68 protein-coding genes, 1 pseudogene and 1 riboswitch are annotated in these 81,880 nt (G+C 71.3%); of the genes and pseudogenes, 29 read left to right on the top strand and 40 right to left on the bottom strand.

Translation table 11 applies throughout. The features are described 5' to 3' along the window. Window positions 1-158 precede the first annotated feature (158 nt). From ACWCP0_RS05030 to ACWCP0_RS05015, 4 genes are all read right to left on the bottom strand, one after another. On the bottom strand, window positions 159-791 hold the full coding sequence (locus ACWCP0_RS05030) for a DUF2567 domain-containing protein (RefSeq protein ID WP_451077474.1): 633 nt from the start codon (window positions 789-791) through the stop codon (window positions 159-161). Window positions 792-837: 46 nt separating this feature from the next. Next, a complete protein-coding gene (locus ACWCP0_RS05025; RefSeq protein ID WP_451077473.1) occupies window positions 838-1,677 on the bottom strand; it encodes an ABC transporter permease in 840 nt (279 codons plus the stop codon). A 205-nt stretch (window positions 1,678-1,882) separates the two neighbouring features. Then, entirely contained in the window at window positions 1,883-2,857 is a 975-nt protein-coding gene (locus ACWCP0_RS05020; protein WP_451077741.1) for an ABC transporter ATP-binding protein, read from the bottom strand. Window positions 2,858-2,894: 37 nt separating this feature from the next. Next, entirely contained in the window at window positions 2,895-4,160 is a 1,266-nt protein-coding gene (locus tag ACWCP0_RS05015; RefSeq protein WP_451077472.1) for an NYN domain-containing protein, read from the bottom strand. Window positions 4,161-4,382: 222 nt separating this feature from the next. Between ACWCP0_RS05015 and ACWCP0_RS05010 the strand changes: the two genes are divergently transcribed. Further along, the gene (locus ACWCP0_RS05010; RefSeq protein WP_451077471.1) at window positions 4,383-4,556 is read left to right on the top strand and encodes a hypothetical protein; all 174 of its coding nucleotides are present in this window, start codon (window positions 4,383-4,385) and stop codon (window positions 4,554-4,556) included. A 108-nt stretch (window positions 4,557-4,664) separates the two neighbouring features. Here ACWCP0_RS05010 and dnaE read toward each other — a convergent pair whose 3' ends face one another. Next, a complete protein-coding gene (gene dnaE, locus ACWCP0_RS05005; RefSeq protein ID WP_451077470.1) occupies window positions 4,665-8,207 on the bottom strand; it encodes a DNA polymerase III subunit alpha in 3,543 nt (1,180 codons plus the stop codon). Window positions 8,208-8,377: 170 nt separating this feature from the next. Between dnaE and ACWCP0_RS05000 the strand changes: the two genes are divergently transcribed. The 5 genes from ACWCP0_RS05000 to ACWCP0_RS04980 all read left to right on the top strand — a co-directional run bounded on the left by ACWCP0_RS05000 (window position 8,378) and on the right by ACWCP0_RS04980 (window position 14,920). Beyond that, window positions 8,378-9,706 (top strand): DUF2252 domain-containing protein, encoded by a 1,329-nt coding sequence (locus tag ACWCP0_RS05000; RefSeq protein ID WP_451077469.1) that lies wholly within the window; start codon window positions 8,378-8,380, stop codon window positions 9,704-9,706. A gap of 201 nt (window positions 9,707-9,907) precedes the next feature. Continuing rightward, window positions 9,908-10,591 (top strand): hypothetical protein, encoded by a 684-nt coding sequence (locus ACWCP0_RS04995; protein WP_451077468.1) that lies wholly within the window; start codon window positions 9,908-9,910, stop codon window positions 10,589-10,591. A 50-nt stretch (window positions 10,592-10,641) separates the two neighbouring features. Next, a complete protein-coding gene (locus tag ACWCP0_RS04990) occupies window positions 10,642-11,454 on the top strand; it encodes a thioredoxin domain-containing protein (RefSeq protein WP_451077467.1) in 813 nt (270 codons plus the stop codon). Window positions 11,455-11,569: 115 nt separating this feature from the next. Beyond that, window positions 11,570-13,231, top strand: coding sequence for an alkaline phosphatase D family protein (locus ACWCP0_RS04985; protein WP_451077466.1), 1,662 nt, complete (start codon window positions 11,570-11,572; stop codon window positions 13,229-13,231). Between the two features lie 126 nt (window positions 13,232-13,357). After that, entirely contained in the window at window positions 13,358-14,920 is a 1,563-nt protein-coding gene (locus ACWCP0_RS04980; protein ID WP_451077465.1) for a serine/threonine-protein kinase, read from the top strand. Between the two features lie 231 nt (window positions 14,921-15,151). Here the strand turns inward: ACWCP0_RS04980 and ACWCP0_RS04975 are convergent, their stop codons facing one another. Further along, window positions 15,152-15,721, bottom strand: a complete 570-nt coding sequence (locus ACWCP0_RS04975; RefSeq protein WP_351228423.1) for a dienelactone hydrolase family protein — start codon at window positions 15,719-15,721, stop codon at window positions 15,152-15,154. A gap of 22 nt (window positions 15,722-15,743) precedes the next feature. On the opposite strand from ACWCP0_RS04975, the gene ACWCP0_RS04970 reads away from it, so the two are divergent. Then, a complete protein-coding gene (locus ACWCP0_RS04970) occupies window positions 15,744-16,880 on the top strand; it encodes a mechanosensitive ion channel family protein (RefSeq protein ID WP_451077464.1) in 1,137 nt (378 codons plus the stop codon). Window positions 16,881-16,943: 63 nt separating this feature from the next. On the opposite strand, the gene ACWCP0_RS04965 is transcribed toward ACWCP0_RS04970, so the two are convergent. The 6 genes and pseudogenes from ACWCP0_RS04965 to ACWCP0_RS04940 form a co-directional block, all read right to left on the bottom strand. Then, on the bottom strand, window positions 16,944-17,690 hold the full coding sequence (locus ACWCP0_RS04965) for an SDR family NAD(P)-dependent oxidoreductase (RefSeq protein WP_451077463.1): 747 nt from the start codon (window positions 17,688-17,690) through the stop codon (window positions 16,944-16,946). A 54-nt stretch (window positions 17,691-17,744) separates the two neighbouring features. After that, window positions 17,745-19,358: pseudogene (locus tag ACWCP0_RS04960) on the bottom strand (Na+/H+ antiporter). A gap of 179 nt (window positions 19,359-19,537) precedes the next feature. After that, window positions 19,538-19,999, bottom strand: a complete 462-nt coding sequence (locus ACWCP0_RS04955) for a GNAT family N-acetyltransferase (protein ID WP_451077462.1) — start codon at window positions 19,997-19,999, stop codon at window positions 19,538-19,540. After that, window positions 19,996-20,937 carry an RluA family pseudouridine synthase gene (locus ACWCP0_RS04950; protein WP_451077461.1) on the bottom strand — a complete coding sequence of 314 codons (942 nt, stop codon included), beginning with the start codon at window positions 20,935-20,937 and terminating at the stop codon, window positions 19,996-19,998. The genes ACWCP0_RS04955 and ACWCP0_RS04950 overlap by 4 nt, the downstream gene beginning before the upstream one ends. 17 nt (window positions 20,938-20,954) lie before the next feature. After that, window positions 20,955-21,518: a signal peptidase II gene (lspA, locus tag ACWCP0_RS04945; RefSeq protein WP_451077460.1), complete on the bottom strand. Its 564-nt coding sequence runs from the start codon at window positions 21,516-21,518 to the stop codon at window positions 20,955-20,957. A 135-nt stretch (window positions 21,519-21,653) separates the two neighbouring features. Next, window positions 21,654-22,760 carry a TraR/DksA family transcriptional regulator gene (locus ACWCP0_RS04940; RefSeq protein WP_451077459.1) on the bottom strand — a complete coding sequence of 369 codons (1,107 nt, stop codon included), beginning with the start codon at window positions 22,758-22,760 and terminating at the stop codon, window positions 21,654-21,656. A 543-nt stretch (window positions 22,761-23,303) separates the two neighbouring features. Here ACWCP0_RS04940 and ileS point away from each other — a divergent pair. Then, complete coding sequence (gene ileS / locus ACWCP0_RS04935) at window positions 23,304-26,477, top strand: isoleucine--tRNA ligase (protein WP_451077458.1); 3,174 nt, start codon at window positions 23,304-23,306, stop codon at window positions 26,475-26,477. 644 nt (window positions 26,478-27,121) lie between these two features. On the opposite strand, the gene ACWCP0_RS04930 is transcribed toward ileS, so the two are convergent. From ACWCP0_RS04930 to rsmH, 16 genes are all read right to left on the bottom strand, one after another. After that, window positions 27,122-28,255 (bottom strand): DivIVA domain-containing protein, encoded by a 1,134-nt coding sequence (locus ACWCP0_RS04930; RefSeq protein WP_451077457.1) that lies wholly within the window; start codon window positions 28,253-28,255, stop codon window positions 27,122-27,124. Window positions 28,256-28,304: 49 nt separating this feature from the next. After that, entirely contained in the window at window positions 28,305-28,601 is a 297-nt protein-coding gene (locus ACWCP0_RS04925; protein ID WP_351228404.1) for a YggT family protein, read from the bottom strand. A 70-nt stretch (window positions 28,602-28,671) separates the two neighbouring features. Further along, window positions 28,672-29,337, bottom strand: a complete 666-nt coding sequence (locus ACWCP0_RS04920) for a cell division protein SepF (protein ID WP_351228402.1) — start codon at window positions 29,335-29,337, stop codon at window positions 28,672-28,674. A 134-nt stretch (window positions 29,338-29,471) separates the two neighbouring features. Beyond that, window positions 29,472-30,191, bottom strand: coding sequence for a YggS family pyridoxal phosphate-dependent enzyme (locus ACWCP0_RS04915; RefSeq protein WP_451077456.1), 720 nt, complete (start codon window positions 30,189-30,191; stop codon window positions 29,472-29,474). Further along, a complete protein-coding gene (gene pgeF, locus ACWCP0_RS04910; RefSeq protein ID WP_451077740.1) occupies window positions 30,188-30,913 on the bottom strand; it encodes a peptidoglycan editing factor PgeF in 726 nt (241 codons plus the stop codon). The genes ACWCP0_RS04915 and pgeF overlap by 4 nt, the downstream gene beginning before the upstream one ends. 28 nt (window positions 30,914-30,941) lie before the next feature. Then, on the bottom strand, window positions 30,942-32,147 hold the full coding sequence (ftsZ, locus tag ACWCP0_RS04905) for a cell division protein FtsZ (protein ID WP_451077455.1): 1,206 nt from the start codon (window positions 32,145-32,147) through the stop codon (window positions 30,942-30,944). A 276-nt stretch (window positions 32,148-32,423) separates the two neighbouring features. After that, on the bottom strand, window positions 32,424-33,233 hold the full coding sequence (locus ACWCP0_RS04900; protein WP_451077454.1) for a cell division protein FtsQ/DivIB: 810 nt from the start codon (window positions 33,231-33,233) through the stop codon (window positions 32,424-32,426). A 26-nt stretch (window positions 33,234-33,259) separates the two neighbouring features. Next, on the bottom strand, window positions 33,260-34,354 hold the full coding sequence (gene murG, locus ACWCP0_RS04895; protein WP_451077453.1) for an undecaprenyldiphospho-muramoylpentapeptide beta-N-acetylglucosaminyltransferase: 1,095 nt from the start codon (window positions 34,352-34,354) through the stop codon (window positions 33,260-33,262). A gap of 6 nt (window positions 34,355-34,360) precedes the next feature. Beyond that, a complete protein-coding gene (gene ftsW / locus ACWCP0_RS04890) occupies window positions 34,361-35,956 on the bottom strand; it encodes a putative lipid II flippase FtsW (RefSeq protein WP_451077452.1) in 1,596 nt (531 codons plus the stop codon). A gap of 62 nt (window positions 35,957-36,018) precedes the next feature. Then, window positions 36,019-37,437 (bottom strand): UDP-N-acetylmuramoyl-L-alanine--D-glutamate ligase, encoded by a 1,419-nt coding sequence (gene murD / locus ACWCP0_RS04885; protein ID WP_451077451.1) that lies wholly within the window; start codon window positions 37,435-37,437, stop codon window positions 36,019-36,021. Continuing rightward, window positions 37,434-38,504: a phospho-N-acetylmuramoyl-pentapeptide-transferase gene (mraY, locus tag ACWCP0_RS04880; protein ID WP_385411725.1), complete on the bottom strand. Its 1,071-nt coding sequence runs from the start codon at window positions 38,502-38,504 to the stop codon at window positions 37,434-37,436. Before mraY ends, murD begins: the two co-directional genes overlap by 4 nt. Next, window positions 38,501-39,922, bottom strand: a complete 1,422-nt coding sequence (locus ACWCP0_RS04875; RefSeq protein ID WP_451077450.1) for a UDP-N-acetylmuramoyl-tripeptide--D-alanyl-D-alanine ligase — start codon at window positions 39,920-39,922, stop codon at window positions 38,501-38,503. Before ACWCP0_RS04875 ends, mraY begins: the two co-directional genes overlap by 4 nt. 4 nt (window positions 39,923-39,926) lie before the next feature. After that, the gene (locus tag ACWCP0_RS04870; protein WP_451077449.1) at window positions 39,927-41,474 is read right to left on the bottom strand and encodes a UDP-N-acetylmuramoyl-L-alanyl-D-glutamate--2,6-diaminopimelate ligase; all 1,548 of its coding nucleotides are present in this window, start codon (window positions 41,472-41,474) and stop codon (window positions 39,927-39,929) included. A gap of 201 nt (window positions 41,475-41,675) precedes the next feature. Further along, window positions 41,676-43,622, bottom strand: a complete 1,947-nt coding sequence (locus ACWCP0_RS04865) for a peptidoglycan D,D-transpeptidase FtsI family protein (RefSeq protein WP_451077448.1) — start codon at window positions 43,620-43,622, stop codon at window positions 41,676-41,678. A 4-nt stretch (window positions 43,623-43,626) separates the two neighbouring features. Then, entirely contained in the window at window positions 43,627-44,166 is a 540-nt protein-coding gene (locus tag ACWCP0_RS04860; protein ID WP_451077447.1) for an FtsB family cell division protein, read from the bottom strand. A gap of 137 nt (window positions 44,167-44,303) precedes the next feature. Next, complete coding sequence (rsmH, locus tag ACWCP0_RS04855) at window positions 44,304-45,257, bottom strand: 16S rRNA (cytosine(1402)-N(4))-methyltransferase RsmH (RefSeq protein WP_451077446.1); 954 nt, start codon at window positions 45,255-45,257, stop codon at window positions 44,304-44,306. A gap of 313 nt (window positions 45,258-45,570) precedes the next feature. Between rsmH and ACWCP0_RS04850 the strand changes: the two genes are divergently transcribed. The 4 genes from ACWCP0_RS04850 to ACWCP0_RS04835 all read left to right on the top strand — a co-directional run bounded on the left by ACWCP0_RS04850 (window position 45,571) and on the right by ACWCP0_RS04835 (window position 51,262). Beyond that, window positions 45,571-46,113, top strand: a complete 543-nt coding sequence (locus tag ACWCP0_RS04850) for a beta-class carbonic anhydrase (RefSeq protein ID WP_451077445.1) — start codon at window positions 45,571-45,573, stop codon at window positions 46,111-46,113. A 189-nt stretch (window positions 46,114-46,302) separates the two neighbouring features. Continuing rightward, on the top strand, window positions 46,303-47,355 hold the full coding sequence (locus tag ACWCP0_RS04845; protein WP_451077444.1) for an AAA family ATPase: 1,053 nt from the start codon (window positions 46,303-46,305) through the stop codon (window positions 47,353-47,355). Next, window positions 47,355-48,710 carry a DUF58 domain-containing protein gene (locus ACWCP0_RS04840; RefSeq protein ID WP_451077443.1) on the top strand — a complete coding sequence of 452 codons (1,356 nt, stop codon included), beginning with the start codon at window positions 47,355-47,357 and terminating at the stop codon, window positions 48,708-48,710. The genes ACWCP0_RS04845 and ACWCP0_RS04840 overlap by 1 nt, the downstream gene beginning before the upstream one ends. Beyond that, a complete protein-coding gene (locus ACWCP0_RS04835; protein WP_451077442.1) occupies window positions 48,707-51,262 on the top strand; it encodes a transglutaminase TgpA family protein in 2,556 nt (851 codons plus the stop codon). Before ACWCP0_RS04840 ends, ACWCP0_RS04835 begins: the two co-directional genes overlap by 4 nt. 251 nt (window positions 51,263-51,513) lie before the next feature. On the opposite strand, the gene ACWCP0_RS04830 is transcribed toward ACWCP0_RS04835, so the two are convergent. The 3 genes from ACWCP0_RS04830 to ACWCP0_RS04820 all read right to left on the bottom strand — a co-directional run bounded on the left by ACWCP0_RS04830 (window position 51,514) and on the right by ACWCP0_RS04820 (window position 53,688). Further along, window positions 51,514-51,906: a DUF3040 domain-containing protein gene (locus ACWCP0_RS04830; RefSeq protein ID WP_451077441.1), complete on the bottom strand. Its 393-nt coding sequence runs from the start codon at window positions 51,904-51,906 to the stop codon at window positions 51,514-51,516. Between the two features lie 262 nt (window positions 51,907-52,168). Then, entirely contained in the window at window positions 52,169-52,957 is a 789-nt protein-coding gene (locus tag ACWCP0_RS04825; protein WP_451077440.1) for a methyltransferase, read from the bottom strand. A gap of 92 nt (window positions 52,958-53,049) precedes the next feature. Continuing rightward, complete coding sequence (locus tag ACWCP0_RS04820) at window positions 53,050-53,688, bottom strand: SAV_6107 family HEPN domain-containing protein (protein ID WP_451077439.1); 639 nt, start codon at window positions 53,686-53,688, stop codon at window positions 53,050-53,052. A 163-nt stretch (window positions 53,689-53,851) separates the two neighbouring features. Between ACWCP0_RS04820 and ACWCP0_RS04815 the strand changes: the two genes are divergently transcribed. The 7 genes from ACWCP0_RS04815 (at window position 53,852) to ACWCP0_RS04785 (ending at window position 62,295) form a co-directional block, all read left to right on the top strand. Then, window positions 53,852-54,691, top strand: coding sequence for a PP2C family protein-serine/threonine phosphatase (locus ACWCP0_RS04815; protein WP_451077438.1), 840 nt, complete (start codon window positions 53,852-53,854; stop codon window positions 54,689-54,691). 196 nt (window positions 54,692-54,887) lie between these two features. Then, on the top strand, window positions 54,888-55,841 hold the full coding sequence (locus tag ACWCP0_RS04810; protein ID WP_451077437.1) for an MASE1 domain-containing protein: 954 nt from the start codon (window positions 54,888-54,890) through the stop codon (window positions 55,839-55,841). Window positions 55,842-55,919: 78 nt separating this feature from the next. Then, window positions 55,920-56,909, top strand: a complete 990-nt coding sequence (locus ACWCP0_RS04805) for an ATP-binding cassette domain-containing protein (protein WP_451077436.1) — start codon at window positions 55,920-55,922, stop codon at window positions 56,907-56,909. After that, window positions 56,881-58,968 carry a YhgE/Pip family protein gene (locus ACWCP0_RS04800; protein WP_451077435.1) on the top strand — a complete coding sequence of 696 codons (2,088 nt, stop codon included), beginning with the start codon at window positions 56,881-56,883 and terminating at the stop codon, window positions 58,966-58,968. Before ACWCP0_RS04805 ends, ACWCP0_RS04800 begins: the two co-directional genes overlap by 29 nt. Before the next feature lie 11 nt (window positions 58,969-58,979). Beyond that, on the top strand, window positions 58,980-59,588 hold the full coding sequence (locus ACWCP0_RS04795; protein WP_451077434.1) for a TetR/AcrR family transcriptional regulator: 609 nt from the start codon (window positions 58,980-58,982) through the stop codon (window positions 59,586-59,588). A 332-nt stretch (window positions 59,589-59,920) separates the two neighbouring features. Further along, window positions 59,921-60,544, top strand: a complete 624-nt coding sequence (locus ACWCP0_RS04790; RefSeq protein ID WP_451077433.1) for a DUF4126 domain-containing protein — start codon at window positions 59,921-59,923, stop codon at window positions 60,542-60,544. Window positions 60,545-60,780: 236 nt separating this feature from the next. Next, window positions 60,781-62,295 (top strand): phytoene desaturase family protein, encoded by a 1,515-nt coding sequence (locus ACWCP0_RS04785; protein ID WP_451077432.1) that lies wholly within the window; start codon window positions 60,781-60,783, stop codon window positions 62,293-62,295. Between the two features lie 25 nt (window positions 62,296-62,320). Here the strand turns inward: ACWCP0_RS04785 and ACWCP0_RS04780 are convergent, their stop codons facing one another. From ACWCP0_RS04780 to ACWCP0_RS04755, 6 genes are all read right to left on the bottom strand, one after another. Next, the gene (locus tag ACWCP0_RS04780) at window positions 62,321-63,268 is read right to left on the bottom strand and encodes a hypothetical protein (protein WP_451077431.1); all 948 of its coding nucleotides are present in this window, start codon (window positions 63,266-63,268) and stop codon (window positions 62,321-62,323) included. A gap of 50 nt (window positions 63,269-63,318) precedes the next feature. Further along, on the bottom strand, window positions 63,319-64,236 hold the full coding sequence (metF, locus tag ACWCP0_RS04775; protein ID WP_451077430.1) for a methylenetetrahydrofolate reductase [NAD(P)H]: 918 nt from the start codon (window positions 64,234-64,236) through the stop codon (window positions 63,319-63,321). A gap of 70 nt (window positions 64,237-64,306) precedes the next feature. Beyond that, window positions 64,307-64,963, bottom strand: coding sequence for a thiamine phosphate synthase (gene thiE / locus ACWCP0_RS04770; protein WP_451077429.1), 657 nt, complete (start codon window positions 64,961-64,963; stop codon window positions 64,307-64,309). A 165-nt stretch (window positions 64,964-65,128) separates the two neighbouring features. Further along, window positions 65,129-65,494 (bottom strand): Rv2175c family DNA-binding protein, encoded by a 366-nt coding sequence (locus ACWCP0_RS04765; protein WP_451077428.1) that lies wholly within the window; start codon window positions 65,492-65,494, stop codon window positions 65,129-65,131. A 43-nt stretch (window positions 65,495-65,537) separates the two neighbouring features. Next, the gene (locus ACWCP0_RS04760; RefSeq protein WP_451077427.1) at window positions 65,538-66,767 is read right to left on the bottom strand and encodes an NAD(P)/FAD-dependent oxidoreductase; all 1,230 of its coding nucleotides are present in this window, start codon (window positions 66,765-66,767) and stop codon (window positions 65,538-65,540) included. A gap of 28 nt (window positions 66,768-66,795) precedes the next feature. Then, complete coding sequence (locus tag ACWCP0_RS04755; RefSeq protein ID WP_451077426.1) at window positions 66,796-67,137, bottom strand: hypothetical protein; 342 nt, start codon at window positions 67,135-67,137, stop codon at window positions 66,796-66,798. A gap of 52 nt (window positions 67,138-67,189) precedes the next feature. After that, window positions 67,190-67,302, top strand: a riboswitch (TPP riboswitch). Here ACWCP0_RS04755 and thiO point away from each other — a divergent pair. From thiO to ACWCP0_RS04725, 6 genes are all read left to right on the top strand, one after another. After that, window positions 67,299-68,537: a glycine oxidase ThiO gene (thiO, locus tag ACWCP0_RS04750; RefSeq protein WP_451077425.1), complete on the top strand. Its 1,239-nt coding sequence runs from the start codon at window positions 67,299-67,301 to the stop codon at window positions 68,535-68,537. Its footprint overlaps the riboswitch before it by 4 nt. Next, window positions 68,534-68,785, top strand: a complete 252-nt coding sequence (thiS, locus tag ACWCP0_RS04745; protein WP_451077424.1) for a sulfur carrier protein ThiS — start codon at window positions 68,534-68,536, stop codon at window positions 68,783-68,785. Before thiO ends, thiS begins: the two co-directional genes overlap by 4 nt. A gap of 8 nt (window positions 68,786-68,793) precedes the next feature. Next, a complete protein-coding gene (locus tag ACWCP0_RS04740; RefSeq protein WP_451077423.1) occupies window positions 68,794-69,588 on the top strand; it encodes a thiazole synthase in 795 nt (264 codons plus the stop codon). Window positions 69,589-69,908: 320 nt separating this feature from the next. Next, window positions 69,909-71,807 (top strand): Stk1 family PASTA domain-containing Ser/Thr kinase, encoded by a 1,899-nt coding sequence (gene pknB, locus ACWCP0_RS04735; protein WP_451077422.1) that lies wholly within the window; start codon window positions 69,909-69,911, stop codon window positions 71,805-71,807. Between the two features lie 5 nt (window positions 71,808-71,812). Next, window positions 71,813-72,676: a deoxyribonuclease IV gene (locus ACWCP0_RS04730; RefSeq protein ID WP_451077421.1), complete on the top strand. Its 864-nt coding sequence runs from the start codon at window positions 71,813-71,815 to the stop codon at window positions 72,674-72,676. A 70-nt stretch (window positions 72,677-72,746) separates the two neighbouring features. Beyond that, a complete protein-coding gene (locus ACWCP0_RS04725; protein WP_451077420.1) occupies window positions 72,747-73,301 on the top strand; it encodes a DUF4396 domain-containing protein in 555 nt (184 codons plus the stop codon). Window positions 73,302-73,334: 33 nt separating this feature from the next. Here ACWCP0_RS04725 and ACWCP0_RS04720 read toward each other — a convergent pair whose 3' ends face one another. Continuing rightward, window positions 73,335-73,967 carry a sulfite oxidase-like oxidoreductase gene (locus ACWCP0_RS04720; protein ID WP_451077419.1) on the bottom strand — a complete coding sequence of 211 codons (633 nt, stop codon included), beginning with the start codon at window positions 73,965-73,967 and terminating at the stop codon, window positions 73,335-73,337. 156 nt (window positions 73,968-74,123) lie between these two features. Between ACWCP0_RS04720 and bfr the strand changes: the two genes are divergently transcribed. Then, on the top strand, window positions 74,124-74,603 hold the full coding sequence (gene bfr, locus ACWCP0_RS04715; protein ID WP_451077418.1) for a bacterioferritin: 480 nt from the start codon (window positions 74,124-74,126) through the stop codon (window positions 74,601-74,603). Window positions 74,604-74,655: 52 nt separating this feature from the next. Here the strand turns inward: bfr and ACWCP0_RS04710 are convergent, their stop codons facing one another. Both ACWCP0_RS04710 and ACWCP0_RS04705 read right to left on the bottom strand, forming a co-directional pair. Next, window positions 74,656-74,943 (bottom strand): (2Fe-2S)-binding protein, encoded by a 288-nt coding sequence (locus ACWCP0_RS04710; RefSeq protein WP_451077417.1) that lies wholly within the window; start codon window positions 74,941-74,943, stop codon window positions 74,656-74,658. Window positions 74,944-75,105: 162 nt separating this feature from the next. Beyond that, the gene (locus tag ACWCP0_RS04705) at window positions 75,106-76,452 is read right to left on the bottom strand and encodes a class II 3-deoxy-7-phosphoheptulonate synthase (RefSeq protein WP_451077739.1); all 1,347 of its coding nucleotides are present in this window, start codon (window positions 76,450-76,452) and stop codon (window positions 75,106-75,108) included. Between the two features lie 159 nt (window positions 76,453-76,611). Between ACWCP0_RS04705 and ACWCP0_RS04700 the strand changes: the two genes are divergently transcribed. The 3 genes from ACWCP0_RS04700 (at window position 76,612) to ACWCP0_RS04690 (ending at window position 81,666) form a co-directional block, all read left to right on the top strand. Beyond that, entirely contained in the window at window positions 76,612-79,473 is a 2,862-nt protein-coding gene (locus ACWCP0_RS04700; RefSeq protein WP_451077416.1) for an N-acetylmuramoyl-L-alanine amidase, read from the top strand. 96 nt (window positions 79,474-79,569) lie between these two features. Further along, entirely contained in the window at window positions 79,570-79,626 is a 57-nt protein-coding gene (locus ACWCP0_RS04695; protein WP_078513512.1) for a trp operon leader peptide, read from the top strand. A gap of 96 nt (window positions 79,627-79,722) precedes the next feature. Continuing rightward, complete coding sequence (locus ACWCP0_RS04690; protein WP_451077415.1) at window positions 79,723-81,666, top strand: anthranilate synthase family protein; 1,944 nt, start codon at window positions 79,723-79,725, stop codon at window positions 81,664-81,666. Window positions 81,667-81,880 lie beyond the last annotated feature (214 nt).

Below are 81,880 nucleotides of genomic sequence, written 5' to 3'. Positions count from 1 at the left end.
GGACGGACACACCACCCCACCCGGCGGTACCGGGCACGACCAGGGGGTCTGGGGGCTGCCCCCGGTTCGGGAAGGGGCGGGGCGGGGAAGAAGCACCGCGCAGCGGACCCCCACCCGCGCCGGCCCCGCTCCGGGCCACTGCAGCGCCGAGCGCCGCGTCAGCCCCGGTCGTCGCCGGGAAGCGGCTGAGCCGGCCAGTCAGGCTCCGGGTCGCGGGGCCCGAAGAGGGCCGTGAGGGCCAGGTGGACGACCATCGAGGCCACCGGCCACGCCAGCAGCGCCGCACGTGAGCGGAGCTGCAGCGGCGCGTCGAAGGTGACGCCCTCGCCCACCGCCCGCGCATGGGCGACGACGTCGTGCTCGGGACCGAACCAGTAGCCGATCCCCCAGCCCAGCGCCGAAGCCGCAAGTCCGCCCAGCGCCAGCGCGGCGACGAGCGCGATCCCGCCGCGCCGGTGCACCAGGAAGACCACTGCCGCGCAGAGCACCCCGAAGCCGAGCGCCAGCAGCACGAACGTGCCGTCCGCGCCCGCCGCCTCCTCGCCCTCCGTGTCGACGACGAAGACCGCCTTGCCCGTGGAGATCAGCGCCACGCGCGGCGCGAGCCACAGCCACAGCAGGCCGAGCGCGACACCGGTCAGCGCCACCACCGGCAGGACGATGGCGGCCAGTCGCAGCTCCCTCTTCATGTCCTGCCCTTCTCCGTCCCCCACGGCGAAGGGGTACGGGTGGTTCCAGGGCGCGTTGTGCGGCGGAGGCTGGTGAGGCGGCGTCAGGGGTGCTGTCACCATGACATCGTGCCAAACGTCCCTGTGGCGCGCCTCACCGGACCGCGCCTCACCGGACCGCGGCCCTCCGGTACGCCCATGTCGCGACGCCCAGTGACGCCACGCCCACGACCGCGCAGACCACGAGGTCGAGCGCCACGGCAGGCCAGTCCGGATGTGCGTCGAAGGTGCGGGCCATCGCCTCGACCCCGTACGTCGACGGCAGCAGATCCCGTGCGTACGCGATCGGCTCCGGCAGCCGTCCGGCCGGCAGCACGCCCAGCAGCAGGGCCGCGGACATGCCCAACTGGCCCAGCAGCGTGGCGAGTTCCTGGCGGGGTGCGAGCAGCCCGAGCGCCGCGCCGAGCCCGGCGAGCGCCGCGCCCGCGAGCGGGATCACGGCGGCCAGCACCCACAGATGCGTGAGCGGCAGCCCGAAGAGCACCGAACCGATGACCGCGGTCACGACGGTCCCGGGCACGGTGAAGGAGGCGTACGCCCCGGCCGCGCCGAGCACCACCGCCGCGGGCGGCACGGGCAGGGTCGCGTAGTGGTCGAGGCCGCCCCCGGCCCTGAGCTGCCCGAAGTACTGGGCGAGCAGATTGAGCGCGACGAACGCGACGACCAGCACGGACGACCCGGCGACGACGGCGCGCGCCTCTGCACCGCCGTCGACGACGCCCCGCATCAGCACCATGATGCCGACGGACTGGAAGGTCGCCACGAAGAGCAGCGGAATCCGGGCGACCCGCGCCCGGGACAGCTGGGCGCGGTACACCGCTGCGAGCGCGGGCAGCAGCCGGGCGCGCGGCGCGAGCGGCGCGGCGCCGCCGCCGGACCCGGCACGGGCGTCGGCGGCCTGCGCCCGGCGCACTTTCGCGGACACGGCCTCCGCAGGCACGATGCTCACCTGGCGCTGCTCCTGTTCAGTACATACGGCCTCGTGTACGGCCTCGGCCTCACTGTGCCACCCCCGGCGCGGTCCGGCGCGCCCCGGCGCGGCTGTCCGGCTCCTCCGGCAGGCGTGCGCCGCCCACCGCCGGGCGCCGTACCGTACGCGCACAGCGGGCCGACGCGGGCGCGTCGCCGGCCGGGCGCGTGCAGGGACGTGAGCCTCACGCCTTCACCAGCCCTCTCGTCGCGTGCCCGCCCAGCGCGAGGTACACGTCCTCCAGGCTCGGCGTGGCCAGCGTGAAGTCGTCGAGCGCCGCGAACGCCTCTCCACCGGTCACCGCGGCGACCGCCGCCCGGGCCTCGTCCGGGGCGAGGCGCAGCACCCAGCGGCGGCCCGACTCCTGGGCGGAGGCCCGCAGCGCGGCGACCTCCGGAACGTCCAGGGGCGCCCGATCGCGCCAGACCAGCTCGACCCGTACCTCTCCGGCCACGCGTTCCTTGAGCCCCGCGGGCGTGTCGCAGGCGATGACCCTGCCCCGTTCCAGGACGGCGACGCGGTCGAGGACGGTCTCGGCCTCGATGACGTTGTGGGTGACCAGGAGCACCGTCGCGCCGTGCTGGGCGCGCCGCCGGTCCACCGCGGCCCATACCGCGCGCCGGGCGACCGGGTCCATTCCGGCGGTGGGCTCGTCCAGCACGAGGACGGGCCGCTCGCCGACCAGCGTGGCCGCGAAGCACGCCAGCCGCCGCTGCCCGCCGGACAGCTTCTTCAGGGGCCGCCCGGCCAGTCCGGTGAGCCCCAGCTCTTCCAGTACGGTGTCGCGCTCGGCGCGTGCCTCCCGTACGCCGAGGCCCCGCAGCCGCCCGGTCGTCTCCGCGGCCAGCCCGACGGTCAGCTCGTCGAGCGCGGTGGACTCCTGGCCGAGATAGCCGATGAGCCGGGACGCCCGCTCGGGGTGGCGTACGAGATCGTGGCCGAGGACCTCGACCGCGCCGGAGTCGGGGCGCATCAGACCGGTGAGCTGGCGGACCAGGGTGGACTTCCCTGCGCCGTTGGGGCCGAGCAGTCCGAAGATCTCGCCGGTGCGCACCACCAGGGAGATTCCGTCGTTGGCCCGCACCTCGGGCGTCGCGGGGGTCCCCCGCCGGGCACGCGCGGCGGGGTACGTCTTGACCAGATCCCGCACCACGCACACCGTACTCACGAGGGACGAGCCTACGGGGTCCGCGGGCCTACTCCCCCGCGGGGGCGTGTTCCGCGGCCGCCCGCACGTCGATCTCGCGCCAGAATCCGGCCCGGATGGCATAGCGGTCGTGCTCGTCGATCTGGTCGTCCTTGTGGGCGAGGAGTCCGAACCGGGCCGCGTACCGCAGCAGTTCGCCGTCGATGCGGTGCGGGATGCGCGGGTACATGGTGGACAGCTTCTGGACGTGCCCGGGGTCCGGGAGCCGCTCCATCCAGCGCCGTGCGAAGACCTGTCCGACCTCGTAGGGGTCGCCGCCGACGGTGGTGATGTCCTCCTCGCGGTCGGCCCAGCGCTGCTCGGCGCTGGTGAGCTGGGCGAGCGTGGGCAGCGACGCGGTCTCGGGCGACTCGCCGAGCGCGCCGCCGCCGGGCCGCTCGATCCAGCCCTTGTCGGACGACCAGCGCAGCGTGGCGCCCGCCGGTTGCCGGTCGGCCGGCGTGGCCGGGCCGCGCAGGCCCGCGAGGTCCTTGGGGGTCGGCACGCCCTTCCCCGCTGGTCCCACCTGGCCGGCGGGGGTGGCACCCGCCGCCGCGGCCGGAGCCGACGAACCGTTCCGCACCTCCGCCACCTGAGCACGGGCCGCCTCGTCGGCCCGCTCCGCGGACGCGGCGAGCGCCGCCTCGGGCAGCGGGGCGGAGAGGATCGCCGCGATCTCGGGGCGGGGTGCGGGCGGCGGGGCACAGACGCCGCCGAGGTCCTTGGCGCGGACCGCCTGGGTGATCCAGGCCCGGTCGAGGACACGCCGCTCGTCGGCCTCGGCGACGAGGTCCTCCGACTGGTTGTAGTCACCGTCGGCGGCCTGGACGGCCCAGAGATGGACGGCGACTCCGTGTTCCTTGGCCGACATGAGGCCCGGCAGCAGATCGCCGTCGCCGGTCACGAGCACCACGTCGGAGCAGGCGCGGTTTCTGGCCAGTTCGGTCAGCTCGGCATGCATCGCGGCGTCGACGCCCTTCTGCGCCCAGCGGCCGTCGCTGCGGGTCAGTGCGCCGAGCCGGACGGTGACCCGGGGCATGACCCGCAGCCTGCGGTGCTCGGGCTGAGGTACGCGGTCGGGGGCGCCGTCGAACCAGTAGATGCGGAGCAACGGGCGTTCCGTATCGGCCTCGGCCCGGTCGCGGAGGGCCTGGATGAGGGCGGCGTGGTCGACGGTGATACGGGAACGGGCCGGTTCTCCGGCGAGGAGACTCGCGGCGGCGCCCAGCAGATAACCGGCGTCCACCAGGACGACGCAGCGGTCCACGTGTTCCACCCTCTTTCGGGAACCTCGGGATCGGAAGTTGCTTCGTGTTTCCTTCGAGTCTGCCCGACAGCCGGAGGGTTGACGGCCGGAACTCGATCATCGGCGTGGCGATTGTGAAGCCGCACCGTAACAGCAGCCCGTTACTCACCGCAATGATCCGAAATGCGGCGTATAGACGCCTATGTGAGTCTGATGGCGGCCCTGGCCCCTAGATGACACAGGAGGCAGACCATGGCCAAGAACAAGAACCGTGAACGTAAGCCGCAGACCGGCTCGCAGGCCGAGCGCGGTACCCAACAGGCCCGCAGCTCGTCGATGGAGGCACAGGCCGAACAAAGGGCCACGCAGATAGCCTCCGGCGACCCGGCGCACAAGGGCCGTCAGAAGCGTTTCGGCCACAACTGAGGCTCAGCGCCGCGTCGCCGCAGGCACGCGTGAGGGGCGCACCCATGACGGGTGCGCCCCTCAGATGCGTTCATGCCCTGGCCGCGGGCGGGGCCGGCGGCCGCGGCGTCAGCCTGCGAGACAGGACGGGCCGAGCAGCACCTTCAGATCGCCGAAGAGCGCCGGGTCCGGCTGCACCCGGTGCCGGTCGAGGCGGAGCACGGTGGTCTTGCGGGCGCCCTGGAGCTTGATCCGTACCTCCGTGTTGCCCTTGTGGTGGCCGAGGATCTCGCCGAGCCGGCCGACCATGGGCGGGGTGACCTTCACCGTGGGAATGGTGATCACCACAGGCGCGTTGGTGCCCGCCGACGACAGATCGGGGACCATCAGCTCCATCGCGACGAGCCGCGGCACGTCCTCGCGCTTGTCGAGCCGGCCCTTGACGAAGACGACCGTGTCCTCGACGAGTTGCGTGGACACCAGTTGGTACGTCGCCGGGAAGAACATGCACTCGATGGAACCGGCCAGGTCCTCGACGGTGGCGATCGCCCACGCGTTGCCCTGCTTGGTCATCTTCCGCTGCAGGCCCGAGATGATTCCGCCGATGGTGACGACCGCCCCGTCCGCGTGCTCGCCGCCCGTCAGCTGGGAGATCGCCGCGTCCGACTTGTCGCTCAGGACATGCTCGATGCCGAAGAGCGGGTGGTCCGAGACGTACAGACCGAGCATCTCGCGCTCCTGCGCGAGCAGATAGGACTTCTCCCACTCGATGTCGGAGAACTCGACGTCGAGGCCGAAGCCCGGCTCGCTGCTCTCCTCGTCGCCCATGCCGCCGAAGAGGTCGAACTGCCCCTCGGCCTCCTTGCGCTTGACCGCCACCACGTTGTCGATCATGGGCTCGTGGTGGGCGACCAGGCCCTTGCGGGTGTGGCCCATCGTGTCGAAGGCACCGGCCTTGATGAGCGACTCGATGGTGCGCTTGTTGCAGACGACCGCCTCGACCTTGTCGAGGAAGTCGGGGAAGGAGGAGTACTTCCCCTTGGACTTGCGGGACCTGATGATCGACTCGACGACGTTCGTGCCGACGTTGCGGACGGCGGAGAGGCCGAAGAGGATGACGTCGTCGCCCTGGGCCGCGAAGTTCGACTCGGACTCGTTCACATTGGGCGGCAGGACCTTGATGCCCATGCGGCGGCACTCGTTCAGATAGACCGCGGACTTGTCCTTGTCGTCCTTGACCGAGGTGAGCAGCGCGGCCATGTACTCGGCCGGGTAGTTGGCCTTCAGATACGCGGTCCAGTAGGTGACCAGGCCGTACGCCGAGGAGTGCGCCTTGTTGAAGGCGTAGCCGGCGAACGGCACCAGGACGTCCCAGAGGGCCTGGATCGCCGCGTCCGAGAAGCCGTTCTTGCGGGCGCCCGCCTGGAAGATGCCGAAGTTCTTCTCCAGCTCCTCCGGCTTCTTCTTGCCCATCACGCGGCGCAGGATGTCGGCCTCGCCCAGCGAGTAGCCGGCGACGATCTGGGCGGCCTTCTGCACCTGCTCCTGATAGACGATCAGGCCGTAGGTGAGGCCGAGCGTCTCCTTCAGCGGCTCCTCGAGCTCCGGGTGGATAGGAGTGATCTCCTGCCGCCCGTTCTTGCGCTCGGCGTAGTTGATGTGCGAGTTCATGCCCATCGGGCCCGGCCGGTACAGGGCCGAGACGGCGGAGATGTCCTCGAAGTTGTCGGGCTGCATCTGGCGAAGCAGCGAGCGCATCGGGCCGCCGTCGAACTGGAACACGCCGAGCGTGTCGCCGCGGCAGAGCATCTCGTACGTCTTGGGGTCGTCGAGCGGGACGTCGAGCAGCTCCAGCTTGACGCCCTTGTTGGCCTCCACCATCTTCACGGCGTCGTCCATGATGGTGAGGTTGCGCAGGCCCAGGAAGTCCATCTTCAGGAGGCCGAGCGACTCGCACTGGGGGTAGTCCCACTGCGTGATGGTGACGCCGTCGGTGTGCCGCACCCAGATCGGGGCGTGGTCGACGATGGGTTCGCTGGACATGATCACGCCGGCGGCGTGCACGCCCATCTGCCGGACCAGGCCCTCGACGCCCTTGGCGGTGTCGATGACCTTCTTCACGTCCGGCTCGTTCTCGTACATCCCCCGGATCTCGCCCGCCTCGTTGTAGCGCGGGTGCTCGGGGTTGGTGATGCCGTCGAGGTCGATGCCCTTGCCGAGGACGTCGGCGGGCATGGCCTTGGTGAGGCGGTCGCCCATCGCGTACGGGTAGCCCAGCACGCGTGCGGAGTCCTTGATCGCGTTCTTGGCCTTGATCTTTCCGTACGTGCCGATCATGGCGACCTTGTCGGCGCCGTACTTCTCGGTCACGTACCTGATCACTTCGACGCGCCGGCGCTCGTCGAAGTCGATGTCGACATCGGGCATGGAGACGCGCTCTGGGTTGAGGAACCGCTCGAAGATCAGCCCGTGCTCGATCGGGTCGAGGTCCGTGATGCCCATCGCGTACGCCACGATCGAACCGGCCGCTGAGCCTCGGCCGGGGCCGACCGCGATGCCGTTCTTCTTGGCCCACATGATGAAGTCGGCGACCACGAGGAAGTAGCCCGGGAACCCCATCTGGATGATGACGTCCATCTCGTACTCCGCCTGCTTCTGGCGGTCCTCCGGGACCCCGTTCGGATAGCGGCGGTTCATGCCGCGCCGCACTTCCTCCCTGAACCAGGTGACTTCGGTGTAGCCCTCTTCCGGGATCTCGAACTTCGGCATCAGGTCGCGCTTCTCGAACATCCCGGTGGTGTCGATCTGCTCGGCGACCAGCAGCGTGTTGCGGCAGCCCTCCTGCCAGGCGTCGGACGAGTCGATCGCGTACATCTCGTCGGTCGACTTCAGGTAGTAGCCGGTGCCGTCGAACTTGAAGCGGTCCGGGTCCGACAGGTTCTTGCCGGTCTGGATGCACAGCAGCGCGTCGTGGGCGGTCGCCTCGTGCGCGTGCGTGTAGTGCGAGTCGTTGGTGACCAGCGGCGGGATGCCGAGTTCCTTGCCGATCTTCAGCAGGTCGTCGCGGACGCGGCGCTCGATGTCGATGCCGTGGTCCATCAGCTCCAGGAAATACCGGTCCTTGCCGAAGATGTCCTGGTACTCCCCGGCCGCCTTGCGGGCCTCCTCGTACTGGCCGAGGCGAAGGCGGGTCTGCAGCTCTCCCGAGGGGCAGCCGGTGGAGGCGATGAGCCCCTCGGACCACTGGGAGATGGTCTCCTTGTCCATGCGCGGCCACTTCTGCAGCCAGCCCTCGGCGTAGGCGTCGGAGGAGAGCCGGAAGAGGTTGTGCAGGCCGGTGCTGTTCGCCGCCCAGATCGTCTTGTGGGTGTAACCACCCGAACCGGAGACGTCGTCCTTCTTCTGGTGGGGCTGGCCCCACTGGATCTTCCGCTTGTTCCGCCGGGACTCCGGCGCCACGTACGCCTCGATGCCGATGATCGGCGTGACGCCCGCCTTCTTCGCGGTGAAGAAGAAGTCGTAGGCGCCGTGGAGGTTGCCGTGGTCGGACATGGCGATGTGCGTCATGCCCATGTCGTTGCAGGCCTTGAACATGTCCTTGAGCCGCGCGGCACCGTCCAGCAGGGAGTACTGGGTGTGGACGTGCAGGTGCGTGAACGGCGGCTTTGACACGGCTTGGCCTCCAGGAGAAACGCTCGGCGACAGGCTGCGGACAGTCTGGGTGGACAGCGTCGAAGTCTATGCCTCCCCACTGACAGGGGCGGGGCACTCCGGAGTACCGTCGCGCGTTGAGCGGGACGGAACACCCGTCCCTTTTGTCATGTACCAGGAGGCACTCAGCGATGTCGGTCCACCAGCCCACGGCTGACGAGCGCGGCGAGGAGATCCTCGCGGTCTTCGACACCGCCTTCGGCGAACTCCTGGCCGCCGACCCGGCCGCGTTCCGGGTGAAGTTCCGCAAGATGGCGGCCTCCGCCTTCGCGTTCTACCGGGGCACGGCGTGCCTCTTCTACGCCGACCTGGAGCGCGAGCAGAACGCCGGGCCGTACCTGGACGAGCGCACGAGCCGGGTGTGGATCCACGGCGACCTCCACGCCGAGAACTTCGGCACGTACATGGACGCGAACGGCCGGCTGATCTTCAACGTCAACGACTTCGACGAGGCCTACGTCGGCCCCTTCACCTGGGACGTCAAGCGGCTGTCCGCCTCGCTGGCGCTGATCGGCTACACGAAGGCGCTCAGCGACGAGCAGATCACCGACCTGGTGCGGGTCTACGCCGCCGCCTACCGCGAGCGCATCCACGCCCTGGCGACCGGCGCCAAGAACGACGAGGTGCCGCCCTTCTCCCTGGACACCGCCCAGGGCCCGCTGCTCGAGGCGCTGCACAGCGCCCGGGCGCTGACCCGCTTCGGGCTGCTGGACTCGATGACGGAGATCCGGGACTACGAGCGTCGCTTCACCGAGGGCGGCGGCGCGATCGAGCTGGACGCCGCCACGCGGTACAAGGTGCTGGCCGCCTTCGACGGCTATCTGGAGACCCTGCCCGAGTCGAGCCTGTCGCGCCCCGACTCGTACCGGGTGAAGGACGTCGTCGGGCGGCGCGGCGTCGGCATCGGGTCGGCCGGTCTGCCCTCGTACAACATCCTGCTGGAGGGCAACAGCGACGCCCTCGAGAACGATGTCGTGATCTACATGAAGCAGGCCCAGACCCCGGCGGTGTCCCGGCACATCAGCGACGAGCGGGTCCGGGGCTACTTCCAGCACGAGGGCCACCGCACGGTGATCTCGCAGCGCGCGCTCCAGGACCACGCCGACCCGTGGCTGGGCTGGACCGAGCTGGGCGGTGCCGGCCAACTGGTCGCGGAGGTCTCGCCGTACGCGGTGGACCTGGACTGGTCGGACATCGACGACCCGGCGGAGATCGCGGCGACCGTGGCGGACCTCGGCCGGGCGACGGCCACGATGCACGCGGCGGCGGACGACGAGAGCGGCCACTCGCTGGTGCCGTTCTCCACGGAGCGGGCCATCGACGCGGCCATCGCGGCCGACGAGGACGGCTTCGGGGAGCTGCTGGTGGACTTCGCGCACGGCTACGGCGCGCGGGCGCGGGCCGACCACCAGATCTTCGTGGACCTCTTCCGGAACGGAAGGATCCCCGGCCTGCAGTAGGGCCGAAGCGAGCCGGGCCGGCCTTGCCGGGTCCGGTTTCCGGGGTCCGGGTCCGGGTCCGGCCGCCCGGTCCTCAGGGACCGCGTACCGTCCTTAAGGACCGTTTACGGCGGATCGTGGCACACTCCCTTCGACGATGCTGCGTTTCCCGGGGACGCCCCCGGGCCCCGGCAGAAGAAGACATCCGGCAGGCAGGATCCTTTGCACACAGGCGACACGAGGCTCAGGGGGCTGCGGGCAGCGATCTTCACGGCACTCGTCGTGACGCTGTCCGTGGCTTCGCATGTGCTGCTCTCCCACGTGGCGCTGCCCCTGATCACCGTGGGCGCCGTCACCGCCGGCGTGTTCCTGATCGCGTACGCCCTGGCCGGCCGGGAGCGCGGATACGGGTCGATCGCCGCCGTGCTCGTGCCGCTGGAGCTGGCCGCGGACACCGTCTTCACCACGGGGCAGCACGTCTGTTACGGCGTCGCGGGCGGACCGGTCGCCGGTTCGCTGCGCGCGGTCGGAGTGGATGTGCTGTGCGGCGGCGCCGTCGGCGACCCGCTGCCCGGTGTGACCGCGTCCGAAGGGCGCCTCGCCACGCTGCTCAACTCGCCCGACCCCGCCGTGCCCTGGCTGCTGCTGGCCGCGCATGTGTCGGTCGGGCTGCTCGCCGCCGCCTGGCTGCGGCACGGCGAGTCGGCGCTCGCGTGTCTGCTGCGCGCCGTGGCCGCGTTCGCCTTCCGGCCGCTGCTGATCGCCGTGGCCGCCGTGGATGCGCGCACCGGACGGGTGCGCCGCGCGGTACGGCCCGCCGACGTGGCGCCCTCGGGCAGGACCCGCCTTCTCGTGCACTCCGTGGGACGGAGGGGACCGCCGCTCCAGGCTCTCGCCCTTGCCTGAAATCGGTAGTCCCCCTCCCTCCTGAACCATCGAACACGGAGCAGATCCTCATGAGTGCACGCAACAGCCAGGCCACCAAGGCAGCCGCCCGCGAGCGCCTTCGCGCGGAGCGCGAGCGCCAGGCCAAGAAGGACAAGATCAGGCGGCAGATCATCGTCGGCCTCTCGGTCGTCGGCGTACTGGCCGCGGCAGGCGGCATCGGCTACTTCGTCGTGCAGGCGAACAAGCCCAGTGCGTGGGAGGCCGCCAAGAGCGCGAAGGTCGTCCCGCCCAAGAACAGCGAGGGCGAGAACGGCACGACCGTCGTCATCGGCAAGCCGGAGGCGAAGAAGACGCTGGAGCTGTACGAGGACTCGCGCTGCCCGGTCTGCGCGACCTTCGAGCAGGCGGTCGGCGAGACGGTCAAGAAGGACGTCGACGCCGGCAAGTACAAGATCAAGTACATCGGTGCGACCTTCATCGACAACGCCGTTCCCGGTGAGGGATCGAAGAACGCCCTCTCGGCGCTGGGCGCGGCGCTCAATGTGAGCCCCGAGGCCTTCATGGAGTACAAGGCGGCCCTCTACTCCGAGAAGTTCCACCCGGAGGAGCGCGACGACAAGTTCGCCAAGGACGACTACCTCATCGAGGTGGCGGACTCGGTGCCCGCGCTGAAGAGCAACGCGGCCTTCCAGAAGGCCGTCAACGACGGCACGTACGACGCCTGGGCGCTGAAGATGTCCGCCACGTTCGACTCCAGCGGTGTGGAGGGCACTCCGACGCTGAAGATGGACGGCAAGAAGCTCACCGTCGAGGGCAGCGACAACTCGCCGATGACGGTGGATCAGTTCAACGCCGCGATCGACAAGGCCCTCCAGGCGTGACGGTGCACGCCAGGACCCTCACGGGGTAACGCCGTACGGCGCTTGACGAACGGGCGGACGAACTTTCCTGAATTCGTCTGCCCGTTCGCCTTACCGGTCAGTAGTCTGACCGGCCGTGACCAGTAGACTCACCACAACTCCCAGCCGCCGCACGGTCGTCAAGGCCGCTGCCGCCACCGCTGTCGCCACCACCGCTGTCGCCGCGCCCGCACTCGCGGCCGCCTCCTCCGCCGCCGCTGCCGACGGGCAGGGTCCGGTCTTCCTCCATGGCGTCGCCTCGGGCGACCCGCTCCCCGACGGCGTACTGCTGTGGACCCGGGTCACGCCGGCTCCGGACGCCGTGCCCGGCTCCGGCAGGGGTCCCGCCACCGAGGTGAGCTGGGAGGTCGCGGAGGACAAGGGCTTCGCCACTGTCGTCGCCGGCGGCCGGACCACCACCACCGCCGCCTCCGACCACACCGTCAAGGTCGACGTGAGGGGTCTGCGCCCCGCCGCCGTCCACTACTTCCGCTTCACCGCCGGTACCGCGGTCTCCCCCGTCGGCCGCACCCGCACCGCGCCGGCCACGGACGCCGTCGCGCCCGGTGTGCGCTTCGGTGTGGTGTCCTGCGCCAACTGGGAGTCGGGCTATTTCTCCGCGTACCGCCATCTGGCGGCCCGCGCCGACCTGGACGCGGTCCTCCATCTCGGCGACTACATCTACGAGTACGGGTCCGGCGGCTACCCGGCCGAGCAGTACGTCGTACGGCAGCACGAGCCCCGGCACGAGATCCTCACGCTCGCCGACTACCGCACCCGCCACGGCAAGTACAAGACCGACGCCGATCTGCAGTCGCTGCACGCCGCCCACCCGCTCATCGCGATATGGGACGACCACGAGATCGCCAACGACGCCTGGGCGGGCGGCGCCGAGAACCACACGCCGGGCACCGAGGGCGACTACGCGGCCCGCGCCGCGGCCGCCAAGCAGGCGTACTTCGAGTGGATGCCCGTGCGCGCCTCGACCGAAGGCACGGTCTACCGCCGGCTGCGCTTCGGCAGGCTGGCCGATCTGCATCTGCTGGACCTGCGGTCGTTCCGCTCGCAGCAGGCGTCCGTGGGCAGCGGCTCGGTCGACGACCCGGAGCGCACGATCACGGGCCGCGCCCAGCTCGACTGGCTCAAGGCGGGTCTCGCTTCCTCGGACGCGACCTGGAAGCTGGTCGGCACGTCGGTGATGATCTCACCGGTCGCCTTCGGTTCCGTGCCCGCCCATCTGCTGGAGCCCATCGCCGGACTGCTCGGCCTGCCCAAGGAGGGTCTCGCGGTCAACGTGGACCAGTGGGACGGCTACACGGACGACCGCAAGGAACTGCTGAAGCACCTGACGGACCGCGGGATCAGGAACACCGTCTTCCTCACCGGCGACATCCACATGGCGTGGGCCAACGACGTACCGGTGAAGGCCGCGACGTATCCGCTGTCGCAGTCGGCCGCCACCGAGTTCGTGGTGACCTCGGTGACCTCCGACAACCTGGACGACATCCTGCATGTCGCCCCGGGCACGGTCTCGCTGGTGGCGCAGACCGCGGTGAAGGCCGCCAACCGCCATGTGAAGTGGCTCGACATGGACAGCCACGGATACGGCGTCCTCGACGTGACCGCCGAGCGCTCGCAGATGGACTACTACACGCTCTCCGACAGGACGAAGGCCGACGCGACGGCCGCCTGGGCCCGCTCGTACCGGACGCTCAACGGCACACAGAAGGTCGAGCGCGTGAGCCGGCCGGTGCTCTGAGGGTGAGATTCAGCCACGGTGAACGCTGACGAGGAGGCTCGCGAGGCGGCGGGGCGAGCGCCCATGGGTCCGTCGCCCCGCGTACGTTCCGGGCGGACCGACCCCGGCCTCCTCTAGCCTGGCGCCATGAATGCGCCGGGGGACCTGATCGACGGGCGGTTCGAGCTGATCGAGCGGCTCGGCAGCGGAGGCATGGGCACGGTGTGGCGGGCTCGCGACACCGTGCTCCACCGCGAAGTGGCCCTGAAGGCCGTCAGATCCGACGCGGGAGCGTCCGGCGCCGTGCGCGAGCGTGTGCTCCGCGAGGCCCGGGCGCTCGCGCGGCTCAGTCACCCGCATGTGGTGACGATCCATCAGATCGTGGACGCCGATCCGGAGCCGCATCCGTGGATCGTGATGGAGCTGGTGCCGGGGGTCTCGCTCCAGGACCGGCTCGACCGGGGCCCGCTGAGCCCGGCGGAGGCGGCGCGCATCGGCCGCCAGGTGCTCTCCGCCCTGAGCGCCGCGCATGCGGCGGGCATCCAGCACCGCGACGTCAAGCCCGCCAATGTGCTGCTGAGGCCCGACGGCAGTGCGGTGCTCACGGACTTCGGGATCGCCGCGCTCGAGGGCTCGACGTCGCTGACCGTGCCCGGCGAACTCATCGGATCGCCCGAGTACATCGCCCCGGAACGGGTCCGGGGCCGCGACGCCGCGACCTCGCCCCTCGGCGCCTCCGACCTCTGGTCGCTGGGGCTCGTGCTGTACGTGTGCGTGGAGGGCGTCAGTCCGCTGCTCCGGGCGACGACCCTGGCGACGCTCGCGGCCGTGCTCGACGATCCGGTGCCCCCGCCGATGCGCTCGGCACAACTCGCACCCGTCCTGCACGCGCTGCTCGTACGCGACCCGGCGGCGCGGCCCGACGCGGTGCGGCTGGACGCCATGCTGGCGCAGGTCGAGTCGGGTGCGACGCCGTACTGGGCGCAGCCGACGCTGACGACGCCGGTGCCGCAGGAGCCGGTGCCGCCCGTCCCGACGCAGCTGGACAGCCCGCGGCCGACGGTCCCTCAGCCACCGCGGCCTCCTGCCCAGGTGCCGGACCGGCAGCCCAGCCGTACGCCCGTGGTCGTCGCCGTGATCGCGGTGGCCGTGGCGATCACCGCGGCGACGGCGCTGGTGCTTTCGCTGCGCGACGCCGGGACGGAGACCACGGGGGGTGCGAAGGGCTCCGGCGGCACGGGCAGTACGCATACGGCTCCTGCCACGCCGGCGTCGAGCGCATCTCCGAGCACGTCTTCGCGCACGTCGTCGAGCCCCTCACCGACGCCTGCGCCTTCGGTGACCCGGTCGTCCGCGCCGGCCGAGACTCCGCCGCCGCCCTCGGGCCAGTGGATCGCCCAGCTCTTCTCCGAGCCCGTCGCCTCCGGCACGGCCGCCCGGGACCGGCGCCTCGCCAGCGTCCGCAGGACCGTGCCCGAGGCCGTGTTCGTCCGCAGCGACGACTACACCTCGCTGCGCCCGGGCTACTGGGTCCTCTACGCCCCGGGGCCGTTCGCCGACGGCCGTGCCGCGCTCGCCTTCTGCGCCGAGCGCGGCCGGACGTCCGCGAACACGTGCATCGGCCGCTATCTCAGTACCAGTCCGTCCGATTTCGGACTGCAGTGCCGTCCGCCCGCGAGTCGGCCGTCGGGCCGCTGCACCCGGTCGTAGAGCCCCTGGAGCCCGTAGGCCGTGGAGTCCGCAGGCCCGTGGAGCCTGCAGCGGCGCGGCTCCTGGATCCGTAGTTCGCAGGTCCCTCGTTCGTGAAGATCGAGCGGTCGCAGCCGGTCAAGTAGCGGTCGACTTGGGTGCGCATGTATCCCTGTCCGCTCGACAGCGGCCGGGAACGGACAACGATCATGCGTCGTGCCGTCACTAACGGGTGACCTGCGAAGTCCGGGCCTAGAGCGTCTCCAGGAACCCGAGCGCCACCCGCCAGGTCTGCTCGGCGGCCTCCTCGTCGTAGTCGGGCATGTCCGGGTCCGTGTACAGATGCCCGGCGCCGGGATAGCGGTGGACCTCGACGTCCGCACCCGTCTTGCCCATCTGCAGATACCAGGCGGTCAGCCAGTCGTGCGGCTCCATCGGGTCGGGGTCGGCGACATGCAGCTGTACGGGCAGCCCGTCGGCCTCAGCACCGTCCGCGATGTCGGACGTGCCGTGCAGCAGGAGCAGCCCGCGGGTCTTCTCGTCGCCGAACGCGAGGTTCTGTGCGATGGCCGCTCCCAGCGAGAAGCCGGCGTACACGAGTCCCCGCTCGGACAGGGGTGCCGCGACCGCGATCGCCCGCTTCAGGAGCTCCTCCAGACCGACCTCGTTCTTGTGGGCCCTGGCCTCCTCGAGGGTCTCGAACGTGCGGCCTTCGAACAGGTCGGGCGTCCACACCTCGTGCCCTGCGGCACGCAGCCGGTCCGCCGCGGCCCGGACGGCCGGGCGCAGACCGAATGTCGAATGGAAAAGCATGATGTCCATGCGGTCAGGTTACGTTCGAGACATGGAGAACGTGCTGCGCCCGTTGATCGTTGTCGGCGGCTCGGTCGTGCTCACGCTGTCGGTGGGTTGGCTGGTCGATGTGCTGTTGCGCCGGGCGGACGCCCGGCACACCGAGACCCCGCTGTGGGGCCTGCTGCGCCGCTGCCGCGTCGCGCTCCAGGTCGCGCTGGGCACGGCGCTGTTCAGAGGGACGTTCCGGCAGGCGGAGATCGAGGTCGTGGACGAGCACGCGGCGGGCATCGGACAGGTGCTGACGCTGGTGCTGATCGGGGCCTCGGCGTGGCTGGTGGTGCGGATCGCGACGGCCGTCGTCGAGTCCTCGTACAGGCGCTACGCCACGGCGACCCGCGATCCGGCGCGGGTCCGCCGGGTCCGTACGCAGGTGACGCTCATCCACCGGATCGTCATCGCGGTGGTGGGAGTGGTGGCGGTCGCGGCCATGCTGCTGACGTTCCCCGCGATGCGGACGGTCGGCGCGTCCATGCTCGCGTCGGCCGGCGTCCTCGGCATCGTCGCCGGTATCGCGGCCCAGTCGACGCTGGGCAATCTCTTCGCCGGGCTCCAGATCGCGTTCGGCGACATGGTGCGGATCGGCGACACGGTCGTCGTGGACGGCGAGTGGGGGACGGTCGAGGAGATCACGCTCACCTTCCTCGCCGTGCGGACCTGGGACGAGCGGCGGATCACGATGCCGGTCTCGTACTTCACCAGCAAGCCGTTCGAGAACTGGTCGCGCGGCGGGGTCCAGATGACCGGCACCGTCTTCTTCCATCTGGACCACGCCGCGCCCGTGCACGAGATGCGCGAGAAGCTCCACGACGTCCTGCGCGAGTGTCCGGCGTGGGACGGCCGCGACTGGTCGCTCGCCGTCACGGACACCACGCCGACCACGATGGTGGTGCGGGCCGTCGTCACCGCGAAGGACGCGGACGACGTCTGGACGGTGCGGTGCGCGGTGCGCGAGCAGTTGATCGCCTGGCTGTGCGACCGGCATCCGTACGCACTGCCCCGGATCGCCACGGCCCAGGCGGCGCACCCGCCCGTCGGCCATCCGGAGCACCCGGCCCCGGCCCCGGCCCCGACCCACGTCCCCGCCCCGGCCCATGGCGAGGGCGCTCACCGCACGGGCCGCGGCTAGTGCGGCCCCGACGGACGTCCCCACCCCTCACCCGGCGCGCCCCATGGCCTGCCCGGTGTGGACTCAGTGGCCTCGCTCCGCCCCGCCGTTGACCTGGATGACCTGCGCGGTGACATGGCCCGCGGCCGGCGAGGCGAGCCAGCGCAGGGTCTGGGCCACGTCCCCGGGGTGGCCGGCCCGCCCGGTGGCGGTCTCCGCGATGAGTGCCTTGCGGCGCTCATCGGGAAGTCCGCCCCCGAAGAAGCCGGTCTCCTCGACGAACCCCGGTGCCACGAGGTTCACGGTGATGCCGCGCGCCCCGAGTTGGCGGGCGAGATCGTACGCGTACGGGTGGAGCGCGGCCTTGGACGCGGCGTACGCACCGGAGCCGGAGCCCCGGTACGCGGCGATGGAGCTGAGGAACAGCACGCGGCCGCCCGGCGTGGCCAGATGGTCCTTGAGCGCCTCGGTGAGCAGCGTGGCCGTGAGCGTGTTCAGCCGGAAGTTGACGGTCCAGTCGTGGGCGACGGCCTCCAGCGGGTCCTCGAAGTCCGGCCGCTCCTCCTGCCGTCCGTTGCCACCGGCGCTGTGCACCAGCACGTCGACGGTGCCGAACTCCCGCGCCGCGAAGTCCGCCGCCCGCCGGGCCCCTTGGGGCTCGCTGAGGTCGACGGCGCAGTAGCGGGCACCGGGGATCCGTTCCGCGGCCCGCGCGAGCACCTGCTCGCGCCGCCCGAGCAGCAGCACCTGCTCCCCGTCCGCGGCGAACACCTCCGCCGCGGCGAACCCGATGCCGGTACCCCCACCACTGATCACCACGGTGCGCGCCATACCTTGATCTTACGACCGGCCCCTCCGTCGGAGGCTGCAACGGCGGGTTCGACGTCAGCGCAGGCTGCGTACGTCCAGCTGGCGCAGGACGCGGTCCACGACCTCGGGGGCGGCGCCCGGCTCGCTGCGGGCGGCGAGTACCTCGTGGCGGGCGGCCGAGAGCATCTCGCACTGGACGCGATGGAGGGTCGACTGCCGTTCGGCGCACCTGGCGAACCATTCGCGCCGTTCCTCGTCGACGATGCCCGGACTGATGCGGGTCCCGATGTCGTACGCCGCCCGCCGCAGCCGGTCGGCGATGTCCTCCGGCAGTTCCTCGCCCGCCTCGATCTCCTGCAGCCGGTGCTTCGCCGCCCGGGCCGCGCGCAGCGCGAGGGCCCGTTCCAGCGCCTGTTCGGCGTCCGTGTCGGCCCGTACGCCGAGCCGTTAGACCAGCCACGGGAGGGTAAGACCCTGTGCGACCAGGGTGGCCGTGATCACCGCGAAGGCGATGAAGATGATGTCGTCGCGGGCGGGGAGGGGCGAGCCGTCGTCGGTCCGCAGCGGAATCGCCAGGGCCTGGGGGTACCTCCCAGCGGTAGCCAGGGGGAGCGACCGAGGCCACGCCCCGCATCCCCGACCACCACATGACGCCGGTCTCGCGCCGGCCGACGGGGATCTCCTCGTCGCAGTCCCGCCGCTTGTGCAGCCGCTTCGTGAGCCAGGTGGCCGGCAGCAGCCACAGCAGCCGTACGCCGACGACGACCCCGACGATCAGCGCGGACCACTGGATCAGCCGGGTCCCCCGGCCCTCGGCGGTGCCGAGGACGATGTGCAGCTCAAACCCGACGAGGCCGAAGGCGACCCCGGTGACGAGGGTGTCCACGATCTGCCAGAACGCGTTCCCCGCGCGACGCCGGATGACGGCGTCCGCATCGACGGCGTTCTCGGCGAGACAGAGCGCTGCGACGAGGACCGCCGGCACGCCCGACCCCAGCAGGTCCTCCGCCAGTACGTAGCTGAGGAACGGCACGAGCAGGGTCAGCCCGATCTGCAGGGGTCGCGTCGCCGAGCAGCCCCATGAGCCGGTCGGAGAGCCAGCCGAGCCCGAGGCCGACCGCCACCGCCACCACCGCGGAGAGCACCAGCTCCCAGGCCGCCTCCGACCAGGAGAACGTCCCGCTGACCACCGCCGCGATCGCCACGTGGTAGAGCACGATCGCGGTGACGTCGTTGAAGAGCCCTTCGCCCTCCAGGGTCGACACCGGCGTGCGGGGCAGCCGAGGGCGCCCGCGACGGCGGTCGCGGCGACCGGGTCGGGCGGGGCGACGAGCGCGCGAGTGCGACGGCGGCGGCGATCGGCAGCCCGGGGACGGCGGCGTTCGCGACGGCCGCGACCGCCGCCGTGGTGACGAACACCAGCGCGACGGCGAGCGGCAGGATGGGCCGGATGTTGGCGGCGAACTGCCGCCAGGAGGTGCGCTGCACGGCGGCGTACAGCAGGGGCGGCAGCAGGAGCGGAAGGATGTACTCGGGCGGTACGGCGACGTCCGGTACGAAGGGCAGGAGGGCGATGGCCACCCCGACGAGGGTCATCAGCACGGGCGCCGGCAGGCCCAGCCGCTCCCCGAGCGGCACGGTGACCACGGACCCCAGCAACAGCACGAACAGCAGGGCCGATCGGTCCACGGGCGGGCCCCTCCGGCGGTCGGGACTTCGCCGGTCAGCCCGACAAGGCTCCCACGCGCATCCCCGTAATTGCCGCAATCACGAGACGCCTGCGGCGCCTCTGCCGGGCCGGCCCGTCCGGCGTTCGAGGACCCACACCTGAGCCACCGCCCGGTACCCGGGCACGCCCACGAGGGCGCCTACAGCACCCGTCGCATCGCCCGGTGCGGAATCCCCGCGTCCGGGAACTCCGGTCCGTACGCCTCGTACCCGAGCCGCTCGTAGAACCCCAGCGCGTGGGTCTGCGCGTGAAGGTCGACCGACGTGAGGCCACGGTCCCTGGCCGACACCTCGATCGCGCGCACCAGCGCCGCGCCGACGCCGAGACCGCGGGCGGCCTCGGTGACGGCGAGGCGGCCGAGGGAGCCGACCGTGGGATCGGGCAGGAGGCCCGTCAGGAGGCGGCCGGTGCCGAGCGGGCCGTCCGGGCCCACCGCGAGTACGTGGACCGCACCCGCGTCGTGGGCGTCGTACTCGATGTCCTCGGGCACGCCCTGCTCGACGACGAAGACCTCCTTGCGCACCGCGAAGCACGCCTCGCGGTCGGCCGCGTCCACCGCCTCCCGCACGACGAATCCGCGTGCGCCGAAACCGCCGCTCACGCGCTCTCCGCCGCGATCCTGTCCAGTGCCGCCCGCAGATCCTCGGGGTAGCGGCTCTCGAACTCGACCCACCGGCCGTCCGACGGGTGCTCGAAGCCGAGCCGCACCGCGTGCAGCCACTGCCGGGTCAGCCCGAGCCGCCGGGCCATCGTCGGGTCGGCGCCGTACGTCAGGTCGCCCACGCACGGGTGCCGGTGGGCGGACATGTGCACACGGATCTGGTGCGTGCGCCCCGTCTCCAGCTTGATGTCCAGCAGCGACGCGGCCCGGAACGCCTCGATCAGGTCGTAGTGCGTGACGGAGGGCTTGCCGTCCGCGGTCACGGCCCACTTGTAGTCGTGCTGCGGGTGGCGCCCGATGGGGGCGTCGATCGTGCCGCTCAGCGGGTCCGGGTGGCCCTGCACCAGCGCGTGGTAGCGCTTGTCGACCGTGCGGTCCCGGAACTGCTGCTTCAGCAGCGTGTACGCCCGCTCCGACTTCGCGACCACCATCAGCCCGGACGTGCCGACGTCCAGTCGGTGCACGATCCCCTGCCGCTCCGCCGCGCCCGACGTGGAGATCCGGTACCCCGCCGCCGCGAGCCCGCCGATGACGGTCGTCCCGGTCCAGCCGGGGCTCGGGTGCGCGGCGACGCCGACCGGCTTCACGATCACGACGATGTCGTCGTCGTCGTGGACGATCTCCATGCCCTCGACCGGCTCGGCCACGATCTGCACCGGCGCGGGGGCCTGCGGCATCTCGACCTCGAGCCAGGCGCCACCGCTGACGCGCTCGGACTTTCCTACGACGGCGCCGTCGACCTGGACCTTGCCCGCGGCGGCCAGCTCGGCCGCCTTCGTACGGGAGAAACCGAACATGCGCGAGATGGCGGCGTCGACACGCTCGCCCTCCAGGCCGTCGGGAACGGGCAGGGTGCGGGTTTCGGGAAGGGTACTCACCCGTCGAGTATGCCTTGTCAGTCCTTGTGGACGGTTCCGTCGGGGTCCAGGCCCTTGAAGGACAGGATCACGATGAGGATGCCGCCGCACACGATCGCCGAGTCCGCGAGGTTGAAAACGGCGAAGTGCGCGGGCGCGATGAAGTCGACGACCGCACCCTCGAACACGCCGGGCGACCGGAAGACACGGTCCGTGAGATTGCCGAGCGCACCGCCCAGCAGCAGCCCGAGCGCGATGGCCCACGGCAGGCTGTAGAGCTGCCGTGCGAGCCGCGCGATCACCACGATCACCGCGGCCGCGATGATCGTGAAGATGACGGTGAAGGCCTCGCCGAAGCCGAAGGCCGCGCCGGGATTCCGTACCGCCTCGAACTTCAGCAGCTCGCCGATGACCCGGATCGGCTCCCGGTGCTCGAGCTTCTCCACCACGATCATCTTGCTGCCGAGGTCCAGCAGGTAGGCCACGGTGGCCACGGCGAACAGGGCGAAGATCCGGCGCCTGCCCTTGGGCTGCCCGGCAGGAGCCGCAGCCTCGTCGTCGTCAACGCCCGGCGTACCGATGATGCGCTCCGCCTCTGCCACGTGAGTCCCTCAACCTAGGTGCCTGACTGGTCAAGAGGGTACGACACACACGTGCGGACCCCACCGCGCGAGGTACCCCGGCCCAGGCCGGCCCCCGAGCCGGCCTCGATCGCGGTGTGTGCGGCCCCGGCGGGCTCAGGCCCGCCGCTCCTGCTTCTGCTTGTCCTCCACGCACAGGGTCGCGCGCGGGAACGCCTGCATACGCGCCTTGCCGATGGGCTTTCCGCAGATCTCGCAGAGGCCGTACGTGCCGGTGTCGAGGCGGTGCAGCGCCCGCTCGGTCTGTTCGAGCATCTCGCGGGCGTTGTTGGCGAGGGCGATCTCGTGCTCGCGGGTGATGTTCTTGGCACCGGTGTCGGCCTGGTCGTCGCCCGCACCGTCACCGGAGTCCCGCATCAGCCCGGTCAGAGCCTCCTCGGAGTGGTTGATCTCGTCGCGCAGCTTGGTCATCTCGCTCTCGAGCTCGGCGCGGGCCTCTGCGACCTCGTCCGGTGTCCACGGGTCCTCACCCGGGCGCACCGCCAGCTCTTCGGGGGCCGTCGCGGCGACGACGCGGGCCGGCGGCACCGCCGTCGCGACGCCGTCCCCGCCTGCTGTGGCACTGGCCGCGGTCTTCTTCGCTCCCACCGTCCTGGCTCCCGTCTGCTTGGCGGCCTCGGCCGCCTCCTTGGCCGCACTGGCGGCCTTCCTGGCACCGGCGCCTGTCGTGCTGGCAGCCGCCGCCCTCTTCGTCCTGGCCGGCGCCTTGGCGGCCGCCGCTTCGGTGGACGCCGTGGAGCGTCCCGCCGGCTCCTTCCTCTCCGCCGTCCCGGCCTTCTTCGCCGGGGTCGTGCTCTTCCTTCTGGCTGTCGTGGCCTTCGCGCCGGCCTTCGCCGGCTTCGCGGACTTCTTGGCGGTCTCCTTCGCCGCCGTGGTCTCCGCTGCCGCCGCGGTGTCCTTGGCCGCCGCGGAGTCCTTCGGGACCGCCGTTCCCTTCGGGGCGGCTGTCTTCTTCGCAGGCGTGATCTTCTTCGTGCGCGTGGCCTTCTTGGTGGCCTTCCCCGCCGGTGCCGCGGCCTTCACCTCCGTCGCGTCGTGCGCGTTCGCACCGGACGCGTCGGCGTTCGTCACCCGTCCGGTGGCCGGGTTCCTCTTCTTCGCGACGATGCTCTTCTTGCCGTTCGTATCCTTGGCCGCCGCCCCCGCAGCGGCGGTGGACCTCGCTGACGCCGTCTTCTTCACGGCGGTCTTCTTCGCCACCATGGCCGCGGCCCCTTCACATATTGTGATCTTGCTCGCGAATCGTGCTGGGACGATAAATCGACCCCAGCTCCGCGGCAACGGGGCACGCCGCCGGTCGGACCCGCCCCGCGCCTGCCCCAACGCGAGCCTGCATCCGTTGTGCCCAGCTCCCCGCCCCGTAATCCGCCACGAGGACGCCTCCCGAGCACGCCCCGTTCCGTATGGCCATTCGGGTCACCCGGAAATCCGGTCTGCCCCGGGGCGCCGGGGCCCGTACACTGGGCGGAGCGAAAGGCGTGGATGGGGACCAGTAGCGTCGTACGCAGCCATGAGCGACCCGGGGACGGTGCGAGCCCGGGGGCGAGCGCGATGTGAACAATCACCCCGGAGCCGCCGGAAGAAAGCCCGCCGACGACGGCGGGCGAGTAGAACCGGCATCGCGACCCCAATGAGGGGGCTCACCGGGCTCGCCGGCGAGCCAAGGAGGGTGGTACCGCGGGAGCGCAGCGCATCGGCTCTCGTCCCTCCGACGGAAGAGACACAGTCCGTTGGAGGAGCCCGTACATGACGCCGCCGCCTCAGTACCGTCAGGTACCCGCCCAGGTGGACCTGCCCGCCCTCGAGCACGCCGTGCTCGACTTCTGGCGGGACAACAAGGTCTTCGCGAAGAGCCTCGAGCAGTCCGAGGGACGCCCGGAGTGGGTGTTCTACGAGGGCCCGCCCACTGCCAACGGCATGCCCGGCGCGCACCACATCGAGGCCCGCGTCTTCAAGGACGTCTTCCCGCGCTTCCGCACGATGCGGGGCTACCACGTGGCCCGCAAGGCCGGCTGGGACTGTCACGGCCTGCCCGTCGAGCTCGCGGTCGAGAAGGAGCTCGGCTTCAGCGGCAAGAAGGACATCGAGGCGTACGGCATCGCGGAGTTCAACGCGAAGTGCCGTGAGTCCGTGGCCCGCCACACCGACGCCTTCGCCGAGCTCACGACCCGCATGGGCTACTGGGTCGACCTCGACGAGGCGTACTGGACCATGGACCCCGAGTACATCGAGTCGGTCTGGTGGTCGCTGAAGGAGATCTTCAAGAAGGGTCTGCTGGTCCAGGACCACCGGGTCGCCCCGTGGTGCCCGCGGTGCGGCACCGGCCTTTCCGACCACGAGCTGGCGCAGGGCTACGAGACGGTCGTCGACCCGTCCGTGTTCGTGCGCTTCCCGCTGACCTCCGGCCCGCTGGCCGGCGAGGCGTCGCTGCTCGTCTGGACGACGACCCCCTGGACGCTGGTGTCGAACACCGCGGTGGCGGCCCACCCCGAGGTCACCTACGTCGTGGCGACGAACGGCGAGGAGAAGCTCGTCGTCGCCCGGCCGCTGCTGGAGAAGGCGCTCGGCGTGGGGGCACCTCCCGGGCCGCAGGGCCCAGGGGGAGGCTGGGAGGCCACCGGGCAGACCTTCACGGGCGCCGAGATGGAGCGCTGGACGTACGAGCGCCCCTTCCGGCTCGTGCCCTTCGACGAGCCGGCCCACTACGTGGTCAACGCCGAGTACGTGACGACCGAGGACGGTACGGGCCTGGTCCACCAGTCCCCCGCCTTCGGTGAGGACGACCTCAAGGTCTGCCGCGCCTACGGCCTGCCGGTGGTGAACCCGGTCCGCCCGGACGGCACCTTCGAGGAGGACGTGCCGCTGATCGGCGGCGTCTTCTTCAAGAAGGCCGACGAGGCGCTCACCAAGGACCTGGACGAGCGCGGGCTGCTCTTCAGGCACGTCCCGTACGAGCACAGCTATCCGCACTGCTGGCGCTGCCACACGGCGCTGCTCTACTACGCGCAGCCGTCCTGGTACATCCGCACGACCGCGATCAAGGACCGGCTCCTCGAGGAGAACGACAACACGAACTGGTTCCCGGACTCCGTCAAGACCGGCCGGTACGGCGACTGGCTGAACAACAACATCGACTGGGCCCTGTCGCGGAACCGCTACTGGGGCACGCCCCTGCCGATCTGGCGGTGCGAAGAAGGCCATCTGACCTGCGTCGGCTCGCGCGCCGAGCTGACCGAGCTGACGGGTACGGACCAGTCGTCCCTCGACCCGCACCGGCCGTTCATCGACGACGTCACCTTCCCGTGCCCCGAGTGCTCCGGCACGGCTACGCGCGTGCCCGAGGTGATCGACGCCTGGTACGACTCGGGCTCGATGCCGTTCGCTCAGTGGGGCTACCCGTACAAGAACAAGGAGATCTTCGAGAAGCGCTACCCGGCGCAGTTCATCTCGGAGGCGATCGACCAGACGCGCGGCTGGTTCTACACGCTGATGGCGGTCGGCACGCTGGTCTTCGACAAGTCGTCGTACGAGAACGTGGTGTGCCTCGGCCACATCCTCGCCGAGGACGGCCGCAAGATGTCCAAGCACCTGGGCAACATCCTGCAGCCGATCCCGCTGATGGACCAGCACGGCGCGGACGCCGTGCGCTGGTTCATGGCGGCGGGCGGGTCGCCGTGGGCGGCGCGCCGGGTGGGTCACGGCACGATCCAGGAGGTCGTGCGCAAGACGCTGCTGACGTACTGGAACACGGTGGCCTTCCAGGCGCTCTACGCCCGTACGTCGGGCTGGGCGCCCTCGGACGCCGACCCGGCACCGGCCGACCGCACGGTGCTCGACCGCTGGCTGCTGTCCGAACTGCACGCGCTGGTGGACCAGGTGACGCTGGCGCTGGAGGCGTACGACACCCAGCGCGCCGGCAAGCTCGTCTCCTCGTTCGTCGACGACCTGTCGAACTGGTACGTGCGGCGCTCACGACGCCGCTTCTGGCAGGGTGACGCGGCTGCCCTGCGCACGCTCCATGACGTGATCGAGACCGTCACACGGCTGATGGCCCCGCTGACTCCCTTCATCACGGAGCGGGTGTGGCAGGACCTGGTGGTCCCGGTGACGCCGGAGGCCCCGGAGTCGGTGCACCTGGCCTCGTGGCCGGAGGCCGACCTGTCGGCGATCGACCCGGCGCTGTCCCAGCAGATGGTGCTGGTCCGCCGACTCGTGGAGCTGGGCCGTGCGACGCGTGCGGAGTCCGGTGTGAAGACGCGTCAGCCGCTGTCGCGGGCGCTGGTGGCCGCGACGGGCTTCGAGTCCCTGTCGCCGGAGCTGCACGCGCAGATCACGGAGGAGCTGAACGTCTCGTCGCTGGCGTCGCTGAGCGAGGTCGGAGGTTCGCTGGTCGACACGACCGCCAAGGCCAACTTCCGCGCCCTGGGCAAGCGCTTCGGCAAGGGCGTGCAGGACGTGGCGAAGACGGTCGCCGCGGCGGACGCGGCCGCGCTGTCCCTGGCGCTGCGGTCCGGCTCGGCCGTGATCTCGGTGAACGGCGAGGACGTGACCCTCTCCCCCGAGGAGGTCATCATCACGGAGACGCCGCGCGAGGGCTGGTCGGTCGCCTCCGACCAGGGCGCGACGGTCGCCCTGGACCTGGAGATCACCCCGGAGCTGCGGCTCGCGGGCCTGGCCCGTGACGCGATCCGCCTCATCCAGGAGGCCCGCAAGAACAGCGGCCTGGACGTCGCGGACCGGATCGCCCTGCGCTGGTCCTCCGGCGATGCCGAGGTCACGACCGCTCTCACGGACCATGCGTCGCTGATCGCGGACGAGGTCCTGGCGACCGACTTCGCGCAGGGGGAGGCCGACGACTCGTACGGCGAGTCGTTCACCGACGAGGGCCTGTCCCTCACCTTCCGCCTCCGCAAGGCATAGGCGTCCCGCCTGACGGGCCCGGCCACGCACGTGGCCGGGCCCGCTTTTCTTTCCCCACCCGCCCCTTCCCGAACCGACGGCATGCCTCAGACCTCCCACCGGGGCTCCGCCCCGGACCCCGTTCCGGGGCTCCGCGCCTCGAACTCCCCTACGCCCTGCGGCATGGGGGACCGCCGGCGAGGCTTCTTCGGGGGGCCCGTTGGGGAACCTCGCAGGCGAAACTCCGGGGGAGCTTGAGTGCGGACACCCAGGCCCACTACCCGATACCGGCACCCACCACGCCCCCTGGGGACACCACCCACGCGAAGCTCCGCGGGAGCTTGAGTGCGGACACCCAGGCCCCACCACCCGATACCGGCACCCACCACGCCCCCTGGGGACACCACCCACGCGCTCCGCGGGAGCTTGAGTGCGGACACCCAGGCCCCACCACCCGATACCGGCACCCACCACGCCCCCTGGGGACACCACCCACGCGAAGCTCCGCGGGAGCTTGAGTGCGGACACCCAGGCCCCACCGGGCGTAGCGCCCGCCGCAGGCGACGCCGTCGCGCAGGCAAAAGGGCCGGGCCCGGGACATGTGTCCCGGGCCCGGCCCTGAGTGCCTGCCGACGGCTACGCGCGCATCGCGCGGCAGCCCGCCGTCAGTTGTCGTCCTCGTCGATGAGGAAGCCCCGCATCGGCGACGGCGCCTGCTGCATCGGAGCCGGACCCTGCGGCCGCACCGGTGCCATCGGCTGGGTCATCGCCGGGGACATCTGCTGCTGGCCACCGTACGAAGGACCCGCGGGCGAAGGCCCGTGACCGCCCATCGTCTGCTGGCCGCCGTAGGACGGGGCGCTCGCGCCGGCCGGAGCCATGGAAGGCGCCGGGGACGGCGGCAGCGACGCCGTCGCGGGGGTCCGCGGCGGGGCCAGGGAGTCGTCGGCCTGGGAATCCAGCTGACGCAGCTGGCTCTCCAGGTACGACTTCAGCCTCGTCCGGTACTCGCGCTCGAAGCCCCGCAGGTCCTCGACCTTGCGCTCCAGCGTGGCGCGGGCCGACTCCAGCGAGCCCATCGCGACGCGGTGCTTCTCCTGCGCGTCCCGCTCCAGCGCATCCGCCTTGGCGCGGGCGTCGCGCTCCAGGCCCTCGGCGCGCGAGCGCGCCTCGCCGACGATCTTGTTGGCCTCGGAACGGGCCTCCGCGATCGCCTGGTCGGCAGTCTGCTGGGCCAGCGAGAGCACACGCGCGGCGCTGTCGCCGCCGGGGCCCTGCTGGGGCATCTGCGGGCCGTGACCGCCCATGGGGCCGCCCATCGGGCCACCCATGGGACCGCCCTGCATCGGGCCACCCATGGGACCGCCCTGCATCGGGCCGGGGCCCATCGGACCACCCTGGGGGTGACCCTGCGGACCGTGACCACCGTGACCACCAGGGCCGTGACCACCGGGGCCGGCGGGCAGCTGCGGAGCACCACCGGGCAGCTGGGGCGGACCCATCTGCGGGGGCTGCTGCTGGACCGGCGGTCCGGATATGGCGGCGGGCACAGGAGCACCCGGACCGCGGCCGTCCTGCGGCTCCGGCGGTTTGCGCATGCCCTGCTGCTGCTGGTTCTGCGCGGCCGCACGGGTCGCCGCGGCCAGCTTGGCGCGCAGGTCCTCGTTCTCGCGGAGCAGTCGCGTCAGCTCGGCCTCGACCTCGTCGAGGAAGGCATCGACCTCGTCCTCGTCATAGCCTTCTCGGAGGCGGACGGTCGTGAACTGCTTGTTCCGCACGTCCTCGGGGGTCAGCGGCATCTCTTCTTCACCTCTACGTAGTCGTCGGCAGTCGGCAAGACCGTATCGTTCACATCCCGCTCCCCACGCTGCGCACGACGGAGATCAGGATGTAGACGATGATCATCAGAACGAAGAAGGACAGGTCGAGTGCCACGCCCCCGAGACGCAGCGGCGGGATGAACCGCCGCAGAAGCTTGAGCGGTGGATCGGTGACAGTGTAGGTGGCCTCCAGGACGACCACCATCGCCTTGCCGGGTTGCCACGAGCGGGCGAACTGGAAGACGTAGTCCATGACCAGCCGGAAAATCAGCACGACGAGGAAGCACACGAGCGCGATGTAGACCACCAACAATGCGACGCCCATTCCCGCGCTTCCCTCTCCCCTGGCTCTCGTGTTCCGGCCTCGCGGCCGGGTCGTTCTCCGGTGTCGTTCTCTAGCTCTGGTTGAAGAACCCGCCCTCTGCGATGCGGGCCTTGTCCTCCGCCGTGACATCGACGTTAGCAGGCGACAACAGGAACACCTTCTGCGTCACCCGCTCAATGCTGCCATGCAGACCGAAGACGAGTCCCGCGGCAAAGTCGACAAGTCGCTTCGCATCGGTGTCGTCCATCTCGGTCAGGTTCATGATCACCGGGGTGCCCTCACGGAAGTGTTCCCCGATGGTACGGGCCTCGTTATAGGTCCGTGGGTGCAGCGTAGTGATGCGGTAGGGCTCACGTTCGGACACAACCTTGGGCATGATCACCGGCGCGTTCTTCTCCAGGCTCGGACGTTCGGGTGTGATGGATGCCACGGGAGCGATGCGCGCCGGACGCCCGGATTCCACCGGAAGCGCGGCGGCATGCGACACCGGCTCGCGAGGCGCGGGCGGCGATACCACGCGCACCGGCTCCTCCCGTTCCACCCGGTGTTCCACCCGGTGTTCCCGGTGCTCCACCCTGTCCACCTGATGCGGGGGCTGGTGCCGACGCCGGTCCCGCTCGGGCTCCGGCTCCATCTCGGGTTCGAAGTCGTCGTCGGGATCGAATCCCCGGCCGTCGTACCCATCGTCCTCCACGAGGCCGAGGTAGACCGCCATCTTGCGCATCGCGCCGGCCATTCTCTGAGTCCTCCGCTCTGTGGTGGATCGGCTTCGTTCGGCTACGTCACCAAGTGCCCGCGATCCACTCGGTCCGCCCGTCTTTCGACGGAAATGACCATATTTTCTGCTGTGGTCCGACTTGCTTCGCGACGTTACCCGAGCCGGGGACGGACTCCGAGTACCGCCGTCCCGACGCGCACGTGTGTCGCTCCGGCCGCCACGGCCTCCTCGAGGTCCGCACTCATCCCTGCTGACACCATGTTCGCAGCAGGAAGGTCCGCGCGCAGGCTTGATGAGAATTCCATCAGCCGCTCGAAGGCAGCCTGTTGGCGCCCCGCGTACGACCCTGCGAGTGGCGCTACGGTCATCAGTCCGTCAAGCCGGAGCCCCGGCGCGCCGTCGACCGCGGCGGCCAACTCCTCGATTCCGTCGGGCGCTACGCCACCTCTGTCGCCCTGCCGCCCCGACTCGGCGTCGAGCGCGACCTGGATCAGGCACCCCAACTCACGCTCGGCGCGCACCGCCGCCGCGGACAGTGCGCGAACGAGCTTGAGTCGGTCCACCGATTGCACGACATCGGCATAACTCGCAACAGAACGGACTTTGTTCGTCTGCAGCTGACCGACGAAGTGCCAGGTGAGATCCAGATCGGAACAGGCCGCGGCCTTGGGGGCCGCCTCCTGGTCCTTGTTCTCCGCGACATTCCGCACCCCGAGTTCGTGCAGCAGGCGCACATCGCTCGCCGGGTACGTCTTCGTGACCACGATGAGGGTCACTTCCTCGCGCTTGCGCCCGGCAGCGGCACAGGCTGCGGAGATACGTTCCTCCACGCGCGCCAGGTTCGCGGCGAGTTCGGTCTTGCGGTCGGTCATCGTTCTTCTCTTCCGGCGCCCAGCCAGACGTATCCGGCGAGGCGTCCCGTCGTGCGGTCGCGGCGGTACGAGTAGTGGTCCCCCGACTCCAGTGTGCAGACCGGCGACGCCTTCCGGTCCCGCACACCGAGCGCCTCTAGCTGGGCGTGGACGCCGGCGGTGACGTCGACCGCCGGGGTGCCCCAGCTCGTCTCGGCCCTGGCGGCGGGCTCCACCGCCGCGACATCGGCCCGCATCGCCGCCGGGACCTCGTAGCAGTGACCGCAGACGGCGGGCCCGGTGCGGGCAATGATCCGCGCCGGGTCGGCGCCCAGTGCGATCATGGCCTCGACGGCGGCCGGTACGACACCGGCGACCATTCCGGGCCGGCCCGCGTGGGCCGCGCCCGCCACCCCCGCGACCGGGTCGGCCAGCAGCACCGGGGTGCAGTCGGCCGTCAGGACAGCGAGCGGCAGTCCGCGCCGGGCGGTCACCACCGCGTCCACCGCCGGGACCGGAGCGTCTCCCCACGGTCCGTCGACGACGGCGACGTCCCGCCCGTGCACCTGGTTCATCCAGACGACGAGACCGGGGTCGAGTCCCAGGGACTTGGCGGCGAGCTCACGGTTCGCGCGGACGGCGGCGGGGTCGTCGCCGACCGCGCCGCCGAGATTGAGCTCCTCGTACGGAGCGGCGCTCACCCCGCCCCACCTGTCGGTGAAGGCGAAGTGCGCGCCGCCCACGCTGTCGTGCTCGCGTATCACTTCAAGATCACTTCAGGAAGTCCGGGACGTCCAGCTCTTCGGCCTGGGTGTCGTACGGCCGGGCCGGCGGGACGTGCGGTGACCCGCTCCCCGACAGCGAGCTGTCGTTCCCCGCCGAGGACGCCTCGGCGGGGACCGCGGGCTCGTCGCGCGGCGCCACCGTGCCGAGGCCGCCGATGGAGCGCGGCTCCGGGCGGGCCGGGGGCGCGGGCTCCTCGCGCTTGGCGGAGGCGGAGCCGATCACGTTCTCACGGCGGGTCGGGGGCTGGCCCCCGTCGAAGCCGGCCGCGATGACCGTGACCCGGACCTCGTCGCCCAGAGCGTCGTCGATGACGGCGCCGAAGATGATGTTGGCCTCGGGGTGTGCGGCCTCGCTGACCAGCTGGGCGGCCTCGTTGATCTCGAAGAGACCGAGGTCCGAGCCGCCGGAGATGGAGAGCAGCACGCCGCGGGCGCCGTCGATGGACGCCTCCAGCAGCGGCGACGAGATGGCCATCTCTGCGGCGGCCACGGCGCGGTCGTCGCCGCGGGCCGAGCCGATGCCCATGAGGGCCGAACCGGCCTCGGACATGACCGACTTGACGTCGGCGAAGTCGAGGTTGATCAGACCCGGGGTGGTGATGAGATCGGTGATGCCCTGGACACCCGAGAGCAGCACCTGGTCCGCGGACTTGAACGCGTCCAGCACGCTGACCTGGCGGTCCGAGATGGACAGCAGCCGGTCGTTCGGGATGACGATGAGGGTGTCGACCTCTTCGCGGAGCTCGGCGATGCCGTCCTCCGCCTGGTTGGCGCGACGGCGGCCCTCGAAGGTGAAGGGGCGGGTGACCACGCCGATGGTCAGGGCGCCGAGCGACCGTGCGATGTTGGCCACGACGGGCGCGCCGCCGGTGCCGGTGCCGCCACCTTCGCCGGCGGTGACGAAGACCATGTCGGCCCCCTTGAGGACCTCCTCGATCTCCTCTCGGTGGTCCTCTGCCGCCTTGCGACCGACTGCCGGGTTGGCTCCGGCCCCGAGGCCGCGGGTGAGTTCGCGGCCGACGTCGAGCTTGACGTCGGCGTCGCTCATCAACAGGGCTTGCGCATCCGTGTTGATCGCGATGAACTCGACGCCCTTGAGACCGACCTCGATCATTCGGTTGATGGCATTGACACCACCGCCGCCGACACCGATGACCTTGATGACTGCGAGGTAGTTCTGCGGTGCTGCCACGTCGAAGGCCTCTCGCCTCGAGTTACGTGCCGTCGCTGCGCGGTGGTCGCGCCGCGACGACGGATGCCGATGGGACGGTCCGAAACGCCGACCCGAACCCTAACGTTGAAGTTTAGGGTTACCAATGTCTCTGCTTCTTGGACTCTCCTGAACGAGACACTAAGTCGACAAGCGGCGCACGTTCAACGAACACGCCGAACCTCCCGTTTTTCTTTTCACCCTATGTGATCAGCCGTTGCGCTGACCAACCAGGGTGCTGGCCTGCGCATATGTGCGTCAACTCCCTGACACGGCAGGAGCGGTGGGGGCACTCACATCGAAATGCCCGGCACCGGGTGCGACTTTCATCAGCGCGGCGAGCGCCCTCGCCTTCGCCTCGCCGTTCTCGCTGCTGCCCCATACGACGGTGCGGCCGCGCGTCAGCTCCAGGGTGATGGAGTCGTACGAGCGGACCTCGACGGAGCGGAGGTCCTTGGTGGCCTGCGCGGGGAGTTCGGCGGTGACCCGTACCACCTCGGTCACCAGGCGCTGCTCATCGAAGCGGCGCAGACCCGGCGACTGATCTGTCGTCAATTCCAGGAGTGGTACACCTTTGGGCGCTTTGTCCACCGTGGCAAAACGGACGCCTTTCGTGTCCACTTCGATGAACTTCGCGCCTTTTCCGATGAGCAGTACCGGCTTTCGCTCGGTCACCTTCAGCGCGATTCCGTGCGGCCATGAACGCACGGCTTCGACGGAGTCGATACGGGGCAGTTTGTCGCGCAGTCGCGCCTCAATACTCTCCATATCGACCGAAATAAGCGGCGATCCGATCGGTACGGCCGCCGCCTCCTCCACCTCACGGTGTGTCAGAACCTGTGTACCGGAGGTACGGACCCGCTCGACGCGCAGCCACGAGGAGCCGTACAGCAGCCAGATTCCGGCCGCGACGACCACGACAAGGGCGGAACCGATCAGCAGCGCCCGACGCCCCGGCAGTCGGGGACGCCGGAAGACGGGTCCTCTGCGGACCCGGCCGGAACGGCCGGCCGACGACGAGCCCCTCGGGTTTCGCGTACCGCGCTCGGCGGTCGTCGGTCCGGCCATGCTCCGCACCCTGCCCTTCGCTGTGCCTATCGGCGCGCCCGTGCGGAAATCGCCTCGTAGACCATTCCGACAAGCAGATCGTCTGCGTCCCGGCGCCCGAACTCGGAGGCGGCACGGGACATCTCGTACAGCCGGTGCGGGTCGGCGAGCACCGGGAGCACGTTCCCCTGGATCCACTCGGGGGTCAGCTCGGCGTCGTCGACCAGCAGTCCGCCACCCGACTTGACCACCGGCTGGGCGTTGAGCCGCTGTTCACCGTTGCCGATCGGCAGCGGTACGTACGCGGCGGGGAGCCCGACGGCGGAGAGTTCGGCGACGGTCATGGCGCCCGCGCGGCAGAGCATCATGTCGGCCGCCGCGTACGCGAGATCCATCCGGTCCAGGTACGGTACCGGGATGTAGGGCGGCATTCCGGGCATGTTGTCGACGCGCGGCACTTCGTTCTTCGGGCCGACGGCGTGCAGGATCTGGATACCGGAGCGCTGCAGCAGCGGAGCGACCTGCTGGATCACCTCGTTGAGACGGCGGGCGCCCTGCGAGCCGCCCGAGACCAGCAGCGTCGGCAGGTTGGGGTCGAGGCCGAAGGCGGCGCGCGCCTCGGGCCTGACCCGGGCCCGGTCGAGCGTGGCGATGGAGCGGCGCAGCGGGATGCCGATGTAGCGGGCGTCGCGCAGCTTGCTGTCGGGGGTCGAGACCGCGACGCCGGCCGCGTAGCGCGAGCCGATCTTGTTGGCCAGCCCGGGGCGGGCGTTGGCCTCGTGGACGACGATCGGCACACCGAGGCGCTTGGCGGCGAGATAGCCGGGCAGCGCGACATAGCCGCCGAAACCGACGACGCAGTCCGCTTTGGTGCGCTCCAGGATCTGCTCGGCGGCCTTGATCGTGCCGCGCAGCCGGCCCGGGACGGTGATCAGCTCGGGGGTCGGCTTGCGTGGCAACGGTACGGCGGGAATGAGCGCGAGCTCGTAGCCCCGCTCGGGGACGAGCCTGGTCTCCAGTCCGCGCTCTGTGCCAAGGGCCGTGATGCCCACGGCCGGATCCTGCCTGCGCAGGGCGTCCGCGAGGGCGAGCGCGGGCTCGATGTGGCCGGCGGTCCCCCCGCCGGCGAGTACGACATGCACCGAAATTCACCGCTCTCCGGACGGACGTTCCTTGACGCGCCGTCTCATCGTCTTCCATCTCACCCCGGGCCTCCGCACGGCCAGGGCCGCCTTCGCCGCGGGATCCTCTCGCGCGAAGGCGATCAGCAGCCCCACGGCGAACATGGTCGGCAGCAGGGCGGAGCCCCCGTAGGAGAACAGCGGGAGGGGGACACCGGCGATCGGCAGCAGACCGAGCACCGCACCGACGTTGATCACGGCCTGGGCCGTGATCCAGGTGGTCACACCTCCCGCGGCGTACCTCACGAAGGGGTCCTCCGTGCGTCCGGCCACGCGGATACCCGCATAGCCTAGAGCCGCGAAGAGAGTGAGCACCGACAGCGTCCCCGCCAGCCCCAGTTCCTCCCCGGTGATCGCGAAGATGAAGTCGGTGTGAGCTTCGGGTAGTTGACCCCATTTTTCCACACTTGCACCGATCCCGGAACCGAACCATCCGCCGGATGCGAGCGCGTAGATCCCGTGCACGGCCTGCCAGCAGCTGTCGCCGGGACCCGGGTCCGTGGCGCCGACGCACTGGAACCGGGCCATACGGTTCGGATTGGTCTTGATCAGTACGGCGCCGATCAGGCCCGCGACCGCCAGCACCCCGCCGAACAGCCTGGTGGGGGCGCCGGCCAGCCAGAGCAGGCCGAAAAGGATCGCGGTCAGAATGATGGCCGTGCCCATGTCACCGCCGAGCATGATCAGCCCGAGCAGCATGAAGGCGACCGGCACCAGCGGGACGAGCAGGTGCTTCCACTGGGTGAGCAGCCGTTTGTCCTGCTTGCGCGCGAGCAGATCGGCGCCCCAGAGGATCAGGGCGAGCTTGCCGAACTCGCTGGGCTGGAGCTGGAAGGGGCCGCCCAGCGAGATCCAGTTCTGGTTGCCGTTGACCGCCTGCCCTATCCCGGGAATCTGCACCAGCACCATCAGAAAGGCGCTGCCGACCAGGAGGGGATAGGCGAGCGCGCGATGGAGCTTGACGGGCATCCGGGAGGCGAGGAAGAGCAGCCCGGTGCCGATGACGGCGGCCAGGAACTGCTTGCGGAAGAAGTACGAGGAGGGCAGGGAGTACTTCAGCGCCGTGATCATCGACGCGGAGTAGACCATGACCAGGCCGAGTGCGGTGATCAGCAGGCCGGCACCGAGGATCACGTAGTACGCGGTGAGCGGGCGGTCCCAGGCCCGGCGCGCCTGCTCGTACGCGCGCCGGACCGCCCCGCCGCGGGGTGGTCCGGGCTCGCCGGCGCTTCCACGAGCGCCGCCGGACGGCCGGCGCACCGGCCCGGCGGTCCCGCTCCGCAACGCGAGGCCGGGCACACCGGCGGGGGCAGGCTCGGGTACGAGTGCCCGCCCGAGAGCGGCGGCGCGCTCGGCAAGCACGCGGACGGGGATCACCGCAAGGGCTCCGAAGGAGCCCTTGCGGTGATCGAGGACGGACACCCGGGACGACCGGTCGGCACCGCTCGCCTCCGGCTGGCCTGAGGGCCTGCCCCCGGTTCGGGAAGAGGCGGGGAGGGGAAAGGGCCCGCCTCGGGCGCGCGCGGAGGAGGACGGAGGCTCGAGGGTGGGGTCGGGCGGCATGGGCGGTGTCCCCTCCAGTCTGGGGCGGCGGCGCCGGGGCGCGGCGGCGGGGACCGGGCCGGTCAGGCGCGCTCGGTGGCGAGGGCGCGGACCGCGTCCGCGAAGGCCTCGCCTCGCTTGTTGTAGTTGGCGAACATGTCCATCGAGGCGCAGGCGGGGGCCAGCAGCACCGTGTCCCCCGGCCGCGCGAGCCCCGCCGCTTCGCGGACCGCCGCCGACATCGCCCCAGTGTCGGTCCGGTCGAGGTCGACCACCGGGACCTCGGGCGCGTGTCGCGCGAGGGCTTCGCGGATCAGCGCCCGGTCCGCGCCGATGAGGACCACGCCGCGCAGCCGCTTCGCCGACTTCTCGACGAGCTCGTCGAAGGTCGCCCCCTTCGCCAGCCCGCCCGCGATCCAGACGATCGGGTCGTACGCCGCCAAGGACGCTTCCGTGGCATGGGTGTTGGTGGCCTTGGAGTCGTCCACGTACGCGACGCCGTCGACCTCGTCGACGAACTCGATACGGTGCGCGTCCGGGCGGAAGGCCCGCAGTCCGTCCCGTACGGCGGCCGGCTCGACGCCGAAGGCGCGCGCGAGCGCCGCCGCCGCGAGCGCGTTCGCGATGTTGTGCGGGGCCGGCGGGTTGACGTCGGAGATCTCGGCCAGCTCCTGGGCCTGCTTCTGGCGGTTCTCCACGAAGGCGCGGTCCACCAGGATCCCGTCCACGACACCGAGCTGCGAGGGCCCGGGTGTCCCCAGCGTGAAGCCGATCGCCCGGCAGCCCTCCACGACGTCCGCCTCGCGCACGAGATCCTCGGTCGCGGGGTCGGCCACGTTGTAGACGCAGGCGACCGTATTGCCTTCGTAGATACGGCCCTTGTCGGCCGCGTACGCCTCCATGGAGCCGTGCCAGTCGAGGTGGTCGGGCGCCAGGTTGAGCACGGCCGCGGAGTGGGCGCGCAGCGAAGGCGCCCAGTGCAGCTGGTAGCTGGAGAGCTCGACGGCGAGGACGTCGTACTTCTCGTCGCCGAGGACGGCATCGAGCAGCGATACGCCGATGTTGCCGACGGCCGCGGACTTCAGTCCGGCCGCCTCCAGGATCGCGGCGAGCATCCGGACCGTCGTGGTCTTGCCGTTGGTGCCGGTGACCGCGAGCCACGGGGCCGCGTCGGGCCCCCGCAGCCGCCACGCCAGTTCGACGTCCCCCCAGACCTCGACCCCGCCCGCGGCAGCCGCCGCGAAGAGCGGCTTGTCGGGCTTCCAGCCGGGCGCCGTGACGACCAGCTCGGTGCCCTCCGGCAGGGTGGCACCGTCGCCGAGGCGGACGGTGATGCCCTCCGCCTCCAGCTCCGCCGCCTGCGCCTGCGCACGCTCGTCGTCGCCGTCGTTGACGACCGTGACGACCGCGCCGAGGCCGTGCAGGACGCGCGCGGCGGGGATGCCGCTCACGCCCAGCCCGGCGACGGTGACGCGCTTGCCCTGCCAGTCCAGCTCAGTCACTTGTCGGCCGCCCAGCCCGCGTAGAAGATGCCCAGTCCCACGATGACGCACATGCCCTGAATGATCCAGAAACGGACGACGACCAGGACCTCGGACCACCCCTTGAGCTCGAAGTGGTGCTGCAGCGGGGCCATGCGGAAGACGCGCTTGCCGGTGAGCCTGAAGGAGCCGACCTGGATCACCACGGACATGGTGATCAGCACGAACAGACCGCCGAGCAGCGCGAGCAGCAGCTCCGTACGGGAGCAGATCGCGAGGCCGGCGAGCGCGCCGCCGAGGGCGAGCGAGCCGGTGTCACCCATGAAGATCTTGGCCGGCGAGGTGTTCCACCACAGGAAGCCGAAGCAGGCACCCATCAGTGCGGAGGCGACGACCGCGAGGTCGAGCGGGTCGCGCACCTCGAAGCAGGCGTTGGGGTTGGTCAGCGTCATCGCGTTGGCGCAGGACTCCTGGAACTGCCAGAGCCCGATGAAGGTGTACGCGCCGAAGACCATCACGGACGCACCGGTGGCCAGGCCGTCCAGACCGTCGGTGAGGTTCACGCCGTTCGACATGGCGAGGATCATGAACAGCGCCCAGATCACGAACAGCACCGGACCGATGGACCAGCCGAAGTCGGTCACGAACGAAAGCTTCGTGGAGGCCGGGGTCTGACCGCGGATGTCGGCGAACTGCAGCGCCAGCACCGCGAAGGCGATACCGACGATCAGCTGTCCGGCCATCTTCGCCTTGGCCCGCAGGCCCAGCGACCGCTGCTTGACGATCTTGATGTAGTCGTCGAGGAAGCCGACCAGGCCCATGCCCGCCATCAGGAAGAGCACCAGCACACCCGAGAACGTCGGGTCCTCACCGGTGATCACCTTGGTGAGGGCGTACGCGATCAGCGTGGCCAGGATGAAGGCGATGCCGCCCATGGTGGGCGTGCCCTTCTTGCTGCCGTGGCTGCGCGGGCCGTCGTCGCGGATGAACTGCCCGTATCCCTTGCGGGCCAGCAGCTTGATCAGCAGCGGGGTGCCGATGAGGGTCAGGAAGAGCCCGATGGCCCCCGCGAAGAGGATCTGCCTCATCGACCGGTGACCTCACCCTCGGTGGTGTTCTCGAGCAGCGCCAGGGCGATCCGCTCGAGACCGACCGACCTGGACGCCTTCACCAGCACCACGTCTCCCGGGCGCAGCTCTCTGCGCAACAGGTCGATCGCCGCCTGCGCGTCGGACACGTGCACCGACTCCTCACCCCACGAACCCTCGTTATATGCGCCCAGTTGCAACCAGGACGCTTCCCTGCCCCCGACTGCCACGAGCTTGCTGACGTTGAGCCGGACGGCGAGCCGTCCGACCGCGTCGTGCTCGGCGAGCGACTCGTCCCCGAGCTCGGCCATCGGACCGAGCACCGCCCACGTGCGCCCCCCGCCGGCCTGAGCGGCCGTGCCCATGGCCACGAGCGCACGCAGTGCGGCTCGCATGGACTCGGGGTTCGCGTTGTAGGCGTCGTTGACGACCGTCACGCCGTCCGGACGCTCGGTGACCTCCATACGCCAGCGGGAGAGGGTGCCGGCCTCCGAGAGCGCGAGGGCGATCTCGTCGACGGACATGCCCAGCTCATGGGCGACGGCGGCCGCGGCGAGCGCGTTCGACACGTGGTGCTCACCGTACAGCCGCAAGGTCACGTCACTGCACCCGGAGGGTGTGCGAAGCAGGAATGCGGGCTGTCCGCTCGGCATGAGGCGGACGTTCTCTGCGCGTACGTCCGCTTCGCCCGCCTCTCCGAAGAGGACGACGCGTGCCTTCGTGCGGGAGGCCATCGCGCGGACGAGCGGATCGTCGGCGTTGAGGACGGCCACACCGTCCTCCGGAAGCGCCTCGACGAGTTCGCCCTTGGCCTGGGCGATCTGCTCGCGGCCGCCGAACTCGCCGATGTGGGCGGTGCCGACGTTCAGTACGAGGCCGATGCGCGGCGGGGTGAGGCCGGTGAGGTACGTGATGTGGCCGATACCGCGGGCGCCCATCTCCAGGACGAGATGGCGGGTTTCCTCGGTCGCGCGGAGCGCGGTGAGCGGCAGGCCGATCTCGTTGTTGAGGGAGCCGGGCGTCCAGACCGTGGGCGCGTGGCGCTGGAGAAGCTGGGCGATGAGGTCCTTGGTGGAGGTCTTGCCCGCGGAGCCGGTGAGGGCGACGACCTCGGTGCCGAGCTCCTCGACGACGGCCCGCGCGAGCGCGCCCAGCGCGGTCTGGACGTCGTCGACGACGATGGCGGGGACGCCGACCGGCCGGGCAGCCAGGACGGCTGCCGCGCCCGCCGCGACCGCGCGTTCCGCGTAGTCGTGGCCGTCGACGTTCTCACCGGTGAAGGCGGCGAAGAGACTGCCTGCCTCGACCTGGCGGGAGTCGATGACGACGGGTCCGGTGACCCGGACGGCCGGATCCGGTATGTCGTACGACTGCCCGCCGACGATTTCGGCGATCTCGGCGAGGGAGAGGGCGATCACTGCTTCATCCCTGACTGTTCGTGTAACGGAGTTCGATCGCTTCGCGGAGCACCTGGCGGTCGTCGAAGGGACGGACCACCCCGGCGATGTCCTGGCCCTGTTCGTGGCCCTTGCCGGCGACCAGCACGGTGTCGCCCGGCTCGGCGCGGGCCACGGCAGCGGCGATGGCGGCGGCCCGGTCCTCGAAGACCTGGACCTCGCCGCGCTCGTGCGCGGGCACCTCGGCGGCGCCCGCGAGCATCGCGGCGAGGATCGCGAGGGGATCCTCGGAGCGGGGGTTGTCGGAGGTCAGGACGGCGGTGTCGGCGAGGCGGGCGGCGGCGGCGCCCATGGGCCCGCGCTTCGTCCGGTCGCGGTCGCCGCCACAGCCCAGCACGATGTGCAACTTGCCCTTGGTGACCTTGCGCAGGGAGCGCAGCACCGATTCGACGGCGTCCGTCTTGTGCGCGTAGTCGACGACCGCGAGATACGGCTGGCCCGCGTCGACGCGCTCCAGCCGGCCGGGCACACCGGGCACCGCGGCGACGCCTTCGGCAGCGGTCCCCGGGTCGATGCCGGCGACGGCGAGGGTGACGATCGCGGCGAGGGTGTTGGCGACGTTGAACGGGCCGGGCAGCGGCGCCCTGGCCCTGATCCGCTCGCCCTCGGGGCCGACGACGGTGAAGACCGAGCCCACGGCGCCGAGTTCGACGCCCTCGGCGCGCCAGTCGGCGTCCGGGTGGCCTTCGGCGGAGAACGTGACGACGGGAATCGCCGACTCCGTGACGAGCCGCCGTCCGTACTCGTCGTCGAGGTTGACGACGCCGAGCCGCGCGCGGGCCGGGGTGAACAGCTGGGCCTTGGCCCCGAAGTAGTCCTCCATGCCGGAGTGGAACTCCATGTGCTCCGGGCTGAGGTTGTTGAAGACGGCGACGTCGAAGACACAGCCGTCGACCCGGCCGAGCACGAGGGCGTGGCTGGAGACCTCCATGGCGACCGAGTCGACGCCGCGCTCGCGCATCACCGCGAACAGCGCCTGCAGATCGGTGGCTTCGGGGGTCGTGCGCTCCGACTTGATGCGCTCCTCGTCGATGCGCATCTCGACGGTGCCGATCAGGCCGGTGCGGTGGCCGGCGCCGCGCAGCCCGCCCTCGACGAGATACGCCGTGGTGGTCTTGCCGGAGGTGCCGGTGATGCCGATCTGCAGCAGGCCTTCGCCGGGCAGCCCGTAGATGGCGGCGGCGAGCTCGCCCATCCGTCCGCGCGGGTTGTCGGTGACCAGGACCGGCAGGCCGGTCGCGGCGGCGCGCTCGGCGCCCGTCGGGTCGGTGAGGATCGCGGCCGCGCCGAGCTCCTTGGCCTGGGCGACGTAGTCGGCGCCGTGGAGACGGGCGCCGGGCAGCGCGGCGTACACGTCCCCGGGGCGCACCGCCCGCGAGTCGTGGGTGATGCCGGTGACCGCGCCGGAGCCCGGGGAATCGACACCCAGTCGGTCGGCCAGCTCTGCGAGGGGGATCGGGCGGAGCTCGGCCGGACGGGGCGGGGCGGTTCGGTACTGATCAGCGTGGGGCACGGCGGTGAGCGTACCGGGCGCACGGGGAGGGGTACCAAACGAGGTGGGCCTGCGCCCAGCGCAGTCGGCTGAGGGCGGTGGTGGTGGGGTCCCCCGCGCCGAAGCCCGGGGGAGGGTGGGCGAGGGGGTCCCCGGGCCGGGGTCGTCGGGACGGTTCCGGGGGTCGGGCGTGATCGTTGTCACTGGTGGTACCTCCCCGGGTCACTGGCCCGGTACGAACGTGACCGGCAGGCGTGCGGGTGCCTTGCCGGTCGGGGCGACCTGCTGGGTCTTGAGCGCGAACTCCATGACCTTCTTGTAGATGGGTCCGCAGATCTGGCCGCCGAAGTAGCTGCCCTTGGTCGGGTTCTGGATGGCGCAGTAGACCGTGATCTGCGGGTCGTCGGCGGGCGCGAAGCCCGCGAAGGAGGCGGTGTAGCCCTTGTAGCGGCCCAGTTCCGGGTCGACCCTGTTGGCCGTACCGGTCTTGCCGGCGACGCGGTAGCCGGGGATCTGGGCCTTGGTTCCGGTGCCCTCCACGTCGCCGACGACGGACTCCAGCATCGTGGCGAGGGTCCTGGCGGTCTTCTCGCTGACCACGCGGGTCCTCTCGGGCTCGGGGGCCTGGGTGAAGCGGCCGTCGGGGCCCTTGGTGCCGCGGACCAGCGTGGGCTCGATGCGTACGCCCCCGTTGGCGATGGTCGAGTAGACCGATGCGGCCTGCATGGCGTTGAGGGACAGGCCCTGGCCGAACGGAATCGTGTACTGCTGCGAGGTGGACCAGTCCGCGGGGGCGGCGAGAATGCCGGGCGACTCGCCGGGGTAGCCGAGCCCGGTCGGGCTGCCGAGGCCGAACTTCCGCAGATACGCGTGGAGGACCTTGTTGGCCTCCGTCTGGGTCCTGCCGAGCTGCCCGGTCGCCAGGATCGTGCCGATGTTGCTCGACTTGGCGAGGACGCCGTTGAGCGTCAGGTACCAGGTGGGGTGGTCGATGTCGTCCTTGAAGAGCCGGTCACCGCGGTGCAGCCGGTTGGGGACGGTGACATGGGTGCCGGGGACGGCGGCCCCCTCCTCCAGGACTGCGGCCATGGACATGACCTTGCTGGTGGAGCCCGGTTCGTACACGTCCTGGAGGGCGGCATTGCCCATGGCAGCGGAGTTGGCCTGGGAGATGTCGTTGGGGTCGAAGCCGGGGGCGTTGGCCATGGCGAGGACCTCACCGGTCCTGGCGTTCTGGACGATGACATAGCCGCGGTCGGCGCGGGACTTCGCGACCTGGTCGGCGATCGCCCGCTGAGCGGCCCACTGGATGTCGCGGTCGATGGTCAGCTCGACGTCGGAGCCGGGGACGGCGGGCTGCTCACGGGCCCCGGCGGTGGGGACGCGGTGGCCGCCGGACTGGGCGTAGGTGATCTGGCCGTCCTTGCCCGCGAGGTCCTTGTCGAGCATGGACTCGAGCCCGCCGGCGCCGCGGCCGTCGGCGTTGACGAAGCCCAGTATCCCGGCGGCGAGGTCTCCGTTGGGGTAGACGCGCTTGCTGCTGGTCTCCTGGAAGACGCCGGCGAGGACGTTGGCTCCGGGGCCGCCCGTGGCCTTGTCGGCCCTCGCCTTCTCGGCGAAGACGCTCTTGAGGTCCTTGATCTGGTTCCAGACCTGCGGGGTCTGTCGACGGGCCAGGACGGTGTAGCGGGACTTGGGGGTCTTCAGCCTGTTCGCCAGCTCCGACGCGTCCTTGCCGAGGATCGGCGCGAGGAGCGCAGCGGCCTGCTCGGGCGCGTCCGGTGTCTTGCTCTCCTCGGGCGTGAACATCTTCGGGTCGGCCGTGATGTCGTACGCGTCGACGCTGGTCGCGAGGGCGATACCGGACCGGTCGGTGATCTCGCCCCGCTCCGCGGCCAGCTTGTGGCTCATGTAGCGGTTCTTCTCGGCCATGGCGGCGTACGTGCTCGCGTCGACGGCCTGCACCTGGAGGAGGCGGACGACGAAGGCCAGCATGATGAGGCCGAGGGCGAGACTGACGAGCCGCAGCCGCGGGCGGGGGTTGCCGAGGCGGATCCGGTGGGGTCCCGCGGCGGGGGGCCGGCGCGGCGCGGGGCGGGGGCGGCTCGCGAAGCCTGCGGGGCGCGCGGGACCGGGCACCCGGCGGCGCGGAGGTTCCTGGGAGGGCACTGCGTCACCTGCCGGAGGTCGTGGAGGGCTGCTTCGGCGTCACGGACGTGCTGGATGGCGTGGTGGTGGATGGCGTGGGAGTGGTGGGCGTGGCGGATGGCGTGGGCGCCGCAGGACCGGCGTTGCCCGCCGTCCCGGCCGGGTCGGGGGTGGCGGGTGGCGGGGTGTACGGGGCTGCGGTGCTCTTTCCGGGCACTCCCCGGACCGTGCCGTCCGGACCCAGGAACGCGGGGTTGCCGCCGGGCACCATGCCGAGCTCGCGGGCCCGCTGCTCCAGCGCGTCGGGGGCGAAGTGGCTGTCCACGTCCCGCTGGAGCTCCTGCTCCTGGTCGGTGAGCTCGGTGGTCCTCTTCTTCAGCTCGCTCAGCTTGAAGGAGCCCTCGTTGAGGGACGAGTTGAGCAGCAGCAGGGTGATCAGGCCGCCGCCCAGCAGGAGGACGACGAGCAGGACGAACGGGGTGCGGGCGGCGGTGCTGGGCCCGGACGGCATCAGCCGCGCGAGCCGCGCGGTGCGTCCCTTGAGCTGTCCTGCGGCCGTCCTCACCACATGCCCTCCCTCACCCGGCTGCCGGTGCCGCCACGACCGCCGGCCTCGATGCGCCCGTCCTGGATACGCCCGTCCTTGACGCGGCGGTTCGCGACGAAGCCGGCGCCGATGCGGCCGTCACTGCTCGGCCCCCGTCACTGCTCGTCCTCGCGGATCCGCTGGGCGCCGCGCAGGCGTGCGGGCGCCGCACGGCGGTTCTCCGCGACCTCCTCCTCCGTGGGGAGCTCGGCGCCGCGGGTGAGCAGCTTCAGCCGCGGCTGGTAGCGCTCGGGCACGACGGGCAGCCCGGGCGGCGCCGTGCTGGCGGCGCCCGCCGCGAAGACCTGCTTGACCAGGCGGTCCTCGAGCGAGTGGTACGAGAGGACCGCGATCCGGCCGCCGACGGCGAGGGCCTTGACCGCGGCCGGGACGGCCCGTTCCAGGACCGTCAGCTCGCCGTTGACCTCGATGCGCAGGGCCTGGAAGGTGCGCTTCGCGGGATTGCCACCGGTGCGCTTGGCGGCCTGCGGCAGGGCGTCGCGGATCAGCTCGACGAGCCGGGCGCTGTTGGTGAAGGGCTCCTTCTCGCGCTCCCGGACGATCGCCGACACGATCCGCTTGGCCTGCTTCTCCTCGCCGTACGCGCGCAGGACCCGCACCAGCTCACCGGCGGGGTAGGTGTTCAGGACCTCCGCCGCGCTGATTCCCGTCGTCTGGTCCATGCGCATGTCGAGCGGGGCGTCCTGGGCGTAGGCGAAGCCGCGGTCGGCCTCGTCGAGCTGCATGGACGAGACGCCGAGGTCGAAGAGGATGCCCTGGACGCCGGCGATGCCGAGGCGCTCGAGGACGTCCGGCAGCTCGTCGTAGACGGCGTGCTCGAGGGTGGCGCGGTCCCCGAAACGGGCGAGCCGCTCGCCGGAGAGCCGCAGCGCCTCCTTGTCGCGGTCGAGCGCGACGAGGCGTACCCCGGGGAACCGGGTGAGCAGGGCCTCGCTGTGCCCGCCGAGGCCGAGGGTGCAGTCGACGACGACGGCCCCGGGCCGCTCCAGGGCGGGTGCCAGCAGATCCAGGCACCGCTGGAGCATCACCGGGACGTGTCGCTGGCTCAATGCGCCCTCTCAGGTCCGACGCGCGCGGGGGCCGGGGCGTACGTATGCCGCTGCCGCACACGCGGGAAAATCATGGAAATGTGCAGGATGTGTCCGTGAACTCCGCGTCACTCTAGTCCACTGACCGGGCCGGTCAATCAACCGGCTGGCGCGTCGCACGGGCCGTCGGACTCCGCGGTCACCATCAGGACATCTCACCCATATGGACCCGATCCGCTCACGCCTGTGGGTTACCTCACAACAAGCCTCATTGACGTTCTTTGTCCGCTCTCACAGCGAGACCGCGAGCGCTGTGGCCATTACCGTCATAGACATGTCGACCTCCGCACACCTCCCCGCAGACGCCGGCCTCGCGAGCGGCACGGTCACCGACCGGCTCGTCGAGGCGAACGCGCGCTACGCCGCCGGGTTCTCCGACCCCGGTATGGACGCGCGGCCCGTGCTGCGGGTCGCCGTGGTGGCGTGCATGGACGCCCGGCTCGACCTGCACGCTGCGCTCGGCCTGGAGCTGGGCGACTGCCACACCATCCGCAATGCAGGCGGCGTGGTGACGGACGATGTGATCCGCTCGCTCACGATCAGCCAGCGCGCGCTCGGGACCCGTAGCGTGATACTCATCCACCACACCGGCTGTGGTCTGGAGAGTCTGACCGAGGACTTCCGCCACGAACTGGAGGACGAGGTGGGGCAGCGGCCGGCCTGGGCCGTGGAGGCCTTCCGCGATGTCGACCAGGACGTGCGGCAGTCCATGCAGCGGGTGCGCACCTCGCCGTTCCTGCCGCACACCGACGACGTCCGTGGCTTCGTCTTCGACGTCACGAGCGGTCTGCTGCGGGAGATCGACCCCGCTGCGTGAGCGGCGAAAATGACCAACCGCTGACATATCGAGCCCAGTTGTCCACAGGCGAGTGACACGAAGCGGTAACGGCAACAAGAATGCGCGTGTGGCACCTCTGCGGAACCGACCGGAGGGGGTGTCCGTGTTTTGGGGTGGGCCGTGCCGTAAGCAGCGCATCGGCCCATGGAACGGGCCGAGGAGGGCCGGGTGACGACCTATGACGATCGAGCGAGCCTCACAGATCTGACCGCCACAGCGGAGCGTGTCCGCAGGTCGGTCGAGGGTGTGATCGAGGGCAAGCCTGAGGTCGTACGGCTTTCGCTGACCGTGCTGCTCGCCGAGGGACATCTGCTCATCGAGGATGTGCCGGGCGTGGGCAAGACGATGCTGGCCAAGGCGCTGGCGCGGTCCATCGACTGTTCGGTGCGGCGTATCCAGTTCACGCCGGACCTGCTGCCGTCGGACATCACGGGCGTGTCGATCTACGACCAGCAGCGGCGGGACTTCGAGTTCAAGCCGGGCGCGATCTTCGCGCAGATAGTGATCGGCGACGAGATCAACCGCGCGTCGCCGAAAACCCAGTCCGCACTGCTGGAGTCGATGGAGGAGCGCCAGGTCACGATCGACGGGCAGACCTACGAGCTGCCGAGCCCCTTCATGGTCGTGGCCACGCAGAACCCCGTGGAGATGGAGGGCACGTATCCGCTGCCCGAGGCGCAACGGGACCGCTTCATGGCCCGGGTGTCGATGGGGTATCCGACTCCCGAGGCCGAGTTGCAGATGCTCGACGTGCACGGCGGGGTCTCGCCGCTCGACGATCTTCAGCCCGTGGCGCACGCCCACGACATCGTGAAGCTGGTCGACGCGGTGCGCACCGTTCATGTCGCCGACTCCGTGCGGCGGTACGCGGTGGAGCTGGTCGCCGCGACCCGTAACCACACGGACCTCAGACTGGGCGCGTCGCCGCGCGCCACACTGCACCTGGTGCGCGCCGCGAAGGCCTCGGCGGCGCTCTCCGGCCGGGACTACGCCCTGCCGGACGATGTGCAGTCGCTCGCCGTGCCCGTGCTGGCGCACCGGCTGCTGCCGACCGCACAGGCCCAGCTGAACCGCCGCACGGCCGAGCAGGTCGTGCTGGAGATCCTCCAGCGCATTCCCGTGCCCACCTCGGGCAACGACGCCGGGTACGGCGGCGGCGCCCGGCACCCGTCCGGCGGCCCGGTCTACGGCCAGCAGCGGCCCGGCATCCGGCGGCTGTGATGGCGGCCGGGAGCCCTGCCGCCGGCAACGAGGACACAGGCGGACTCCGGACGGCTCTCGGCGGGCTGACCACACGGGGCCGCTCCTTTCTGGCGGCCGGCATGGCCGCGGCGGTGTGCGCATATGTGCTGGGGCAGGGCGATCTGCTCCGGGTCGGGCTGCTGCTCGCCGCGCTGCCGCTCCTCTGCGTGGCCGTGCTCTATCGCACGCGCTACCGGGTCGCGGGCAGCAGGCGGCTGTCCCCGTCCCGGGCGCCCGCCGGCTCCGAGGCCCGCGTGCATCTGCGGATGGACAACGTGTCGCGGATGCACACCGGCCTGTTGATGCTCCAGGACCATGTGCCGTACGTGCTGGGGCCGCGGCCCAGGTTCGTGCTCGACCGGGTGGAGCCCGGCGGCCGGCGTGAGGTGTCCTACCGGGTCCGATCGGATCTGCGCGGGCGCTATCCGCTCGGCCCGCTGCAGCTGCGCCTGAGCGACCCGTTCGGGATGTGCGAGCTGACCCGCTCCTTCAGCGCGTACGACACGCTCACGGTCGTTCCGCGGACCGTGCCGCTGCCGCCGGTGCGGCTGGCGGGCGAGGCCACCGGGTACGGCGACGGGCGGCAGCGCTCGCTGGCGCTGGCCGGCGAGGACGACGTCATTCCGCGTGAGTACCGGCACGGCGACGATCTGCGCCGGGTCCACTGGCGCTCCACCGCGCGCTACGGCGAGCTGATGGTGCGCCGCGAGGAGCAGCCCCAGCGGGCCAGGTGCACCGTGCTGCTGGACACCCGCCGCCTCGCCTACCAGGGCGCGGGTCCCGACTCGGCCTTCGAGTGGGCGGTGTCGGCGGCTGCCTCGGTGCTGGTGCACATGCTGGAGCGGGGCTTCGCCGTGCGACTGCTGACGGACAACGGGAGTTCGGTCCCCTCAGCGGGCGCGGAGGGCTTCGCCGGGTCGACGCAGGATTCCGCGGACTCCGCGGGGCTGATGATGGACACCCTCGCGGTCGTGGACCACTCGGACGGTGCGGGTCTGTCCCGCGCCTACGACGTGCTGCGCGGCGGGAACGAGGGGCTGCTGATCGCCTTCGTCGGTGATCTCGACGAGGAGCAGGCTGCGGTGGCGGCCCGGATGCGTCAGCGCAGCGGCGCCGCCGTGGCCTTCGTCCTGGACAGCGGCCAGTGGGTGACGAGCGGCGCGGTGGCGGGCGCGGTCGACGAGCGGCTGCGAGGGCTGCGCGAGGCCGGCTGGACGGCGGTGGCCGTGGCGCCCGGGGCTTCCCTGCCGGAGCTGTGGCGGCAGGCCTCCCGGGAGCGCAGCCACTCCACTGCCGCGGGCGGTACGGACGGTCTTTCCGGGGGATGGTCATGAGCGGACGCGGAAGGCTGGCTCTGTGCGCCTTCGCCGCCACGCTGATGGCGGCGGGCTCACTGCTGCCGCTGGTCGATCCGGTGACCTGGATCATGCAGGCCGGATTCCTGGTGGCGGTGCAGAGCGGGGTCGGCGCGCTGGCCCGGCGGGTGCCGCTGGCCAGGCCGCTGACGGTGGCCGTGCAGGCCCTCGTCGCGCTGCTGATGCTGACGCTCCTCTTCGCCCGGGAGGAGGCCCTGATCGGCCTGCTGCCGGGGCCGGACGCGTTCGTGCGCTTCGGTGAGCTGCTGTCCTCGGGCGGCGAGGACGTCGGCCGGTACGCGATACCGGCACCGGCCACGGACGGCATCCGGCTGATGCTGGTCGGCGGGGTGCTGCTGATCGGTCTGGCGGTGGACGCGCTCGCGGTGACATACCGAAGCGCGGCCCCGGCGGGCCTGCCGCTGCTTGCGCTGTACTCGGTGGCAGCGGGGCTCTCCGGCGGCGGTGCGAGCTGGCTCTGGTTCCTGCTGGCGGCGACGGGCTACCTGGTGCTTCTGCTGGCGGAGGGCCGGGACCGGCTGTCGCAGTGGGGCCGCGTGTTCGGCGGGGCGCCGCGTACGACGGGCCGGGGCGCGGGCGGGTTCGAGGCGGGCGGCAGCTCCGCTCAGGCCCCGGCGCGCACCGGCAGGCGCATCGGTGTGCTCGCCCTGGGCATCGCCCTGGCCGTTCCCGCGGCGCTGCCGGCACTGGACGGCGGGCTGCTCGGCGGCCCGGGCAACGGGCCGGGCGGGGGCGCGGGTGGCGGCGGCACGATCGACGCGGTGAACCCCGTCGTGACACTGCAGGACACGCTCAATCAGCCCGAGGCGCGTGAGTGGCTGAAGTACAAGACCAACGCGGACGACACGAGCGACATGTATCTGCGGATCATGGCGCTGGACCAGTTCGACGGCGGTTCCTGGAAGTTCTCGGTGCGCCCGGTCACGGGCATCCCGGATGAGCTCCCCCGGCCCGACGGTCTGGGCGACGGGATCGGCACGACCGTGGTCAGGACGAACATCTCGGCCGCCGGCTCGTACCGGCAGGGCTGGCTGCCGATGCCGTACCCGGCGACGAAGCTGGACATCGAGGGCAGGTGGCGCTTCGACCCGGCCCGGCGGACGGTGATCGGCGACGGCCGCCAGACGACGAGCGGTGTGCAGTACTCGGTCACCAGCCTCCAGGTGAACCCGACCCGCGAGCAGCTCGCCCAGGCGCCCGAGGCTCCTGCTTCGCTGCTGGACGAGTACACGCGGGTGCCGGATTCGCTCCCGGCCGAAGTCCGGGCCGCGGCGGCCCAGGTGACGAAGGGCGCGGCGAACGACTACGAGCGGGCGGTCAAGCTCCAGGACTGGTTCGCCGTGAAGGGCGGCTTCACGTACAGCACCCAGGTGGAGTCGGGCGGGGGTGTGGAGGGCATCTCCCGGTTCCTGAAGGCCAAGGAGGGCTTCTGCGTCCACTTCTCGTTCTCGATGGCCGCGATGGCCAGGACGCTGGGGATTCCGGCGCGGGTCGCCGTGGGCTTCACCCCCGGTTCACCGGTGGCGGGCGGGGCGATGTCGGTGAGCAACCGTGACGCGCACGCGTGGCCCGAGCTGTACTTCGAGGGCGCCGGGTGGACCCGGTTCGAGCCGACGCCGACCCGGGGCAGCGCTCCGGACTACACGCAGGCGCAGGCGCCGTCCGGCGCGCCGACCGGCGCCGTGCAGCCCGACGCGAGCGCTTCGGCCGAGGCACCGGCCGCCCCGTCGCACTCTTCCACCTGCCCGCCGCAGGAGCAGGCGCTCGGGGAGTGCGGGGCCGAGGCTCCGCAGGACGTGCTCCAGACCGCGGACCGGGGTCCGTCCTTCGGGACGATCCTGCTGTGGACGCTCACAGGCCTCGGCCTGCTGCTCGTCCCGCTGCTGCCGATGCTGTTGAGGCTGCGGGTACGGACAAAGCGGCTGAGCTCGGACGCGCATGTGCGCGGGAAGCGGGCGGCCGCGCGGGAGAAGGCGGCTGCCCGCCGGGGCGGGGACGCCCCTGACGGTGAGTTCGTGGAGGGCGGCGGCGCGTGGGCGCCCGCCGACGCCGAGGGGTACGCGCGGGGCGAGACGTCCGCGCTCACTCTGGCCGCGTGGCACGAGATCTCCGATTCGGCCTGGGATCACGGCATCCCGCCGGACGAGTCGCAGACGCCGCGCAAGGCCGCGGCCCGGATCGTGCGGCTCGGGCGGCTGGAGGGTGCTCCCGCCGACTCGGTGCACCGGGTGGCCCAGGCACTGGAACAGGTGCTGTACGCACCGGAGCCACGGCCCGGCGCGGGGCTCGCCGAGGACGCGCGAAGGGTCCGTGCGGGCCTGTCCGCGCAGGCGAGCCGGGGCACGCGGCTGCGGGCGCTGCTGTTGCCGCCCTCGTCCGTGCGGGTCGTGTGGGCTCTCGCGGCGCGGTGGAACGCTGCCACGGACCGCTGGGCCACCGCTCGTGACCGGGCACTGGCCCTGGCGGCCGCGCAGCTGCGCAGGCTGTCGCGGCAGCGCGGTCAGGGATGACGGAGCGGGCCGGGCCGGGCCGCCGAGCGCGCGGCCCGGCACCGGTCCACCAGCACACTTCGTCGGCACACGCGCCGCCGATTACGCCGAACGGGTGATTTCGTCGAACAGAGGGCGAGCGACGGCCGATCATACGGGTGAGGGGTTGACCGCGTTTCAGCGATCAACCCCTCACCCGTATGTGCATGCCGTGCGGCACGCTTTCGCGCCCGCACGGCGAAGAATCGGAGAAGTTCAGTACGTCCGGCGGCTCACTGGCCACCCTGCTCGTCGCGGCGGCGCTGCCACCGCTGTTCGATCCGGTCCATCATCGACCGGCGCTGTTTGGGCTGTCGGCGCGCGGTCTGAGCCCCGGGGGGCTGCTCACCCGGTTTGGGTGCCTTGCGCCACCCGGTGACCGCGAGGACCGCACAACCGAGCATGACGAGAAAGCCCACCACGCTGATCCAGATCACCGTGGTGACCATTCCGGCCATGAGGAGCGCGATACCCACCAGGAAGCCCGCGACCGCCTGGTAGACCCGTCGCCGGGTGTACGTACGCAGCCCGCTTCCCTCGAGCGCTGTCGCGAACTTGGGATCTTCGGCGTACAGCGCTCGCTCCATCTGCTCGAGCATTCGCTGCTCGTGCTCCGAGAGCGGCACGGAGTCCTCCTAGTCGTCGGTCGCTGGGGGCGACCGGTATGCGGCCCTTTCAGGATAGGCAGGGAATCGCCCCCGTGAAACCCGCCCTCTGCGCCCATTCGCTGTTCGGGGCCGCCATGCCGGCTCGACTGCTGAAGCGTTGATTCCCCAACCGCCGATCCGTCATGCCGGATGATGTCCCCCGATCATACGGGGCGAACGCCCCGTTCGGGTGGCCTGCGGCGTACTCCGTTTGCGGCTGCGCCCCTGATCAGCGACGGGGTCAGCCGCGCTTCTCGCCCAGAACGTGGAGCTGGGTCGCGACCGAGTGGAACGAGGGCAGTTCGGCGGCGGCCGCCTCCAGCTTGAGGAGAGCGTCCAGCGCACCCGGCTCGGTGTCCACGAGGACGCCCGGGACGAGGTCGGCGAAGACCCGCACACCGTGCACGGAACCGACCTCCATGCCCGCCGCCTCGACGAGCTCGGTGAGCTGCTCGGCCGTGAAGCGACGCGGCACGGGGTCGCCCGCGCCCCAGCGGCCGGCCGGGTCGTCGAGCGCGTGGCGGGCCTCGGTGAAGTGCCCGGCCAGGGCCCTGGCGAGGACGGCACCGCCGAGCCCTGCGGCGAGCAGGCTGAGCGATCCGCCGGGGTGCAGCGCCTCCGCGGCGTTCCGCACACCCTCGGCGGGGTCGTCGACGTACTCCAGCACGCCGTGGCAGAGCACGATGTCGAAGGCGCCGCGCCCGACCACGTCGAAGAGGCCGTGGACATCGCCCTGGACGCCGCTCACCCGGTCCGCCACGCCGGCCTCGGCGGCCCGGCGCTCCAGCGCGAACAGGGCGTTGGGACTGGGGTCGACCACGGTGACGCGGTGGCCCAGACGGGCGGCGGGCACCGCGAAGTTGCCCGAGCCGCCGCCGGTGTCGAGGACGTCCAGGGCGTCCCTGCCGGTCGCCTTGATCCGGCGGTCGAGGGTTTCCCGCAGGACGTCCCAGACCACGGCGGTACGGAGGGAGGCCCGGGAGGGGGTCCCCCCGGGGCGAGGCCCTCGGGGGAGCGTCTGGTCCGGCACGGCAGTTGACTCCTCGGCGCGGTGCCGCCCCGGTGGCGGGGCGTGAACGGTGCAAGCTCGCTCCACCCTATTGCCTCGGCCCGGCCTCCCGGTCATCCCACGGCGCCTCCCGCCCCCGGCTGTTCCCACCCGGACCCGGGGCCGGGCCGGGGACCCGACTGCAGCCGGGGCTCCGGGCCGGACTCCGGGCCGGACTCCGACCCGGGCCGGGGCCTGGGCTGGGGCAGCACCGGCTGGAGCACGAGCATCCGCTCGACCAGGCGCAGGAACATGGCCGCGTCGCGCAGCAGATCGTCTGCGTCGCGGCTGGTGGCGGCCCCCTGGATGCCCGCCTCCGCGCGCGCCCTGCGCCGGGCTCCGGAGGCGAAGAGCGCGCTCCACTCCGTGAGCTCGGGAGCTATCTCGGGAAGCACTTCCCAGGCGGACCTTATGCGGGCCCGGCGGCGGGGACTGGTCTCGGGACGGCCACGGACGGCGAGAACGGCCGCCGCGGTCCGCAGCGCGGAGAGATGGGCGGTGGCATACCGCTCGTTGGGCGTGTCCAGGGTGGCGGCCTCTTCGAGGCCGGCGCGGGCCTGGGTGAGCAGGTCGAGGGCTGCGGGCGGGGCCGATGAACGCCGGAGCACGGGGTGGACATCGCTCGCGGGACCGCCCTGCGAGGAACCGGGCAGTGAGGGTGCAGGGCCGCCTGCGCGGAGCCGGCGTGCGGCAGCGGCGTACGAGCTGGCCATGACGAACCTCCTGTCGTCGTGTGACGGCGCTGTGGCCGTATGTGTCCATCGTGAGGGGCACCACTGACAACCGGCTCTGACCTGCTGATTCGCCTGTGGAGGTGGCAGGTGTGACCGACGGCTAAGGTGAGGTCAGGAGTCCACGGGAACACCCGGAGCGGTCATGCGTGAACATCGCGCCGACCCGCCGCCCGACAGTGCGCAGCAGCTTCTGACCACCCTCGGGCGTCTCGTCGACCAGGCCCTGGAGCGGATCCGGCTCCAGCGGGCCCGGGTGGAGCTGGCCATGGCCCTGCAACGCCACATGCTCCCGCCCGAACTGCCACATCTCCCCGGCGTGCATGTCGCGGCGCGGTACGCACCCGCCCGGGACGGGCTGGAGGTCGGCGGTGACTGGTACGACGCCTTCCTGATGGCGGACGAATCGCTCGGGCTCGCGATCGGTGACGTCCAGGGACACGACGTGGAGGCCGTCGCCTTCATGGGGCAGGTCCGCACCAGCCTGCGGGCGCTCGCCGAGACGACGAGCGACACCAGTCAGGTGCTGAGCCGCGCCAACGAGCTGCTGATCTCCATGGGTTTCGGCCTCTTCGCGACCTGCTGCCTCCTGCGTTTCGACCCGGTCAGCCGTGATCTCACCGTGTCGCGGGCCGGCCATGTGCCGATGATCTGGGCGACGGCCGACGGATTCTCGGGCGTCGCCCTCGACCCCGGCGGCCCGCCGCTGGGCATCGTGCGGGGCGAGCGCTATCCGGTCACCCGCCGACGACTGACGGAGGCCGGGGTCCTGGTCCTTCTCACCGACGGGGTCGTCGAGGGACCGGAGTACCCGATGGAGGCCGGTCTGGCCGAGGTGCTCCGTCTGGTACGCGCGGGATTCGACGCCGACCCCGACGTGCTGGCCTCCGCCGTCATCAAGGTGGCCGATCTGACCGGTCACCGCGACGATGCCGCCGTGCTCGTCAGCCGCTACGACGGGCCCCCTGCCGCCGGGCGCGCCTGACACCGCGACCTGCCCGATGCGACACCTGCCCGACGTACGACGCACCCGGTGTCGCCGCGGGCCATTCATCCCTGCTCAGCGACCGCCGGCCCGCCGCGCGGCCACCGCACGGCCGATTCACCGCTGACTCACCGCTCACTCACCGCTGACTCGCCGCTGACTCGCCGTGCTCCCGTCGGCGGCGCACACTGCTGTGGTGCGCGACGAGGAGATCCGGGGTCAGGGCTTCGCGGCGCTGCGGATCCTCGGTGTCGCCGCCGTCTACTACGGGTCAGCCGAGCTGGGACTGCTCCAGCAGCTGGTGGGCGGCCAGGTCACGCCGTTGTGGCCGCCGACCGGAGTGGCCGTGGCCGCGTTGGTGGTGTTCGGGCTGCGGATCTGGCCGGGGATCGCGCTCGGCGCCTTCCTGGTCAATGTGTTGATCGGCCCGTCGCTCCCGGCCGTCCTGGGCATCGCGGCTGGGAACACAGTCGCTCCGGTCTGCGCGTATCTGATGCTTCGCCGGGCGGAGTTCCGCCCCGAGCTGGACCGGCTGCGCGACGGCCTGCTCCTGGTCTTCCTCGGCGCACTGGCCGGGATGCTGATCAGCTCGACCATCGGCACCGGTGTGCTGGTGCTCGCCGGGGCGCTGGGTGCGGGCGAGTTCTGGCCGACGTGGTCGGTGTGGTGGACGGGTGACGCGATGGGTGTCCTCGTGGTCACCCCGTTCCTGCTCGTCCTCCGAAGGGCCCACTGGCCCCGGAACGTTTCGCTCCCCCGCTGGGCCGAGGCCGTGGCCCTGGCGGTGGCCACGTTCCTCGTGACGATTCTGGCGACGCGTACCTCCAATTCGACCCTGCTCTTCCTGGTCTTCCCGCTCCTGATCTGGGCGGCGTTCCGCTTCCAGCTGCCCGGGGCAGCGCCGTGTGCCCTGGCGGTGTCCACGCTCACGATCGTCGCCGCGGCCCGGCAGGTCGGCCCGTTCGCCGGCCAGGACCTGTTCTCCAACATGGTCACGCTGCAGGCCTTCAACGGCTGCGCCGCACTGACGGCCCTGCTGCTGGCCGCGGTGATCACCGAGCGGAACGCGACCCACGAGGAGATCAAGCGGGTCTGCGCCCGGCTGGAGGAGATCGTGGCCGACGTCGATCCGCGCGAGCGCGGCGGCTGACGTACCCCGTTTGGCACCGGCCATCGACGCACGATAGTTTTTGCACTGACCAGTCAGTGCAAAAACGGGAGGGTGTGCGTGGACAGCACGCACGGGGCGGCCGTCACCGCCGAGGACTTCGGGCTCAAGGGCCCGCGCGGCTGGGCGTTCCGGGGGATGAACGTCGACGCGGGACCCGGCTCGCTCATCGCGGTCGAGGGGCCCTCAGGCTCGGGCCGCACCTGTCTGCTGCTCGCGCTCACCGGCCGGATGAAGCCCACGGAGGGCCACGCCGAGGTCGCCGGAATGCGGCTGCCGCGCAAGATGGCGGCCGTACGGCGGGTCAGCGCGCTCGGCCCGGTCCCCGGCGTCAGCGATCTCGACCCGTCGTTCACCGTCGACGAGCACCTGCGCGAGCGGGCCCTGCTCCAGCGACGGTTCGACGGCTCGCTGCGGGCTCTGCTGCGGCCGGGGGGCGAACGGGCGGCGGCGTCGGCCCGAAGCCGTGTCGAGGAGGCGCTGGAGACCGCGGGCCTCGACCTCGACTCACTGCCCAAGGCAGGGCGAACGACCGTGAGGGACCTGGAGCGGCTGGAGGCCCTGCGCCTGTCGGTCGCGCTCGCCCTGATCGGACGCCCACGGCTCCTCGCGCTCGACGACACCGACCTCAAGCTCTCCGACGCGGACCGGGCGCAGGCCTGGGCCCTGCTGCGTGCCGTGGCCGAGCAGGGCACGACCGTGCTGGCGGTGTGCAGCGAGGCCCCGGAGGACGCTGTCCTGGTCTCGACGGCGCCCAGCGCCACCACGGACACGGTGGCCGGGAAGGAAGCCGCGCCCGAGCCCGAGGCCGACGCCGAACCCGAGCCCAAGGCCCAACCCGAGCCCACGCCGGAGCCCGACGCCGAACCAGACGCCGACGCCGGCGCCAAACCCGAGCCCGAGCCCAAGGCCCAACCCGAGCCCACGCCGGAGCCCGACGCCGAACCAGACGCCGACGCCGACGCCGACGCCAAACCCGAGCCCGAGCCCGACAAGACCACGACCGAGGAGGAGCCGGCCGATGCGATCGCCGAGACTGGCCGCGCTTGAGCTGAAGCGCTTCGGCAGGGGAAAGCTGCCGCGCGCCGCGCTCGTCGCGATCCTGCTGCTGCCGCTGCTCTACGGCGCCCTGTATCTGTGGTCGTTCTGGGACCCGTACAGCCGCCTCGACCGGATCCCCGTCGCGCTCGTCAACGACGACAAGGGGGCCACGGCCGTCGGCAAGAAGATCGCCGCCGGTGACGAGATCACCAAGGGCCTGCGCGACAGCGAGGTCTTCGAGTGGCACGAGGTGAGCGCCGAGGACGCCCGCGCGGGCGTCGAGGACGGCACGTACTACCTCTCCCTCACCATGCCCGCCGACTTCAGCAAGCGCATCGCGTCGAGTTCCGGCGACTCGCCGGAGACCGGCGCGCTCGAAGTACGGACGAACGACGCGAACAACTACATCGTCGGGCAGATCTCCCGCACGGTCTTCTCCGAGGTGCGGAACGCCGCCTCCAAGGACGCCTCCCGGTCCTTCCTCGACAAGATCTTCATCTCCTTCTCCGACATCCACGACGCCACGGAGAAGGCCGCAGAGGGTGCCGACAGGCTCAAGGGCGGCATCGGCAAGGCCAAGAAGGGTTCGAAGGACCTCGCCGACGGCCTCAAGGACGCCAAGGACGGCAGTGGGAAGCTGGCCGGCGGCATCAACAGGCTCGACAAGGCCGCGGGCGACCTCGAGACGGGCGCGGGCAAGGTGGCCTCCGGCACCCAGGAGCTGGCCGACAAGGTCAACGGCATCGCCGCCGACGTCCGTCCGTACCTCAAGGACAACGGCAAGACGATCGGCGACACCGCCCGCTTCGTCGAGGACTCCTCCCGGGCGGCCCGCCACAACCTGGACCTGCTCGTGACGCACGCGCCCGGAGCGGCGACCAAGGCGCGCGAGGCGGCCGACGATCTGGCCGAGATCCACAAGGACCGCTGCGAGGACGCGCTCCTCGCCGACCCGGCGTACTGTCCCGCCCTGAAGCGGGCCGTGACCAGCGCGGCCGACGCCGCCGAGATCGCCGAGGACGTCAACACGCTCGTGAAGGACAACAGCGGCGACCTGAAGAAGCTCGACTCGCACCTCAAGACCCTGCAGGAGCAGGCGAAGAAGCTCGCCGACCGCTCCCCGACTCTCGACGACGACGTGGAGAAGGCCGTCGCCGACATCAACCGGCTGAACACCGGCGCCCACAGGGTCGCCAAGGGCGCGGACCAGATCCACACCGGACTGACCAGCGCCAAGACCGGCTCCTCCGACCTCGACTCGGGTGTCGGCCGGCTGGAGACCGGCGCGACGGACCTCGACGGAGGCATGTTCAAGCTGGTCGACGGCTCCGGCGAGCTGGCCGGGGGCCTCAACGAGGGCGTCGGCAAGATCCCCGACTACGACAAGCAGGACCGGGACCGGCGTACGGACGTCATGGCCGACCCCGTCCAGCTCGCCTCCCAGTCGCTGCACAAGGCGCCCAACTACGGCACCGGCTTCGCCCCGTACTTCATCCCGCTCTCCCTCTGGGTGGGCGCGATGGTGGCGTACATGCTGATCCAGCCGCTCAACCGGCGTGCCCTCGCCGCCGGTGCCTCCGCCTGGCGGATCGCGCTCGCGGGCTTCCTTCCGGTGGCCGCGATCGGGCTGCTCCAGGTCGCCGCTCTGATGTCCGTCCTCCACTGGGGGCTCGGCCTCCGGATGGCCCGCGCGGCCGGGACCGTCGGCTTCCTGGTCCTGGTGGTGTGCTGCTTCGCCGCGATCATCCAGTGGCTCAACGCCCGCTTCGGCGCGGCGGGCCGGATCCTGGTCCTGGCGGTGCTGATGCTCCAGCTGACCTCCGCGGGCGGCACCTATCCCGTGCAGACCAGCCCCGGGTTCTTCAACGCCATCCACCCCTTCCTGCCGATGACGTACGTCGTCGAGGCGCTGCGCCGGCTGATCACGGGCGGAGGCATCGGCCCGGTCTGGCAGGGAACGGCGGTCCTGCTCGCCTTCACCGCGGGGGCGCTCGCGCTGACCGCCGTGTCCGCGCGGCGCAAGCAGGTGTGGACGTTCGACCGTCTCCACCCGGAGCTGAGCCTGTGAGAATCGACCCCATGAACAGCAGCAGCACCCGGAGACAGGCGACGCGGGCCAAGCTCTACGAGGCGGCCGTGACCCTCATAGCCGAGCAGGGTTTCTCCGCAACGACGGTCGACGAGATCGCCGAACGGGCCGGAGTCGCCAAGGGCACGGTCTACTACAACTTCACGAGCAAGACCGAGCTCTTCGAGGAGCTGTTGCGGTACGGGGTCGGTCTGCTCACCGCATCGCTGCAGGCCGCCGCCGACGAGACGGAGGAGCGCGGCGGCACCAAGGTCGAGGCGCTGGACGCGATGATCAAGGCAGGGCTGGGCTTCATCGACCGCTACCCGGCCTTCACCCAGCTGTACGTCGCCGAGCTCTGGCGCACCAACCGGGCCTGGCAGTCCACGCTGCTGGTGGTCCGTCAGCAGGCGGTCGCCGTCGTCGAAACGGTCCTGAGGGAGGGTGTCGAGCGGGGCGAGCTGAGCGACGAGATCGACATTCCGCTCACCGCGGCGGCGCTCGTCGGCATGGTGCTGGTGGCGGCACTCGACTGGCAGGCGTTCCAGCCGGAGCGGTCGATCGACGATGTGCACGCGGCGCTGTCCCGGCTGCTGCACGGGCGGGTCAGCGGGCGGTAGCCCGCACGGAGGACAGAAGAGTGCCGGTCCGGTGAAGCTCGATCCCCCCGAGCTCACCGGACCGGCGTTTCCCCCGATTCCCCGTTACCCCCGTTGCCCTGTACCGCTGTTCCCCCTGGTCCGGGCAACCCCCGTTCGGTCGGTGCGCCGCGCCGTTCCGCCGCCCCGTGCCGGCGGTGCCGGCGCCGCGCCCTTCCGTGGCCTCCAGTCTCCCGTCTGCGCAGGTGGGAGCCCATCCGCACAGGTACTCATCTCCTCACCTAGGTACAGGTACTCAGACGCCCGCGCTCATCCCCACCCGGATCCGGCGCTCGCTGGTTACGATCGCGTCCGTGTCCGTACTGCCCCTCGTCTTCACGAGCGGCTGGGCCAGCGGAATCAACGCGTACGCGGTGGTCCTGCTGCTCGGCCTGTTCGGCGCGACCGGCATCAGCGACGAGGTGCCCGAGTCTCTCCAGCGCACGGATGTGCTGGTCGCCGCGGGTGTGCTCTTCCTGTGCGAGGCGGTGGCGGACAAGATCCCGTATGTCGACTCGGCGTGGGACTCCGTCCACACGGTGATCCGGCCGGTGGCGGGCGCGGTCGTGGCCGCGCTGCTGGCCGGGGAGAGCGGTTCGCTGCCGGAGCTCGCGGCCGGTGCGGTCGGCGGGTCGACGGCGCTGATGAGCCATCTGGTGAAGGCCGGGACGAGGATGGCGATCAACACGTCCCCGGAGCCGTTCAGCAACATCGCCATGAGCACGACCGAGGACCTCGGTGTCGCCGGGATCGTCACCTTCGCGATGTTCCATCCGCTGCCTGCGGCGATCATCGCGGCGACACTGCTCGTGCTGGGCCTCGTGACACTGGTCTTCCTCGCCTCGCGGATCCGCCGTTTTCTGCGCCGGATGGCGCAGCGGCGCGAGGAGAAACGGCTGGCGGCCGCGGCCGGCCTGCCCGACCGCCCGCCACGCTGACGCCTCCGGCGAAAGCCTCGTTCTGAGCCCGTCCGGCGATCGCGGACGGACACCCGGGCCGACGGGACGGTACCGGGCGTGCCCCGGGCCCGGCATGCCCCTCACGCCACGGAGCTGCACATCGACACAGCCGGGAAAGGGCGGGCCTGTGGGGAACGGACCGGCCGCAGGCCCACCCGTGTCGGTACCCGGGCCGCGGCGACGGGCTGTCGGTGGGGGTCGATAAAGTCGCTGGCATGGGACGGATTGCGGTGATCGGCGCCGGGATGGGCGCCATGGCGGCGGCGGCGCGGCTGGCCGTGGCGGGGCACCGGGTGACGGTGTTCGAACGCTCGGCGACGTTCGGCGGCGCCGTGGGCGGGTTCGATCGCGACGGGTTCGCGTTCGACACCGGCCCCGGTCTGCTGCATCTGCCCGCCGTCTACCGGGATCTGTTCGTCAAGACCGGCAAGGAGCCGCTGGAGAGCCGGGTCGAGCTCGCCCAGGTCGACCCCGCGAGCCGGCACGTCTTCGGGGACGGCACGACCGTCTCGCTGCCCAATGCCTCGCGCGGGGGCGTCGTGTCCGCGCTGGACGCGGCGCTGGGGGCCGGGGCCGGCGGGCGCTGGGGCGAGTTCCTCGGGCGCGCCGGGGACGCCTGGGACCGTACGCGGCGGCCGCTGCTGGAGGAGCCGCTGTGGTCCGACTGGCAGGTGCTGGGCCGCGATCCGTATCCGGCGCGGCGTCAGCGCCGCATGCTGCGTACGCGCCAGGCGCGCACGCTCGCCGAGGTCGGTGCCTGGGAGCTGGCCGATCCCCGTCTCGGCGCGTTGCTCGACGCGTGTGCGCTGTCGTACGGACTGGATCCGCGGCACACCCCGGCGAGCGCCGCCCTGCTGTCGTACATGGAGCAGACGTTCGGGAGTTGGTACGTCCAGGGCGGGATGCGGGCGCTGGCGCGTGCGGTGTACGAGCGATGCCTGGAGCGCAGGGTGGAGTTCGTCTTCGGCGCCGAGGTGACGGGCGTCGTCGAGAAGGACGGCCGGGCGGCGGGCCTGCAGCTTGCCGGGGGTCCCTCCCAGGCCGGAGGCCCTGGGGGAAGCCGGGCCGTGGACGCCGACCATGTGGTGGCGGGCGCCGGTGCGTCCGGCCTCGGCGGTCTCCTGCCCTGGCAGGAAGGCGACGTACGGCCCGAGGCGGCGGAGGGCGCTCCGGGCAGGTTCACGGTCCTGCTGGCGCTGCGCGGCGCCCGTCCCGAGGGCACCGTCCACCGGACGGTGGTGCACTCCCCCGATCCGGCCGCGGAGGCCGCGGCGGTCTTCGGCGGCACGCTCGCCGAGCGTCCGACGGTCACCGTGCTGCGACCGGACGATCCGACCGCCCGCCCCGACGACTCCCATGAGGCGGTCACGCTCACCGCGACGGTCGCCCCGGGCGGTGGGCCATCCGGCGTCGACTGGACGGACGAGGCCCTGCGCGAGCGTTACGCGGAGACGCTCATCGCCGCGGCACGACCGGCAATTGCGGACATACGCGAGCGGCTGCTGTGGCGCGAGGTCCTCACCCCGGCCGAGACCGGGCGCGTGCGGCCGCCGGCGCTCGCCGGGGACGGGGGCCGGTGTCTGCGTCCGTCGAACAGCACCCGGCTGCCGGGCCTGTATCTCGCGGGCGGCTGGGCACACCCGGGCGGCGGACTGGCGCATGCGGGCATGTCGGGCGCGCTGGTGGCGGGGCTGATCGTGGAGGGCGAGGGCTTCCGCGGCTCGCAGTGAGCGCCGATTCCAGTCGTAGCGGACCTCAGTAGCGGTACGCCTGGCCGTTGTAGCCGCTCTCGTAGCCGTTCTGGTCGTAGCCGCTCCGGTCGTAGCCGTTCTGGTCGTAGCCGTTCTGGTCGTAGCCGTTCTGGTCGTAGCCGTACGGCGAGGGCTGCTGCGGCGGCATGGGGGGCACCGGCGGGACGTGCTGGTCACTGTCGCGCTGCTGCGGCACCCAGACCCCGCCGGGCGGTGTCTCGTTGAAGCCCTGCTGTGCGGTGTAGGGGTCGGAGTACTGCTGCCGGCCGCCGTGGCTGTCGTACGAGCCGTAGCCCTGGCTGCCGATGTACGGGTCGGAGTAGGCGGCGTACTGCTGCTGGCCCGTGCCGTGGTCGTACTGCGCGGCGTAGGCGTCCTGGGCCTGGGCCGCGGTCGGCTGCTCGTAGGGCGAGGAGTACGTGTCGTACCCGCCGTACAGATACTGGTCCTGGGCCTGCCCCTGACCGCCGCTCTCGCCCTGGCTCGCCGCGTACGCGGTGTCCCTGTAGATGCCGTACTGGCCGGTGTCCTCGGGCAGCGGCATCGGCTCGTAGACCGCCGTCCGCTCCGCCGCGGACGGCTCCTCGTCCGCCTCGTGCGGCTCGTAGGACTCGTGCGGCTCGTACGAGAGGTCCGACACCTCGAGCGTGGGCTCGCGCAGGGCGGCGCCGGACTTGCGCCGGCGGCTCGAGCCCGGACTGCCGCCGATCGCCCAGCCCGTGGAGAAGCCACGCCGGAAGGAGAGCGTGACGTACGTCTGTCCGATCGCGAAGGCGACCGCACCGACGGCGATCACGATCACGTTCGGCATCAGCACGCCGAGGACGACACCGAGGAATCCGACGAACGCGAGCAGCCGCCAGCGCAGCCGCGCCTTGTACTGCAGCAGCACCTCGCCGAGCAGCCACAGCGCGACAATGCCGAACGCGATGTAGAGCACCGTCCAGCCCATGCCCGCCCCTCTCATCGGCCGCCGCCGGGGGTAGTGGCGGGTGTGGCCGGTTACGACTGCTCGTGCAGTCCGAGATTCTCGTAGATTTCGAGCGTTGCCGTGGAGTTGTTGAGCGTAATGAAGTGCAACCCGGGGACACCCTCGGAGAGCAGCCGTGCGCAGAACTCCGTCGCGAACTCGATGCCCATGGAGCGTACAGCGGCGGGGTCGTCGCTCACCGCGCGGATCCGCTCTTCCATCGCTGCCGGGAAGGAGGCGTTGCTGAGCTGGCTGAAGCGCTCGATCTGCTTCACGCTGGTGACGGGCATGATCTCGGGGATGATCGGGGTTTCGCAACCGGCCTCGGCGACCCGGTCACGAAGCCGCAGATAGTCCTCAGGACGGAAGAACATCTGGGTGATCGCATAGTCGGCACCGGCTCGGCATTTGTCCACGAAGTACTCGATGTCCGTGTCCCAGTCGGTCGACCGGGGGTGCATCTCGGGGAAGGCCGCGACACCGACGCAGAAGTCCCCGGAGTCCTTGATCAGCCGGACCAGGTCGGCGGCGTACGTCACCCCTTCCGGGTGTCTGACCCACTCGCCCATCGGGTCGCCGGGCGGGTCGCCGCGCAGCGCCAGGATGTTCCGGATCCCGGCGTCGGCGAACTGGCCGACCATGTTGCGCAGTTCGGCGACGGAGTGGTCGACCGCGGTGAGGTGCGCGACCGGCGTCAGAGTGGTGTCCGCGGCGATCTTCTGGGTGGCCTTGACCGTGCCCGCCCGGGTGGAGCCGCCCGCGCCGTACGTCACGGAGACGAAGCTCGGCCCCACGGCCTCGACCCGGCGCAGTGCGTTCCAGAGGTTCCGCTCGCCCTTCTCGGTCTTGGGCGCCCAGAACTCGAAGGAGTACGACGTCTTGCCGGTCGCAAGCATCTCGCGCACGGTGCGTGCGCGATCCGTCCTGGTGGAAGCTGTGCCGAGGGCCATGCTCGCAGATTATCCAGGGCATCTGGGGTGCCCAACCGTTGTCCACCCATCGGACACCCGGTGTTCGCCGTCAGCCCTTCCGTCCGTATGCCCGTATCCGCTTGCTGAGATCGGCGGTCGCGGCGGCCGGGTCGTCGGCCTCCGTGATCGCCCGGACGACGACGACACGGCGGGCTCCGGCGTCCAGCACCTGGTCGAGATTGCCCGCGTCGATCCCCCCGATGGCGAACCAGGGGCGCTCCTGCGACAGCGAGGCCGCGTACCGCACGAGGTCGAGGCCCGGGGCGCGGCGGCCCGGCTTGGTGGGCGTGGGCCAGCAGGGCCCGGTGCAGTAGTAGTCCACTCCGGGCTCGACGGCGGCCGCGGCGGCCTCGGCCTCCGCGTGTGTGGAGCGGCCGATGAGCACGTCGTCGCCGAGGATCGCCCGCGCGGCGGGCACGGGCAGGTCGCCCTGGCCCAGGTGCAGCACGTCGGAGCCGATGGCGTGGGCGACATCGGCCCGGTCGTTCACCGCGAGGAGCTTTCCGTGGCGGCGGCAGGCGTCGGCGAACACGGCGAGGTGCTCCAGCTCCTCGCCGGCCTCCATGCCCTTGTCGCGCAGCTGCACGATGTCCACACCGGAGGAGAGCACGGCGTCCAGGAACTCGGGGAGGTCCTTCTGGTGCTTGCGGGCGTCCGTGCACAGATAGAGCCGGGCGTCGGACAGGCGCTCGCGCAGCGTGGACATGAGGTGCTCCCCCCGTTGGGACCGGCCGTCGGTCGGCAGGTCGGGACTGGTTCCGCCGGCGTACGGGACCCGGGGCAGGGCTGCGGAAGCGTACCCCGCCCCGGTCCGTACACCACGCTTCCCGTGGTGCGGTGCGGTGCGATGTGGTGTGGTCTCGTCAGGACCTCAGACGGCGAGCGCCTGGGCCCGGCGCTTCACCTCCGTGCCACGATTCTCGCTGAGGGCCTCCGCGGGGGTACCCGGGAGGGTCGGGTCCGGCGTGAAGAGCCACTCCAGCATCTCTTCGTCACTGAAGCCGTCGTCCCTCAGGAGCGTCAGGGTCCCGCTGAGACCCTTGATCACCTTGCCGCCCTTGATGAAGGCGGCAGGCACCTGAAGCGTCCGGTTCTCACCGCGCCGCACGGCGATCAGCTGGCCCTCCTTGACCAGCTGCCGTACACGCGTCACCTCGACATCGAGCTTTTCCGCGATGTCCGGCAGGTGGAGCCAGGCGGGGACGAGAGCATCGATCTTTGCGTCAATCTCGGTCACGGGACAAGCGTGCCATCCCGGACCGACAGTCGGTAGCCGGACCCTAGAGAGCTGCCGCCTTCAGAGGGACACCGGGGTCCCCCGCACGCACCAGGTCGAGCCGCGCGCCGGCCTCGATGAGCCTGCGTCCCTGGGCCAGGTCCCGGGGCCTGCCGACCGCGAGCACGGCGACCAGCGCGCCGTCCCGCAGCCACAGCACCGACCAGGCGGAACCGGCCGCCGGGTCGCCCCGCCATACGAGCGTCCCTGCGCCCTCGTGGTGACCCGCGTACTGCACGAACCGGCCGAACTGCTCGGACCAGAAGTACGGCACCGGGTCGTAGATCTGCGGCGCGGCATCCTCGCCCTCGGCCATGACGTTCGCGGCGACCGTGCGCGGGCCCTGCAGCGCGTTGTCCCAGTGGTGGACGAGGAGCCGCTTCCCGTAGCGGCCGGACGGGAAGGACGCACAGTCGCCGACGGCGTACACATCGGGCAGCGAGGTGCGCAGCCGCTCGTCCGCGGTGATCGAGCCGTCCGCGCCGATGGCGATGCCCGAGCCCGCGAGCCAGCCGGTGGCGGGGCGTGCGCCGATGCCGACGACGACGGCCCCGGCCGGGAGCCGCCGGCCGTCAGCGAGGACGACCGCACCCGGCTCGATGCCCGCTACGCGCACGCCGGTGAGGAGCTCCGTGCCGCTCTCCGCGTACCAGCCGGCCATCGGCGCGGCGACCTCGGCGGGCAGGGCGCCCGCGAGCGGGCGGTCGGCGGCCTCGACGACGGTCACGGCGCAGCCCGCCTCGCGGGCGGCGGTGGCGAACTCGGCGCCGATCCAGCCGGCGCCGACGACCACGATGTCGTGCTGCCGCTCCAGCACAGGACGCAGCCGTTCCGCGTCGTCGAGCGTGCGCAGCAGATGGACGCCGGGGACTCCCTCGGTGCCGGGCAGGGTGATGGGCTCGGCGCCGGTGGCGATGACGAGGGTGTCGTACGGGACGGGCCCCGACGGGGTGTCGAGCTCATGGTCGTCCGCGCGCAGGCCGTCGACCTCGCGGCCCAGCTGGAGATCGACCCGGAGTGCGTCGAAGTCGATGTCGAGGGCGGAGCCCTCCGCCTTGCCGAGGAGGACGGCCTTGGAGAGCGGGGGGCGGTCGTACGGCTGGTGCGGCTCGGCGCCGATGAGGGTGATGGTGCCGGAGAAGCCCTGATCGCGGAGGGCCACGGCGGTCTGGACGCCGGCCATGCCGGCCCCGACGATCACGACACGGCGACTCTGCGTTGTCTGCTCGCTCACCAGGCCACCCTAGCCACTTGACGGATCGTCAGGAAGCCGGTTGTTCGACGACGCTCGTGCCGCCGCCTTCCTGGGACTCCCATTCCCAGGTCTCCTCCAGCCGCACCCGCCCGTCGGGCAGCTCCAGGACCGTCGCGACACAGTGCCCGGAAGACGTCGTTCCGTCCTGCTTCAGCTGGACGTAGCGGAAGTCCAGCCGGTCGCCCTCGCGCGTGCCGACGAGATGGCCGCGAACCACGTCACCGCCCGCGTAGTCGGCCCAGATCCGGCCCTGCTCCTCGTGGTAGGCGAACCGGGTCCGCGTACCGACCTGGCCCGGCGCCTGGTCGGCGACCGGGACGAGCACGAGTCCGTCGAGCGAGCGGGCCACAGTGCGGGCTCCCTTACTGAGAGTTGGGGGCGGGGGTTAGGCTGGCCACCGTACTGCTACTCGCGGGAGCCCGGAGCACCGGGCTGAGAGGGAGGCTGAGGCGGCCTCCGACCGTACGAACCTGATCCGGGTCATGCCGGCGAAGGGAGGGTCCGGACGCCATGCATCCACCTGTCCAGCCGTCACGTACTGGACGCGCACCGACAGCACATGCACCAACGGGGCATTCACCGACAGGGCCTTCGGCGACGACGACGGACGTCCTTGTCATCGGGGGCGGAATCATCGGCCTCGTCACCGCTTGGCGGGCGGCACAGCGCGGCCTGAGCACCGCGGTCGCCGACCCCGAACCGGGCGGCGGGGCCGCACAGGTCGCGGCCGGCATGCTCGCGGCCGTCACTGAGCTCCACTACGGCGAGGAGATGCTCCTCGGCCTCAATCTCGCCTCCGCGCGTCGCTATCCGGAGTTCGTCGCGGAGCTGGAGGAGGCGAGCGGGCAGGACACCGGATACCGCAGGTGCGGGACGCTCGCCGTCGCGCTCGACACGGACGACCGGGCGCATCTGCGCGAACTGCACGCGTTGCAGCACCGCTCCGGGCTGGAGTCGGAGTGGCTCACCGGCCGGGAGTGCCGGCGCCTCGAACCGATGCTCGCACCCGGCGTGCGCGGCGGGCTGCGGGTGGACGGCGACCACCAGATCGATCCGCGGCGGCTGGCGAAGGCCCTCGTCGCGGCGTGCGAGCGGGCGGGCGTGACGTTCCACCGCGCCTGGGTCGAGCGGCTGTCGGTGGTACGGGACCGGGCGGCCGGAGCCGTGCTCGACGGGGGCCGCGAGGTGGCCGCCGAGCAGGTGGTGCTGGCCGCGGGCAGTCTGAGCGGCCGGCTGGAGGGCGTGCCGGAGGAGGTGCTGCCGCCGGTCAGGCCGGTGAAGGGGCAGGTGCTGCGGCTGACGGTGCCGCGCCCGTACGCGCCGTTCCTGTCACGGACGGTGCGGGCCCTGGTGCGCGGCAGCCACGTCTATCTCGTGCCGCGCGAGAACGGCGAGCTGGTGGTGGGCGCGACGAGCGAGGAACTCGGCTGGGACACGACGGTCACGGCGGGCGGGGTGTACCAGCTGCTGCGCGACGCGCACGAGCTGGTGCCGGGCCTCACCGAGCTGCCGCTCACCGAGACGCGCGCCGGTCTGCGACCGGGGTCCCCGGACAACGCGCCACTGCTCGGGCCGACGGAACTGCCCGGGCTGCTGCTGGCGACCGGGCACTACCGCAACGGTGTGCTGCTCACGCCGGTGACGGGCGACGTGATGGCACATGCGCTGGTCGCCGGGGAACTGCCGGAAGAGGCGGAGCCCTTCACCCCCCGCCGCTTCTCTCCCGTACGTCAGGAGGTATCCGCATGACCGGGTCCACCGGGTCCACCGGGTCCACCGGGTCCACGATCGTGTCCGTGTCCGTGTCCGTGAACGGAGAACCGCGGGACATCACGGCAGGCACCACGCTGGACGCGCTGGTCGCGACGCTGACGGCGGCGCCGTCCGGGGTCGCGGCGGCCGTGAACGAGACCGTCGTCCCGCGGGGCGAGTGGTCCGGGACGCTGCTGTGCGAGGGCGACCGGGTCGAGGTCCTCACCGCGGTGCAGGGAGGCTGATCGACGCCATGGCCGATGACCGTTTTGTGTTGGGCGGGGTGGAGTTCTCGTCCCGGCTGATCATGGGTACGGGCGGGGCGCCGAGCCTCGACGTACTGGAGCGCGCGCTGGTCGCGAGCGGTACGGAGCTCACGACCGTGGCGATGCGCCGGCTCGACCCGACCGTGCAGGGGTCCGTCCTGTCCGTGCTGAAGCGGCTGGGCATCCAGGTCCTGCCGAACACGGCGGGCTGCTTCACGGCGGGCGAGGCCGTGCTGACCGCGCGGCTCGCACGCGAGGCGCTCGGGACGCACTGGATCAAGCTGGAGGTCGTGGCGGACGAGCGCACACTCCTGCCCGACCCGATCGAGCTCCTGGACGCGGCGGAGGTGCTGGTCGACGACGGCTTCACCGTGCTGCCGTACACGAACGACGACCCGGTGCTGGCGCGGAAGCTGGAGGAGGTGGGCTGCGCGGCGATCATGCCGCTGGGCTCGCCGATCGGGTCCGGGCTGGGGATCCGCAACCCGCACAACTTCCAGCTCATCGTCGAGCAGGCGAGCGTCCCGGTGATCCTGGACGCGGGCGCGGGCACGGCGTCGGACGCGGTGCTCGCGATGGAGCTGGGGTGTGCCGGGGTGATGCTGGCGTCGGCGGTCACGCGGGCGCAGGAGCCCGCGCTCATGGCCGAGGCGATGCGCCACGCGGTCGAGGCGGGCCGCCTCGCCCACCGCGCGGGCCGTATCCCGCGTCGGCACTTCGCGGAGGCGTCGTCGCCGGTGGAGGGCCGAGCGGCCCTGGACCCGGAACGCCCGGCGTTCTAGCGGGCGACGCCCGCTCGGCGCGGGCAGGGCCGGCTCCGAGCCCGTCCGGGCCCGTGCACCGGTGCCGGGCGCAATTCCAGCCTGTCCGCGATCGAGTACGGACACCCGGGCCGCCGGACTGTGCCGGGACACACATCAGCCCGTCCGGCGATCGAGGATGGACACCCCGGCCCGTCCACGGTGTGCCGGGGCACACCCGGGGTCCGAGGGGGACGGGCCGGGCAGGGGAATGCCCCGGTGGGTCACAGGTGCGCTGCAGTACGGGCCCGGGCAGTGCCCGAGGGGGCGGGAAGGCGTGGCGCGGCTCGTAGACTCGCTGCGTGGATACGACGCTTCAGGACCCCCTCGTCGGGCAGCTGCTCGACGGCCGCTACCGCGTCGACGCGCGCATCGCCGTCGGCGGGATGGCCACGGTCTACCGGGCCGTGGACACCCGTCTCGACCGTGTGCTCGCCCTCAAGGTGATGCATCCCGCACTCGCGACGGACGCGTCGTTCGTTGAGCGGTTCATCCGGGAGGCGAAATCCGTGGCGCGGCTGTCGCACCCCAATGTGGTGGGGGTGTACGACCAGGGCGCACAGGGCGCGTACGTCTATCTCGCGATGGAGTACGTCGCCGGGTGCACCCTCCGTGACGTGCTGCGCGAGCGCGGCGCGCTCCAGCCGCGGGCCGCGCTCGACATCCTGGAGCCGGTGCTGGCCGCGCTCGGCGCCGCGCACCGCGCCGGGTTCGTGCACCGGGACATGAAGCCGGAGAACGTCCTGATCGGCGACGACGGCCGGGTCAAGGTCGCCGACTTCGGGCTGGTCCGCGCCGTGGGAGCCGTGACGAACACCACGGGCTCGGTCCTCGGGACCGTGTCGTACCTCGCACCCGAGCAGATCGAGTCCGGCACCGCCGACACCCGCGCCGACGTCTACGCCTGCGGTGTCGTCCTGTACGAGATGCTCACCGGCGCCAAGCCGTACGCGGGCGACACTCCCGCCCAGGTCCTCTACCAGCACCTCAACGAGGACGTGCCGGCCCCGTCCGCCGCCGTGCCCGGGCTCGCGAGGGAGCTGGACGAGCTCGTCGCGAGCGCGACCGCCCGCAACCCGGACCTCCGGCCGTACGACGCCGTCGCGCTGCTCGCGCAGACCCGTGAGGCGCGCGCCGCCCTCACGGACGACCAGCTCGACGCCGTACCGCCGCAGGCGCGGACGGCGGACCCCGACGGCGCTGCCGGGTCCGACGACCGTACGAGCGTGATCCCCGGGGCCGCGGTCCACCGGACCAGCCGTCTGGAGATGCCGCCCCCGCAGCCCCCGCAGACTTCGGCGCGCCGCACCCCGGCACCCCGGCGCGGCGTCATCGCCGCGGTCGTGGCTGCCCTGCTGCTCCTCGGCGTGGGCGGCGTCTGGTACATCAACTCCGGACAGTTCACCCGCGTGCCTCCCGTCCTCGGGCAGACGGAGGCCGCCGCCAAGAAGCGCCTCACGGACGCCGGGCTCGAGGTCGAGCGGACCACGCAGGGCTTCAGCGACGTCTACCGGCGCGGCACGGTCATGGACATCGACCCCGACCCGGGTCAGCGCATCCGTGACAACGGCTCGGTCTCCCTCGTCGTCTCCCGCGGCCCCGAGATCGTCGAGGTCCCGGACCTCGAGGGAATGACGCTCGCCGAGGCGAAGAACGCCCTGCGCAAGGTGGGGCTCGCCCCGGGCGTGATCACCAAGGAGTTCAGCGTGGAGGCCGCGCAGGGGACCGTCACCGGCTCGGACCCGGCCGCAGGCACCGAACGCCGCCCCGACTCCGCGGTCGCGCTCGTCGTCAGCAAGGGCGCCCCCATCGACGTACCGGATGTGGTCGGCGAGTCCGTCGAGGACGCGACGAACGCCCTGCGGGAGGAAGGGCTGGAGGTCGAGGTCGCCCCTGCGCGGGTGCACTCCCCCGAGGACGCCGGCACCGTCGCCGTGCAGTCCCCGGCGGAGGGCGGGCAGGCCGCGAAGGGCGACACGGTCACCCTCACCGTCTCCAAGGGCCCGCGCATGATCGACGTACCGGACGTCACCGGCATGGAGGTCGCCGCCGCGCGCCAGGAGCTGGAGAAGGCGGGATTCGAGGTCAAGGTCGAGCGCAACTTCCCCTTCCTCGGCAACAAGGTCGAGAGCCAGTCCGTGGAGGGCGGCGAGCAGGCGCCCGAGGGCAGCACGATCACCATCAAGACCAAGGGAATCTAGAGCGGATGCGCAACGCTGTCGGCGCCCATGTTCCGGTGGCCGGCGGACTCGCCAGGACCGGTCTGACGTACGCACGGGAGATCGGTGCGGAGACCGTCCAGGTCTTCGTCGCCAATCCGCGCGGCTGGGCGACGCCCGCCGGGAACCCGGCGCAGGACGAGCAGTTCCGGGCGGAGTGCGCGGCCGAGGGGATCGCGGCGTACGTCCACGCCCCGTACCTGATCAACTTCGGCTCGCACACCGAGGCGACCGCCGAGAGGTCCGTGGAGTCGCTGCGGCACTCGCTGCGCCGGGGCCGCGAGATCGGCGCGCTGGGTGTGGTGGTGCACACCGGCTCGGCCACCGGCGGCCGCACGCGCGAGGTGGCACTTGCGCAGGCACGGGAGCTGATGCTGCCGCTGCTCGACGAGCTGACCCACGACGACGACCCCTTCCTGCTGCTGGAGTCGACAGCCGGGCAGGGCTTCTCGCTCTGCTCCAGGACATGGGACTTCGGCCCGTACTTCGAGGCCCTGGACGCCCACCCCAAGCTGGGCATCTGCCTGGACACCTGCCATGTCTTCGCGGCCGGGCACGATCTGGCGGCGCCGGGCGGGGCGAAGGAGACCCTGGATCTGCTGGTGGACACCGTCGGGGAAGGGCGGCTGAAGCTGATCCACGCGAACGACTCCAAGGACGTGGTGGGCGCGCGCAAGGACCGTCACGCGAACATCGGTGCAGGTCAGATCGGTGAGGAACCGTTCCGGGCGCTGATGGCGCATCCGGCGGCCGCAGGCGTGCCACTGATCATCGAGACTCCGGGACCCAAGGATGCGTATACGGCGGACGTGGCGCGGCTGAAGGGACTTCGGCCGACGAACCTCTCTTGAGGAATACCCCCCAGGGGTATACCGTTCCTGTTGTGGACAGGACCGGTCACCTTGCTATGGGGGTTCTCTCATGGAGCACGAGGCACACGCGCACCACCACACCGGACACGACGCTCACACCGAGCACGGACCTCACGCCGGGCTCGACGCCCACACCGACCACGGTCACACCGGACACGGCGACGGCGGAGCCAGTTGGTCCATGGCCGCCAGGGCCACCCTCCACTGCCTCACCGGCTGCGCCATCGGCGAGGTCCTCGGCATGATCATCGGTACCGCCCTCGGCTGGGGCAACACCCCGACGATGGCCCTCGCGATCGTCCTGGCATTCGTCTTCGGCTACTCGCTGACCATCTCGCCGGTCCTGCGCGCGGGGCTCCCGCTGAAGGCCGCCATCGGCGTCGCCCTGGCCGCGGACACCGTCTCCATCCTGGTGATGGAGATCGTCGACAACGGCGTCCTGCTGATCGTTCCGGGCGCCATGGACGCACACGTCACCGACGCGCTGTTCTGGGGCGCCCTGGCCTTCGCCTTTCTCGTCGCCTTCCTCGTCACCACTCCGGTCAACAAGTGGATGATCGGCCGCGGCAAGGGCCATGCGGTGGTCCACCAGTACCACCGCTGAGGGCCGGCACCACCCGAGGGAGGGCGACCGGCCCTAGAACTCGGGACCGTCCCCCGGCTCCTCCTGGTAGGAGTAGCGCTGCTCCCGCCAGGGATCGCCCAGGTTGTGGTACCCCCGCTCCTCCCAGAAGCCCCGGCGGTCGGCGGTCATGTACTCCACGCCCCGCACCCACTTCGGGCCCTTCCACGCGTACAGATGCGGGACGACCAGCCGCAGCGGGAAACCGTGCTCGGCGGTGAGCAGCTCGCCGTCCTTGTGGGTGGCGAAGATCGCGCGCTCGGAGAGGAAGTCCGAGAGCCGCATATTGGCGCTGAAGCCGTACTCGGCCCAGACCATGACATGGCTGACGGACGGCGCCGGAGGGGCCAGCTCGACGATCGTACGGGCGGGCACCCCGCCCCATTCGGCCCCCAGCATGCTGAATTTCGTCACGCAGTGCAGATCGGCCACGACCGTCGCGAACGGCAGGGCCGAGAACTCCTCGTGGTTCCAGCAGCGCTTGTCACCGTCGGCCGTCGCGCCGAAGACACGGAACTCCCAGCGGTCCGGCTTGAACTTGGGGACGGGCCCGTAGTGGGTGACGGGCCAGCCACGCTGCAGTCGCTGCCCCGGAGGAAGCTCGGACTGCTCTGACTCGCGAAATTCCCGGCTCTCCGGCTGACCCATGCCTTCAATGGTGACAGACCAGGAGGGGTGGTCATGACCAGGTCTGAGCCGATTCGGGCAACTCCCACTAAGTATGCACTTACTGGACGCTCCTCGATCACGGTGCGAGGATGCGCGCATCCAGCCACAGTCACACGCGCGGAAGGAGCCTCTGCGATGCAGGGCGACCCCGAGGTCATCGAGTTCCTCAATGAGCAGCTGACTGCTGAATTGACCGCGATCAACCAGTACTTCCTGCACGCGAAGATGCAGGAGAACTTCGGCTGGACAAAGCTCGCGAAGTACACCCGGGCGGAGTCCTTCGACGAGATGAAGCACGCGGAGGTCCTGACCGACCGGATCCTCTTCCTCGAGGGCCTGCCGAACTACCAGCGGCTCTTCCATGTCCGGATCGGGCAGACGGTCACCGAGATGTTCCAGGCCGACCGGCAGATCGAGGTCGAGGCGATCGACCGGCTGAGGCGCGGGATCGAGGTCATGCGGAACAAGGGCGACATCACGTCCGCGAACATCTTCGAGTCGATCCTGGCGGACGAGGAGCACCACATCGACTATCTCGACACCCAGCTGGAGCTGGTCGAGAAGCTCGGTGAGCCGCTCTACATCGCCCAGGTCATCGAACAGCCCGACAGCTGACACCCGGGGCATCCAGGGCGCTCAGGACGCACGCGAGGACGCGGCCAGGGGGCTAGGCGGCTTCGCCCAGGGTGACTTCAGCCAGTGCGCCGACTTCGCTCAGCGCGGGATCCTGCTCGGCCTCGACCGCGAGGGCGTTCACACCCTGCTCGATCATCTCGCGGCGGGGGCAGGTGCCCCGACCGAGGATTCCCTGGATACGACGCACGCACGAACCGCAGTCCGTGCCGGCCTTGGAGACCGAGGCAATCTGGCGGGGGGTGCAGGCACCCGACTCCGCGTGCTCCTTGACCTGCTTCTCCGTGATGCCGAAGCACGAGCAGACGTACACGCGGTTCACCTCCCGGCGGGATCGATAAGTAGTGCCCGTCCCGATTGATCGGTGAGGCTAACCTAACCTTACCCGGCGTTCCGGGGTCATAAAAGCCCCCCATACGACCGTGGGGCGCGGATCACATGGATCCGCGCCCCATCGGCGCATGTCAGCCGCTCATCGACGAGCTCACTGGTCGCGGTACATCTCCGCCACCAGGAACGCCAGGTCCAGCGACTGGCTGCGGTTCAGCCGGGGGTCGCAGGCCGTCTCGTAGCGCTGGTGGAGATCGTCGACGAAGATCTCGTCGCCGCCGCCCACGCACTCGGTGACATCGTCGCCGGTCAGCTCCACGTGGATGCCGCCCGGGTGGGTGCCGAGCTCCTTGTGGACCTCGAAGAAGCCCTTGACCTCGTCGAGCACGTCGTCGAAGCGCCGCGTCTTGTGGCCGGAGGCCGCCTCGAAGGTGTTGCCGTGCATCGGGTCCGTCACCCAGGCCACCGTCGCGCCGGACGCCGTGACCTTCTCGACCAGCTCCGGGAGCCTGTCCCGGACCTTGTCGGCGCCCATGCGGACGATGAAGGTCAGCCGGCCGGGCTCGCGCTCCGGGTCCAGCTTCTCGATGTACTGCAGCGCCTCGTCGACCGTCGTCGTCGGGCCGAGCTTCACACCGAGGGGGTTGCGGATCCTCGACGCGAACTCGATGTGTGCGCCGTCCATCTGACGAGTGCGCTCACCGACCCAGACCATGTGGCCCGACGTGTCGTACAGCTGCCCGGAGCGCGAGTCCACGCGGGTCAGCGCCGACTCGTAGTCCAGCAGCAGGGCCTCGTGCGAGGCGTAGAACTCGACCGTGCGGAACTCGGCCGGGTCGGTGCCACAGGCCTTCATGAAGTTCAGCGCGTTGTCGATCTCGCGCGCGAGCTGCTCGTAGCGCTGTCCCGACGGGGACGACTTCACGAAGTCCTGGTTCCAGGCGTGCACTTGGCGCAGGTCGGCGTAGCCACCGGTGGTGAAGGCGCGCACCAGGTTGAGCGTCGACGCGGACGCGTTGTACATCCGCTTCAGCCGCTCGGGGTCCGGGACGCGGGCCTCTTCGGTGAAGTCGAAGCCGTTGACGGAGTCGCCCCGGTAGGTCGGGAGTGTCACGCCGTCGCGGGTCTCGGTCGGCTTGGAGCGCGGCTTCGAGTACTGGCCGGCGATCCGGCCGACCTTCACGACCGGCACGGACGCGGCGTACGTCAGCACCGCACCCATCTGGAGCAGGGTCTTGAGCTTGTTACGGATGTGGTCGGCGGACACGGCGTCGAAGGCCTCGGCGCAGTCGCCGCCCTGCAGCAGGAACGCCTCGCCCTTGGCGACGGCTCCCATCCGGGCGCGCAGCTGGTCGCACTCGCCCGCGAAGACGAGCGGCGGATACGACTCGAGGTCCGCGATCACATCGCGCAGAGCCTCGGCATCGGGGTACTCGGGCTGCTGCGCCGCGGGCAGGTTTCGCCAGGTGTTGCCACCGCTTGCGGTGGTCTTAGCGTTCACGGTCACGAACACCACATTACGGGGTCGGCCGAGCACTCCCGGCCGATGCCCAGTGACTGAGACACCGCCCGGAATGTCCGGTCGCTCTGTACGTGTCATCCGCAGCTGCTACCCTCGCGCCGCCTTCGTCAAGAGTTAAACAATCCCAGGGGTGGGGCGTTGAGTCGGGCACACCGGAAAGACCGCAAGAAGAAAGCGCTGCTGTGGGGAGGCACCGCGGCGATCGTCGCCACCGCGGTGATCGGGACGGTGGCCGTGGCCTCGCCCGAGTTCCTGGGCTCGTCGGACGGCACGCCGACGCCTCCGGGCGCACAGCTGCAGGCCGAGTTCGAGGCCGCGGCGAGCGAGTTCGACGTGCCGAAGAGCGTGCTGATGGCCGTGTCGTTCCGGCAGACCCGCTGGGAGAGCCACGACGGGATGCCCAGCACCACCGGCGCGTACAACGTCATGGGCCTCACGCAGGTGAACCCGGACGACCTCGAGAAGGACCACAAGGCCCACGAGGACGCCGACGAGCACCGGCTCGAGCACATGAACCGCAGCGGCGACCCGGCCGTCGAGAAGCACTTCGACGCCGAGAAGGCGCTGCGGACCACACCGAAGGAGGCCGTCGACACGGACGACCCCCGGCTGCACACGCTCGACGAGGCCGCCGGACTGATCGACGCGTCCGCGGACTCGCTGAAGAGTGACACCGGGGACAGCATCCGCGCCGGTGCCGCCCTGCTCGCCGAGTACCAGCGCGAGGCCGCGGGCGATCTTTCGGACGACCCGGGCCAGTGGTATCCGGCGGTCGCCCGCTTCAGCCAGTCTCCGGACAAGAAGGGCGCCGAGCTGTTCGCGAAGCGCGTCTTCGAGTCGATCAGGACGGGCGAGCAGCGCACGACCACGGAGGGGCAGCACGTCTCCCTCCCGGCCGACCCGTCGGTCGAGCCGGACAAGCCGGCGGCCGTGCCCCTGGCGGCGACGTACGCGTCGACCACCGCGGTCCCGGCCCCGGACTGCCCGTCCGGACTGAACTGCGACTTCCGCCCGGCCGCGTACAAGCAGAACACCACCCCGGACGACTGGGGCAACTACAACATCGCCAGCCGTCCCGACAACGGCTACGACATCCGCTACATCGCCGTCCACGACACGGAGGGCAGCTACGACGGATCGCTCGCGGTCTTCCAGAACCCGAACTCGTACGCCAGCGCGCACTACATGATCCGCGCCTCGGACGGTCTGGTCACCCAGATGGTCGAGAACAAGAACGAGGCCTGGCACGCGGGCAACAAGACCGTCAACATGCACTCGATCGGCGTCGAGCACGAGGGCTACGCGCTCAAGAACGGCACGGGCTGGTACACCGAGCCCCAGTACGAGTCCTCGGCCGCCCTGGTGAAGCACCTGGCGGCGAAGTACGGGATCCCGCTGGACCGTGAGCACATCATCGGCCACGACGAGGTCCCCGGCGTGCTGAACGACAAGGTCCGCGCCCAGCACTGGGACCCGGGCCCGTTCTGGGACTGGAACCACTTCATGTCGCTGATGGGCGCCCCCACCGGAGCCGGCGGCGCGGGCGGTCCGGTCAAGGTGGGCCAGCTGGTCCGCTACGTACCGCCGTTCACCTCGGAGAACCAGCCGAAGCTGACGTACGGAGGCACCGCCGTCGCCGCGCAGCCGGCGAACTTCGGCTACGTCTACACGGAGCCGTCGACCACGTCGGCCACCATCGGCGATCCCTACCTCGGCACCCAGACCTGGACCGAGGGCTCGAACTGGGCGAACAAGATCCCGGCCGGTGGCGAATGGGTCGTCGCCGATGTCCGCACCGACTGGACCGCGGTCTGGTACGGCGGCAGGAAGGCCTGGTTCCACAACCCCGGCGGCCGCTACACGGAGCCGGCCCGGCCGACGGCCACGGACCCGCAGAAACTGGTGACCCCGAAGGCCGGACTGGCCTCGGTCAAGGTCTACGGGCGCGCCTACCCGGACGATGCGGCGTATGCCGGAACCGGGGTCGATGTCCAGGACAGGAACTCGGAGTCGCTGACGCAGTACAGCGTCCTCGCCGGGCAGAAGTACTCGAAGGCCGGCGGCTACGCCTACGGCGACTACTACTACAGCGGCACGATCGACGGCGTCACGGACCCCGCCTCGCGCACGCTGGTGAAGGGCACCACACAGTTCATCCCGATCCGCTTCAACCACCGCCTGGCGTGGGTGCGGGCCGAGGACGTCCAGGAGGTCGACGGCGTGGCCCCCGACGCGGGCACCGACCGGTTCGACCTGCTCGGCCGCGACTCCTCCGGTGTGCTGTGGCAGTACCAGGGGACGGGCAGCGCGGCGGCGCCGTTCCACCCCCGGTACCGCGTCGGCGGCGGCTGGCAGGCGTACAACCTGGTGACCAAGCTGGACACCCTGCGCGCCGACGCCAAGGGTGACATCGTGGCCCGCGAGCCGAGCGGCACGCTCTGGTACTACGCGGCGAGCGGCAACCCGGACCAGCCGTTCAAGGCCCGTCTGAAGGTCGGCACCGGCTGGCAGATCTACAACCGCATCCTCGGCGTCTCGGACGTCACCAAGGACGGCAGGTCCGACCTGGTCGCCCGCGACTCCGCCGGGGTCCTCTGGCTCTACGTGGGCACGGGCGACCCGTCGGTGCCGTTCGAGGCGCGCAAGAAGGTCGGCACCGGGTGGAACCTGTACAACACCCTGACCGCCACCACGGACCTCAACGGTGACGGCCTCGGCGACATGGTCGCCCGGGAGTCCTCCGGCGCCCTGTGGCTGTACAAGGGCACCGGCAACGCGGCGGCGCCCTTTTCCGCCCGAACCAAGATCGGCACCGGCTGGCAGATCTACAGCAACCTCACCGGCACCGGGGACCTCGACCGCGACGGCAAGGCCGACCTGGTCGCCCGGGACACGTCCGGAACCCTGTGGTTCTACAAGGGCACGGGCAACACCGCTGCGCCCTTCGCGGCCCGCACCAAGATCGGCACCGGCTGGAACATCTTCAACCTGCTGATCTGACCGCTCCTCTCCCGGCCCCCCGCCCGCGGCGCCGCGGCCGTCCCGCTCCACGGGACGTGCTGCGGCTCCGCGGGCGGATGCGTTAGGGTTCACGGCATGTTCGCGCAGACGACCCAGAACTGGTGGTGGACCGCTCATCCGGCGGCCCACTGACTGCGCGTACACGGAAGTCCGCGAAGGCCGCCCGAGGGGCGGCCTTTTTCGTACCTGCTGCGGGCCGTTCCTCCCACCACGGAAGGAACACCACGGATGGACATCATCAGCAGACTGCTGGACGCCGACGACACCGGCTGTCCTGCCTTCGCCCTGCTGCGCCGCCGCACCCCGGGCCGCGACCACGACACGGTCGAGGTGCTGGTGGGCCGCGTCCACGAAGCGGAACGGCTCGCCGACATCCCGGTCGGCGACCTTCCCTCGCTCGCGCTCGTGCCGTTCCGCCAGATCAGGGAGCGCGGCTTCGACGTACGGGACGACGGGACACCGCTCTCGGTGCTCGTCGCCGACGAGACGCACGAGGTGCCGCTCTCCGAGGCGCTCGACCTGCTGCCAGCCCATGACGTACGGGTCGAGGGCGGGGGCTTCGACATCGGTGACGACGTCTACGCGGAGACCGTCCGGCGGGTCGTCGAGGACGAGATCGGCCGTGGCGAAGGCGCGAACTTCGTCATCAGACGCACCTTCACCGGCGAGATCCCCGGCTTCGGACGGGCCGACGCCCTCGCCCTCTTCCGGCGGCTGCTCGCGGGCGAGCGCGGGGCGTACTGGACGTTCGTCGTCCACACCGGAAACGAGACAGGGCCCGGAGGGCCTTCCTCGCACGGGCGGGGGCGGGAGACGGGCGGGCGCACGCTGGTCGGGGCCAGCCCGGAGGCGCACGTCCGGATGTCGGGAGGCACCGTCGTGATGAACCCGATCAGCGGCACGTACCGGTATCCGGCGGCCGGGCCGTCGCCGGAGCATCTGCTGGACTTCCTCGCCGACCGCAAGGAGACGGACGAGCTCTCCATGGTCGTCGACGAGGAGCTGAAGATGATGTGCACGGTCGGCGACATGGGCGGGGTGGTGATCGGGCCCCGGCTCAAGGAGATGGCCCATCTCGCCCACACCGAGTACGAGCTGCGGGGCAAGTCCTCGCTCGACGTCCGGGACGTGCTGCGCGAGACGATGTTCGCGGCCACCGTCACCGGCTCGCCGGTGCAGAACGCCTGCCGGGTGATCGAGCGGTACGAGGCGAACGGGCGCGGCTACTACGCGGGCGCGCTGGCACTGCTCGGGCGCGATGCGGGCGGTGCGCAGACGCTGGACTCGCCGATTCTGATCCGTACGGCCGACATCTCGGCGAGCGGTGAGGTGCGCGTCCCGGTCGGCGCCACGCTCGTCCGCCACTCGGACCCGCGGTCCGAGGTCGCCGAGACGCACGCCAAGGCTGCGGGGGTGCTGGCCGCGCTGGGGGTCCGTCCCGGGCGCCCGCGCGACGAGTCCGTACGGCCACCGCACCTGGCCGACGATCCCCGGGTGCGGGCGGCGCTGGACGCGCGGCGGGCGGATCTGGCGCCGTTCTGGCTGAAGATGCAGTCCCGGCCGGCGGAGGTGGTGGGCCACGCCCTGGTGGTGGACGCCGAGGACACCTTCACGGCGATGCTCGCCCATCTGCTGCGCGGGGCCGGGCTGGACGTGAGCGTACGCCGCTACGACGAGCCGGGAGTGCGGGAGGCGGTGCTCGCCCACGAGGGCCCGGTCGTCCTGGGGCCGGGGCCGGGCGATCCCTCGGATGCGGCCGACCCGAAGATGCGCTTCCTGCGGTCGCTGACGGCGGAGCTGGTGCGTGGCCACCGGGGCGGTCTGCTCGGGGTCTGCCTCGGCCATGAGCTGATCGCGGCGGAACTGGGCCTGGGGCTCGCCCGCAAGGAGGCCCCGTTCCAGGGGGCGCAGGTGGGAATCGACCTCTTCGGCCGTGAGGAGACGGTCGGCTTCTACAACAGCTTCACGGCGGTGTGCGGTGAGCAGGGGCTGGCACAGATGGCCGCGCGCGGGGTCGAGGTGGCCCGGGACGCGGCGACGGACGAGGTCCATGCGCTGCGTGGCCCGGGCTTCGCAGGGATCCAGTTCCACCCCGAGTCCGTGCTCACGCTGCGCGGGCCGGAGATCGTGCGGTCGCTGCTCGGGGGGCTGGTCCGGCAGCCGTCGGCGTAGGCCCGGGCGGGTGGGGCGGCGGCGCACTGCGGCGGGCCCACGCGGCGACGCCGCATACCGGACGCCGCCCCCGCCCCGCCCCTTCCCGGGCCGGAGATCGTGCGGTCGCTGCTCGGGGAGCTGGTCCGGCAGCCGTCGGCGTAGGCCCGGGCGGGTGGGGCGGCGGCGCACTGCGGCGGGCCCACGCGGCGACGCCGCATACCGGACGCCGCCC

It is taken from the genome of Streptomyces sp. NPDC001970 (genome assembly GCF_053594115.1).
This window is presented reverse-complemented; position numbering and strand designations above follow the sequence as displayed.

Coding starts and splice junctions, on each gene's coding strand:
- ACWCP0_RS04780 (WP_451077431.1), bottom strand. CDS start 63,268: ATGGGCTGGACGGTGCTCTACATCGCGTTCGGCATTGTCGCGCTGTGG.
- ACWCP0_RS04740 (WP_451077423.1), top strand. CDS start 68,794: ATGGCCGATGACCGTTTTGTGTTGGGCGGGGTGGAGTTCTCGTCCCGG.
- ACWCP0_RS04850 (WP_451077445.1), top strand. CDS start 45,571: ATGTCGACCTCCGCACACCTCCCCGCAGACGCCGGCCTCGCGAGCGGC.
- ACWCP0_RS04990 (WP_451077467.1), top strand. CDS start 10,642: ATGAGTGCACGCAACAGCCAGGCCACCAAGGCAGCCGCCCGCGAGCGC.
- mraY (WP_385411725.1), bottom strand. CDS start 38,504: ATGAGGCAGATCCTCTTCGCGGGGGCCATCGGGCTCTTCCTGACCCTC.
- thiS (WP_451077424.1), top strand. CDS start 68,534: ATGACCGGGTCCACCGGGTCCACCGGGTCCACCGGGTCCACGATCGTG.
- ACWCP0_RS04800 (WP_451077435.1), top strand. CDS start 56,881: ATGCGATCGCCGAGACTGGCCGCGCTTGAGCTGAAGCGCTTCGGCAGG.
- ACWCP0_RS04980 (WP_451077465.1), top strand. CDS start 13,358: ATGAATGCGCCGGGGGACCTGATCGACGGGCGGTTCGAGCTGATCGAG.
- ACWCP0_RS05030 (WP_451077474.1), bottom strand. CDS start 791: ATGGTGACAGCACCCCTGACGCCGCCTCACCAGCCTCCGCCGCACAAC.
- metF (WP_451077430.1), bottom strand. CDS start 64,236: ATGGCCCTCGGCACAGCTTCCACCAGGACGGATCGCGCACGCACCGTG.
- ACWCP0_RS04785 (WP_451077432.1), top strand. CDS start 60,781: ATGGGACGGATTGCGGTGATCGGCGCCGGGATGGGCGCCATGGCGGCG.
- ACWCP0_RS04970 (WP_451077464.1), top strand. CDS start 15,744: ATGGAGAACGTGCTGCGCCCGTTGATCGTTGTCGGCGGCTCGGTCGTG.
- thiO (WP_451077425.1), top strand. CDS start 67,299: ATGCATCCACCTGTCCAGCCGTCACGTACTGGACGCGCACCGACAGCA.
- ACWCP0_RS04975 (WP_351228423.1), bottom strand. CDS start 15,721: ATGGACATCATGCTTTTCCATTCGACATTCGGTCTGCGCCCGGCCGTC.
- ACWCP0_RS04690 (WP_451077415.1), top strand. CDS start 79,723: ATGGACATCATCAGCAGACTGCTGGACGCCGACGACACCGGCTGTCCT.
- ACWCP0_RS04840 (WP_451077443.1), top strand. CDS start 47,355: ATGGCGGCCGGGAGCCCTGCCGCCGGCAACGAGGACACAGGCGGACTC.
- bfr (WP_451077418.1), top strand. CDS start 74,124: ATGCAGGGCGACCCCGAGGTCATCGAGTTCCTCAATGAGCAGCTGACT.
- ACWCP0_RS04730 (WP_451077421.1), top strand. CDS start 71,813: ATGCGCAACGCTGTCGGCGCCCATGTTCCGGTGGCCGGCGGACTCGCC.
- ACWCP0_RS05000 (WP_451077469.1), top strand. CDS start 8,378: ATGTCGGTCCACCAGCCCACGGCTGACGAGCGCGGCGAGGAGATCCTC.
- ACWCP0_RS04965 (WP_451077463.1), bottom strand. CDS start 17,690: ATGGCGCGCACCGTGGTGATCAGTGGTGGGGGTACCGGCATCGGGTTC.
- ACWCP0_RS04725 (WP_451077420.1), top strand. CDS start 72,747: ATGGAGCACGAGGCACACGCGCACCACCACACCGGACACGACGCTCAC.
- ACWCP0_RS04795 (WP_451077434.1), top strand. CDS start 58,980: ATGAACAGCAGCAGCACCCGGAGACAGGCGACGCGGGCCAAGCTCTAC.
- thiE (WP_451077429.1), bottom strand. CDS start 64,963: ATGTCCACGCTGCGCGAGCGCCTGTCCGACGCCCGGCTCTATCTGTGC.
- ACWCP0_RS04940 (WP_451077459.1), bottom strand. CDS start 22,760: ATGGTGGCGAAGAAGACCGCCGTGAAGAAGACGGCGTCAGCGAGGTCC.
- ACWCP0_RS04815 (WP_451077438.1), top strand. CDS start 53,852: ATGCGTGAACATCGCGCCGACCCGCCGCCCGACAGTGCGCAGCAGCTT.
- ACWCP0_RS04915 (WP_451077456.1), bottom strand. CDS start 30,191: ATGACCGACCGCAAGACCGAACTCGCCGCGAACCTGGCGCGCGTGGAG.
- ACWCP0_RS04820 (WP_451077439.1), bottom strand. CDS start 53,688: ATGGCCAGCTCGTACGCCGCTGCCGCACGCCGGCTCCGCGCAGGCGGC.
- ACWCP0_RS05010 (WP_451077471.1), top strand. CDS start 4,383: ATGGCCAAGAACAAGAACCGTGAACGTAAGCCGCAGACCGGCTCGCAG.
- ileS (WP_451077458.1), top strand. CDS start 23,304: ATGACGCCGCCGCCTCAGTACCGTCAGGTACCCGCCCAGGTGGACCTG.
- ACWCP0_RS04930 (WP_451077457.1), bottom strand. CDS start 28,255: ATGCCGCTGACCCCCGAGGACGTGCGGAACAAGCAGTTCACGACCGTC.
- ACWCP0_RS04920 (WP_351228402.1), bottom strand. CDS start 29,337: ATGGCCGGCGCGATGCGCAAGATGGCGGTCTACCTCGGCCTCGTGGAG.
- ACWCP0_RS04720 (WP_451077419.1), bottom strand. CDS start 73,967: ATGGGTCAGCCGGAGAGCCGGGAATTTCGCGAGTCAGAGCAGTCCGAG.
- ACWCP0_RS04925 (WP_351228404.1), bottom strand. CDS start 28,601: ATGGGCGTCGCATTGTTGGTGGTCTACATCGCGCTCGTGTGCTTCCTC.
- ACWCP0_RS04835 (WP_451077442.1), top strand. CDS start 48,707: ATGAGCGGACGCGGAAGGCTGGCTCTGTGCGCCTTCGCCGCCACGCTG.
- ftsW (WP_451077452.1), bottom strand. CDS start 35,956: ATGCCGCCCGACCCCACCCTCGAGCCTCCGTCCTCCTCCGCGCGCGCC.
- ACWCP0_RS04900 (WP_451077454.1), bottom strand. CDS start 33,233: ATGGCCGGACCGACGACCGCCGAGCGCGGTACGCGAAACCCGAGGGGC.